Origin of the sequence: Jeotgalibaca ciconiae (assembly GCF_003955755.1) — a bacterium.
GTDB classification, from domain to species: domain Bacteria; phylum Bacillota; class Bacilli; order Lactobacillales; family Aerococcaceae; genus Jeotgalibaca; species Jeotgalibaca ciconiae.
This window is the reverse complement of record NZ_CP034465.1, coordinates 980,416-1,095,758: the sequence shown is the minus strand read 5'-3', so window position 1 is coordinate 1,095,758 and position 115,343 is coordinate 980,416. Positions and strand designations below refer to the sequence as shown.

The 115,343-nt window shown below is 37.5% G+C and carries 105 protein-coding genes, 1 pseudogene and 1 riboswitch (2 of these 107 only partly in view); of the genes and pseudogenes, 81 read left to right on the top strand and 25 right to left on the bottom strand.

The window, feature by feature from the left end:
* From EJN90_RS05035 to EJN90_RS04955, 17 genes are all read left to right on the top strand, one after another.
* Positions 1 to 832 carry the 3' portion of a 6-phospho-beta-glucosidase gene (locus EJN90_RS05035; RefSeq protein ID WP_126109159.1) on the top strand. The gene continues 566 nt to the left of window position 1, outside the view, so the window shows 832 of its 1,398 coding nt (coding positions 567–1,398); the start codon falls outside the window, past its left edge; it ends in the stop codon at positions 830 to 832.
* 184 nt (positions 833 to 1,016) lie between these two features.
* Positions 1,017 to 1,760: a MurR/RpiR family transcriptional regulator gene (locus EJN90_RS05030; protein ID WP_126109158.1), complete on the top strand. Its 744-nt coding sequence runs from the start codon at positions 1,017 to 1,019 to the stop codon at positions 1,758 to 1,760.
* Positions 1,761 to 1,975: 215 nt separating this feature from the next.
* Entirely contained in the window at positions 1,976 to 3,301 is a 1,326-nt protein-coding gene (locus EJN90_RS05025) for an IS3 family transposase (RefSeq protein ID WP_126109157.1), read from the top strand.
* 277 nt (positions 3,302 to 3,578) lie between these two features.
* Positions 3,579 to 4,319 carry an amino acid ABC transporter ATP-binding protein gene (locus EJN90_RS05020; protein WP_174919271.1) on the top strand — a complete coding sequence of 247 codons (741 nt, stop codon included), beginning with the start codon at positions 3,579 to 3,581 and terminating at the stop codon, positions 4,317 to 4,319.
* Positions 4,320 to 4,331: 12 nt separating this feature from the next.
* On the top strand, positions 4,332 to 5,174 hold the full coding sequence (locus tag EJN90_RS05015) for a transporter substrate-binding domain-containing protein (RefSeq protein WP_126109156.1): 843 nt from the start codon (positions 4,332 to 4,334) through the stop codon (positions 5,172 to 5,174).
* A gap of 34 nt (positions 5,175 to 5,208) precedes the next feature.
* Complete coding sequence (locus tag EJN90_RS05010; protein ID WP_126109155.1) at positions 5,209 to 5,856, top strand: amino acid ABC transporter permease; 648 nt, start codon at positions 5,209 to 5,211, stop codon at positions 5,854 to 5,856.
* 12 nt (positions 5,857 to 5,868) lie between these two features.
* Positions 5,869 to 6,516, top strand: coding sequence for an amino acid ABC transporter permease (locus tag EJN90_RS05005; protein ID WP_126109154.1), 648 nt, complete (start codon positions 5,869 to 5,871; stop codon positions 6,514 to 6,516).
* Between the two features lie 401 nt (positions 6,517 to 6,917).
* Entirely contained in the window at positions 6,918 to 8,486 is a 1,569-nt protein-coding gene (locus EJN90_RS05000) for a DEAD/DEAH box helicase (RefSeq protein WP_126109153.1), read from the top strand.
* Positions 8,487 to 8,720: 234 nt separating this feature from the next.
* On the top strand, positions 8,721 to 10,082 hold the full coding sequence (locus EJN90_RS04995) for a metallophosphoesterase (RefSeq protein WP_126109152.1): 1,362 nt from the start codon (positions 8,721 to 8,723) through the stop codon (positions 10,080 to 10,082).
* 88 nt (positions 10,083 to 10,170) lie between these two features.
* On the top strand, positions 10,171 to 10,521 hold the full coding sequence (gene acpS / locus EJN90_RS04990) for a holo-ACP synthase (RefSeq protein ID WP_126109151.1): 351 nt from the start codon (positions 10,171 to 10,173) through the stop codon (positions 10,519 to 10,521).
* Positions 10,522 to 10,531: 10 nt separating this feature from the next.
* Positions 10,532 to 11,662: an alanine racemase gene (gene alr, locus EJN90_RS04985; RefSeq protein ID WP_126109150.1), complete on the top strand. Its 1,131-nt coding sequence runs from the start codon at positions 10,532 to 10,534 to the stop codon at positions 11,660 to 11,662.
* Between the two features lie 199 nt (positions 11,663 to 11,861).
* Entirely contained in the window at positions 11,862 to 12,545 is a 684-nt protein-coding gene (locus EJN90_RS04980; RefSeq protein WP_322348875.1) for a response regulator transcription factor, read from the top strand.
* The gene (locus EJN90_RS04975; RefSeq protein ID WP_174919269.1) at positions 12,545 to 13,564 is read left to right on the top strand and encodes a sensor histidine kinase; all 1,020 of its coding nucleotides are present in this window, start codon (positions 12,545 to 12,547) and stop codon (positions 13,562 to 13,564) included. Before EJN90_RS04980 ends, EJN90_RS04975 begins: the two co-directional genes overlap by 1 nt.
* A 104-nt stretch (positions 13,565 to 13,668) precedes the next feature.
* Positions 13,669 to 14,439, top strand: coding sequence for an ABC transporter ATP-binding protein (locus tag EJN90_RS04970; protein ID WP_126109149.1), 771 nt, complete (start codon positions 13,669 to 13,671; stop codon positions 14,437 to 14,439).
* On the top strand, positions 14,429 to 16,417 hold the full coding sequence (locus tag EJN90_RS04965) for an FtsX-like permease family protein (RefSeq protein WP_174919267.1): 1,989 nt from the start codon (positions 14,429 to 14,431) through the stop codon (positions 16,415 to 16,417). The genes EJN90_RS04970 and EJN90_RS04965 overlap by 11 nt, the downstream gene beginning before the upstream one ends.
* A gap of 279 nt (positions 16,418 to 16,696) precedes the next feature.
* Positions 16,697 to 16,742: riboswitch (PreQ1 riboswitch) on the top strand.
* Between the two features lie 6 nt (positions 16,743 to 16,748).
* Positions 16,749 to 17,237 (top strand): QueT transporter family protein, encoded by a 489-nt coding sequence (locus tag EJN90_RS04960; protein WP_126109148.1) that lies wholly within the window; start codon positions 16,749 to 16,751, stop codon positions 17,235 to 17,237.
* Between the two features lie 124 nt (positions 17,238 to 17,361).
* Complete coding sequence (locus tag EJN90_RS04955; RefSeq protein WP_126109147.1) at positions 17,362 to 18,000, top strand: MBL fold metallo-hydrolase; 639 nt, start codon at positions 17,362 to 17,364, stop codon at positions 17,998 to 18,000.
* Between the two features lie 313 nt (positions 18,001 to 18,313).
* Here EJN90_RS04955 and cbpA read toward each other — a convergent pair whose 3' ends face one another.
* Positions 18,314 to 18,952 (bottom strand): cyclic di-AMP binding protein CbpA, encoded by a 639-nt coding sequence (gene cbpA / locus EJN90_RS04950; RefSeq protein ID WP_126109146.1) that lies wholly within the window; start codon positions 18,950 to 18,952, stop codon positions 18,314 to 18,316.
* Between the two features lie 307 nt (positions 18,953 to 19,259).
* On the opposite strand from cbpA, the gene EJN90_RS04945 reads away from it, so the two are divergent.
* The 15 genes from EJN90_RS04945 (at position 19,260) to EJN90_RS04875 (ending at position 39,279) form a co-directional block, all read left to right on the top strand.
* Positions 19,260 to 20,603, top strand: coding sequence for a hemolysin family protein (locus EJN90_RS04945; RefSeq protein WP_126109145.1), 1,344 nt, complete (start codon positions 19,260 to 19,262; stop codon positions 20,601 to 20,603).
* Positions 20,604 to 20,673: 70 nt separating this feature from the next.
* The gene (locus tag EJN90_RS04940) at positions 20,674 to 21,381 is read left to right on the top strand and encodes an O-methyltransferase (protein ID WP_126109144.1); all 708 of its coding nucleotides are present in this window, start codon (positions 20,674 to 20,676) and stop codon (positions 21,379 to 21,381) included.
* A gap of 186 nt (positions 21,382 to 21,567) precedes the next feature.
* Complete coding sequence (locus tag EJN90_RS04935) at positions 21,568 to 22,944, top strand: L,D-transpeptidase family protein (protein WP_126109143.1); 1,377 nt, start codon at positions 21,568 to 21,570, stop codon at positions 22,942 to 22,944.
* A gap of 169 nt (positions 22,945 to 23,113) precedes the next feature.
* Positions 23,114 to 23,821 carry a response regulator YycF gene (gene yycF, locus EJN90_RS04930; RefSeq protein ID WP_126109142.1) on the top strand — a complete coding sequence of 236 codons (708 nt, stop codon included), beginning with the start codon at positions 23,114 to 23,116 and terminating at the stop codon, positions 23,819 to 23,821.
* A 6-nt stretch (positions 23,822 to 23,827) separates the two neighbouring features.
* Positions 23,828 to 25,681 carry a cell wall metabolism sensor histidine kinase WalK gene (gene walK / locus EJN90_RS04925; protein ID WP_126109141.1) on the top strand — a complete coding sequence of 618 codons (1,854 nt, stop codon included), beginning with the start codon at positions 23,828 to 23,830 and terminating at the stop codon, positions 25,679 to 25,681.
* Complete coding sequence (locus EJN90_RS04920; RefSeq protein WP_126109140.1) at positions 25,678 to 26,994, top strand: YycH family regulatory protein; 1,317 nt, start codon at positions 25,678 to 25,680, stop codon at positions 26,992 to 26,994. Before walK ends, EJN90_RS04920 begins: the two co-directional genes overlap by 4 nt.
* On the top strand, positions 26,984 to 27,973 hold the full coding sequence (locus EJN90_RS04915) for a two-component system regulatory protein YycI (protein WP_126109139.1): 990 nt from the start codon (positions 26,984 to 26,986) through the stop codon (positions 27,971 to 27,973). Before EJN90_RS04920 ends, EJN90_RS04915 begins: the two co-directional genes overlap by 11 nt.
* A gap of 141 nt (positions 27,974 to 28,114) precedes the next feature.
* A complete protein-coding gene (locus tag EJN90_RS04910; protein WP_126112298.1) occupies positions 28,115 to 28,924 on the top strand; it encodes an MBL fold metallo-hydrolase in 810 nt (269 codons plus the stop codon).
* A gap of 288 nt (positions 28,925 to 29,212) precedes the next feature.
* The gene (locus EJN90_RS04905) at positions 29,213 to 30,457 is read left to right on the top strand and encodes a S1C family serine protease (RefSeq protein WP_126112296.1); all 1,245 of its coding nucleotides are present in this window, start codon (positions 29,213 to 29,215) and stop codon (positions 30,455 to 30,457) included.
* 583 nt (positions 30,458 to 31,040) lie between these two features.
* Positions 31,041 to 31,757 (top strand): LytR/AlgR family response regulator transcription factor, encoded by a 717-nt coding sequence (locus tag EJN90_RS04900; RefSeq protein ID WP_126109138.1) that lies wholly within the window; start codon positions 31,041 to 31,043, stop codon positions 31,755 to 31,757.
* Positions 31,758 to 31,760: 3 nt separating this feature from the next.
* Positions 31,761 to 32,486: a sensor histidine kinase gene (locus EJN90_RS04895; RefSeq protein ID WP_227872584.1), complete on the top strand. Its 726-nt coding sequence runs from the start codon at positions 31,761 to 31,763 to the stop codon at positions 32,484 to 32,486.
* Positions 32,487 to 32,573: 87 nt separating this feature from the next.
* Positions 32,574 to 34,409 carry an ABC transporter ATP-binding protein gene (locus tag EJN90_RS04890; protein WP_126109137.1) on the top strand — a complete coding sequence of 612 codons (1,836 nt, stop codon included), beginning with the start codon at positions 32,574 to 32,576 and terminating at the stop codon, positions 34,407 to 34,409.
* Complete coding sequence (locus EJN90_RS04885) at positions 34,384 to 36,258, top strand: ABC transporter ATP-binding protein (protein WP_164544010.1); 1,875 nt, start codon at positions 34,384 to 34,386, stop codon at positions 36,256 to 36,258. Before EJN90_RS04890 ends, EJN90_RS04885 begins: the two co-directional genes overlap by 26 nt.
* A gap of 208 nt (positions 36,259 to 36,466) precedes the next feature.
* Positions 36,467 to 37,819 carry a Trk system potassium transporter TrkA gene (gene trkA / locus EJN90_RS04880; protein WP_126109135.1) on the top strand — a complete coding sequence of 451 codons (1,353 nt, stop codon included), beginning with the start codon at positions 36,467 to 36,469 and terminating at the stop codon, positions 37,817 to 37,819.
* A 14-nt stretch (positions 37,820 to 37,833) separates the two neighbouring features.
* Positions 37,834 to 39,279: a TrkH family potassium uptake protein gene (locus EJN90_RS04875; RefSeq protein ID WP_126109134.1), complete on the top strand. Its 1,446-nt coding sequence runs from the start codon at positions 37,834 to 37,836 to the stop codon at positions 39,277 to 39,279.
* A gap of 872 nt (positions 39,280 to 40,151) precedes the next feature.
* Here EJN90_RS04875 and EJN90_RS04870 read toward each other — a convergent pair.
* Positions 40,152 to 41,135, bottom strand: a complete 984-nt coding sequence (locus EJN90_RS04870) for a LacI family DNA-binding transcriptional regulator (protein ID WP_076768281.1) — start codon at positions 41,133 to 41,135, stop codon at positions 40,152 to 40,154.
* Between the two features lie 13 nt (positions 41,136 to 41,148).
* Entirely contained in the window at positions 41,149 to 42,639 is a 1,491-nt protein-coding gene (locus tag EJN90_RS04865; protein WP_126109133.1) for a sucrose-6-phosphate hydrolase, read from the bottom strand.
* Positions 42,640 to 42,852: 213 nt separating this feature from the next.
* Here EJN90_RS04865 and EJN90_RS04860 point away from each other — a divergent pair, with 213 nt between their 5' ends.
* Positions 42,853 to 44,805 carry a sucrose-specific PTS transporter subunit IIBC gene (locus tag EJN90_RS04860; RefSeq protein ID WP_126109132.1) on the top strand — a complete coding sequence of 651 codons (1,953 nt, stop codon included), beginning with the start codon at positions 42,853 to 42,855 and terminating at the stop codon, positions 44,803 to 44,805.
* Positions 44,795 to 46,408, top strand: a complete 1,614-nt coding sequence (locus EJN90_RS04855) for a glycoside hydrolase family 13 protein (RefSeq protein WP_126109131.1) — start codon at positions 44,795 to 44,797, stop codon at positions 46,406 to 46,408. The genes EJN90_RS04860 and EJN90_RS04855 overlap by 11 nt, the downstream gene beginning before the upstream one ends.
* A 201-nt stretch (positions 46,409 to 46,609) precedes the next feature.
* On the opposite strand, the gene EJN90_RS04850 is transcribed toward EJN90_RS04855, so the two are convergent.
* Positions 46,610 to 48,796: an alpha-galactosidase gene (locus EJN90_RS04850; protein WP_126109130.1), complete on the bottom strand. Its 2,187-nt coding sequence runs from the start codon at positions 48,794 to 48,796 to the stop codon at positions 46,610 to 46,612.
* Positions 48,797 to 48,846: 50 nt separating this feature from the next.
* Between EJN90_RS04850 and EJN90_RS04845 the strand changes: the two genes are divergently transcribed.
* Together EJN90_RS04845 and scrK are read left to right on the top strand one after the other, a co-directional pair.
* Complete coding sequence (locus EJN90_RS04845; protein ID WP_164544009.1) at positions 48,847 to 49,674, top strand: AraC family transcriptional regulator; 828 nt, start codon at positions 48,847 to 48,849, stop codon at positions 49,672 to 49,674.
* A 14-nt stretch (positions 49,675 to 49,688) separates the two neighbouring features.
* Positions 49,689 to 50,561 carry a fructokinase ScrK gene (scrK, locus tag EJN90_RS04840; RefSeq protein ID WP_126112292.1) on the top strand — a complete coding sequence of 291 codons (873 nt, stop codon included), beginning with the start codon at positions 49,689 to 49,691 and terminating at the stop codon, positions 50,559 to 50,561.
* A 428-nt stretch (positions 50,562 to 50,989) separates the two neighbouring features.
* On the opposite strand, the gene EJN90_RS04835 is transcribed toward scrK, so the two are convergent.
* The 3 genes from EJN90_RS04835 to EJN90_RS04825 all read right to left on the bottom strand — a co-directional run bounded on the left by EJN90_RS04835 (position 50,990) and on the right by EJN90_RS04825 (position 54,596).
* Complete coding sequence (locus EJN90_RS04835) at positions 50,990 to 52,381, bottom strand: TrkH family potassium uptake protein (RefSeq protein ID WP_227872583.1); 1,392 nt, start codon at positions 52,379 to 52,381, stop codon at positions 50,990 to 50,992.
* A gap of 149 nt (positions 52,382 to 52,530) precedes the next feature.
* Positions 52,531 to 53,202, bottom strand: a complete 672-nt coding sequence (locus EJN90_RS04830; RefSeq protein ID WP_126109128.1) for a potassium channel family protein — start codon at positions 53,200 to 53,202, stop codon at positions 52,531 to 52,533.
* A 14-nt stretch (positions 53,203 to 53,216) separates the two neighbouring features.
* Positions 53,217 to 54,596 carry a TrkH family potassium uptake protein gene (locus EJN90_RS04825; RefSeq protein ID WP_126109127.1) on the bottom strand — a complete coding sequence of 460 codons (1,380 nt, stop codon included), beginning with the start codon at positions 54,594 to 54,596 and terminating at the stop codon, positions 53,217 to 53,219.
* A gap of 107 nt (positions 54,597 to 54,703) precedes the next feature.
* On the opposite strand from EJN90_RS04825, the gene rlmH reads away from it, so the two are divergent.
* Together rlmH and EJN90_RS04815 are read left to right on the top strand one after the other, a co-directional pair.
* A complete protein-coding gene (gene rlmH, locus EJN90_RS04820) occupies positions 54,704 to 55,183 on the top strand; it encodes a 23S rRNA (pseudouridine(1915)-N(3))-methyltransferase RlmH (RefSeq protein ID WP_126109126.1) in 480 nt (159 codons plus the stop codon).
* A gap of 93 nt (positions 55,184 to 55,276) precedes the next feature.
* On the top strand, positions 55,277 to 56,233 hold the full coding sequence (locus EJN90_RS04815; RefSeq protein WP_126109125.1) for a ribosome-binding factor A: 957 nt from the start codon (positions 55,277 to 55,279) through the stop codon (positions 56,231 to 56,233).
* Between the two features lie 461 nt (positions 56,234 to 56,694).
* On the opposite strand, the gene tnpB is transcribed toward EJN90_RS04815, so the two are convergent.
* From tnpB to gloA, 3 genes are all read right to left on the bottom strand, one after another.
* A complete protein-coding gene (gene tnpB, locus EJN90_RS04810; RefSeq protein ID WP_126109124.1) occupies positions 56,695 to 56,988 on the bottom strand; it encodes an IS66 family insertion sequence element accessory protein TnpB in 294 nt (97 codons plus the stop codon).
* Between the two features lie 449 nt (positions 56,989 to 57,437).
* Complete coding sequence (locus EJN90_RS04805) at positions 57,438 to 58,721, bottom strand: ClC family H(+)/Cl(-) exchange transporter (RefSeq protein ID WP_126109123.1); 1,284 nt, start codon at positions 58,719 to 58,721, stop codon at positions 57,438 to 57,440.
* A 331-nt stretch (positions 58,722 to 59,052) separates the two neighbouring features.
* The gene (gloA, locus tag EJN90_RS04800; RefSeq protein WP_126109122.1) at positions 59,053 to 59,433 is read right to left on the bottom strand and encodes a lactoylglutathione lyase; all 381 of its coding nucleotides are present in this window, start codon (positions 59,431 to 59,433) and stop codon (positions 59,053 to 59,055) included.
* Between the two features lie 192 nt (positions 59,434 to 59,625).
* Here gloA and yghU point away from each other — a divergent pair, with 192 nt between their 5' ends.
* Positions 59,626 to 60,414, top strand: a complete 789-nt coding sequence (gene yghU, locus EJN90_RS04795) for a glutathione-dependent disulfide-bond oxidoreductase (protein WP_126109121.1) — start codon at positions 59,626 to 59,628, stop codon at positions 60,412 to 60,414.
* 182 nt (positions 60,415 to 60,596) lie between these two features.
* Here yghU and EJN90_RS04790 read toward each other — a convergent pair whose 3' ends face one another.
* A complete protein-coding gene (locus EJN90_RS04790; RefSeq protein WP_164544008.1) occupies positions 60,597 to 61,574 on the bottom strand; it encodes a D-alanine--D-alanine ligase family protein in 978 nt (325 codons plus the stop codon).
* Positions 61,575 to 61,785: 211 nt separating this feature from the next.
* On the opposite strand from EJN90_RS04790, the gene EJN90_RS14120 reads away from it, so the two are divergent.
* The 6 genes from EJN90_RS14120 to truA all read left to right on the top strand — a co-directional run bounded on the left by EJN90_RS14120 (position 61,786) and on the right by truA (position 65,165).
* The gene (locus tag EJN90_RS14120; RefSeq protein WP_265415844.1) at positions 61,786 to 61,911 is read left to right on the top strand and encodes a hypothetical protein; all 126 of its coding nucleotides are present in this window, start codon (positions 61,786 to 61,788) and stop codon (positions 61,909 to 61,911) included.
* 70 nt (positions 61,912 to 61,981) lie between these two features.
* Positions 61,982 to 62,473, top strand: coding sequence for an RNA polymerase sigma factor (locus EJN90_RS04785; protein WP_126109119.1), 492 nt, complete (start codon positions 61,982 to 61,984; stop codon positions 62,471 to 62,473).
* Complete coding sequence (locus EJN90_RS04780; protein ID WP_126109118.1) at positions 62,470 to 63,291, top strand: hypothetical protein; 822 nt, start codon at positions 62,470 to 62,472, stop codon at positions 63,289 to 63,291. Before EJN90_RS04785 ends, EJN90_RS04780 begins: the two co-directional genes overlap by 4 nt.
* A gap of 78 nt (positions 63,292 to 63,369) precedes the next feature.
* Positions 63,370 to 63,708: a DUF6054 family protein gene (locus EJN90_RS04775; RefSeq protein WP_126109117.1), complete on the top strand. Its 339-nt coding sequence runs from the start codon at positions 63,370 to 63,372 to the stop codon at positions 63,706 to 63,708.
* A gap of 78 nt (positions 63,709 to 63,786) precedes the next feature.
* Positions 63,787 to 64,380: a rhodanese-like domain-containing protein gene (locus EJN90_RS04770; protein ID WP_126109116.1), complete on the top strand. Its 594-nt coding sequence runs from the start codon at positions 63,787 to 63,789 to the stop codon at positions 64,378 to 64,380.
* A gap of 44 nt (positions 64,381 to 64,424) precedes the next feature.
* Positions 64,425 to 65,165 (top strand): tRNA pseudouridine(38-40) synthase TruA, encoded by a 741-nt coding sequence (gene truA, locus EJN90_RS04765; RefSeq protein ID WP_126109115.1) that lies wholly within the window; start codon positions 64,425 to 64,427, stop codon positions 65,163 to 65,165.
* A gap of 53 nt (positions 65,166 to 65,218) precedes the next feature.
* Here truA and EJN90_RS04760 read toward each other — a convergent pair whose 3' ends face one another.
* Positions 65,219 to 65,557, bottom strand: coding sequence for a winged helix-turn-helix transcriptional regulator (locus EJN90_RS04760; protein WP_126109114.1), 339 nt, complete (start codon positions 65,555 to 65,557; stop codon positions 65,219 to 65,221).
* 116 nt (positions 65,558 to 65,673) lie between these two features.
* Between EJN90_RS04760 and EJN90_RS04755 the strand changes: the two genes are divergently transcribed.
* Positions 65,674 to 66,783: an S-(hydroxymethyl)glutathione dehydrogenase/class III alcohol dehydrogenase gene (locus EJN90_RS04755; RefSeq protein WP_126109113.1), complete on the top strand. Its 1,110-nt coding sequence runs from the start codon at positions 65,674 to 65,676 to the stop codon at positions 66,781 to 66,783.
* A gap of 37 nt (positions 66,784 to 66,820) precedes the next feature.
* The gene (fghA, locus tag EJN90_RS04750; protein ID WP_126109112.1) at positions 66,821 to 67,663 is read left to right on the top strand and encodes an S-formylglutathione hydrolase; all 843 of its coding nucleotides are present in this window, start codon (positions 66,821 to 66,823) and stop codon (positions 67,661 to 67,663) included.
* Positions 67,664 to 67,696: 33 nt separating this feature from the next.
* Here the strand turns inward: fghA and fabV are convergent, their stop codons facing one another.
* On the bottom strand, positions 67,697 to 68,896 hold the full coding sequence (fabV, locus tag EJN90_RS04745; RefSeq protein WP_174919262.1) for an enoyl-ACP reductase FabV: 1,200 nt from the start codon (positions 68,894 to 68,896) through the stop codon (positions 67,697 to 67,699).
* Between the two features lie 244 nt (positions 68,897 to 69,140).
* On the opposite strand from fabV, the gene gloB reads away from it, so the two are divergent.
* From gloB to EJN90_RS04700, 9 genes are all read left to right on the top strand, one after another.
* On the top strand, positions 69,141 to 69,842 hold the full coding sequence (gene gloB, locus EJN90_RS04740; protein ID WP_126109111.1) for a hydroxyacylglutathione hydrolase: 702 nt from the start codon (positions 69,141 to 69,143) through the stop codon (positions 69,840 to 69,842).
* A 15-nt stretch (positions 69,843 to 69,857) separates the two neighbouring features.
* The gene (locus EJN90_RS04735) at positions 69,858 to 70,187 is read left to right on the top strand and encodes a MazG nucleotide pyrophosphohydrolase domain-containing protein (RefSeq protein WP_126112286.1); all 330 of its coding nucleotides are present in this window, start codon (positions 69,858 to 69,860) and stop codon (positions 70,185 to 70,187) included.
* Between the two features lie 243 nt (positions 70,188 to 70,430).
* Positions 70,431 to 71,351, top strand: coding sequence for a peptidase U32 family protein (locus EJN90_RS04730; RefSeq protein WP_126109110.1), 921 nt, complete (start codon positions 70,431 to 70,433; stop codon positions 71,349 to 71,351).
* A gap of 20 nt (positions 71,352 to 71,371) precedes the next feature.
* Positions 71,372 to 72,640 (top strand): peptidase U32 family protein, encoded by a 1,269-nt coding sequence (locus EJN90_RS04725; protein ID WP_126109109.1) that lies wholly within the window; start codon positions 71,372 to 71,374, stop codon positions 72,638 to 72,640.
* A 404-nt stretch (positions 72,641 to 73,044) separates the two neighbouring features.
* On the top strand, positions 73,045 to 74,946 hold the full coding sequence (locus tag EJN90_RS04720; protein ID WP_126109108.1) for a heavy metal translocating P-type ATPase: 1,902 nt from the start codon (positions 73,045 to 73,047) through the stop codon (positions 74,944 to 74,946).
* A 122-nt stretch (positions 74,947 to 75,068) separates the two neighbouring features.
* Positions 75,069 to 75,305: a heavy-metal-associated domain-containing protein gene (locus EJN90_RS04715; RefSeq protein WP_126109107.1), complete on the top strand. Its 237-nt coding sequence runs from the start codon at positions 75,069 to 75,071 to the stop codon at positions 75,303 to 75,305.
* A gap of 28 nt (positions 75,306 to 75,333) precedes the next feature.
* Positions 75,334 to 75,627 (top strand): iron-sulfur cluster repair di-iron protein, ric, encoded by a 294-nt coding sequence (locus tag EJN90_RS04710; protein ID WP_126109106.1) that lies wholly within the window; start codon positions 75,334 to 75,336, stop codon positions 75,625 to 75,627.
* 32 nt (positions 75,628 to 75,659) lie between these two features.
* Positions 75,660 to 75,893 carry a heavy-metal-associated domain-containing protein gene (locus EJN90_RS04705; RefSeq protein WP_126109105.1) on the top strand — a complete coding sequence of 78 codons (234 nt, stop codon included), beginning with the start codon at positions 75,660 to 75,662 and terminating at the stop codon, positions 75,891 to 75,893.
* Positions 75,894 to 76,137: 244 nt separating this feature from the next.
* On the top strand, positions 76,138 to 76,569 hold the full coding sequence (locus EJN90_RS04700; RefSeq protein ID WP_126109104.1) for a pyridoxamine 5'-phosphate oxidase family protein: 432 nt from the start codon (positions 76,138 to 76,140) through the stop codon (positions 76,567 to 76,569).
* 204 nt (positions 76,570 to 76,773) lie between these two features.
* On the opposite strand, the gene rluF is transcribed toward EJN90_RS04700, so the two are convergent.
* A complete protein-coding gene (gene rluF, locus EJN90_RS04695) occupies positions 76,774 to 77,481 on the bottom strand; it encodes a 23S rRNA pseudouridine(2604) synthase RluF (RefSeq protein ID WP_126109103.1) in 708 nt (235 codons plus the stop codon).
* A gap of 162 nt (positions 77,482 to 77,643) precedes the next feature.
* Here rluF and EJN90_RS04690 point away from each other — a divergent pair, with 162 nt between their 5' ends.
* The 5 genes from EJN90_RS04690 (at position 77,644) to EJN90_RS04670 (ending at position 82,408) form a co-directional block, all read left to right on the top strand.
* Positions 77,644 to 78,351 (top strand): DNA alkylation repair protein, encoded by a 708-nt coding sequence (locus EJN90_RS04690; protein ID WP_126109102.1) that lies wholly within the window; start codon positions 77,644 to 77,646, stop codon positions 78,349 to 78,351.
* Between the two features lie 304 nt (positions 78,352 to 78,655).
* Positions 78,656 to 79,525, top strand: a complete 870-nt coding sequence (locus EJN90_RS04685; protein WP_126109101.1) for a helix-turn-helix domain-containing protein — start codon at positions 78,656 to 78,658, stop codon at positions 79,523 to 79,525.
* Between the two features lie 67 nt (positions 79,526 to 79,592).
* Complete coding sequence (locus EJN90_RS04680) at positions 79,593 to 80,510, top strand: FAD:protein FMN transferase (protein WP_126112284.1); 918 nt, start codon at positions 79,593 to 79,595, stop codon at positions 80,508 to 80,510.
* A gap of 33 nt (positions 80,511 to 80,543) precedes the next feature.
* Positions 80,544 to 81,152: an NADPH-dependent FMN reductase gene (locus EJN90_RS04675; protein WP_126109100.1), complete on the top strand. Its 609-nt coding sequence runs from the start codon at positions 80,544 to 80,546 to the stop codon at positions 81,150 to 81,152.
* A gap of 17 nt (positions 81,153 to 81,169) precedes the next feature.
* The gene (locus EJN90_RS04670) at positions 81,170 to 82,408 is read left to right on the top strand and encodes an NAD(P)H-dependent oxidoreductase (RefSeq protein WP_126109099.1); all 1,239 of its coding nucleotides are present in this window, start codon (positions 81,170 to 81,172) and stop codon (positions 82,406 to 82,408) included.
* A 97-nt stretch (positions 82,409 to 82,505) separates the two neighbouring features.
* Here EJN90_RS04670 and EJN90_RS04665 read toward each other — a convergent pair whose 3' ends face one another.
* From EJN90_RS04665 to EJN90_RS04655, 3 genes are all read right to left on the bottom strand, one after another.
* Positions 82,506 to 83,579, bottom strand: a complete 1,074-nt coding sequence (locus EJN90_RS04665; RefSeq protein WP_164544007.1) for a D-alanyl-D-alanine carboxypeptidase family protein — start codon at positions 83,577 to 83,579, stop codon at positions 82,506 to 82,508.
* A 112-nt stretch (positions 83,580 to 83,691) separates the two neighbouring features.
* Positions 83,692 to 84,801, bottom strand: a complete 1,110-nt coding sequence (locus tag EJN90_RS04660; RefSeq protein ID WP_126109097.1) for a hypothetical protein — start codon at positions 84,799 to 84,801, stop codon at positions 83,692 to 83,694.
* On the bottom strand, positions 84,785 to 85,351 hold the full coding sequence (locus tag EJN90_RS04655) for a sigma-70 family RNA polymerase sigma factor (protein WP_164544006.1): 567 nt from the start codon (positions 85,349 to 85,351) through the stop codon (positions 84,785 to 84,787). The genes EJN90_RS04660 and EJN90_RS04655 overlap by 17 nt, the downstream gene beginning before the upstream one ends.
* Before the next feature lie 169 nt (positions 85,352 to 85,520).
* Here EJN90_RS04655 and EJN90_RS04650 point away from each other — a divergent pair, with 169 nt between their 5' ends.
* From EJN90_RS04650 to EJN90_RS04625, 6 genes are all read left to right on the top strand, one after another.
* Complete coding sequence (locus tag EJN90_RS04650) at positions 85,521 to 86,213, top strand: RluA family pseudouridine synthase (protein ID WP_126109095.1); 693 nt, start codon at positions 85,521 to 85,523, stop codon at positions 86,211 to 86,213.
* A gap of 478 nt (positions 86,214 to 86,691) precedes the next feature.
* Complete coding sequence (locus EJN90_RS04645) at positions 86,692 to 88,248, top strand: PTS transporter subunit EIIC (protein ID WP_126109094.1); 1,557 nt, start codon at positions 86,692 to 86,694, stop codon at positions 88,246 to 88,248.
* A 27-nt stretch (positions 88,249 to 88,275) separates the two neighbouring features.
* A complete protein-coding gene (locus EJN90_RS04640; RefSeq protein ID WP_126109093.1) occupies positions 88,276 to 89,643 on the top strand; it encodes a class-II fumarase/aspartase family protein in 1,368 nt (455 codons plus the stop codon).
* Between the two features lie 92 nt (positions 89,644 to 89,735).
* Positions 89,736 to 90,911: an NAD(P)-dependent malic enzyme gene (locus EJN90_RS04635; protein ID WP_126109092.1), complete on the top strand. Its 1,176-nt coding sequence runs from the start codon at positions 89,736 to 89,738 to the stop codon at positions 90,909 to 90,911.
* A gap of 11 nt (positions 90,912 to 90,922) precedes the next feature.
* Positions 90,923 to 92,281, top strand: coding sequence for a class II fumarate hydratase (fumC, locus tag EJN90_RS04630; protein WP_126109091.1), 1,359 nt, complete (start codon positions 90,923 to 90,925; stop codon positions 92,279 to 92,281).
* A gap of 44 nt (positions 92,282 to 92,325) precedes the next feature.
* Entirely contained in the window at positions 92,326 to 93,072 is a 747-nt protein-coding gene (locus EJN90_RS04625) for a MurR/RpiR family transcriptional regulator (RefSeq protein ID WP_126109090.1), read from the top strand.
* 98 nt (positions 93,073 to 93,170) lie between these two features.
* Here EJN90_RS04625 and EJN90_RS04620 read toward each other — a convergent pair whose 3' ends face one another.
* The gene (locus EJN90_RS04620) at positions 93,171 to 93,920 is read right to left on the bottom strand and encodes a MurR/RpiR family transcriptional regulator (protein WP_126109089.1); all 750 of its coding nucleotides are present in this window, start codon (positions 93,918 to 93,920) and stop codon (positions 93,171 to 93,173) included.
* Positions 93,921 to 94,034: 114 nt separating this feature from the next.
* Here EJN90_RS04620 and pfkB point away from each other — a divergent pair, with 114 nt between their 5' ends.
* The 5 genes from pfkB (at position 94,035) to EJN90_RS04595 (ending at position 98,944) form a co-directional block, all read left to right on the top strand.
* Positions 94,035 to 94,967: a 1-phosphofructokinase gene (gene pfkB, locus EJN90_RS04615; protein WP_126109088.1), complete on the top strand. Its 933-nt coding sequence runs from the start codon at positions 94,035 to 94,037 to the stop codon at positions 94,965 to 94,967.
* Between the two features lie 2 nt (positions 94,968 to 94,969).
* Positions 94,970 to 96,382 (top strand): PTS fructose transporter subunit IIC, encoded by a 1,413-nt coding sequence (locus tag EJN90_RS04610; protein ID WP_126109087.1) that lies wholly within the window; start codon positions 94,970 to 94,972, stop codon positions 96,380 to 96,382.
* 17 nt (positions 96,383 to 96,399) lie between these two features.
* Complete coding sequence (locus EJN90_RS04605; RefSeq protein WP_126109086.1) at positions 96,400 to 96,855, top strand: PTS sugar transporter subunit IIA; 456 nt, start codon at positions 96,400 to 96,402, stop codon at positions 96,853 to 96,855.
* A 1-nt stretch (position 96,856) separates the two neighbouring features.
* Positions 96,857 to 97,843: a tagatose-bisphosphate aldolase gene (gene lacD, locus EJN90_RS04600; RefSeq protein ID WP_126109085.1), complete on the top strand. Its 987-nt coding sequence runs from the start codon at positions 96,857 to 96,859 to the stop codon at positions 97,841 to 97,843.
* Between the two features lie 339 nt (positions 97,844 to 98,182).
* Positions 98,183 to 98,944 (top strand): glucose 1-dehydrogenase, encoded by a 762-nt coding sequence (locus EJN90_RS04595; protein WP_126109084.1) that lies wholly within the window; start codon positions 98,183 to 98,185, stop codon positions 98,942 to 98,944.
* Positions 98,945 to 99,288: 344 nt separating this feature from the next.
* On the opposite strand, the pseudogene EJN90_RS04590 reads toward EJN90_RS04595, so the two are convergent.
* Positions 99,289 to 99,837, bottom strand: a pseudogene (locus EJN90_RS04590) (sugar O-acetyltransferase); the annotation flags it as partial.
* 118 nt (positions 99,838 to 99,955) lie between these two features.
* Between EJN90_RS04590 and EJN90_RS04585 the strand changes: the two are divergent.
* A complete protein-coding gene (locus tag EJN90_RS04585) occupies positions 99,956 to 100,978 on the top strand; it encodes an ROK family protein (protein WP_164544005.1) in 1,023 nt (340 codons plus the stop codon).
* A 150-nt stretch (positions 100,979 to 101,128) separates the two neighbouring features.
* Here EJN90_RS04585 and EJN90_RS04580 read toward each other — a convergent pair whose 3' ends face one another.
* Complete coding sequence (locus EJN90_RS04580) at positions 101,129 to 101,965, bottom strand: Cof-type HAD-IIB family hydrolase (protein WP_126109081.1); 837 nt, start codon at positions 101,963 to 101,965, stop codon at positions 101,129 to 101,131.
* 329 nt (positions 101,966 to 102,294) lie between these two features.
* Between EJN90_RS04580 and EJN90_RS04575 the strand changes: the two genes are divergently transcribed.
* Entirely contained in the window at positions 102,295 to 103,818 is a 1,524-nt protein-coding gene (locus EJN90_RS04575; RefSeq protein ID WP_126109080.1) for a 2-isopropylmalate synthase, read from the top strand.
* Positions 103,815 to 104,858, top strand: a complete 1,044-nt coding sequence (gene leuB / locus EJN90_RS04570) for a 3-isopropylmalate dehydrogenase (protein WP_126109079.1) — start codon at positions 103,815 to 103,817, stop codon at positions 104,856 to 104,858. Before EJN90_RS04575 ends, leuB begins: the two co-directional genes overlap by 4 nt.
* A gap of 260 nt (positions 104,859 to 105,118) precedes the next feature.
* Here leuB and EJN90_RS04565 read toward each other — a convergent pair whose 3' ends face one another.
* A complete protein-coding gene (locus EJN90_RS04565) occupies positions 105,119 to 106,336 on the bottom strand; it encodes a helix-turn-helix transcriptional regulator (protein WP_164544004.1) in 1,218 nt (405 codons plus the stop codon).
* A 131-nt stretch (positions 106,337 to 106,467) separates the two neighbouring features.
* On the opposite strand from EJN90_RS04565, the gene EJN90_RS04560 reads away from it, so the two are divergent.
* From EJN90_RS04560 to EJN90_RS04550, 3 genes are all read left to right on the top strand, one after another.
* Positions 106,468 to 108,195, top strand: coding sequence for a glycoside hydrolase family 3 protein (locus EJN90_RS04560; protein ID WP_126109077.1), 1,728 nt, complete (start codon positions 106,468 to 106,470; stop codon positions 108,193 to 108,195).
* Positions 108,196 to 108,212: 17 nt separating this feature from the next.
* Positions 108,213 to 109,625, top strand: coding sequence for an MFS transporter (locus EJN90_RS04555; protein WP_126109076.1), 1,413 nt, complete (start codon positions 108,213 to 108,215; stop codon positions 109,623 to 109,625).
* Positions 109,626 to 109,905: 280 nt separating this feature from the next.
* A complete protein-coding gene (locus EJN90_RS04550) occupies positions 109,906 to 110,349 on the top strand; it encodes an energy-coupling factor transporter transmembrane component T family protein (protein ID WP_126109075.1) in 444 nt (147 codons plus the stop codon).
* A gap of 87 nt (positions 110,350 to 110,436) precedes the next feature.
* On the opposite strand, the gene EJN90_RS04545 is transcribed toward EJN90_RS04550, so the two are convergent.
* Positions 110,437 to 111,375 (bottom strand): RluA family pseudouridine synthase, encoded by a 939-nt coding sequence (locus EJN90_RS04545; RefSeq protein ID WP_227872582.1) that lies wholly within the window; start codon positions 111,373 to 111,375, stop codon positions 110,437 to 110,439.
* 91 nt (positions 111,376 to 111,466) lie between these two features.
* On the opposite strand from EJN90_RS04545, the gene EJN90_RS04540 reads away from it, so the two are divergent.
* The 3 genes from EJN90_RS04540 to EJN90_RS04530 are packed head-to-tail and all read left to right on the top strand — an operon-like array spanning position 111,467 to position 112,586.
* Complete coding sequence (locus tag EJN90_RS04540; RefSeq protein ID WP_126109074.1) at positions 111,467 to 111,976, top strand: YehS family protein; 510 nt, start codon at positions 111,467 to 111,469, stop codon at positions 111,974 to 111,976.
* A gap of 23 nt (positions 111,977 to 111,999) precedes the next feature.
* Complete coding sequence (locus EJN90_RS04535) at positions 112,000 to 112,341, top strand: zinc ribbon domain-containing protein YjdM (protein WP_126109073.1); 342 nt, start codon at positions 112,000 to 112,002, stop codon at positions 112,339 to 112,341.
* Positions 112,342 to 112,355: 14 nt separating this feature from the next.
* Positions 112,356 to 112,586 carry an excisionase family DNA-binding protein gene (locus EJN90_RS04530; RefSeq protein WP_126109072.1) on the top strand — a complete coding sequence of 77 codons (231 nt, stop codon included), beginning with the start codon at positions 112,356 to 112,358 and terminating at the stop codon, positions 112,584 to 112,586.
* A gap of 67 nt (positions 112,587 to 112,653) precedes the next feature.
* Here the strand turns inward: EJN90_RS04530 and EJN90_RS04525 are convergent, their stop codons facing one another.
* The 3 genes in view from EJN90_RS04525 to EJN90_RS04515 are tightly spaced (at most 11 nt apart) and all read right to left on the bottom strand, a layout consistent with a single transcriptional unit that may run on beyond the window.
* Positions 112,654 to 113,400, bottom strand: coding sequence for a ChbG/HpnK family deacetylase (locus tag EJN90_RS04525; protein ID WP_126109071.1), 747 nt, complete (start codon positions 113,398 to 113,400; stop codon positions 112,654 to 112,656).
* Positions 113,401 to 114,819 carry a PTS transporter subunit EIIC gene (locus EJN90_RS04520; RefSeq protein ID WP_126112280.1) on the bottom strand — a complete coding sequence of 473 codons (1,419 nt, stop codon included), beginning with the start codon at positions 114,817 to 114,819 and terminating at the stop codon, positions 113,401 to 113,403.
* A gap of 11 nt (positions 114,820 to 114,830) precedes the next feature.
* Positions 114,831 to 115,343: the 3' portion of a PRD domain-containing protein gene (locus EJN90_RS04515; RefSeq protein WP_126109070.1), read on the bottom strand. Its footprint extends 315 nt past the window's final position; the window shows 513 of its 828 coding nt (coding positions 316–828); its start codon lies beyond the right edge, outside the window; the stop codon is at positions 114,831 to 114,833.

Sequence of the window (115,343 nt, the reverse complement as noted above, 5' to 3'; positions counted from 1 at the left end):
CCCCGAAGACGAGTTGTTTTATAAATTTGCAGGTATCAATCATTTTCACTGGCATCGCGTGTGGGATAAAACGGGGGCAGAACGTACGTATGATGCGATTGATGCCATTTATGGTCTTGCACAAGATGAAGACAGTAACCACTTAAAGAATATTCACAGTGCTACTTTCCATTACGAGCAAATAAAAGATTTAGGATTGTTGCCGTGCGGCTATCATCGTTATTATTATATTGAAGATGAAATGTTACAACATTCTATCGAAGAGTTCGAACGTGGCGAAACACGTGCACAAGTAGTGAAAGAAACCGAGAAACGTTTGTTTGAGCTGTATAAAGATCCAGAATTAGATTATAAACCTGAAGAACTAACCCAACGTGGAGGAACTCATTATAGTGACGCTGCCTGTGAAGTAATTGCTTCGATTGTAAATGATAAAAAGACGGACATGGTTGTTTCTATTGAGAATAATGGAACGATTGATGGATTGCCGTATGATTGCGTAGTTGAGGTTTCAGCTTCTATCACAGCTCACGGGGCAGAACCACATAATTGGGGAGAGATGCCGTCAGCTGCACGTGGTTTGCTGCAGGGAATGAAAGCAATGGAAGAGACTGTTATTCGTGCTGCAACAACAGGTAGTTACGGAGCTGCCTTACAAGCATTTACCATAAATCCATTAGTTCCAGGTGGAACTTTGGCAAAGACGATTCTGGACGAATTGCTATATGCTCACAAAAAGCATTTGCCACAATTTGCAGACCGCATCGCTCAGATTGAAGCAGAGCAACCAGAAGTTGTAGAGTACGTAAATGAATTAATGAAGAGCAACTAGTAAATAAATTAATTGGGCCATTACTTACAAAGTAGTGGTCTTTTTTGGGTGATTGATAGAGTGTGAATACAAAATCGGTTCTTTGGTTGTATATGTCTTCCTTAAAGCCATATTTGGAAAGTAGCGATTACTTTCAAAGAACAACATGTTACAATATGTGTAGAAAACATAAGGATGGGTTGCTATGTTTGACTTAGAAAAAGTTAAAAATCTAACTTCTACAGAATTAAAAGTTTACGAATATTTTTTACAATATACAGCACTCGCAGTAGACGGAAGCGTCCGGGAAATTGCAAAAGCAACGCACGTTTCTCCTGCGACGGTAACACGAGTTGTTACAAAATTAGGTTTTTTAAACATTTGGGAATTAAAATTGTTTCTAAAGAAGAACATGAATCGTAAATCCAATCAAACATTTTATGAACCAACTGCTATTGTAGAAGAGTTTTTTAAGAGGTCGCTCACTTCGGAGTATGAAATGCAAATTAAGGAAGCAGTAAAAGTTATTTTAGATTCAGAATTAACTTTTTTTTTCGGAATCGGTACTTCTGGAGATATTGCCGCATATGCTGCTCGTCAATTTGCGAACTTAGGTATTAGTGCTTTTCATATTCAAGACTCTAGTTATCCTTTTCATCTTATGACAAAGAAATATGAAAAGTTTGTGATTATCATATGTTCTGTCACAGGTGAAACGATAAGCCTGATTGAAAAAGTCGAGGCAATGAAAAAGTTGAATAGTAAAATTATCAGTATCACGAACACTTCTCATAATACATTAGCCAGGCTGTCAGATGTTAATTTGGCTTATCATCTAACAGAAGAAATTGTAGACAAAGGATACAATATCAACATCACATCTCAAATTCCAGTTGTTTTTCTATTGGAGACATTGGCACGCCGAACCTACGAGCGACAGAATAAATAGCACTCTAAAAAATGAATAAAAATAAAAAGATACCTCCAAAAAAATAAAATGGACCCTATAGAATGGACACTAAAAAAAGTGCCCTTCTATAGGGTTTGTTTTTGTATACTTATGAATAGAGGAAAATACGTTAACGTTTGAATTGAAGTAGTATTGCTCCATTCATTAAACCACAATTCATATTAACTGCACTACGTGCAGAAAGGAGCCGCTAAATGTCAAAGTTAATTTTTACATCGGAACAAATTCGAGTTTTGAGAAGAAATCCGTACGTTAAAAATGTATCAGAGAAAAGCATTACTTATTCCGATGAATTCAAACGCCATTTTGTTTCAGAATCATTGGATTCAAAAACGGCTAAACAAATATTTATTGAAGCAGGATTTGATCCGGAAATGCTTGGTGAAAGCCGGATAAAAGCATTCGCTAAGAAATGGCGAAAAAGATATCGTGATAATGGTGTTTTGGCATTGAAAGACACTCGACAAAACCGTTCAGGCAGACCGCGAAAGACTGAACGAACACCTGAACAACAAATTGAAAAGTTACAAGCTAAAATTTCATTATTAGAGCAGGAAAATGAATTGTTAAAAAAATCAGAATGGAGCGAAAGGAGGCTAGAAAACAGCGAAAAGACTAGTGAAACCTTCGCAAGAATCCATAAAATGAAAACAGATGGTTCATACACAGGAACGATTATAGATGCATGTGAAACGCTGGAGGTTTCTCGCTCAGGTTATTACAATTATTTAAAGGGCTTAGCCCAGAGAAACGTACGAGAAGAGGAAGATCAAGCTTGGAGAATCCAAATTGAAAACGCCTATAGCTACCGTGGTTACAAGAAAGGCTCTCGTAGTATTGTCATGTATTTCAAGAATATTCTAGGAATGACAGTCAATCGTAAAAAGGTCCAGCGCTTGATGAGGAAATTTCATATTTTCTGCCCCATTCGTAAAGCGAACCCCTATAAGAGAATGGCGAAAGCTACCAAAGAACACCACACTGTTGAGAATAAATTGGAGCGTCAATTTGTCCAAGGAATAGCTCATAAAGTTCTCTTAACTGATATCACTTATTTACCTGGAGCCAATGGATTTATGGGTTATTTGTCGACCATTAAAGACGGCACGACGAAAGAGATACTCGCTCACTATGTATCTGATAACCTAAAACTAGCTATCTCATTAACTACCATTGATGTATTAATGAGCGCCCACGGCGCAACGTTACACAAAGATGCCTTTATCCATTCAGATCAGGGCGTGCACTATACGAGTCCTAAATTCCATAAGAAGTTGGCGGATAATGACTTAGGACAGTCCATGTCTAGAAGAGGTAATTGTTGGGACAACGCTCCTCAAGAGTCGTTCTTTGGTCATTTGAAAGATGAAATGGAGTATAAAAGTTGTGTCCATTTAGAAGAGTTACGAGCAATAGTAGATGATTACATAGACTACTATAATAATGAACGCGGACAATGGAACCTAAAAAAATTGCCTCCTGTTCATTACAGGGAGCAATTTTTATCGGGTGTTGCATAAGGTCTTTTTTTTAATGTCCTTGACACAGGGTCCATTTCAAAAAGAGAGCGTATCTTTTTATTTGTAAAGGATTGAACGAAAGGAATAGGTTATATTTTCTTACATAAAAAACGCTTAAGATGAAAAAAATTAAAAAAATCATTTATATTTCATAAAAATGTTGTATACTAAAAAATATGCATTTTAATAATATGAGGAAAAAGTGATGAAGGAATCCTCATTTATTAGAGAATAAGGCTCCCAACTTTTGCGTTAGAATAAAAAAGGAGGTATTTTTATGAAAGAATTGATTCAATTTAAGAATGTAAATAAGTATTATGGAGATTTTCAAGCACTAAAAAATATTAATCTATCTTTTAATAAAGGGGAAGTAACGGTTGTTATCGGTCCTTCAGGTTCTGGTAAAAGTACAATGCTGCGTTGTATTAATGGGTTAGAAGATATTCATGATGGAACTTTATTAGTAAATGGAACTGACTTGCATGCCAAAAGTACAAATAAAACGGAAATCCGTAAGCATGTTGGAATGGTATTCCAACATTTTAATTTGTATCCTCACATGACTGTGTTAGAAAATGTTACATTAGCACCGATAAAAGTTTTGAAAAAAGATCCTGAAGAAGCACGTAAAACGGCTGAAATTTTCTTAGATAAAGTAAATATGTTAGATAAAAAAGATGTATACCCTACTCGACTTTCAGGCGGACAAAAGCAACGAATCGCGATTGCGCGAGGGTTAGCAATGAACCCTGAAATTTTATTGTTTGATGAGCCTACGAGTGCACTGGATCCAGAAACGATCGATGATGTTTTGGATGTAATGAAAAAGTTAGCAAAAGAAGGAATGACGATGGTTGTGGTAACTCATGAGATGGGATTTGCTCGTGAAGTGGGCGATCGTATCGTCTTTATGGCTGAGGGAGAAGTCATTGAAGATAGAGAAGCTGTAGAGTTCTATGAAAATCCACATGATCCACGTGCCAAACATTTCTTGAGTAAAATTATTAATCATGTATAAGGAGGAATTCATATGAAGAAAGGTTCTCGTATTTATAGAGTCTTCCTTGTTGTTTTGTTTATTCTTTTTTTAAATGGCTGCGCAGACAGTAACTTAGCGAATCGAGATATTTTAGAAAGAATAGAAGAGTCAGAATCTCCGAAAATCGTATGGGGCGTAAAAGCTGATACAAATTTATTTGGACTCTATAATATTCAAGATGTAGAAATCCAAGGATTTGATATCGATATTGCCAAAGCAATAACAGAAGTAATTACTGGGGATGCTGCCAATGCGGAATTCGTTGAAGTTACTTCAAAAACGCGGATTCCTTTAATAAAGAATGGGAATATTGATACGATTATTGCAACGATGACAATTTCGGAAGAACGTCGAAAAGAAGTTGATTTTTCAGAAGTTTATTTTGCCGCAGGACAGTCGTTACTAGTCAGGAACGACAGCGAGATTAATAGCGTAACAGATTTAACTGGGGAACATACAGTTATCGCAGTTAAAGGATCTACATCTGCTATTAACATTCGGGAACATAGTCCAGAAGCAGAGATTATCGAGCTTGAAAATTATTCGGAAGCTTTTACCGCGCTTCAATCAGGGCAGGGGGATGCAGTAACCACCGACAATGCGATTTTGTTAGGAATGATTGCAGATAACCCGAACTATCGTTTGGCGGGTGATCCATTTACCAATGAACCATATGGAATTGCGATTAATCATGGTCAAGAAGCATTTCTTGATTCTGTAAATGATGCATTAGCAACGATGGTTGAAAATGGTACTTATGCTGAAATTTTCCATCACTGGTTCCCGACGGAAGAACTCCCTGATTTAGGTTGGGCAGTTCCTGTTGAGAAGTAGTGAAGCAAACTGAACTCAGAAAGAGGTGAATGACATGTTTGAATTACTTTCAAACTATGGAGATATATTGCTAGAAGGCTTTTTGAATACCTTAATCGCAAGTGTGGTAGCTTTATTCTTTAGTACCATAATAGGAACATTCTTTGGTGTTTTTAAAGTAGCTCAGAACCGCATATTGAATACATTAGCGGCTATCTACATCCAACTGTTTTTAAATCTTCCTCTACTTGTCATTGTTTTATTTTTCTATATTGCTTTCCCCATGTATGTAACCGGAATTGATGGTTTTACAGCAGGGATTATTGGTCTGACACTTTATACATCCGCCTTTATTGCGGAAACTGTTCGTGCAGGAATCCAAAGTGTTCCAGCTGGACAAATGGAAGCAGGTCTTTCCACAGGATTTACCTATTGGGAATCGATGCGGTATATCGTTTTACCGCAAGCCATCAAGATTGTGATTCCTCCACTTGGAAATCAATTTATTAATCTTGTGAAAAACTCTTCCATTTTGGCAATGGTTGCAGGGTTAGATTTGATGTACTACGGAGATTTAATTGCGAGTGAAACATTTAACGTGTTTGATACATATATTTTAGTTGCTTTCCTGTACTTAATTATTACGTTGCCATTAACTTATTTAATGCAATATTTAGAACGTCGGACTGCAGCAAACGGTTAGGAGGAATCACATATGGACTTTGCAGGAGCATATACATGGATCAATATCCGTTTTTTATTAGAAGGCCTTCTGTTGACACTAAAAGTCGCTTTAGTAGCCAGTCTTTTTAGTTTTATCATAGGTGCTGTGCTGGGGCTCATTCGTTATTTGAAAATTCCGGTTCTTTCTGTAATTGTTGGAGCAGTTATCGATATTATTCGGAACTTACCATTATTGCTAATTATTTTCTTTACTTATTTTGCTTTGCCACAAATCGGAATTCGCCTGACAATTTTTTGGTCAGCAGTAGCTGCGCTTACGATTTTTGAATCAGCCATGCTGTCGGAAATCATCCGCGGTGGACTTAACTCTATTCCAATCGGACAAACAGAGGCTGGGGTATCTACCGGGTTGACTTATGGACAAACACTTTGGTATATCGTCATTCCGCAAGCTTTACGCGCAATGGTACCGCCAATTGTTAGCCAGATTGTTTCGTTAATAAAAGATACTTCTTTAGCAACGATTATTACGCTGCCTGAGTTAACGCATCATGTGCGGATCGTATACGGTCAAAATACCAATTATGTGATTCCTATGTTTATTATGATGGGATTATTATATTGGATTGTCTGCTACTCATTATCAAGATTTTCGAAAAAATTAGAAAAAGTTTTGTGAGTTATCTGTACAATATTGATTGCTTAATTTCAAAAGAAGCGTAATGCCTTTATGGCTTTATTGCTTCTTTTTATTTATGCATCAAGGGTTGTTAAATGTAAGCTAGAAAAAATATTTTCAAAAAAAGAGTAATAAATTTGTAAATGTTTGAAAATCATGCTATGATTACACATGTTAAAAATCACGAGGAATAAAAGAGGGTTTTTCTTCAGAAGATGAAAGAAACAGACCAAAACAAACGTACTATTCAAAAATGATTCCTATAATCTTTTTGTATATAATATTTGATAATTACCAACTAGAGGATTAAAAAAGAGTTCGCTACATTTGGCGAACATATTTTACAATTTTATAGGGTTAAGAAAAGACTCTCCATTGTTTCTCAAAAATTAGGAGGAAACATGAAATTTTCAGAACTGGGACTAGTTCCCGAACTACTAAAATCCGTTGAATCAATGGGTTTTGAAGAAGCAACTCCAATCCAGGAACAAACGATACCATTGGCACTAGAAGGACTTGACGTAATTGGTCAAGCACAAACCGGTACAGGTAAGACTGCAGCATTTGGTTTACCAATGCTTCAAAAGATCGATACATCAAAACAAGTGATTCAAGGTTTGGTGATTGCGCCAACTCGTGAATTGGCTATTCAAACGCAAGAAGAATTATACCGCTTAGGACGCGAAAAACGCGTATCTGTTCAAGTTGTATATGGTGGAGCGGACATTGGACGCCAAATTCGTGCGCTTAAAAACAAACCGCATATCGTAGTAGGAACGCCTGGTCGTCTATTAGACCACATCCGTCGTAAAACATTACGTTTAAGCGAAATTCAAACGCTTGTCTTAGATGAAGCAGACGAAATGTTAAATATGGGATTCTTGGATGATATTGAAGCAATCATCAGCGAAACTTCTGCTGATCGTCAAACGCTTCTATTTTCTGCAACGATGCCGCCAAGTATTAAACGCATTGGTGTACAATTCATGCAGAAACCAGAACACGTACAAATCAAAGCATCTCATATGCAAGCAAACTTGATTGATCAATACTTTGTGAAATGTAAAGACTTTGAGAAGTTTGATAACATGACTCGTTTATTCGATGTTCAATCCCCTGAATTAGCGATTGTATTCGGACGTACAAAACGCCGTGTAGATGAACTTTCAAAAGGTCTTGAACTACGTGGTTACCGCGCTGAAGGAATTCACGGTGACTTAACTCAGAAAAAACGTATGAGTGTTTTGAAAGACTTTAAATCAGGAAACTTAGATATTTTAGTTGCTACGGACGTAGCTGCTCGTGGATTAGATATTACGGGAGTAACACACGTATACAACTATGATATTCCTCAAGACCCTGAAAGCTATGTGCACCGTATTGGTCGTACTGGCCGTGCTGGTAAAGAAGGAATGTCTGTTACATTCGTTACACCAAACGAAATGGATTATCTACGTACGATTGAAAAATTAACAGGAAAAGAAATGTCTCCGTTGAGACCACCTTCTGATGAAGAAGCGTTGCGCGGACAAATGAAAACAGCTGTTGATGAAATTAGTCGTCTAGTAAAAGAAACAGATGCTACTAAGTATAGTCGTGCTGTAGAATTTTTAATGGAAGAATTCTCTGCTGAAGAACTTGCAGCGGCATTCGTTAAGAGCCAAGCAAAAGATTCGACAGATGTACCAGTAAAAATTACACCAGAGCGTCCGTTACCATCACGTAATAAAAAACGTAATTACAATAAATCTGGTGGCGGATATAAAGGCGGCCGTTCAAGTGATCGTCGTTCTTCAGGAGAAAGAGGCGGAAGCCGTTCTCGCAGCCATGAAGGCGGAAAAAATCGTTCCGGTGGTAAACGCCGTGATGATCGCAAACGCGATGACCGTTCAGGTTCAGGCTATAAAGGCCAGAATAAAGGCCAAAATAAAGGCAAAAAACCAGGATTTACAATCCGTAATAACGATTAATGAAACGAGAGAAGAGGATATTTTGTCCTCTTTTCTTTTTTTTTTGCTTTATTATTTGGCTCCATCATTTCTAGTGTTGGTGCCTTAAAAGAAATTTCTTTTTTGAAAGAGTTACTATAGATCATCTGAAGCTTCTTATATTAGCAAGAATAATAATTCATCAGCAAAAATATTCGACAACTAGCGTTTGTAACTACTATAATAAATCCAAACGATTAATAAGGAGCTTTTACATTGATAAAAAAGATACTAGGAGTGTTCGTTCTATTGCTTACTGGCTTTTTTCTTTATGGTCTGAACGAGAAAAAAGATGCAAAACAAGAATTGCAGGCGGTTGCTCCTTTGGTTAAAGAGGAAGAAGATTTAACGATCTGGATGGTAACCGATATTCATTATCTCGCTCCCGATTTATTCGATGACGGGGAAGCATTTGCTAGAATGAAAGCAACATCAGCCGGTAAAGACTTGGAGCATATTCCAGCAATTATGGAGGCGCTGGTCTGGGAAGCAGCGAAAGAGCAACCCGATTTATTGATCGTCAGCGGTGATTTGACTTTTAATGGAGAATATCAAAGTATGGTGGAACTTGCAGACTTTTTCAGAAAGATTGAAGAGAACGGAACGCAAGTTAGTGTCATACCAGGGAATCATGACATTCATAGCGGCTGGGCACGCAAATTCCAAGGCGAAGAGATGGAAGTTGTCGAACAAGTGACACCAGAAGATTTCGAGGGAATTTTCGCTGAATTTGGTTATGACTTAGCCATCAGTAAAGATCCAACCTCACTCAGCTATGTAATCGAGCCGAAAGAAGGATTTCCTTTCCTCATGATTGATACCAACATCTATAGTGAGATGAAGAGTACCAAAGCTCCGATAGCGGAAGGCCGGATTAATGAAGAAACCTTTACGTGGTTGGAAGAATATTTCAACATGCAAGGAGAACCACAAGAGACTTACTTAGTCGGCCATCATCCTCTAATGAACCATAGCGGCAGAGAGGGAGGCGGTCTCGTCTTGGAAAATTCTGAAGAGGCAACAGAGTTTTTTGTAGAAAAGGGTATTCAAGCTGGCTTTGCGGGCCATATCCATGCACAAAATATTTCAAAGACGGATCATTTCAAAGTACCATTTTATGAAATAATCACCGGGGCGCTCTCTATTTTCCCCAATGCGATTGGCGAAATAACTTTATCTAATGAAGAATTATCTTATCAACGTAAGACTTTAGATGTGGAAGGCTGGGCAGAAGAAGTAGGAAATCAAGCACCAGAATTACTTGCCTATTCACAGACGAGTCACGATTTTTTCAAGGGTGACGGAGAAATTCTAGCTTTACAAATGATGTTTGAAGAGCAATGGTATGAAGAAATTTACGAAGAAGATGTCATGGATTTTGTTGGTATGATGAATGTACGTTACTTTTCAGGTGAAGATTATGTAGAGGATGAATCTTTATTAGAAGAGTTAACGAACCATGCAGGCTATCAAATCATTCAAGACAATAGCGAGACTTTTTTAAAAAGATATACGAATCAACTGCTGCAAGATAAAAACTTGGATGACTTAAGCATTGTGATTCCACATAAACAATAACTCCAAGACTGCCTTTCATACATCTGTGGAATGCAGTCTTTGGTTTATGGTAAAATGAAAGAAGTGAAATTGGAAGGGACGGAGAGAAATGATTGTAGGCATTGGATTGGATGTTACGGAGTTAGACCGAATTACCTCCGCATATCAAAAAAGAGGGACATTTGCGGAACGAGTTCTTACAAAAGAAGAGTTGGTAATTTTTAGACGGCTAACCGGTATACGTCAAATGGAATTTCTTGCCGGAAGGTATGCTGCAAAAGAAGCTTTCTCCAAAGCATATGGAACTGGAATTGGAAAACTATCTTTTCAAGACATTGAAGTACTTCCGGACGAAAAAGGGAAACCGGAAGTCACCCAGTCACCTTTTGAAGGAAATGTCTGGGTATCGATCTCTCATTCTTCCAATACAATCATCGCACAAGTAATTCTAGAAAAGTAAGGAGAGTTTTATGGTACGAGGTGTACACCGGCCAACTGTGGCAACGATAGATTTAGGTGCAATTAAATCAAATATCAAGACAATTCGTTCAAATATAAAAGAACATAAAAAGCTATTAGCAGTAGTAAAGGCAGACGGCTATGGACATGGTGCCATTCCAATTGCAAATGCTGCAAAAGAAGCAGGAGTCGATGGTTTTTGTGTGGCAATATTAGATGAAGCGATTGAACTGCGAGATAGTGGTTTTACAGAAGACTTTTTATTAGTAATGGGCGTTACTGAGCTTCGAGATGTTGCTTTAATGGCGGATCTGAACATCAGTGCAACTGCTGCTTCTACTGAGTGGTTAAAAGATGCATTACCATTGCTGAAGCTGCGAAAAACTACCAACCCTTTACGAATTCATTTAGCGGTGGATACTGGGATGGGCCGGATTGGTTTGCGTACAAACGAAGAAATATTGGCTTTCGAGGAGTTTTGCAATGAGCATGAAGAACTACATTTAGAAGGAATCTTTACTCACTTTGCGACTGCAGACGGGGAAGACGATCGACAAGTGGAACGTCAATATGCTACTTTTAAAGAACAAGTAGCGAGCTTGAAGCAACGACCTGAAATTGTACATTTGGCGAATTCAGCAATGACATTGTGGCATGAAGATTTTGAAACTGACGCTGTTCGAGTAGGCATTGCTATGTACGGTTACAATCCTTCCGATAAAACTATCCAGCTTCCTTATCCATTAAAACCAGCTCTTACATTAGAAACAGAGCTAAGTTATGTAAAACAGATGCACAAGGGAGATACTATCAGCTATGGAGCTCGATACCGCGCCTATGAAGGCGAATGGCTGGCAACACTGCCAATCGGTTATGCAGATGGCTGGAGGCGTGATCTAGGGGGACAGACGCTTCTTGTAGAAGGCCATCGTTGTCCAGTTCGCGGTGTAATCTGTATGGACCAATGCATGATTAGCTTGCCAAAAGAATTCCCGATCGGTACAAAAGTAACACTCTTAGGTGAAAATAATGGTGAAATAAATAATCCTTCTGATATGGCTGTTGAAATTGGTACGATTGGTTATGAGATTTTATGCGGCATCAGTGGTCGTGTTCCACGTAATTACGTGGATAACGAATAGACAGAGAACGTTGAATTTCTTTCGAGTCATGGCGGCCTTGTCCCGCTTTTCTATGTTGTCTAGCGGTCCAAGCCAGTCTCTCAGAAATTAGATAAATCGTACCCATTGCGCCCTCCGGTGCTCATTCAGGGAACGATTTCCTAAATTTCTTTCGAGTCATAGTGGTCTTGTCCCACTTTTCTAAATAAGAGGTGAATCCGTGTTGAAAATTATGATTGTGGAAGATGATCCAACTATTGCGAGCATCCTAGCAAAGGAATTAGAGAAATGGAATTATAAGCCTTATCTGGTGACAGACTTCCAAAATATCCTGGAGCAGTTTCAAGTGGAAGGTCCTCAATTAGTCTTAATGGATATTCAACTGCCTGCTTTTAATGGCTATCATTGGTGCCAAGAAATACGTAAAGTATCGCAAGTACCGATTATTTTTATTTCCAGTCGTTCTGAAAATATGGATATTGTTATGGCTATTCAAATGGGAGCGGATGATTACATCCAAAAACCGTTCGATCTAACTGTGACTCTTGCGAAAATTCAAGCGTTATTGAGAAGAACCTATGATTTTACTGAAAAAGACAATTATTTGCGTGTGGGTGAAGTCGTTTTAAGAGCAGGTGAATCCAAATTGATTTATAAAGAAGCAGAAATTGATTTAACGCGCAATGAGCTTCGAACCTTGGAACTACTTTTTCAACATAAAAATGACTATGTATCTCGTGAAGCGATTATGGTGCATTTATGGGAAGATGAATCTTTTATTGATGATAATACCTTGGCAGTAACCATCACACGCTTGCGGAAAAAATTGAAGAACATGGGATTGGAACAGTTGATTGTTACAAAAAAAGGACTCGGATATTCTGTTGTGGAGGCTGAAGAGTGATGGTGAAAATAGAGTGGTACAAAACAATAAATGCCTTTGCCAATCATGTAAAGCCACAACTATTTATCTATGGAATATCTTTATTTTGTTTTGGCATTGTTGCTTTTTTGACACGCTATCCTTTTTCATACATGCTTTACAGCAGCATTTTGCTGACAGCTGGTTTTCTTGTATATTTACTATGGCAGTGGACAAAATATCTGAAACGATATCAGGTTCTTCAGTCATTGCAAAGTTTTGATATAGATGTTTTAAAAGAAATCCCCTTTATTCAGGATCCGGCAGAGTTGTTGTATCATGAAAAACTACACTCTTTACGAGAGAATATCCATTTCAAAACACAAGAAAACTTGAATAATAAAAGAGAACAAATGGATTACTTTACCTTATGGCTGCATCAAATAAAAACACCTATTGCAGCCATGAGCCTTTTAAACCAACAGCTTCCTTCTTCGAAAGAAAAGCGTCAAATGGAGCAAGAATTATTACGGATAGAAGATTATACCCATATGGCCCTCAACTATTTAAAACTAGAAGGAACAAACCAAGAACTGGACTTAAGCGAAGTAGAGCTGGATGGTATTATTCGGAAAGTAATCAAAAAATACGCTATTTTATTTATTTATAACGGGATTAAGCTGGATTATGAAGCTACGAACATCAAAGTTATTACTGATGGCCAATGGTTAGAAATTTTGTTGGAACAGATTTTATCGAATGCTTTAAAGTATGCTCCAAAGGGAAGGATTTGTATTTATGCGGATGTTTCAAAAGAAGCAACGTTGATCATTGAAGACAATGGTGTTGGGATTCGCGCCGAAGACCTGCCGAAGATTTTTGAAAAAGGATATTCAGGATTAAATGGACGCTTGCATGAAAAATCTACTGGGCTGGGTTTGTTTTTAACAAAAAAAATCTGTCAGCGTTTAGGGCATACCATCGAAATCGATTCAAAAGTGAATGAATATACAAAAGTAGCCCTTCATATGGAAAGGGAAGACATCTTTTTGTATGACTAATAGGGAATCTTACAAAAATGTAAGGTTCTTTTTTATATTGTAAGGAAAAGTAAAGGCAGTATGAAAGAGAATCCTCTATTATATGGAGAGAGGAGGCGATTGAAATGACATTTTTAGAAATTAAAAACTTAAAAAAAGTATATCGAGCAAAATTTGCAACAAAGGGAACCGAAGCACTGAGTGATGTGAATTTTTCCGTGAATAAAGGGGAATTCATCTCCATAATGGGGGAGTCGGGTTCAGGTAAAACAACACTATTAAATATTCTTTCCACATTGGATCAACCAACAGAAGGGGAAGTCTATCTAGATGGCCAACCTTTATCAAAAATAAAAGACAAAGAAATTTCGCGTTTTCGCCGGGATACTTTGGGATTTGTGTTTCAAGACTTTAATTTGTTAGACACATTTACTTTAAAAGATAATATATTTTTACCACTAGTATTGGCCAACACACCGGTGGAAGAAATGGAAAACCGGATTCTGCCGATTTCTCAAAATCTTGGCATCGAGAAGCAATTAAATAATTACCCTTACGAGGTTTCGGGCGGACAAAAGCAAAGAGCCGCTGTAGCTCGAGCATTGATTACCAATCCAAAAGTGATTCTGGCAGATGAGCCGACCGGAGCTTTGGACTCTAAAGCATCACAAACTTTATTGGAAACTTTTGAACGGGTAAATGAAGAAGGACAAACGATTGTGATGGTAACACATAGTGCTCGCGCAGCGAGTCATTCGAATCGTGTATTATTCATCCGTGATGGCATCGTTTACCATGAAATCTATCGCGGAGACTTATCAACGGAAGCATTTATGGATAAGATTGCTCAATCAATGTTGGTTGTAACTAATCGGGGTGAGAGCAATGAAGGGTAGTTTCTTTTTGAAGATGGCTGTCAAAAATATTCGAGCAAATAAACAGTTGTATTTGCCTTATATGATTTCATCTGTTTTGACGGTCGCCATGTTTTCTCAAATGGTTGCCTTACTAACGAATGAGTTTGTACAAGAAAGAAATCCAACGCTTAGCACCTTGTTTTCTTTGGGAGCGATTGTCATCGGTTTGTTTTCTTTTATCTTTACTATGTATACGAATAGCTTTTTGATTAAAAGACGTAAAAAAGAAATCGGTCTTTATGGTATTTTAGGGTTGGAAAAGAAACATGTCGGCAGGATATTATTCCTAGAAACAATAATTGTGGGATTCGGTAGTATCCTTATTGGTTTGTTGATCGGTTTGTTGTTTGGCCGCTTATTCTTTTTGTTATTAAACTATTTGTTGCAATTACCGGAAGTAATGAGCTACACCACTTCATGGGAAGGAATGGGAATGACTGTCATTCTATTTACCGTGATCTTTTTTGTGGCATATTTATATAATATTAGCCAAGTAACGTTTTCTAATCCGATCAAGCTGTTAAAGGGCGAGAAAGAAGGAGAAAAGGAGCCGAAAAGTAATTGGTTTCTATTGATCCTAGGGATTGGCTCCTTGGGATATGGCTACTGGATTTCAGTTACAATTTCGGATCCATTAGCCGCGATGATTCAATTTTTCTTAGCCGTAATATTAGTTATTATCGGAACGTTCTGTTTGTTTACAGCAGGATCCATCTTTGTTCTGAAGGCAATGAAGAAAAATAAACAGCTGTACTATCAACCTCGCGCTTTCATATCGATATCGGGCATGCTATATCGTATGAAGCAAAATGCGACTGGCTTGGCGAATATCAGTGTCCTTTCTTGTATGGTGATTATTGCGCTTGCGACGACAACGACTATTTATGTAGGCACAGAAGATACTTTGGCTATGCGTTTTCCAGCTGAAAATAATGTAACAGTATATTCTTTTGGTGATGAAGTAAAAGTCGAGCAAGTACAAGAGAGCGTTGAAGACATAATAAATGTCATAAATGAAAATACAGAAGAAGTAGCAGTTGAAAACCAAAAGCAATACATTTATGCAAATTTATTTGGAAAGATGAAAGAAGATTATTTTGAGGTTGGGGTAGACTTCGATGGCGGCCTAACGATGCCAGACACTTTGCTTTTGATTTCCCTTGATGATTATAATCAATTTACACAGTCAGATGATACACTGGCTGATAATCAAGTTTATATTCACCATTCAGCGAACTATCAAAATGAAACGATCAAGCTTTCCACTTTAGAATTTGATACATTGATATTGGAAAAAAACATGGATATGTTTCCTATAGAGGAATCAATTAGCGGTTCATATTTGATTGTTGTTCCAAGTAAAGAAGTCATGCAAGCTATTCTCTCTGCTTATCAAGCAGAGGCAACGGATTACTTGAATGGAGATGTCTATGGATCGATTCAATGGGATACTTCAGGAACGGAAGAGGAAAAAGCTCGCTACAGCGAACTTATCTCTGAAAAAATTAGTAACGGAGACTTTGTCGCTCGGTACGAATCACGCAGTGCTGGACGTGACGAGTGGTATATGTTGAATGGCGGCTTTTTATTCTTGGGAATTTTCTTAGGATTGTTGTTTACAATCGGTACGGTATTGATCACCTATTATAAGCAAATTTCAGAAGGCTATGACGATCGAGAAAGATTCCAGATTATGCAGAAAGTTGGCTTGGATAAGGATATGATTCGCAGTACGAGCCGCAGCCAAGTAGTGTGGATGTTTATGCTGCCACTCATTGTAGCAACTGTTCATACAGCTTTTGCTTATCCAATTATCCATAAATTATTGATGTTATTTGGAATTTTTTCCCATACGATTTTAATCAGCTGTATAGCAGGAGTAGTCCTTTCTTTTAGTGTGATTTATTGGTTGATTTATCGATTGACTGCTCGTATTTACTTTTCAATCGTAGAATAAAAGGAATAACTAATTTGAGAATGAAAAAGCATTTGATTATTGATTTAATCAAGTGCTTTTTCTATTTTACAGAAGGTACAAAAAACAGAAAAAATATTATCTACGCGATTTTTGTTTCAATTTTTTGGAGATTTGCATAGTACAGCTATTTTTAACTGCTTGTATGATACATTTTCAGTTTATTTTAATATTTGTTTTCATAGGCCAAGTCGGACTTGTCTGCTTTTCTAGTTTCCTTCTATTGCTGTTTATGGTAAACTATTTAGGCTTGCAAAAAGCAGGTACGTGGTTCGTCGACCATCCCACGTAAAAAAACTAGGAGGAGAGGAATATGAATACAAAACGAATGGTAACGAATACCATTATTGCGGCTTTATATGTAGCAATGACTGGAATTTTTTCTTTTATGTCTTTTGGAGCAGTTCAGTTTCGTGTTTCTGAGATGTTGAATCACTTAATCGGCTATCATCGCTCGTATAAATACGGAGTTTTAGCAGGGGTTTTTATCTCAAACTTAATTTTTTCAACATTAGGAGCTTGGGACTTAGTTTTTGGATTTGGGCAAACATTTATCTCTTTTCTTATTTTAGAAAAGTTGTTTAAGCCAAATGATTCTGAGACCAAAAGAATGATACTAACCACAATGGTGTTTACCGCAACCATGATTTTTGTTGCAGTGGAATTATATATTGTATTGGACTTGCCATTTTGGTTTAGCTTTTTAACTACAGCAATTGGTGAACTAGTAGTATTGCTTGTTTCTGCACCACTTATGCAGTACTTAAATAAACTAATTGGTTTTACAGAACGTATGAATTAGAATAAAGAAGTAGTACCATGTAGGAAGCTTTATCTACATGGTTTTTTTCTGGGTAGCGTATTATACGACAGAACGTAATTAGTCTACTATAATAGAAGAGATAAGGAATCGAGGAGGAAATAAAATGGAACTACTTGTTTTAACAGTTGGAGCCATTGAAGAGAATTGTTATTTTTTGATCGGTGAAAACAACCGAGACACGATTATCTTTGATCCAGGTGCAGAAGCGGAAGAAATCATAAATGTGATTGAGGTAAATAATTTAAATCCTTTTGCGATTGTATTGACTCATGCTCATTATGATCATATCGGCGCTTTGAATGAAATTAGAAATACTTACCGCGTGCCTGTATATCAAAGTTCGATTGAAAAAGATTGGCTGACAGATCCGATGTTAAATGGTTCGGGAAGACATCCAGAAATGGCAGATGTTATTATCGAAAAGCCAGCAGATTTTTATCTTGATACAGTTGGAATGCATCAAATTGGTGAATTTAAATTTGAACTACAGCATATCCCAGGCCACTCGCCAGGAAGTTTGGTATTTATTTTTAAAGAAAATGGTTTCGCAATTGTTGGAGATGTTATTTTCCAAGGAAGTGTAGGAAGAACGGATTTTCCAGGATATGGTAATCGTGAAACTTTGATGAAAGGTATCAATGAACATATTGTTACACTGCCGGGAAACACAGTGCTATTCCCTGGACACGGAAACCCTACAACCGTCCAAGCAGAAATAGATACAAACCCATTTCTAAAATAGAGTGCGAAGAAGCGCGTTTAGGTTCCCGTACGGTGGACCAAACACCAAAGTGGAATAAAATTCCACGTGGTCGTTTGGGAAGCGGAAGGGAAACTGCGCTTCAGAACAGGTTTGCAATAGAGTGCGAAGAAGCGCGTTTAGGTTCCCGTACGGTGGACCAAACACCAAAGTGGAATAAAATTCCCCGTGGTCGTTTGGGAAGCGGAAGGGAAACTGCGCTTCAGAACAGGTTTACAATAGAGTACGAAGAAGCGCGTTTAGCTCAAACAAAAAGAGGTTAGGATGAAATTCCTAACCTCTTCATACTGTTTAATTATTCAGAACGTAAATCTTCTACCGTCACAACACTATAATCTTGTTTTTCTAAAGATTGAATAATCGTGCTTAGCTGATTCTTTGTCAAGTCAGCAGGTAAAGTGACCAGTACGCGACGCAATACATCATCGCGAGTAGCATCTAAGGTGATGATGCTGGCGATGCTCGATGTTTTGTTAATGATGCGCGTAATCTGATACAAGTCGCCTCTTCTGCTTGGAGCAACGATGGTAAGAACGTAACTTCCTACATCCACACTCCAAGACTGAGCCAACATATTCAGTAAGCTGCTATGTGTTAAGATACCAAAAAATGTATTATCTTTGTTTAAAACAGCGATATACGGAAGTTCTTTAATGGTAAAAAATACTTTAAAGAATGAGCTGTCGATCGAAATAAATTTTGTTGCATTTTTTAATAAATAAGTAACCGGTAAATTCATATCACCGCCGTTAGCCTTGTGGCGATAAATGTGCATTCTATAGATGTTTCCTCTAAAAAGAGTTCCCGTTTCATCGAGAATAGGAACACATCGGAATCCTGATTCTTCTAAAATATCGATTGCCTCTTGAAGAGTGGCAGATTCTTTTACCACTGTAAGATCTCTTCTTGCAATGGCAAGGGAACGAATAAGCATGAGTATTTCCTCCTAATTATATGAATAAATATTTTCACCAGTAAAATCATAACATTAAAATGAGAAAATGCAATGAGAAATGATAAAAAATGAAGGACAATAAAACGCCTTTATAACAATTGGAAAAGCGCTTACGCATATTGACGGAAGATTAAAAACATTAAAATATTATGATAAATAGAATCGTTTCATTGAATTAAGAAAAAATTATAGAAGAACATCTTGCTTTTTCGGAGATTTTTAACTATTATAAAAATAAAATAGAGATATTGCATCTTAAATTTATAAAAAAGAAGGAGAAAAAAATATGAATGCAGACCCCGAGGCCCAGAGTTTGTTAGCAAATGTTATGGTCGTGGTAATTTTAACCATAGTAAATGCTTTTTTTGCCTCTGCAGAGCTTGCTTATGTTTCGATTAACAGAAAAAAAATCGAAGCTATGGCGGAAGAAGGAGACCGAAAAGCCCTAAGAGTATTAAAGTTATTGGAGGAGCCAGATGATTTTCTTGCGACAATTCAAGTTGCGATTACGTTGGCTGGTTTTTTTAACAGTGCTTCCGCATCCTCAAACTTTGTACCCTATTTAGAGCCTTTACTAGGTGGTATTTCCGGATGGGAAACCATTGCTACAGTTATCATCACTATTCTTTTATCGTACATAACACTTGTTTTGGGTGAGCTTTATCCTAAGCAAATTGCCTTGCAAATGCCAGAGCAGCTTGCTCGAATGACATCAGGAACAATAGCGGTAGTAAAAGTAATTGCAAAACCATTTGTTTGGTTGCTTTCTGCTTCTACGAACCTATTAAAGAAACTATCTCCGATTGATTTTTCTAAACAAGAAGAGAAGTTGACTCGAGATGAAATGAGACAAATATTAGCGCAGAGTCGTGGACAAGGCGCAATTGATCCATCCGAATTTACAATGATGGAGGGAGTCTTGTCATTGGACACCCGTCTAGCTCGTGAGCTGATGGTTCCACGTACAGATACATTAATGCTTGATTTAGAAGATGATTTATCAGAAAACGTAGAAATCATTTTAGACAGTCCATACTCTCGTATGCCTGTATATGATGGCGATAAAGATGAAGTTATCGGCGTATTGCATATGAAAAATGTGCTGAAAGCCTCGAAAGAAGTAGGCTTCGATGCACTTGAATTACGAACATTGGTAAATGAGCCACTGTTTGTTCCTTCTACCATATTTATAGATGATTTATTAGTTGAGTTCCGTAAGCAACAAACCCATATGGCAATCTTAAAAGATGAATATGGCGGAGTGGAAGGAATTGTTACCTTAGAAGATGTGTTAGAAGAGATTGTGGGAGATATCGAAGACGAGTATGATGAAATTCAGCGTCTTTCTCGCAAAATGGATGATGAGAATTATATTATCAATGGTAAGATGAATTTACAAAAATTCAATCAATTATTTAAGACAGAACTTTCGTCCCATGAGGTAGATACAATTGGCGGACTTATGATAGAAGAAATTGGTTATTTTCCAGATGATAATGAGCGGGTAAGTGTGCGAATTAACGGATACTTATTAACTACCTCTCGAGTTGAAAATGGCCGTATCCACTCGATTCATGTAGAAAGAATCGATGATCCGGATGAAGATGCAAAGGAATCAGAGGAAGAATAAAATAGCAATCCAACCTACTGTGCAAATTTGCTCAGATTAGGTTGGATTCGTTTTTTGAGGAGCAGTAGAAATGAAAAATGAAATGATGGATCGACCTGTTGTAAAAGAAGAGATTGTTTCTTTTATGCGAAAGGAATTAAAACCTTTTTCTGGAAAATTAGCAGAAATCGAAGAATATGCTAATGAAAGAAGAATACCCATTATCCCGCATGAAACCGCTGTGTTTTTGAATATGATTGTGGGTCAAATAAAGCCAAAAAATATATTGGAAATTGGTACAGCAATTGGTTTTTCCGGGAGTTTATTAGCTCAACATATTCGTAAAGATGGACACCTGACAACCATTGACCGTTTCGATATTATGATTGAACGAGCGAAAGTAAACTTTGAAAAAATGGGCTTGAAAGATAAGGTAACTCTTCTAGAAGGAGACGCTGCAGATATCCTGCCGACGTTATCCGGACCCTATGATTTAATTTTTATGGACAGCGCAAAAGCGAAATATTACGAATTCCTGCCCTATTGTATGGATGTGTTAAAAGTCGGAGGGATGCTCATCATTGATGACGTTTTCCAAGGAGGAACAATCCTTGATGACGAGAAAGAAATTCCTAAACGCGTTCGTAAAATCCATAGACGCTTGAATAAACTAATGGAGACTGTATTAAATCATCCAGCCTTAGAGACATCATTGGTTCCTTTGGGGGATGGGTTATTATTAATTGTTAAAGAAGAAGAGTATGATTTTTCATATATTATAGAAGAAGTGAAACAATAGAAGGATGAGCAGAGTGCTTTATCCTTCTTTTCAATTTAATGAAAATTATTGGATTTTCATTAAATTAAGCAAAAACATAGCCAAAATAATTCTTTTGCGTTACAATAAGCAAAGAAATCCGTAATGTAACCAAACTGTAACATAAAAGTAACAAAACGTAGGAAATAAAGAAACGGGGGGTTTCTGTTGAAAAAGAAATCATTTATAATTTTGGGAATTAGTGTGTTAGCTGTACTTCTCATTGCGTATATAGGTGGCGGAGTATACTACAAAGAGCATTTCTTGCCGAATACATCTGTTGGAACAATTGGAATCGCAGGAAATACAGTGGAAGAAGCAAACCGAAAAATTGCGAAAGACTTACATAGCCATTCTATTGCCATTACTGAGAACGAAGAAGAATTAATAAAAGTTACACCATTAGAATTAAATGCAAGTGTGGATGTCAGTGAGTTTTTACAACAAGAAAAAGAAAAACAAGGAAATTGGATTTGGCCAATTAAAGCTTTCGAAGAAAAACAATTAACCACTCCAGAAGCTGCGATTGACTATAATGAAGAATCGATAAATGCTTTGCTAGCAACTTTATCATTGGATGATCAAAGTCGTGAAGATTCTCAAAATGCTCAAGTGGTAAATGAAGAGGGTACTTTCGTCATCAAACCTGAAGTTCAAGGTACAAAAGTTGATAGCGCACTTCTTAAAGAAGCTATTTTAACTGCTATGGTTGAGGGTTCTGATACAGTTGCTTTAGAAGACTCATATATTAAACCAACATTGACTTCTGAAAGCGAAGAACTAACAACGATTATTGATAATCTAGAAAATTTATCTAACACCGTCATTACTTATAAAATTGCTGGACAAGAAGAAGTAGTGCCAAAAGAACAAATTCAAAGTTGGTTGAGTATTGACGCAGAAGGAAATCCAATAGTGGATCAAGCCGCTGCCGAAGCGTATCTAGATACATTGCATGACAAATATGCGACTTACGACAAGACGCGACAATTTAATAGTACAAATCGCGGGACAGTAGAAATTCCACCCGGTACTTATGGTTGGTCACTTGGAACGATTGCGGAAGCAGCAGATTTAGTGCAGTATGTGTTAGCTGGTGAAGATATTACCGTAGAACCAGAAGTGAATGGTTCTGGATACCATGAGGATGGAACGGATATTGGAGATACGTATGTGGAAGTAGATTTACAAGCGCAGATGATGTATATGTATAAAAACGGCGAAAGAGTCTTTGATACACCAATCGTTTCTGGACATCAGGCAACGCCAACTCCAGTAGGTGTATTCTATGCTTGGAATAAAGAAGAAAACGCGACATTAGTCGGATATAATCCAAGAAGAGGAAATGACTATGCACAACCTGTAGATTACTGGATTCCTGTGAACTGGGATGGAATTGGTATACACGATGCAAATTGGCAAAGTTCTTTTGGATCGGACCAATGGGCAACAAATGGATCAAATGGATGTATCAATACTCCACCAGGAGCTATGGCAAAACTATTTGGTTTAATGGAAGTCGGCACGCCTGTAATCATGTTCTAGTATAATAACATTTGAAGCTGGGATTTCTATCTCAGCTTTTACTGTTAAAGCACAAGAATAAAGCTGCTGTATAGAGCGCTTTCAAAATAGCTTTGCACTTGTCAAATATCCCATGTATAATAGGTAGAGAAAAAGGTTGAGGAAAACCCTTTAAGGAGACAGAAATTGTATGAAAAAAATATTAGTAGTAGATGATGAAAAACCAATTTCAGATATCATAAACTTCAATCTTACAAAAGAAGGCTTTGAAGTTCATACCGCCTTTGATGGCGAAGAAGCACTGGAAAAGTTTGCTGAAACAAATCCAGATTTGGTCTTGCTGGATTTAATGTTACCGAAAATGGATGGACTGGAAGTTTGTCGTCAAATAAGAAAAACAAGTGATCTTCCAATTATCATGCTAACAGCAAAAGACTCTGAAATCGATAAAGTTCTTGGTCTAGAGCTTGGTGCGGATGATTACATCACAAAACCATTTTCGAATCGTGAACTTGTTGCACGGGTAAAAGCAAATTTACGCCGTGTAAATATTGCGCCAGTTGCTGAACCGGAAGAAGAAAAAACAAATGAAATTCACGTTGGAGCAATTACGATTCATGAAGATGCATATGTTGTTTCAAAACGTGGAGAAGAAATTGAATTGACACACCGCGAATTTGAATTGCTTCATTATTTGGCTAAGCATATCGGTCAAGTTATGACGCGGGAACACTTACTTCAAACGGTATGGGGATACGATTATTTCGGCGATGTTCGAACGGTAGATGTTACAGTACGCCGTCTTCGTGAAAAAATTGAAGATACTCCAAGCCATCCAACTTGGCTGATTACTCGAAGAGGGGTAGGTTACTTCTTGAAAAATCCAGACCAGGAGTAATAAAACATGAATAAAAAAATTAAATGGTTTCAATCCATTCACTTTAAGATACCAATGCTGTTTATTTTTCTGCTATTGGTATCTTTACAAATTATCGGAGCATATTTTATTCGTCAATTAGAGACGGAATTGATTAATAACTTTGATAATCAGATGAGTTTAAATGTCCGCTTTCTTGAAAATTCTTTGAACCCTATATTAGAAGATGAAGATCAGGACACAACAGAAAGTCTGATTCAAAATATTCTTCGTGATTATATCGGCGGGGAATTTCTTGAAATTCAAGTAGTAGACGATCAAGGATATATATTAGGGACAAATGATCAAACACGTCAATCCATTGTCGGCTTAAAATCAACCGATCGTGATGTTCAACAAGCCTTGCTATTGGAAAGCAGCCGCAAATATCAATATTTAGACGAAGATAAAAATAGTCGTGTATTAAAAAATGTATCACCCATCTTCTCTCCTAGTAACTCAGGGGAAATTATTGGCATTGTTATGATGGAATCAAATATCGAAACCGTGTATTCACAGATTCGTGATGTCGTCACGATCTTTTTGAATGCTTCCTTTTTTGCGATTATTATTACAATTATTTTAGCTGTAATTATATCTCGAGGAATTACAAAGCCGATTTCTGAAATGCGCAGTCAAACGATGAATATCGCGCAAGGCGATTATTCTGGGAAAGTAAGGATTTATGGTGACGATGAGCTTGGGCAGTTGGCCGATACTATTAACGATCTTTCGCTAAAAGTTAAAGACGCCCAAGAAACAACCGAATCCGAACGTCAACGTTTGGACAGTGTCTTAAAGCACATGTCTGATGGTGTGCTTGCAACGGATAGAAGAGGAAAGGTTATTATCATTAATAATCGAGCGTTGGAATTGTTAGGCATGAAGCAGGAAGAGGCAGTCGGAAAATCAATCATGAAAGTTCTGAAGTTAGGAACCGAATTTACTTTCCGCCATCTACTTGAAACAAGAGAAGAATTGATTTTGCATATTCCAGAAGAAGAGGAAAAAGAAGAAAGTATCCTTCAAGGGGAATTTTCGATTATTCAACGGGAAACCGGCTTTATCAGCGGACTGGTTTGTGTTTTATCTGATATTACCAAGCAAGAAAAAGTCGAGCAAGAACGACGTAATTTCGTTTCCAATGTATCGCACGAGCTACGTACGCCGCTGACAAGTGTAAAAAGCTATACAGAAGCATTACAAGAAGGCGTATGGAAAGACGAAGAAATTGCTCCAGGGTTTTTGCAAGTCATTTCTACAGAGACCGATCGGATGATACGAATGGTTACGGATTTGCTTCACTTATCTCGTATGGATCAAGGGAATATGCAAGTTGAAATGGAATATGTCAGTATGAATGATTTATTTACACATATTCTGGATCGCTTTGACATGATGATGCAGTCAGAAGCTTACCGAGAGAAAAATTACAAAATCGTTCGTGACTTTACACAAAGGACGCTGTGGGTAGAAATCGATCAAGATAAAATCACCCAAGTAATTGATAATATTTTAAATAACGCTATTAAATATTCTCCGGATGGCGGTTCAGTTACCTGCCGTTTAATGGAAACTCATAACAGCGTGGTATTAAGCGTAACCGATGAAGGAATGGGGATTCCGAGAAAAGATTTGAATCACATCTTTGAACGCTTTTATCGAGTGGATAAAGCACGGGCACGTTCAATGGGCGGTACGGGGTTAGGACTGGCGATTTCTAAAGAAGTGCTTGCCTTGCATGGAGGACGCATTTGGGCAACAAGTGTGGAAAATAAAGGATCCACGTTCTTTATTTCCTTGCCGTATGAATCATTTGATGATGAGGAGGAGTGGGGATGAAGCAAAACGAATCGAATTTAGTTAGTGTCTTGCTTTATGTCATGGTGGGAATCAGTCTCTTTTTGACTTGGAGAATCCTCATCGTTCCTTCTAATAATTCAAGATTACAGACAATTAATCAACCCGCACAAACGTCCAATATCGCTTCCGTAAAAAATATTGAAGATATTTTTTCTCCTCATCAGATGGTCGTTCATACAAGTGCAAACACATATATCACTCAGAATCCAAATGTTTTAGACGAGGCAAATGAATTTTTAGCCAGTTGGAAGATGGTTGATTTTGAATTTCAATCTACCTATTCAGAAGAGATGTTTAGAGAGTTGCTTTTAGAACTTGGGAAGGTTGAAATGAAATTTCCAGCTTCCATTCGTTTAGGCCTGATCTCTCGCTATTTTGAAAATTTATCAGAAGATTCTTATAATGAAACGATTACACGCATACTGATTCCTACAGATGAAACGCAACCGATTTATCTGGTGGATGATTTTACTAAAAGTGTTTATACAGCGGTTCGCTCAGAAGAGACCATGAATCCTTTGGTTTCGATGTATATGACGAATCAAGATCAATTTACATTAGCCGATGCGTTTGGATTTGAAGATGAGATTCAATTTTTACCGCGAGAAGAATTTCAATTGAGCTCTCTTGTATACTTAGTTGAAAAACAGCCAAATAGTTTTTTTATTAACGAGTTATTTGACGATACGACAGAACTGCGTGACGATAGTAATGAGTTTTATACTGCTTATAGTGATAATATTTCAAAATTACAAATCCATAAGGAGTCAGGAATCCTATCTTACCTACGCAATAGTTTGGATCAGGTGGACAACTCTCCTTATCAGCAAATCCGAGATAGTTTTCATGCTTTAAAATTTATTGATACGTGGGCTAGAACAACTTATTTTAATGGCTACAATGAGTCAACGAGTGAGATCACGTATTATCGTTATATGAATGGTTATCCTATATTGAATGGTGCAGAGAGAGGTTTGGTTCGGATGAAAATGTCGAATACCCGACCCATTGAAATTCAATATCCTACTGAGGTGATTCAAACACCATTAGAAGATCGCGAAAAAATCGTTACCTTACCAGGAGGATATGATGTCGTTGAAAGATTGATTGATGCGGGGTATTATTCTAGCGAAATTCAATCCATGCAAATAGGATATGATTGGAGAAGCAGTGAGGAGAGCAGCCGTATCGCAGAACTTTTACCGAATTGGTATGTGAAAATGCATGGGACTTGGCGGACAGTAGATGCATGGCTGAGTGCAATAGAAGAAGGTGACGAAGTTGGACTATAAACGAATACAGGCCATTTTAATCATTGCCTTCACTATTTTAAACGTATACTTGGTTACAGTATTGCTTGAAAAAAATGATGAATTGAACTTTGGAGATCCCAGTACTTCCGTAAATTTAGAAGAAGGAATGCGTAATGATAACATTCAAGCGGGTGAATTAAGCACTGAACAACAGCTTATTCCGGTTATTAAAACAAATAAAGATAATTTTTTAGAAGAAAATATGAACACCCTGACGAACCAAACAACTCAAATGGAAGATGGGAAACTGATAAGTGTCTTGTCTGAACCAATCCAGCTGGACATGGAGAGCAAAGTAACCATAGAGAATCGTTTGGAACCGATCAATGAGTTTATGAAAGCTGGAAATATTCTGAATGCTGAAGAATACACATTTTTTTCTTATCAGCCGCTGAATCAACGGATCGTATTTGTTCAAAAGTATGAAGAGATTCCTATTACAGACGGAACAGCTTCTTTAGTTTTTTATTTAAATTCTGAAGGCGAAGTCAGTTCCTACGACCAGACTTATACAGGTGAATCTGAGTCACAAGGAAGAAATCGGACGGTTATTTCGGAAAAAGCCGCTATCGAATCTCTTTATTTAAACAATCAAATCCCAAGCAATTCTACTATACGCAATGTAACGCTTTCTTATTTTCAAACACTAAGTTTGAGTGACATGAATATCTATAGTCCCATGTGGTATGTGGAAATTATTCGTGAAAATGTTCCTACTCAAATTAAAAGAGTAGATGCATTGACAGGAAATATCATCACAGCACCTCCGGTTGTAGAACCTGAGACGGAAAGCTCGTCCTCAAACGAAACGGAAAGTAAGTTCGTGGAAGACGAGGAGAGTTCGGAGGAACAGGCAAATGAAACATCATCCCTTCAGACAAATACAGATGCCTTCTTTAACATGGATTTTAATGCAGAAAGTTCTAGTGAACGAGTTTTTATTCAAAATGTGGAGTAAAGAAAAGCTTTTGGCATTTTTGCCAGGAGCTTTTTCTTTTAGAGTAGGCTTTTCTAAAAATTCTAAGAATTGGTACACAATTACTGATTTTTTTGATTAAATACGTTAAACTAGGAAAGGACACTGGAGGGAATTTAAGTGATGGAATTAGACAACAATGAGTTCCGCGTAAGTATGCTGGCGAGTGGCAGTTCTGGCAACTGTACCTACATCGAAACGCCCAAACGTAAGATTTTGGTAGATTGTGGGCTAAGCGGGAAGAAAATTCAACAATTGATGCATGGGATTAATCGGGATATTTCTGAAGTAGATACAATTCTTGTAACACATGAACATCGTGATCATGTCCATGGCTTAGGAGTGCTGGCACGTAAATACGGTGTCGATATTTATGCGAATGAAGCAACTTGGAAAGCAATGCCAGACTCAGTCGGTAAGATAAAAATGGAACAAAAGCATATATTCGAAATGGGCGAAGTGTTGACATTAGGTGACATTGATATCCAAAGTTTTGGAGTATCGCATGATGCTGCTGCGCCACAATTTTATTCTTTCCACTATGAAAAAAGGCAATTTGCGATGTTGACAGATACAGGTTATGTGAGCGAGCGTCTACGTGCCTTGCTTCGTAATGCCAATGCTTATTTAATTGAGAGTAATCATGATTTAGAGTTGTTAAGGATGGGTCGCTATCCTTGGTCGTTGAAGCAGCGTATTTTAGGCGATGAAGGCCACTTGTCGAATGATGATGGGGCGTTAGCTGTTGCAGAAATGGTTGGAAATAACACAAAACGAATTTACCTGGGACATTTGAGTCAAGATAACAATATGAAACAATTAGCTCATGAGACAGCCGAGCGTGTTTTAATTTCAAAAAATCTAGGAGTAAATGAAGACTTCTATGTTTACGATACAGATCCGAGTGAAGCAACGGAATTATTTACAGTATAAAAAGGTAGGGAATGCTCTTTTTGAGTCTATTTCCTGCCTTTTTGCTATAATAGAGCACAAGAGGGATTATAAAATTCCCAATATTCTTCATAATTTTTTCAAAATCATATAGTATAATTTTCTTTGAAAAGGGATGTGCATAGTATGGATAAAAATGAATGGGAAAAGAAAGACCCAGAAGATGTATTCAGAAACCAATCTTACGAAGACGATTCAAAATCTATGAACGAAAAAACAGTAAATAAAAAATCCACAGACTATTTAACAAAGGAAGAGAGGAGAGAGCGTATGAGTCAAAGACAACCGATTAAAAATAAAAAAGAGAAGAACCAATCAGGAATAAAAAGTGGTATTTTTGGTGGTTTAATTGGCGGAGCTACTGTCGCATTGTTAGGGGGAGGGATGCTGTTTGGCAGCGGCATATTGGATACAGCCGATATAGGTCAATCAGACAATGGCACAACCATTGTGGAAGAGCCCAATACACCTACTACCAGTAATATCAATGTAAATATCCAAACGGGCACGACAGAAGCTGTAGAAGGGGTACAAGATGCCGTTGTTTCGGTTATTAATCTTGTCGAAAGTTCCGGGAATCTATTTGGCTTCACAATTCCTCAAACAGAATCAAATGAAAACGAGCTGATTACAAGTGGGACAGGTAGTGGGGTTGTTTATAAAATAGAGAACGACCTTGCGTATGTAGTTACTAATAATCATGTAATCGATGGTGCCGATGCGCTTGAAGTCATGATGAAAGATGGCACGAAAAAAGAAGCTCAAGTAGTCGGTAGTGATGTTTGGACGGACTTAGCGGTACTTACGATTCCTGCTGAAGATATTGAAATGGTTGCTGAATTCGGAAACTCTGACAATTTAAATGTCGGGGAGCCGGCTATCGCAATTGGATCGCCTTTAGGAACGGAATTTGCTACATCTGTAACACAAGGGATCATTTCCGCAACTGAGCGTACCGTTGAAACGGACATCGATGGTGACGGAGTGGTGGATTGGGATATTACTGCCATCCAAACCGATGCATCCATTAATCCTGGGAACTCAGGTGGCGCACTGATTAACATTAACGGCCAAGTAATTGGAATTAATTCCATGAAGATTGCCGATTCAAACGTAGAAGGGATGGGCTTTGCTATCCCAAGTAATGATGTGGTTCATATTATTGAGGAACTGGAACAACACGGTGAAGTAATTCGTCCTGTATTGGGCGTAAGTATGCTGGACTTGCAACAAATTTCTGTGTCACAACAACAATCTATTTTACAGGTACCGGCAGATCTAACTGGTGGAGTTGTTGTAAGAGATGTACAGCCGCTTTCAGCAGCCGAAAATGGCGGTTTGGAACAGTACGACATCATTGTTGAGATGGCTGGCGAAGAAGTAACCAATATGGTTGAACTTCGTAAGGTCCTTTACAGTCAAGAAGTAGGCAGTACAATCGCCATTTCGTTCTACCGCAATGGTGAACTGCAAACATTGGATGTAACTCTTACGGATGGACAAACTCAATTGTAATAGAATTTCTAAGGATAAACTTTCTTCATCAGTGAAGGAGTTTATCCTTTTTTTGTAGACTAGGGGATTATAAGTTCAGCCATCAATGTCTAGCTCCCAAGTCCTGACCTAGTGAAAAAAAGATAAATTTGCCCCATTGCGCGCTTCGCTGCTCATCCAGGGTCAAATTTCCTATTTTTTCATAGGTCAAGGCGGACTTGTCCGCTTTTCTTATAGACTAGGGGATTATAAATTCAGCCATCAATGTCTAGCTCCCAAGTCCTGACCTAATGAAAAAAAGATAAATTTGCCCCATTGCGCGCTTCGCTGCTCATTCATGGTCAAATTTCCTATTTTTTCATAGGCCAAGGCGGACTTGTCCGCTTTTCTTATTTATAGAGAAAAATCATCAAGAAAGTGAAAAAACACTTTCTACTCCCTTTCAAGCAAGAAAAAAACGTCAAATAGGTGTAAGTGGCCGCAAGAAATCATTCTATTACTTGAAAAGACTCTGAACTCCGATAACGTCATAAGAAACGAAAGCTGGAGAATAGCTTCCTAAAGTGGCTCTCTTTCATTATAATGGAAGTTAGAGGTGAAAAAGATGAGGAGTTACACATTAGCTATTTGCGAAAATGAAAAAGTCCAGGCTCAATTTATCCAAAAGATATTGCAAGAATATGCAGAGGCAAATAAACTTCATTTTTACTTGCCCATATTTGAAAGCGCGGAGGCATTCTTATTTGAATATGCAGAAAATAAAGAAGTAGACCTACTGTTTTTAGATATTCAAATGAATGAGATGGACGGTCTTTCACTAGCAGATACTCTTCGCCAACAATTGGATCAAGTTAAAATTATTTTTATTACAGGACTGACAGAGCATATCGGAGAAGGGTACCGAGTTGCAGCCAGTGATTATTTGATTAAACCAATTAAAAAAGAACAACTTTTTACAGTTGTAGAACGCGTATTGAACTCGGTGCCTAAAGAATCAAGTTATCTCATCATAAATTATGAAGATGAACAGATTAAAGTGGCTGCTGAATCAATCATTTGCGCTGAAATTATGGGAAGAGAACTTTTCATCAGAACGATTGAAAGAGATTATCTGATAAAAAGCACCATGCAAGAATTGGCAAAGCAACTGGATGAAGAGCACTTTATCCAAACTAATCGAAGTTGGTTAGTGAATTGTCAGCACATTGAACGTGTTAAGAAGACCGAAGTAATTATGGATAATGGCATGGAAATTCCGATTTCACGTCGAAATAGTAAGGTTGTTACCCAGGCATTTATTAATTATTTTCGAAAGGAGTAGCCGATGACAAGAACGGAGTTGATTCTGTTTGTGGTGCTAACAATCATAGTGTTAGCTGGAATTACACTGTACTTTCTACAAAAAAGATATCAGAAAAATCTGGTTTTTACGCAGACGGAGATGCTTCAACAGCATGCCGAAGAAGTAGAAAATGTTTACCGACACATGCGAGGTTGGCGCCACGATTATAAAAATCATATTCAATCAATGAAGGCTTATTTAGAATTAAATCAACTTGATTTACTGGAAAATTATTTAGAAGAATTAGACGAAGATCTGGTTGCAATCGATATGTCTATTCGTACAGGGAATGTAATGGCCGATGCAATTTTAAACAGTAAACTCTCATTGGCAGAAGCAAGAGGAATCCGACTAAATGTGAAGGCTGAAATTCCTTCTGATTTGGCTGTTCAAAATGTAGATTTAGGAGTTCTAATTGGGAATTTATTGAGCAATGCAATTGAAGGAAGTTTAACAGTAGAAGATTCTTCCGAGCGGTTTATTCGTGTATATATCACTGTGATGAAGCAACAACTCTATATTTCCGTGACGAATAGCATGAATCAAAAAATAAAGAAAACCGTCAGTGGTTATTTAACGACAAAGACCGGCAAAGAACATGGCTTTGGCTTGAAACGAATTGACCAAACGGCAGAAAAATACAACGGTTATGTCAATCGGCAACATGAGGAAGGTGTCTTTGCGACAGAAGTTCTGTTGCCATTGTAACCGTTCATGTCTAAAAAATGACCCTTGGTGGTCATTTTTTTCTTAACAGAAAAAATACTTGATAGAATCTTAAGTGAGGTGAAAGAAATGAAAAAATCCCAGGAACATAAATACAGTGCATCAAGCAATCTTTTCTATCTATATAAGGGAATGTGGAAAGAAAACCCAAAGAATATTATTAGTATTACTCTACGGGCGGCTGCGGATATGCTGCTGCCGTTACTATCTTCAGGAATTGTTGCTGTAATTATTGCAATAGTCAGCCAGGAAAACGGCTGGCAGAATTACCGTATTTTATTCGGAATTTCTTTGCTTGCTACGGTAATATGCATGATATTGTCAGAAACAATGGGGAATTATGAAAATGCTGCGGGAAATGTTTTTCGAGTTATTAATATGATGAAGGTAAGTAAGATGACGCTGCATATTCCTTTTCATAAATTAGAACAACCAGAAAACATTAAAAAAATAGAAAAAGCCGGAGAAACAGTAAATAATCCAAGTGGGGCTTTTCAAAAGGGATTTACTGTTCTTTACAATTTTTTACGGGATATCGTAGGGCTCCTTCTATACGGGTATTTAGTAGGCAGTATTCATCCGGCAATTATTAGTATCATTATACTTTTCTCCATTGTCATGTATTACCATAGTTTAGGAACAAATAAAATCGCAGAGTCTTCTCGAAAAAAACAAGCACCCTTAACCAAAAAAACGAATTATTTAGTAAACTATACAGGCGAATTTAAGGCAGCAAAGGACATGCGTTTGTATCATATGGAACCTTGGTTTGAGGAAGAATTTCAAAAGACTTATGATTCTCGATTTTTACTAATGAAAAAAGTTTTTCAAAGAAAATTTCAAGGAACTGCTCTATCAGGTGTATTTAGTCTGATCCGTGATGGATTAGCTTATTGGATTTTGGTAAACCAAGTGATCGATGGTTCTTTATCAGTCGCAAGTTTTTCGTTTTATTTTGGAATAATTGCCAGTATCTCGCAATGGACAAACGGTCTATTAACTGACTTGGCGGACTTCCGTTACATGAGTGGAGAAATTCAAGATTTTCGTGAATTTAGCGATTTAGAATTTTTAACAAATAGAGGAACAAGAAATAGCGTAGAACTGAAGCTTCCTATAGAAATTGAATTCCAGAATGTTTGTTACCGCTATGCTGGGGCTGAAGAAGATACCATTCATAATTTAAATCTCAAAATTTTTCCCGGCGAAAAAGTTGGTTTGGTAGGAATCAATGGAGCCGGCAAATCCACTATCATCAAATTGCTTTGTGGATTATATGAGCCTACTTCTGGTGAAATCCTGATTAACGGTATTTCACAACTTCAGTTTACCGAGGAAAGTTATTACGATTTATTTTCAGCCGTTTTCCAAGATTATTTTGAATTACCGATTACCATTGAAGAGACCATTAAACAAAGTGTGTCTATCCATTCAGAAGCCTATTCGAATGTTTTAGCAAGAAGCGGTATCAAAGAAGAATTAAGAAAATTCCCTCACGATGATCAAACAAAGCTTGTCAAACGAGTTCATACAGATGCAGTTGATTTATCAGGAGGACAAAAGCAGAAGTTACAATTAGCTCGGGCTCTTTACAAAAACGCACCAATATTGATTTTAGATGAACCAACCGCAGCCTTGGACCCTATTGCTGAAAATGAAGTTTACTTGTCATACAATGCCATTGCTAAAGACAAAACATCTATTTTTATTTCACATAGACTCTCCTCCACGCGATTCTGTGATCGGATTGTTTATTTAGAAAATGGGATGATTGTTGAACAAGGTACCCATGTAGAACTATTAGAACAAAAAGGAAAATATGCAGAAATGTATTCCGTTCAAAGTCAATATTACCAAGAAGAATGGGAGGGTAAAAAAAATGAACAATGTCCTATCTCTCAATAAAAAAGGTTTTGCTTTGATGTATACAATTGAACCAACACTTGTGTGGGTGAGTGTCATTCAAGGTAGTTTAGAAGCGTTGTATCCTTTTATACCATTTTATTTCACGAGTAGAATCCTTGATCTATTACTAAAAGGTGCGATTAATAATCAACTGATCTGGTATATCGTAAGCGCGCTGCTGTCCTCTTTTTTTGTGACTACAGTTGCAAGTGGTTTGGCACACACACGAGAAAGCTTAATTTATCGTGCGATGGATAAAAAGGAAATGCTATTAAATAAAAAAATCATTCATATGGACTACCAATTTGTTGAAGATACCAAAGTTCAAGAAAAACTAAGCAACATTCGAATGAATGAAATGACCGGTGGAATTGGTATGTTTCGTTTGTTTAATACGACGAAAAATTTTGTGAAGAATCTAATGACCGTTATCATTGCGCTCTTACTCATCATACCTTTGCTTCGCTCACAGTCATCCAGCCAAATCACTGCGATAAATATGGATTCAAGCTGGATTGTAGCTCTGTTCTTTTTAAGTCTGCTCGTTTATATCACACTGGTCCTCTTTTTGAACAAAAAAGCTTTTAAAAAATATGATGAGTACATTCAAGGGGGAGTGTATTTAAATAATTTAGTAGGTGCGATATTCCCAATTCTTAGAAATTATAATTCTGGAAAAGAAATTCGGATTTATAATCAACAATCCATCTATAGTAAATTATTTGATGAGAGCTTAAATCATTCCAAAAAGACTTTATTCGGGATTAATTATGTATCAAATCAAGTTGCAATTGTATCAACCATCTTATCGTATCTTATTTTATCACTTTCGTATGTATGGGTGATTGTGAAAGCTTTAAATGGCGCTATTTCTCCTGGAACGGTAATTCAGTATACAGGAGCACTGAGTCTATTGATTCGTGAGTTGCCATCTTTTTTAGAAGAGCTGAGCTCACTCATCAACAATTCCATCGGTTTACAAAATCTCTTTGATTTTCTAGAGATGAAAGGGAACCGCCATGAAGGAACTTTACCGGTTGAAAAACGATTGGATAATGAATATACGCTAGAAGCAAGAAATGTTTCATTTAAATATCCTGGAACGGATGAATATGTTTTAAAAGACGTGAATATTACTCTGACAGTAGGTGAAAAGCTGGCAATTGTTGGGATGAACGGCTCCGGAAAAACGACCTTTATCAAGCTGCTTTGTCGTTTATATGATCCTACTGAAGGAGAAATTCTATTAAATGGAATTGATATTCGGAAATATGATTATCAAGAATATTTGCGACTGTTATCGGTTGTTTTTCAAGATTTTCAATTATACGCCTTTCAGTTGGGGGAGAACGTGTCTGCCAGTAAGAATATGGAGGAAGAGCGTGTGCGAGATGCACTTCAAAAATCTGGATTTTCAAAACGATTGGAAAAATTGAAAGACGACTTGAATACCTATCTATACAAAGAGTACGACGAAAATGGCATCGAGATTTCAGGAGGAGAAGCTCAAAAAATAGCAATGGCCCGTGCAATTTATAAACAAGCGCCGATTGTCATTTTAGATGAGCCTACTGCTGCCCTAGATCCATTGTCAGAATTTGAAATGTATACGAATTTTGCGGAAGTTACTGGCAATCGAACGACCATTTACATTTCACATCGTTTATCAAGTTGTCGTTTTTGTGATACCATTGCTGTTTTTGATAAAGGGAAGATTATTCAAAGAGGCTCTCATAAAGAACTAGTTCAAGAGAAAGATGGAAAATATTATGAATTATGGCAAGCGCAAGCTCAATACTATATGAAAGATGAATCAGGTTTAGTTCAAGAAGTTGCAATCAGCCAATAATGAAAAAGCAGCCATTCTAGCGGATGGCTGCGTTTTGTCTGTAAATTAACTATTAGAAAATAATTTAAAAATGTCTACAAAGATTGTTTTATTGCAAAATAAGTTGAAATGTGCAAAGATACAGGTATATTTCTTTGCGAGAAGAAGTAACTATTATTATATTTTCACTAGAAAAAAATAGAGTGAAAATGAAAGGATTCATTAGAAAATGAAAATTGTAATTGCGGGTGGCGGAAAAGTTGGTTCTGTTCTTTGTACAGAGTTATCTACGGAAGAACACGATATTATTTTAATTGAAAAAAATGAGACGATTCTTGATTCGCTCATCAATAAAAATGATATTTCCGGCATTGTTGGAAATGGAGCAAGTTATGACATTCAACAAGAAGCGGGAGTAGACACATGTGATTTGTTTATTGCGGTGACTCCTCAAGACGAATTGAACATGATTGCTTGTATTTTGGCAAAAAAACTAGGGGCACGGTACACAATTGCTCGTGTACGAAATCCGGAATATTCAAGCCATTTTGAATATGTTCGTGAGCGCCTAGGGGTTAACATGATGATTAATCCAGAGTTCGAATCTGCTCGCAGTATTTCTCGTATTATCAAGTTCCCAACGGTGTTAAGCGTTCAGTCGTTTGCAAATAATCAAGTAGAATTAATTGAGGTGGAAGTGCATGAGTCAAGTGTATTGGCCAATCTTTCACTGAATGATTTCCGTAGACAATACGGTAATGTGCTCGTTTGTGCGATCCAAAGAGGGGAGGAATTAATTATTCCTTCAGGGAGCGATGAGCTGCGGGACGGGGACAATGTTTACGTAATGGGAGATAAACAAGTTATTCGTAAATTTTATAAAACGGTTCGTCCGCATAAAAATAATATTAATTCTGTCCTGATTATCGGTGGTGGACGGATTACGTATTACTTAATTGGTTTATTAAAAGAATATCGTATGGATATTAAAGTTATTGAACAAAATCAAGAGATTGCAGAACAATTGAGTGCTGCTTATCCAGAAATTGAAGTGATTTTAGGAGATGGAACAGATCAAGAAATACTGCAACAGGAAGGTATCGATAATTACCATGCCTTTGTTTCTTTAACGGGAGTTGATGAAGAAAATATTATCGCTTCTTTATATGCTGCACAGCAAGATGTTAATAAAGTGATTACCAAAGTAAATCGTGAGTTGTTGCTTAGAATTTTCGATACACTGGGCATGGAGTCCATCATTACACCAAAACGTGTAATCGCAAATTCCATCCTCCGCTTTGTTCGCAGCTTGGGAAATCCTTACGTATCAGATGTAGAAGCATTGTACCGCATCGCAGATAATGCGGCAGAAGCGATCCAATTTAAAGTAAAAGCAACGAGTAAAGTAAAAAATATACCATTAGAAAAATTGCGCACAAAATCAGGTATTTTGATTGCTTATATTATTCGTGATCACCAGTTGCTCATTCCAAGTGGGCAAGATGAAATAAAAGAAAATGATCATGTCATCGTAATAACAAAAGAGAAGAAATTCGATGATATTGATGATATTTTAAAATAAGGAGTTCGTGAAGAATGAATATCGCGATTGTTCGTTATCTCATTGCCCGACTCATGCAAATTGAAGGATTATTGATGGTGGTTCCTTTAGTAGTCAGCTTCATTTATGGAGAATCGTGGCAATACATCTTTAGTTTTTTAAGTGTTCTTTTATTTCTTCTCATCGTAGGTCAGATAATGAGTTGGAAAATGCCAAAAAATAGACGAGTCACTGCGAAAGAAGGTTTTGTGATTGTATCTCTTTCCTGGATTCTCTTTTCTTTTTTTGGCGCACTTCCATTTGTCATTAATGGTGATATTCCATCGATGATTGATGCATTTTTTGAGACTTCAAGTGGTTTTACAACAACGGGTTCCAGTATTCTAGTGGATGTAGAAGCCCTCGCTCATTCCAGTTTATTTTGGCGAAGTTTCACTCATTTGGTGGGTGGAATGGGAATTCTGGTTTTTGCTTTAGCCATTTTACCACAACTCGATTCTCAATCGGTTAACATCATGAAGGCAGAAGTACCAGGGCCAACCTTTGGAAAATTAGTTTCGAAATTGTCTTCTACTGCTCGTATCCTTTACATTATTTATTTAGTAATGACCGCAATTGTTGTAATTTTGCTTTGGATGAGTGGTATGGATTTGTTTGATTCTTTTCTGCATGCATTCGGTGTTGCAGGAACGGGTGGTTTTGGAGTAAAAAATGGTAGTGTTGCTCCTTATCAAAATCCAACAGCAGAGTGGATTATCTCCATTGGTATGTTGCTTTTTGGAGTAAACTTTAATTTGTATTATATGATTCTAATTAAACAAGTGAGACAAGTTTTCAAGAGTGAAGAGTTAAGATGGTATTTAATCATTGTTGCAAGTGCAGTGGGTTTGATCTGCTTGAACTTGTTCCAATCGTATGATTCCATGTCAACGATGATTCGTGACGTATTTTTCTCAGTATCTTCTATTATTACGACAAGTGGTTTTTCCACAGCGGATTTTGGGGCTTGGCCGTTATTTTCGCAATCAATTCTATTGTTACTGATGTTTTTCGGGGCTTGTGCGGGATCGACTGCCGGAGGATTAAAAATTTCAAGGGTTGTTCTCTATGGAAAAATCATCTTGTCAGAGCTCAAAAAAGTTGCTCAACCAAACCGTATCGTATCAGTGCACTATGACGGTAAAGCATTAAACAAAAATATAAAACATAGTGTCGCTAATTACTTTGTTGTTTACATAGCAATCTTTACTTTATTGGTACTGTTAATTAACTTGGATGCACCAGACTTTTTATCTGGATTTAGTGCTGTAACTGCAACCTTCAATAATATTGGACCGGGATTAGGAGCGGTGGGCCCAACCTATAGCTTTGCGGAATTAAGCGACTTCTCAAAGGTATTGTTATCATTTGTCATGTTGGCTGGAAGATTAGAAATTTTCCCTATGATTATCTTATTCACACCTCGTACTTGGAGAAAATAAGGATAAAAAAGAGATTTGAGTTCACACACTCGAATCTCTTTTTTAGATTCTATCATTTTGTGGATAAACAATGGGGATAAAGATAATGGGCTGTCGATAAGTAGTTAAAATGTTGGTAATACTTGTTTTTATCAAAGGAAAGTTATCCACAGTTTTCCACAATCTATGGGCATAAGTCGAAAACTCATGTGAAAAACCATTATAAAACGTTTGTGTGTAGATAAAAAGATTGTGAATTAAGGGTGTTGACAAGTAGGTAGAAAATGAAGTTAACAATTTATTTACATAAACTACATTTAGATTTAATAATCAAACAAACTCTAAATGTGGGAGCGAACATGTGTACATGTGGATAACTTTTGTGGATAACCTGTGATATGAGTGTCAATACTTGGGATAACTTCTAAAATTAAGAAAGAAAAACGAAATAGAGAGAAAAATAAAGAGATAATTCAAAAAAACGCATCTTTCAAAGAGTGCTTGTTGTAGAATCATGGAAAATGTGAATAACTTTAAATGTAAACATTAAAATCAAGGCTGAAAATATATTTGAAATGCTGTGCATAACCCAACTAGGAAGATAGGAATTATTTATCAAGGAAAGAGGGTTGTAAAAAAGAAGACTTTAGCTGATAAGTTATTTTTATCAAGGAAAGTGTCCACTTTAATCGGTATCTTTATCTGATAAAAAACAAAGTTGGGACAAATCGAGCTATTCAGATGGTCTTCTCCGGGCTCTTAACAAAGCAAGCAAATCCATTCGTATCAAAAATTGTAAAGCCAATACTTTTAAGCACACTAACTTTATTTGACAGAGAATCTTTTTTCGCAAAAAAAGAGCTCAATTCACAATTGAATTGAACTCAAGATTTTTAAGAAGTTTTTCCTTGGATTAATTTAACAGCTAGCTCGTAATTGTTCGCTAAAGGTTTATCAGGCGATTGGATTCGTTGAAGTAACAGGTCCACTAGTAAATCAGCGAAATCACTTATCGGTTGAGCGATTGTTGATAAGTATGGAAAGTAATTCTGAATAAACTTCGTGCCATCATAGCCAATAATTTTCATTTCTTCAGGAACATTGATATCCAATTCTTGGCAGAGATTATAGACAAGGATAGCAGTAAGGTCATCTGTACAGAAGATACTGTCAATGTCTTCTGTCTCTAGAATACGTTTGATTTCAAGATTTTTAAGGATTGTTGATCGCGCTTTTGTATGGAACTGAAAAATATGGGAATCGATATTTTTTTCTTCTAAAAAAGATAAATATCCATTTAATCGCTGGTTGGTAGGAGAGTCTGACTCTTGACTACCTGTCAAAATCGCTATTTTACGAGCGCCATGGAGATAAAGGTTCTCTGTAGCTAAATAGCCTCCGCGAAAATTATCACTACCGATAATTGGAATTCCGTCTGCAAGATAACGGTCAAAAGAAACAATCGGCAGTCCGATATTTTCATATTCTGTAATGCCTAAATTATGAGCACCAGCAATGATTCCATCTACTTTGTTAGCAGAAAGCATGTTAATGTAGCTTCGTTCTTTTTCTTTATTATTTGCACTGTCGCATAGAATCGTTTTATAACCTAATTCAAAAAGTTTGGTTTCAATTTTTTCAACTAACTCTCCATAAAATGGATTGGCAACAGTAGGAAAAATTAAACCGATTAATTGAGTATTCTTTCCTTGCAAAGAGCGTGCCAAGGAATTCGGTTGATAATTTAATTCTTTCATAGCGGCTTGGACTTTATCAATCGTTTTTTGGCTGAGTGAACCGTAATTATTAATCACACGTGAGACGGTAGTTGGAGAGACACCAGCTTTTTTTGCCACGTCTGTTAACTTGATTGTCATTGATTTCTGTCTCTCATTTCGTTGAACGCAAGGTCCATAATTTACCGGAAAATGAACTTTGGCTGCCAGATAGCAAAATATCATTTTTTGATTCTTTAGGAAACACACGAGCAGTAGCGGTTTTTTCTCCATCATTTATAAAAATTTCAACGACCGACGAGTCAACAAATACTCGCAATGAAAGCGGCCCTTGTGGAATGGAGAATTCTCGTTGATTACCATACTCTTCACCAAAACTGATTCCAACATTTTCTCGGTTGATTATCATTGTACCACGCTCGGTATCAAAAGAAAGTTCTAATCCTGTATTTTCTTTTTGGTCTGCTAACAGTGTCAGTTTTCCTTTTGCACCTTGTTCGAACTCTATATTCATTTCATATTGATTTTCTATTGAAGTGCTGATTGCTTGTGGTTCAGCATGAAGCTGTCCGTGCAGCTTGTATTCTTTTTCTCGCAAATCTTTCGTTTCAGCAACAGGATTTTGAAAAAGCATACCCTCCTTAATGGTTAACTCTTTTGTGAGACTTAAACAATGAGCCCAGCCTTCACGATCAGTTGGATAAGTAATCTCCGGTAATCCAATCCAGCTAACTGCTAGAGCCCGTCCGTCCGGAGCGTTAAAGGCTTGAGTTGCATAGACATCAAACCCTTCATCCAGATTTTTTAAACTGCTAGGATTGGTTAAACGGTTATTCTCTGAATCGAACTCGTTAGCGACTACGTACGTATTCGGATAGATATTTTGATACGGTAAAATTTCTTTTTCCAAGCCCTGAGGACAGAAAAGGAGCAAAGCTTTTCCATCAACGAATACTAGATTCGGACATTCAACCATAAAGCCCATTTGATGCTCAGAGAAATCCAGCTCTCCTTGTAATTCCCAATTTTGTAAATCTGTACTCATATATGTCAAAACTTTTCCTTCCAGTGCTTCGTTTTGAGCACCGATTACCATAAAATATTTATTTTGATAAACAAAAATTTGTGGATCACGAAAATGTTGTGTATATCCTTTTGGAGGCTGTTCTATTAATGGTAGCTGTACTTTTTCGATTTGATTGTTTTGATCCATCCATGCTCCCATTTGATAAGAGAATCGATTCCAATCGTTGTCTCGAACATTGCCTGTATAAGCTAAAAAAAGTCGATCATCTAGTGGAAACGCAGAACCTGAATAGACACCATGGCTGTCGTATGGACTATCAGGGAGCAAGTCCGCTCCTTCTTTTTGCCAATCAATTAAATTAGTGGAAGTAAGATGGAACCATGATTTCAGCCCATGGACAGCTCCCATCGGATAAGATTGGTAAAATAGATGCCATTTTCCATTAAAAAAGGAAAAGCCATTTGGATCGTTTAATAATCCAGTTTCTGGTTGAACGTGATAATTTAAGCGCCATTTCGATTGAGATACTTGCTTCTTTAGTTGTTTTATATAATCCTCGGGCCATTTGTCATAATGTTGATAGCGTAACTCTGTTGTCCAATTTTTAATAAGACTCATAAAATTACTCCTTTTCGTAAGCGTATTCTTGCCTATATCATACATTTTTCAAAACGAATTGTCAAACGTATAACAATATAAAAGTTGCAAGAACAGTCTTAATTGTTAATTTTTTTTATTTAAAAAATTATTTTGATAAACGTTTGACATTTTTGTTTTAACGTGTAATACTATTGATGAAAAAAGCGATTTCAACTTAAGGAGGAAAAAATTATGAATCACAAAAAAGTCGCAGAGGAAATATTGGCTGCATTAGGGAAGGATAATATTCAGGCAGCTGCTCATTGCGCTACAAGATTACGCTTAGTTTTAAAAGACAATGATAATATCGATCAAGCATCATTGGATAACAATGATGATGTGAAAGGGACTTTTTTAGCTAATAATCAATATCAAATCATTATTGGTCCTGGAGATGTGAATAATGTCTACGATGAGCTTGTAAAACTTGCTGGAGTGAAAGAGGCTTCGACAGAAGATTTAAAAGCCGTGGCAGCTGATGGAAAAAAAGTAAATCCAGTAATGGCACTCATTAAAGTTTTGTCTGATATTTTTGTACCAATTGTTCCGGCGTTAGTTGCTGGCGGTCTATTGATGGCTATCAATAACGTTTTAACATCCCCTAATCTATTTGGTCCTCAATCAGTAGTAGAGATGTTTCCAAGTATTACGGATTTAGCGAATATTATTAATTTGTTAGCTTCTGCACCATTTGCGTTTCTCCCTATTTTAGTTGGTTTTTCGGCTACCAGACGTTTTGGAGGAAATCCGTATCTGGGAGCTGCAATGGGTATGGTGATGGTAATGCCGGATCTTGTGAACGGTTACGGGGTTGCTAATGCAATTGCGGACGGCAGCATGCCTTATTGGAATGTATTTGGTCTAAATGTTGCACAAGCAGGCTATCAAGGTTCTGTTTTGCCTGTATTAGCTGTTTCGTGGATATTGGCAAATCTTGAAAAATTCTTCCATAAGAGAATACATAAAGCCTTTGACTTTACATTTACCCCTATGTTAGCAATTATTATTACCGGGTTTTTAACATTTATTGTTGTTGGACCAATTATGCGCACGGTTTCTGATGGAATAACCGATGGCTTGGTTTGGTTGTATGATACAACAGGAGCAATCGGTTTAGGCGTTTTCGGACTGGTTTACTCACCAGTGGTTATTACTGGTCTACACCAAAGCTTCCCAGCTATTGAAACAACATTACTAGCTGATGTTGCCAACACAGGAGGTTCTTTCATTTTCCCGGTTGCAGCTATGGCAAACATTGCGCAAGGGGGAGCAGCGCTTGCGGTGTTCTTCTTGACGAAAGATAAAAAGCAAAAGAGTTTAGCTTCTTCTGCCAGTGCTTCAGCATTACTGGGAATCACTGAACCAGCTATTTTTGGGGTAAATCTGAAACTTAAATTTCCTTTCATTATTGGGATGATTGCTTCAGGTATTGCTTGTGCGGTAATTGGTTTCTTCCACGTCCTATCGGTTGCAATGGGACCAGCTAGCGTAATTGGCTTTATCTCTATTGCACCAGAATCGATTCCTTATTTCATGATCGGTGTGGTAGTAAGTTTGGTATTGTCCTTTGGGATGACATATTTCTATGGGAAAAATAGAATGGGCGAGCCGCTTGCAGAAGGTGTAGAAAGCAGTTCTTCTGTAGCTGCAGTGTCAGAAACTGTACATGCATCGGTAAAAGAAGAAGTAATTGGAACAGCAGTAAGTGGTGAAGTTGTTGCTTTGGAAAATGTGAATGATCCTGTATTTTCTTCTGGAATGATGGGAAAAGGAATCGCAGTCAAACCAAATGAGAATAAAATCTATGCTCCTGCTGATGGATTGCTTACTGTGGTAAATGCTTCAAAACACGCATACGGTTTGCAGACAGCAAGCGGTGCTGAAGTACTTATCCATATTGGAATCGATACGGTTAACTTGAATGGAAAACACTTCGAGACTTCTAGAAAGCAAGGAGAGCAAGTAAGAAAAGGAGATGTGTTAGCAATCATTAATCGTGAAGGAATCTTAGATGAAGGTTATGATGATACAGTAATCATGGTTGTTACAAACTCAGATTCATTCGAACAAATCGAAGCACTTGAAAAAACAAGCGTTCAAACTGGAGAAGACATTTTGAAAGTGAGCAAGATGGATGCAAACTAATTGGTGGAAAAAAGCGGTTATTTATCAAATTTATCCGCGTAGTTTCCAAGATACGAACGATGATGGGATCGGAGATATAAAGGGAATAGTTCAACGGTTAGATTATCTGGCCTTTTTAGGGGTAGACGCTCTATGGCTGAGTCCAGTATATGAGTCCCCTAATGATGATAATGGCTATGATATCAGTAATTACGAACAAATTGGTGAAGAATACGGAACCATGGAAGATATGGATGAGCTGATTTTACAAGCAAAAAAACGGAACATTCGTATTATTATGGATTTAGTAGTGAATCATACGTCCGATGAACATCGCTGGTTTCAAGAATCTTTAAAAGGTCCAGACAATCCTTATCATGATTTTTATGTCTGGAGAAAAGGTCAGAATGGAGGACCACCGAATGGATTGATTTCTAACTTTGGTGGTTCAGCTTGGACCTATGTTCCAGAATTAGGAGAGTATTACTTGCATCTCCATTCTAAAAAGCAACCCGATTTAAATTGGGAAAATGAGAAAATGCGAGAAGCCATTTGGGATATGATGAATTTTTGGCTAGAAAAAGGGATTGGTGGATTCCGTCTGGATGTGATTGATTTGATTGGTAAAGTACCAGACCAAGAAATTACTAAAAATGGACCGAAGCTTCATGAATTGCTTCGTGAAATGAATCAAAAAACATTTGGACAATATGATGTCGTGACGGTAGGCGAAACATGGGGAGCGACTCCTGAAATTGCGCAACTCTATTCAGATGAGAACCGTCAAGAATTGTCGATGGTTTTTCAATTTGAACACATTAACTTAGATAAGCAAACGGGAAAAAGAAAATGGGATTTGAAGACGCTCGAACCTCAAGAACTGCATGATGTTTTTTCAAAATGGCAAACGGAACTATCTGGAAAAGGATGGAATTCATTGTTTTGGAACAACCATGATTTGCCAAGGATTATTTCTCGTTGGGGACATGATGGAAGTTATCGTGAACTGAGTGGCAAGATGCTGGCGATCTATCTTCATTTTATGCAAGGCACTCCCTATATTTACCAAGGAGAAGAGATTGGGATGATCAATTATCCCGTATCCAGTATTGCTGAAGTGGACGATATCGAAAGCATACGTATGTATAAAGAAAGAATTCAACAGGGCTATTCTGAAAAAGAAATCATGAAGTCGATAAACGCAAAAGGAAGAGATAATGCACGGCATCCGATGCAGTGGAATAATGGCGTTCAAGGTGGCTTTACGAAAGGAACTCCATGGCTTCCGACAGGAAACACAGAGACTATTAACGTGGAAGCTGCTTTGGAAGATAGCAATTCTTTGCTGTATACTTACAAAAAGTTAATCGATTTACGGAAAACTGAACCAGTTATAGTCGATGGTGATTACACAAAGGTAGAGACTGGAAATACCAATGTATTAGCTTATTTGCGCGAATTGGCTGGCGAAAAATTGCTGGTTATGGTTAATTTTAGTCCTAGCGATCAAAGATATCAGTTAGATTTCGTTCCTAGCGTAAAAAAATGGTTAATCACAAATTATTCGGAAGAACTCTCTAGTAGCCTGGCTCCATACGAAGCTTTTGCAATAAAAATAAAATAAAAATAGCGGACAAGTCCGCCTTGGCCTATGAAAAAATAGGAAATTTGACCCTGAATGAGCAGCGAAGCGCGCAATGGGGCAAATTTATCTTTTTTTCACTAGGTCAGGACTTGGGAGCTAGACATTGATGGCTGAACTTATAATCCCCTAGTCTATAAAAATAGCTGAAGTATGTATCTCGAGATACATACTTCAGTTTACTTATTTATTCGAAATTTCAGTTTTTTTCCAATGGTAAGCAATAACTTCGAAATCGCCTTTAATACGGGGAACGAGAATACCTGCATGGTTTAATTCCGATCCACTATAGTATTTCTTTGTGGTAGAATCTTGGTAAATAGCATTTTCATCTAAAAATTTAGTCTGAAGATACTGAACGGGAACGGCTGGCCGAGCGAGACCATTGGAATAAACCAATAAAGCTTCCTCTTGGTTTTTGAATAGCCAAGCCGTTGCACCCGTTTCGGATGGTGCTTGAATACGATAAAAATCACCAAATTGAATAAGCTCGCGATGTTCTTTATACCAGGAAATTTGTTCTGTAATTCTTTGGAGATTTTCTGTAGTTTGTTTTGTTATGTCTAATTCAAATCCGAAATTTCCGCTCATTGCAATCCAACCACGAGTGTCAAGTGGAGTATTGCGTCCTACTTGATGGTTGGGAATATCTGAAACATGAGCACCCATCATGACAGGCGGATAGAGATAGCTATAACCGTATTGAATAACAGATCGACAAAGTGCATCAGAGTTGTCACTTGTCCAAGTTTGTGGCATATAAGCCATCATGCCTGGGTCGAAACGTCCGCCGCCACTTGAACAATTTTCGAAAAGCACATAAGGATAACGTTCTGTCACGGTTTTTAAAATTCGATAAAGACCGAGGACATAGCGGTGATAAAGTTCTTTTTGTTGGTCAGAAGGCAATGTTTGATTGCCAACTTCGGTTAGGTGTCGGTTCATGTCCCATTTCACGTAGTCAATCTTACCGGTGGCTAAATATCCACTAAGAACATCAATCAAATAATTTTGCACTTCTACGCGGCTTAAGTCTAAAACCAATTGCTGGCGTCCTTCTGTAAGGTGGTAGCCCGGAACTTGTAGAGCCCAGTCAGGATGCTTGCGAAATAAATCACTGTTCTTTGAGACCATTTCGGGTTCGAACCATAGTCCAAATTGCATATTGAGTTGATGAATCTTTTCAGCGAGATGAGCAATTCCATTGGGTAATTTTGCAGGATTTACTTGCCAGTCACCTAAAGAGGAAGTGTCATCATTCCGTTCACCAAACCAGCCGTCGTCAAGCACAAACAGCTCGATACCTAGTTTGCTTGCCAACTCAGCTTGTTGTACAAGAGATTCTTCAGATAAGTCAAAGTAATTTGCTTCCCATGTATTTAAAAGAATGGGGCGAGCTTTATCTGTAAAGGAATGAGGAATGAGATTTTTTTGATAGATTTTATGGAAGTTTTGAGACATTTGATTGAATCCCTGATCACTGTAATTGATCACAACTTCGGGCGTCTGAAAATTTTGTCCACTATCAAGCTTCCACTCGAAAGTATCCGGTTGAATACCGATCTGTACCCGGCTGGAGCCATACTGTTCCACTTCTACTTGGGCAACGAAGTTCCCGCTGTAAACAAAATGAAAAGCAAAAACTTCTCCTGAGAATTCTGTTGTCTCTCGATTTGCTAGAGCAAGAAACGGCTGATGTTGTGGGCTGCTGGTGCCGCGACTGCTTTCGATTTTTTGGATTCCGGGATGTAGGGGCTGACGATGCAGATTGGCCTCGTTTGTATGTGAGCCATTCAGAGTAACCATATCCAAGTCCCAACGAGGGAAATCAACCAAAAGTGATCCCGCGTTTTCTAAAAAGATTGCTTGATTACCTGAGTTGATAAAGCGCGCGTTTCGAGTGAGAACCGCATCATTTTCATAGAGATTATAGGTCAGGATCATTTGAATAGTTTGTCTTTCATCTTCTAGAACGATTTCTAACGAAGTGGTGTTGTCCTTTCGCAAATATGGGAGTCCTTCTAATTCGCGTTTCCCTTCGTAAATTCGATGTTCTTTATAGGTGAAGTCCGTAATAGTGAAACCCTCTTGGTTACGGATTTGATAATTTGGTATACGGTGATCGCCATTTCCCTGTGTACTCGTTTCTAAAGGCAGGGCATTTAATGAAAAGGTACGTTCGTCAGGAATCGGATTTGTGGCAAATCCACGATCAATGAATTGCAGCTCATTGCTGCCATGGTAGCTAGTAAGGCTTTTTCCAAAATAACGGTGGGTAATATATTTACCTTTTTCAATCCCGATGATATAGCTTATGTAATCATTTTTAAGATGAAAGATATTCTGTTGAGAATCAAATGTTATCGGCATATTATTCCTTCTTTCTTATTTGTTACAACAAGCATAAGGAGTCTGATGAAATGAAACAAGAAGAAAAAATTGTAAGAGCGGGTAATAAATTGCATCCATTCATTCGCCGCTTTCATTATATGGATCATCAGAATCTACCTTATATCCAAGGTCTGGGTGTAGGGACAGGACATGCGGATTATATATGGGACGGCATGAGAAGAAAAGATCAATTAGTAGTTATGCAGTATACCTTAAGCGGGAAGGGGATTTTTGAAAGTGGCGGAAAAGAATACGTTCAAAAAGCTGGAAGTTTTTTCTTGGCAGATATTCCCGGAAGATTTACTTATTTTGGAGAAGATTGGAAATTTATTTATATAGAGTTTTCGCCGATCACAAAGCAATGGCTGGCACTACCTAACCAAGCCTGCCCTTCAAGCAGTGAAAGTTTTTCAAAGAAATTAATTGAACTGATTCTCCTTTTAGAAAATGAAGAAGTGTCTTTATATGAGAATGCGAAACTCTCTTTTGATTTATTTTTACAAATAAAAGAAGAAGTTGCCCAACAAAAAGAGAAAATGGATCCTGAAATTCAAGTGCTTCGGTCATTTATTGAAGAAAACTACCAGCAAGACATCAGTTTAGATTTAATGGAAAACCACTTCCACATGTCTAAGTTTCACATTATCCGATCTTTTGAAGAAGCTTTTCAATACACACCGATGGCTTACTTGAGAAAAATAAGAATTCTAAAATCATTAGAGCGATTATGGGATTATAAAACGATTGATCATGTCGCTCATTCGGTTGGGTTTTCCAACGGCAATTATTTCTCAAAAGTTTTTAAATCAGAGATGGGAATGACTCCCACAGAGTATAAAGAAAGTAAAAAAATATAATGAGGAGTGAGTGTATTATGTACGGATCAATAGAGGCAGGTGGCACAAAATTTGTTTGCGCAGTTGCTGATGAAAGTTTAGAAATTATCGACCGAGTGAGCTTTCCTACAACAACACCAGAGGAAACGATGGAGTTGGTTATTCAATTTTTTAAAGGTTATCAAGATAAGCTGGAAGGGATTGGGATTGGGTCTTTCGGCCCCATTGATATTCATCGAAATTCTCCAACATATGGGTTTATTACATCTACTCCTAAATTACTGTGGCAAAATTTTGATTTCGTCGGCACAATGAAAAAACATTTTTCTCTGCCAATCGCTTGGACAACGGATGTTAATGCTGCAGCATACGGAGAATACGCATTTGGTAAGGGCAAAGGGTTGTCGAGCGTCGTTTATTATACAATTGGAACCGGAGTGGGCGGAGGAGCTATACAAGAAGGTCGTTTCGTTGAAGGATTTAGTCACCCGGAAATGGGACATATGATGGTAGTACCTCACAAAAATGATTCTTTTACAGGAAATTGTCCATTCCATGGCAATTGTTTGGAAGGGATGACTGCGGGACCAGCAATTGAGAAAAGAACCGGTAAAAAAGGGCAAGATATCTCTCCAGATGATGAACTATGGGACATGCTGGCTTATTATATAGCGCAATGTGCTTATAACACAACACTCATGCTCTCCCCGGATGTCATAATTTTTGGCGGTGGCGTAATGAAACAGCGCCACATGCTTAAAAAAGTTCATCAAGCATTCGAAGATTTAATGCAAAGTTATGTAAAAACGCCTGATTTAACAAACTACATTGTTACACCCGAATTAGAAGACAATGCCGGGACAATCGGTTGCTTGGCACTTGCAAAAGAAGCAAAAATTCATTTATAAGAAAAAAATAGAGTGGGAAAAAGGCGTTTAGATCCGAGTCACTGGAAGGAATAAGCACAGGATGGACGAAGACCATCCGCGCATGATTCGTGAAGTGGGTGTCGGATCTGCCTTTTTGAGCACGTTTACACCACTATTATTCGTTAATACTAGAGGGCCGGGAATTTTTTCCCGGCCCCTTTCTTCATAGACTAGGGGATTATAAGTTCAGCCATCAATGTCTAGCTTCCAAGTCCTGACCTAGTGAAAAAAAGATAAATTTGCCCCATTGCGCGCTTCGCTGCTCGCTAACGCATATCATTCGACTAACCCGCTGAAGCGTGAAGTCTCCTGACAATTCAGGGTCAAATTTCCTATTTTTTCATAGGTCAAGGCGGACTTGTCCGCTTTTCTTAGGTAGTATTCATTCGTACTATTCTTTCATTACATCAACCAATGATGATTTTTCCTTTTGCATAAGTAATGTTTTTTGTGAATTTATCTTTTCTTAACAGACTGTCAACTAATGTAATCGGTCCAACTCTGCCTGCAAACATCATGATCATAATGATAATATGACTGGCAACTCCTAAAGATGGGGTTAAGTTTACTGTCACACCAACTGTAGCAAGGGCTGAAACTGTCTCGAACATTAAATGTATGTAAGGTACTTCAGGATTCAATAATAATAGTAAAGTGGATCCAAGTAGAAAAGAAAAAAGAAAAATGACTGATATTACTAAGGCGTTGCGTACTAAGGATTCTGGTATGGTATGTCTAAGGACATTGACATTTTTCTGCCCTCGCAATTCATTGTAGATTAGCAAGATAACCATGACAAAGGTGGTTGTTTTCAAGCCGCCAGCGGCCCCTCCAGGAGAACCTCCTATGAACATTGAAAAGATAAAATTAATCAAAGTAAAGGGATGGACAGCGCCGTAATCAATGGTTGAAAAACCAGCAGTTCTCATGGTGATTGACTGAAAGAAGCTAGCTAGAATTTTTTCAAAAAACGAAAACTTTCCTATTGAATTTAGATTATTATATTCTACAACGAAAAATAAAAATGCACTAATAAAAGTTAGAGAAAACGTTGTAAAGATAGCGATCTTGCTATGTAAAGTTAATTTGCGAAATAATTGGATAAGATTAAAAGGAGATTGTTTTCTTGAATAATTATTACTTAACACACGTGCTACATCAAACCAAACGATAAATCCTATTCCTCCTAATATGATTAAAAAGCTGATAACAATATTTACCAAGGGCTCATGTACATAATTGTTTAAAGAAGTTGCTCCAAGATTATCAAAGCCTGCATTATTAAATGCCGAAATTGTTAAAAAAAGAGAGGTAAAACTTCCTTTTTTAAACCCTAGAGCTGGAATAAAATAAATACAAAGGGATAAGAAACCCATGGCTTCAATAAAAAAAGTATATTTGAATATGTTACTTAAATAAGTCTTAAGGTCTTTGGCATCTGACTGATTAATTCCTTCTTGCACCGCTAGTCTTTCCCTCAATCTCATTTTCCTTCCTAACGTCGAAGCAGCACTCGCTACTAAAGTCATCAAACCTAAACCACCACATTGTATTAAAAGTAAACTGACAGAAAGTCCAAATGTTGAATAAATACTGCTGATAGGGACTCTCGATAAACCTGTCACACATACCATTGATACAGAATGGAATAGATGATCCATATAAGTTGTTTTTACATCCTCTAATTGACTAATCGGCATGGATAGTAGAATAGAGCCAACTAGAATTAAAAACAAAAAACTAGCTACTATTTTTTTTGAAGTTGTCCACTTATAAAACCGCTCTTTCATATTGTTCATTCCTCTTTCAATTTATAAGAAATAATATAGTCAGTTGTTATTATCAATCTTCAAGGTAAAAAATGGAAAAAGAAGATGACCTAAATAGTTATCGAGATCACCTTCCATAGATTGTGTAAGAAATAACTTCTTTAAATTTCGCTTATTTTCTATTCATAAGGTTCTTTCAAATAGTCATGACGCTCAAATATATCAGACTCAGAAATTCCTAAAAATATTAAATCTTCTCGAACAAGTGTATTTGCTAACACACTAACGTTTAGTGGCGCATTTTTTGATTCTCGCATGCCAATCAAGTTGATGTCATATCTTTTACGTAAATCCAGTTCTTGAATCGTCTTCCCAACCCAGCTTTTAGGAGGTGAAAATTCTACAATGGAAGTGTGGTCGTCTAGTTCCACAATATCTTCAATTTTGTTTCGCATCAATTTTTTTGCGAGACGGACTCCTGATTCACGTTCAGGCAAAATCACTTCGTTTGCGCCAATTTCTTGAAGAACATCGCGATACATATTATTTTTTGCTTTAGCAATGATTTTTGGTACACCTAGTTTTTTACAATGCATCACTGCAAGTACACTCGCTTCTAATACAGTACCTGTGGAAATTACAACTGCGTCACAATCACCGATACCAATTGTTTCTAACAAATCTCGATCTGAAATGTCGCCGACGACACCTTTTGTAATAAGGGGCTCTAGATCATTAATGTTTTCTTCACTTTTATCAACTGCAATCACGTCATAATCAAACTCTGCTAATGTCCGGGCAATACTCCTCCCGAAAATCCCTAAACCTAATATTCCAATGGTCCTTCTCATTCTATTACTCCATCCTATCCAATAATTATTTTTCCAGAAGCGTAGGTAATGTTTTTCGTTTCTTTATCCTTACGTGCCAAACTTTCTGCCATGGTAATCGGTCCGATTCGCCCTGCAAACATGAGAACCATCAAGGTAATCTTGCTCATTATTCCTAAAGATGTCGTCAGATGTGCACTGATTCCCACCGTTGTAATGGCAGAAACAGACTCAAACATCAAGACAATAAACTCCACATCCGGATTTAATAAGGACAAAATACCTGTCCCTAATAAGAAAGCGGAAAAGAAAACTGAAAAAATGACAAATGCATTTCGTACCAGCGTTTCCGAAATTGTATGATTCCATATGTTAACGTTTTTCTGTCCACGGAAGACGTTATAAATGAGCAAGACAATCATCGCAAATGTGGTGGTTTTCAAACCACCTGCTGTACTTCCAGGAGAGCCGCCAATAAACATGGAAATAATAAACCAGAATAACGTAAAAGGATAAACTTTCGTGAAGTCGACAGTTGTCAGTCCAGCCGTCCGCATCGTTACGGTTTGGAAAAAGCTAGCCAATAGCTTTTGACCAAAAGAAAAGTCTCCAATCGTTTCAGGGTTCTGGTATTCTACTAAAAGAAACAATAGTGTGCCTAGTCCCGTTAAAATCAAACTGACCACAATTGCTAGTCGGCTATGAAGAGAAAGGCTCCGATAAAAATAAAGCAATTTCTTTTTACCTTTTCTTTTTATCCAATTACGGGAAACAGAAGCAAAATCAAACCAAACATGAAAACCGATACCGCCTAGAATAATTAATACTGAAATAACTAAATTCACGAGCGGATCATGAACATAAGCAGCTAACGAATTGCTGCCCAAGGTATCAAATCCTGCATTTGTAAAGCCAGAAATAGCTAAAAATAAAGCCGTAAATAGTCCTTTTGCCCAACCAAATTCTGGGATAAAACGAAAAGAAAGGACAAAAAATCCGATTCCTTCAATCACGAATACATACCGAAGAATCGTGCTTAAAAAAGAACGAAAGTCAGTAGCATCCTCACGGTTTAGTCCTTCTTGCACAGCCAGACGTTCACTTAAGCTCATTCTTTTGCCAAAAGCAGTCACGATACTCGCAACGATTGTCATTAAACCTAATCCGCCAATTTGCATTAAAATCAAACAAATAATTTGCCCGAAAAAAGAGTAGGTTTGAGCAATCGGTGTATCTACCAATCCAGTTACGGTCACGAGTGAAGCAGAGTGGAAGAAATGATCGAAGTAAGTAGCTTGAGAACCAAAAGCCTGGCTAATCGGAAGCCATAAAAGAACAGAGCCAATAACAATTAACAGGATAAAACTCGCCACAATTTTCTGAGAAATCGTCCAACGCGAGAACCAATTGCGCACAAAATCCCTCCTTTTTTCGTAATAAAACTTGAACACACATAGAAATAGATTGCACTCCTACTTTATTTTCAATACGATGATAATGAAAATAAAAAAGGGGCAACGATATGAATATAAAGATTATAACAGTTGGAAAATTAAAGGAAAAGTATTTAAAGCAAGGTATTGCTGAATACACAAAACGTCTGGGCAGCTATTGCAAACTACAAATCATTGAAGTAAACGATGAAAAAGCACCCGAAACACTAAGCGAAAAAGAAATGGAAATGGTAAAAGACAAAGAGGGCGAACGCATTCTTGCAAAAGTAGCCGACCAAAGTTATGTATTTGCCTTAGCCATTAATGGGAAACAATACGATTCCGTTGACTTCTCCAAAAAAATCGACCAACTCGGCATCACAGGTAAAAGTGATATCACCTTTATTATCGGTGGTTCACTCGGATTAAGCAAGGCTGTACTTCAACGAGCGAACGAAGAAATATCATTTGGGAAGCTGACCTTTCCCCATCAGTTGATGCGATTGGTGTTGGTGGAGCAGGTGTATCGGGGTTTTCGGATTATGAAGGGCGAGCCGTATCATAAGTAGATGAGGTTTTTTCGAAAACCACAGCTCAATCTGATACGGGTTCATTTAATCATTTCAAAATTATTTCAGATCACATAATCGCTATTAGAAAGGATGTTAATTATTGAAAATTTTGAGGAACATAAAATAAAAATAGAACAAATGTACTCTCATTTAAAAGATGAGGATATTATAGAAGATTTAGCAAGAATAGATATAATAAACGGTGAAAGAGAAGTCCATATTCTTGATTTTCAAAATAGAGATGAAATAATGAAAGTCTCAGATGAGATAGGAAAAATACGTAATGATTACCAAAAAATAAATACAATGTTTGATTTAGTGCTAGGTGATACCTCAGATATTTTGAAATATAAAAGTAATATTGAAAAAAATAATAAAATTTCAAATGAAAACACATTAAATAGGCTTATAATACATTTATTATCAAGCGGCAGGTTATTTATTGATACGCTAGAAATTCATATGAAGAGTAAGTATGATAAGAAAAGCATTGAATATTCTAATTTTAAAAATGTATTATCTAACAAATATGATGAAAAATTTGTTTATAGATTCTTTTATTATTTAAGAAACTTTACACAACATGTTGGTTTTCCTGTCACAACCATATCAAGTGAAATCATAATGAACCCTGAAACCAACCAAGAAAACACTAAAATAACGGCTTATCTAAATATTGATTATCTATTAAGTTCCAATTATGACTGGAAAAAAATAGTAAGAGATGATTTATTAAACTTTCAGAATAAACAAGAGGATTTAGAAATGTTTGAACTAATTAAAGAGTACTATCAAATAATGGCTGAAGTAATGTATGAAATAAAAAAACAATTTTTAGATCTTAACCATAAATATTTACTTTCTTTGATAGAAAAGTGGAACCTACTAGGGTTAAAAAGTAACAAATACGTAATCAGTAAAATTTTAAAATATGATTTGATACACAACCCTTCTAATATCACTTTGTCCCCAATTAATAGTGGATATGATATTGAAATGATATACATTGACCTGTCAAAAATTGGATTGGTTAACATTACGAATTGATTATTCCTAAAGATTTTTTACAGAGAACAGAAAATAATTTTCCAAATAATTATCTGCTTGATTTATTCCTTTAAATTATTTAGTAGGTGTGTACAATTAGTCATTTGATATAAAATCCATATTAAGATGTATGACAGTTCTAAAAAAACTATAGGATAATCTGACAAGAGGCTCAATGATTTTAAAAGATTGTCACAATTGTATCCAATAGCAATGAGTGAATCTTATCATAAATAAATGAGGTTTCTTAAGCTTATAATTGTTGATCTTCATTTTAATCGTTGCTGCTAACATAAATGTAGTTGAATTTAAGATTATTAGAAGTAGCCTAAATACCAGATGACAACGGTTATCATAAATATGGCTTCTTCTCCTCACATAAATAGTAATTAAATGTTACTATAATTAGAAAAAGAAAACGAGAGAGAAATTGATTTTTTTATCAATTTCTCTCTCATTTCTTAGGCTATACTCCCTTTAACCGCAGGCTTAATGGAGACTTTCTGGTTACGAGGCCCATTCAATTTACCATTCTCTAAGCGTTTATGTAAGAGAAGGAAGCCGTCGCCTTCCCAATAAAGAGCTTTGAACCGGTCTTTATTTCCACCACAGAAGAGAAAGAGAGCGCCGTTATAAATATCCATGTCATATTCTTCAGTGATCGTTGCGGCTAATCCATCAATTTGACGACGCATATCCGTCTTCCCGCACACAATGAAAATATTCTCTACTTGAGTAAAGTCAATGAGCTTCATTACTAGTCATCTCCGTGAGAAGTATTTTCAACGTCGATGGTTTGATTCCCTCATATATAACAGCTCTATCTGACTATTTTTTAAATGTGCTACTAATTTCTGTGGTAAGGGCTTCTCAATCATTCGACGATTTCTTTGTTTCTCCTGCAATTTGACAGGAACGATGGACTGCTTATTCTTTTCCAATTTAAAAACCTCCAGTTGTACTTAAGATATCTCAAGTTCAACAGGAGACCGCTAGTGCTCACAGGTACCTAGCTATTTATCGCTTACAGTGTATTTCAGAAAAATGCAGCATTTGTAGAGAAGTTTAATGGTGTAGGTGGGAATGTCTGAAAGAACGGTTCCCATTCAATTATCCAGACAATAAACAAAAGATATGCATATATAAAATGACCCCAAAAGTTAGATCTAAAAAAAACTAACTTTTGGGGTCACTCTAAAAACTCCTACCCCTCCTCTTTTTCATTCGCCAACATCAACCCTAACAATGATTCATAAATTGGTTCGGAATGGAATAGTTCAGCGACAAGGTAAGCAACAAAGGTGACCATTGCAAGGGGTAATAGATAACGAATCGATCCCCCTGTCATTTCAAGGATGAGAAAAATACCAGTCAGTGGGGCACGAACGATTGCAGCAAAATGAGCAGCCATTGCGATGACCGTAAAAACTAATAAGGTGTTCTGATCGATTAATCCACCCATTGATAAACTTGTTCCCACGATGTTGCCGGCAAGTGAGCCTAGTGCTAACAAGGGGAAGAATATACCGCCTGGCAAACCAGATGAAAAAGCCACTACTAATAAGAATAGTTTAATCAAGTAAACAGATAGTAGAGAGGCGAGAGCTATATTTTCATGGAATGGCATTAATATATAATGATCTCCTGAGCCTAATAGACTAGGATCCCATAATAAAAAGAGTGCTGTGACAACAAAAGGGAAGCTGCATTTTATAACAACAGGGACGTGCCATCGTGCATACACTCTCTTTCCCCACAGGATAACCCGATTAAATAGAACGCCTGATAAACCAATGACCATTCCTAATATAATTAAAAAAGGATAGTCTCTTACTGGTAACTCTAATGAAATAGGAATAGTAAGGGTAAAGGTGTTATCTAATAAGATAATTGATACGAGGGTGGACGTAATGATAATTAAGGAACTGGCTAAAAACCCTCTCCGCGAGGTTCGTTTCAAAAGTTCTTCTAATGCAAATATAATCCCTGAAATGGGTGAGTTAAATGCGGCAGCCATCCCCGCACTAGCGGCGCCTACAATCAAATAACGTTGGTTCTGACTATTTAAATGACTTTTTTCGGCAATACCTTGTCCAATTGCTGCGCCAATCTGAACCGATGGACCTTCTCGGCCAACAGTCAGACCGCTCCCAATCGTTAGAATGCCACCCATTAACTTATGAATCAAGACAGAGAACCAGGAGAAGTCTAACTGCCTACTTAATTTACCAGCTACTTGGGGAATACCTGAACCGCCAATCATCGGTTCTTTTTTGACGTTCCACGATACAACGACACCAATCGTTGCGAAAATAAAAATAAACAATAGTGAGTGAAGGAGACTTTGTTGTCCAAACTGCAATAACTTTCCTACCATCCCCATCAAAAAGGGAATAGCCAACCGAAAGCCACTCACCACAACACCAACTAAAAGCCCTGTCACCAGACTAACAAACCCTAGTTTAAAATCTAAACGCTTCTCTTCCATGACATCATCCTCCATTTAACTATTTTACGCCTGTTTTTGGAAAATGAAAAGGAGAGGGAAAAAGACGCTTGCTTAAGCAATTATTGTTATAGTAACCAAAAGAATGGCATTATCCAATCGTACCCATTAATATTGCGTTAAGTCCCTATTTAATCATTGGTCCACAAAACTTTAGTTCAATACAAAGTTATGTGTTGATTTCAGTCATGCTGTTATCAGTAGGAACAGCTTATGTTATGAATAAAAAAGGATTTTTAGATCAATAAAACGAAAAAACTCCCACTAAGGACAGTTGATTTTCCAACTGTCCTTAGTGGGAGTTTTTGTATGTTTATTTTTTACGTTTCACTTCAATACGGTAACCATCTGGATCTGTTACAAAGAAGTAAGAAGGTGTGCCGCCTGAAAGACCTTTTAATTCGCCTGTTTCATAAGCAGATGCTTTACAAATCTCATGCATTTTTTCTAAATCATCAACCGTTACACCTAAATGACTGAAGCCATTGCCAATTTCGTATGGTTCAGCGTCATAATTATAAGTGAGTTCGATTTGAACCGACGTGCCTGGTGAGTTTAAATAGATTAAATCAAATTTATCCTCTGGGAATTCTCTGCGGCTCGCAATTTCAAAATCGAATAAGTTTGTATAAAAGTCTAGGGTAGCCTCAATATCTCTGACACGCAAACAAATTTCAACTAATACTTGATTCATTTAATCATCCTCCAATAGTTTCTTGTTTTTATTTTATCATGAATAGCTTATATAGGCATCTAAAGTTACCTTTTATAGTGTTTTCTAATAGATCAATATAAAAAACTATATCATAAACAAGTTAAAACTTAGCCACTTTGCCTCATAAGTAGTATGATGAAGGTACAAATAAATAGGACAAGGAGTGGTAGGATGTCGGCATATGAAGTACCAAAAGTATGGAAGTGGGAAGAAGAGAACTCAAAAAAAGGTGGCAATCGTCCAACAGCGGGGAGTCGTTTCGAACAAACATTACCAGTCGGAGAAGCTCCGTTTCAACTTTATTCATTAGGAACACCGAATGGCATTAAAGTTACGATTATGTTTGAAGAGCTGAAAGAACTTGGGATCGTGGATGCAGACTATGACTTGTACAAGATTGATATTGGGGAAGGCGACCAGTTTGGCTCGGGTTTCGTCGAGATTAATCCGAACTCGAAAATTCCAGCCCTTGTTGACCAAAGTCAAAGTCCTCGTGTGGAAATTTTTGAATCAGGTTCGATTCTTCTTTATTTGGCCGAGAAATTTAACCAACTGATTCCCTCAGACATTCATGGACGGACGGAAACCCTAAATTGGTTATTCTGGCAAATCGGAGCAGGCCCTTATATTGGCGGTGGATTTGGACACTTTTTCGCCTATGCTCCAGAGAAGATGAAATATCCAATTGACCGCTTTTCGATGGAAACCAAACGTCAGTTAGATTTACTCGACCAAACTTTGGCGAAGCGTCCTTATATCGCAGGGGATACTTATACGATCGCTGATATTGCCATCTGGTCTTGGTACGGCCGCTTAGCTTTAGGGAAACTGTATGAAGGATCGTATGAGTTTTTAAATGTAGAAGAATATGCTCACCTTATGGAATGGTCAAAACGTATTGCAGAACGGCCAGGTGTTCAAAGAGGTCTGGATGCGGAGTATCAACCGATCAGGGAGTAAATGTATTTATTGAAAAATTTAAATAGAAAAAGTCCAATTTCTCAATTTTAACGATGAGAAATTGGGCTTTTATTATCTTATTTGTTGCTAAGTGGTCCCACTGCAACTATCCCTTCAGAACAGCTCTAATATCCTCCACTTTACAAGAATACTCACTTGACCTGCATCGCCGAATGAGCCTTTTATTGAATTACAACCGGTTCCAGGGCAATTTCCACCAAGCGATTGATGAGTTCCGCATAGCTATAGCCAGCGGCCTCTGCCAGCATAGGGAAAAAGGAAAAATCAGGAACCAAGCCCGGGTAGGTATTTAATTCCATAACAGTCGGCTTTCCTTCTGCATCTAACCGAATATCGATACGGGCAAAATCCTGGCACCGAAGAATCCGATAGGTTTTCTCGACCATCGATTTGATTTCGTCCTCCAATTTTTCAGGAATATCAGCCGGAATTTTGTTCATGACATCATTCTCCATCTTCAGATCATAGGTCAACATTTTCAGATCTTCATCAAGAAAAACGGTTTCTTTAATTGGTAGAATTTCCAAGTGAGCGTTTCCCATCACGCCGACTGTAAATTCCCGGCCGGGCAAATATTCTTCAATCAGTAACTCCTGTTTGTGGAGCGCTATTTTCTCCATGATGATTTTTCGTAACTTCTCGGGAGTATCGACCTTGGAAGAGGCGGTGATGCCGATGCCGGAACCTTCATGCTCCGGTTTCACTATGACGGGATAAATAAAATCTTTGCGAATGGGTGCATTCTCATCTTCAACCAATTGGTAGCGGGCGGTCCGGACGTTATAGGCATACAGGAGGGACTTGGTAATTTCTTTGTGGAGGCCTAGCACATGGGTGGTAAGTCTAGAGCCTAACACTGGGATGTGGAGCATCTCCAGCATTCCAACTACATTGGCCTGGGATCGTTTATCGGAAATGCCAGTGCTTAAGTTGAAGATTAAGTCAGGAGTCTTCATCTTTTTTATTTTGCTTAACAGTTGGTAATCTGCCTCAACGGGAATTACCTCATGCCCACTTACTTCCAAAGCGTCTTTGACTGCTTTCACCGTAGTGGCCATGCGGTTCGCCCCCATGGGATCCACTGTTGTCCTCGCTTCCTCTACATTTTCGTATTTTGAATGAACTAAAACAATATGCATCGCTAACGCCTCCATTGTATTTTCGTCCTTTTTCTCATTGTAACATCCCGTAATAGAAGCGCCTAAAGATAACACAGAAGTAGAGAACGTTACACGGAGTGTTAAGTGAGGGAGATCTATTGCGATTATAGAGCTATCAAAAATACCTTTCTCAAGTATCTCTCTCTTATAATCGCTTTTAACTTTTAAGCGTGCACTCGAAGTCGTTTCCGTGGTTGCAAAAGAAGTGAAAGTCCGCAACAAGACTGCCGGCATGGTAACACACGCTGAAAAAATGTTATCCTATTATGACTGGGTTTACCGGATTGAAGATGGAATAGGAACCGAAGAATTTTAATCACCATTTTTTAAATAAATCCGACACTTTGGCGGTCTCGATTGTATTACTAGTGAAGGGAGGGCAAATCATGGAAAAACCTTTGTTGCGTACGAACAAAGAAGTAACAGAAATTTATGAACAACACAAATTCATGATTTACCGGGTATGCTTTGCTTACATGAAGAATGCGACAGATACGGAAGATGTGGTCCAGGATACTTTCATCCAGCTCATCAAAAAGGGTCCCAAATTTGAGAGCGGTGAACACGAGAAGGCTTGGCTGATTCGTGTTGCGACTAACCTTTGTAAGAACAAGTTAAAACATTGGTGGCGGAGGAGGACTCGCCTAGAACAGGAAAATACGATAATCGGAAGCACCAATATCGAGATTGATGAGACTTTACAAGTGATCATGAATTTGCCCGACGCTTATAAAGTGGTAACCTATCTCTATTATTATGAAGGCTACAACAGCGTGGAAATCTCAAAGCTCCTTGAAAAACCACCATCAACCATCCGAAATCATCTCCATGAAGCACGTAGCATACTCCGAGAAAAACTAGGTGGTGACTTTAAATGAACGACAACAAAATTAAGGAAGCATGGAAGAAAGTAGAACCAGATCAAGAGGCAGATGAACGGATGAGAAAGGCAATTTTGCGGAAAAACAATGCCGCTAAGTTGAAAAAGCCTTTCTTTTTTTCAAGTGCCCTCAGTTTATCCCTGATCTTAATCATTGCATTCTCCTTTTTAAATGATAATAGTACAGACTTTCCAAGCAGCCAAGAAGAAATAATTAAGGAGGAAATCCAAGAACTGGAATTTAACTTGAAGAAGTCGGACTCCTCCATTAAAGTTAGCTATGTAGATGAAGTGATGGGAACAGAGACTGAAGCGAGTTTGGTTTATTTGTCAGAAGGTGAATTATTGGCAGAACGCTCTAATGGGGTACAAATCGCTGCTTTTCGTGGGACCATCAAAGCAATCCATAATTTAGAAGTCAACTTTTCATATCAAACAGATTACCTTGCAGTTGTGGAAGTTGAAATTATCGAGGATTATCGAACGTATTTAAAGCCAGGAACAGTTATCACCGTTATGGCTCCTGGTCATATTTTGGATGGCGGGGGAAGCAACACCGTTATGGACACTGCTGGTCACTTGCAGGTTGGAGCAGAGACTATCATGATGCCCGTTCGTTATGATGAAACGGCTATTTATTCCGTAGGTGAACAGACCTTATATTTGCAGGAAATAGCAGAGTACGGACTTGGAGACGGTATTCGTTGGCTGTTTGTGGAAACGTCAGAAGGGTTGGTCTTCGCGGAATTTGCTTACCCATCCTTTGAGCAAGTCGAGACGCTAGAAGATGTGGCAGAAATTATTGGTGACTACTAAATAGTAAAAGGTTTCAAAGTCACAGTCTGATTTTTTGTGAAGTATTGCTATAATGGGGAAAAGAAAGGATGAGTGAGAATGGCACAACTAGAAGCAAATCTACAAGGCGATTTCGATGAAATTTTACGTGAGCTTGATCAGACGATAGTGAACGGAAGTGCATCTGCAGCAATCGAAGGTGAATCAGATTTTTATCTTGGTGATTGTGTTTGCGCAGTCAGAGTTTACGAACGGTATAGTATGGTTGGAGGCAACCGCCTCAGTCTGAGCTTGACATTGCTTCAAGCGGGCAGCCAAATCAAATTGAGCGCCATTACAGCTGGCGGAAGCCAAGCGATGTTTTTTAAATTGAACACTTTCGGGGAAGAATCCTTTTTGGATGTTATTCGAGCAACTGTCCAGAAATATCAGGTGTGAAGTAGAAGAGATGAAGAAATCGCGAAAGTTATATCGGTGGGAACAAAAAAATACAATAGATAAATAAAGGAGTTTAATATGAATCAATTACTGAAATTATCTTATGAACAAATCTCAGACCAGCAAATGATTGATTTGCGTTCTCAGAAAGAATTCCAAAGAGGACATTTGCAAGGTGCATTGAACCTGACCCCTAGGAATTTGCTGAAATATGGCAAGCATTTTTTAAGTAAGGATCAGGAAATTGTTTTGATTGTTGCGAAAGAAAATTTCCAAGAACTTCCTGCTCTGGTAGAGGAAGCAGAGGCAGCAGGAATTGAAAATATATCGGCTTATCTGTTAGCCGAAGATATTCCTGAATCGAATCTAGAAAAAATTCAAACAATCCCAGCAGCAGATTTTATGACTTTAGAAGGGAACTATCGTTTGCTGGACTTGCGCCATCCTGATGAAATCACTCGACCTGCTCCAGAGAAACATTTGGTAAACATACCAATCGAAGAACTTCCTGAGAATTATTCACAGTTGGACTTAAATCTGAACGTATACACGCTCTGTGGATCAGGTGGTCGTGCGACTGCTGCAGCTTCTTATCTAAAGAAGCAAGGGTATCAACCAATCGTCATTGAAGGCGGCATGGGAGCAGTAGAAGCGTTTAATAAAGGACTTTGATAGGAGTAAAAATTAGCAACAACTTAAGGAGTAGAACAAAAAATATGAGAAACATCAAACTAACAATGGAATACGATGGAAAGCGATACCTGGGTTGGCAGAGACTTGGTGACTCCGATAAAACGATTCAAGGGAAAATCGAGAGTGTTTTGAGCGAAATGACGGGGGAAAAAATAGAAATTATCGGTTCGGGCCGAACGGATGCCGGCACACATGCAAGAGGACAGGTGGCGAATTTTAAATCGAATACGAAGATGGAATTGTCTGAAATTCTTGACTGGCTGAACCGTTACTTGCCACAAGATATTGTCATAAAAAAAGTAGAAGAAGCTTCTGAACGGTTTCATGCTCGCTATAATGCGATTGGAAAACAATACAGTTATTACATCTGGAATGATGCGATACCTTCCGCATTTGAACGTCATCGAAGCTTCCATTATCCGCAAAAAATAGACCTTAATCGGATGAATGAGGCCTGCCGAAAATTACTAGGAACCCACGATTTCATTGGTTTTTCTGCTCTTAAAAAGACAAAAAAATCCACCATTCGAACGATTAATGAACTCTCCGTTCAAAAAGAAGGAAGCATGATTCATTTTACATTTTCAGGAGATGGTTTCTTGCATAAAATGGTTCGTATTATCACAGGTACCCTTTTGGAAATTGGCGCTGGTACGATGGAATTAGAAACCATTGACAAGATCTTTGAAAATAAAATCAGGGCAAACGCAGGAGAGACAGTTCCCGCACAAGGCCTTTTTCTTGATGAGGTTTATTATCATTAATCGAAGCACCTATAAACTGGCTCTTTTAAGCGACCTATGTAAACGTACAGAATCTATTCCGAAATCAAAAACTGGTGATACGTTTCTCCCCAATCGCAGATCGCTGTTACCACGGCTTCCAGGCTTAAGCCAATTTCAGTTAGTTTGTAATCGACTTTGGGAGGGACGACAGGGTAAACGGTTCGTTGAATAATTTTATCTTCCTCGAGTTCTCTTAGTTGTCGAATCAACATTCTTTGGTTGATATCAGGCAGCTTTCTCTGAAGCTCACTTAGACGCAAAGGGGATTCATTCAACAAAAACCAAACGATGGCGACTTTCCAACGCCCCCCAATAACAGATAGAGCTAAATCTTTGTCCGTAAAAAATTCTTTTCCTTTATGTACAATCATATGATTCAAAACCTTTCTGAGCATCATTGGAGACATACTGACATTTATGTCAGTATTAATTTTTTTGTAGTATGAAGTATACTATATAATACATTTACAAGAAAGAGGGTATATAAATGAAAAGTAGAGCAGCAGTGGCGTTTGGTCCGAATGAACCACTTAAAATCGTTGAAATTGATGTGGAAGATCCCAAGGAAAATGAAGTAAGAGTAAAAATATTGTATACATCTGTTTGTCATACCGATGCTTTTACATTGTCTGGAGATGATCCGGAGGGTGTTTTTCCAGCCGTTTTAGGGCATGAAGGCGGAGGAATTGTTGAATCTGTAGGTAAAGGAGTCACTTCTGTAAAAGTAGGAGACCATGTTATTCCGCTTTACACAGCAGAATGTGGCAAGTGTAAGTTCTGCCTTTCGGGCAAAACAAATTTGTGTAGCGCAGTCCGTGAAACGCAAGGTAAAGGGTTAATGCCGGATGGGACCACTCGCTTTTCTTACAAGGGTGAGCCGGTTTATCATTACATGGGAACAAGCACTTTTAGTGAATATACAGTAGTAAATGAAGTGAATTTGGTAAAGGTTGACGAGAATGCGCCTTTAGAAAAAGTTTGTTTATTGGGTTGTGGTGTTACCACAGGTATGGGAGCTGTAAAAAATACCGCCAAAGTAGAAGAAGGTGCTGTGGCAGCCGTTTTCGGACTGGGTGCAATTGGTTTAGCTGCCATTCAAGGGTTGAAAAAAGCGAATGCAAAACGAATCATCGCGATTGATATCAATCCGGCTAAATGGGAACTGGCTAAAAAAATGGGCGCAACAGACTTTGTTAATTCAAAAGAACAGGAACGTCCAATCCAAGAAGTGATTGTAGAAATGACGGATGGCGGCGTGGACTATAGTTTTGAGTGTATCGGTAACGTTGATGTTATGCGATCCGCGCTTGAATGTTGCCATAAGGGATGGGGCGAAAGCATTATCCTGGGTGTTGCGGGAGCTGGTAAAGAAATTCATACCCGTCCATTCCAATTGGTTACCGGCCGCGTATGGCGTGGTTCGGCTTTTGGTGGTGTAAAAGGAAGAACGGAATTACCGGGAATGGTGCTGGATTACATGAATGGTGAAATCGATCTAGATTCATTTATTACACACCAACTAGAATTTAAAGATATTAACGAAGCGTTCGATCTGTTACACAAAGGTGAATCGATTCGTACGGTTCTATCTTATTAAAAGACGGAATTTGTGAATCCTATGAGGAGGAAATGAGTTGTCAAAAGTAGAGAATTTAGAAGAACATCGTATTTTCGATGGTATGCAATATAAATATCGCCATCATTCTGAATTATTGGACTGCCCAATGACATTTAGTTTATTTTTGCCGAATAAGGAAAAATTTCCTGAGCCGCCTTTACTATGGTGGCTGTCAGGTTTAACTTGTAACGATGATAATTTTACCCATAAAGCAGGCGCGCAAAGAGCAGCAGCGCGTCTGGGAATTGCTATGATCATGCCGGACACAAGCCCTCGTGGTGAAGAGATAGCTGATTCATCAGATTACGATTTAGGGCAAGGAGCAGGTTTTTATCTGAATGCTACACAAGAACCATGGGCTTCTCATTATAAAATGTATGATTATCTTACAGAAGAATTGACGGACTTAGTACGAGTTGAACTTGGTTTAGATGGTCCTGAATTTATTTCGGGTCATTCTATGGGGGGACACGGAGCTTTGGTTTTAGGGTTGCGAAATCCAGAACGATTCCAATCCATTACAGCATTTGCACCAATCGTTAATCCATCAGAAGTACCATGGGGAATAAAAGCCTTTGAAAACTATCTTGGAAAGACTGAAGAAGATTGGGCTGAATGGGACGCAGTGAAATTAATGAAGCAACATTCAGGAAAAAGGGTGCCAATCTTGATCGACCAAGGTGACAAAGACCCCTTCTATAAAAAGGAATTAGAGCCAGCGAAACTAGTTGAAGCTGCAAAAGAAAAAGATTATCCACTTCAACTTCGGATACAAAGTGGGCACGATCACAGCTACTATACAATCGCAACTTTTATAGAAGAGCATCTTGAATTTCATATCAATGAACTAAAAAAATAAGAAAAAAGTCGAGATTTGTCATCTCGACTTTTTTTAATATTCTAAAGCTAATAAATCCTCAATTGTGATATCTTCTTCCTCATATCCATCGACATCAAATCCACTTAAATTCATGTATTCTTTCATGAAGATGCCATAACCTGTTAAATCAGAGTTAAAGTTATCTCCATTGATTTTCTTGATTAAGGCTTCCGTTGCTGATTGGACTTCAGGATCTAATTCCCAATTATCTGGACGTAAACGTCCTTTTTCATCATACTCCGGCTTATCTCCATAAAGCATATCGCGATAGATTCGGTCTTGATGCATGATAGGTGTTTCATGTGTGCCGTTATCTTCCATCACACGATAGAGACCCATACAATAAACCGGGAAGAATGGAATAACCGAGCTAGCTTTCGTTGTTACAGCAGTTGCTACAACAATGGTTGCTCTCCCATTAATATCAGTTAATAAATCATCGATTTTAGCGGCCTTCACTTCACAATCAGCTTTCGCTTGACCTAATGTACCGTCACCATAGTATGGTTTGTTTAAGTCAGAACCTAAATAGGAATAGTTAACGGTTTGGGCACCTTCAGCAAGAACATCCGCCTCTTTTAAAGCTTCCATCCATAACAGCCAGTCTTCCCCACCCATAACATTCACAGTATCAGCAATTTCTTTCTCAGTAGCAGGTTCTAAAACTTGTTCATAAAACTCCTGCTTTTGAATATTAACATTGGGACCGACAACCGTTTGATCAATTGATTTAATAACAGAGTTAATACGTTCACCGGTATCAGGATCAATCCGGATGCCTGATGCTAAGCTATATACGACTAGGTCAATTTTATCTTTTAGTTCATTTTTAATATAGTTGATAACATCTTGCTTTGTTTCGTGACTGAAAGCGTCTTGGACAAAGTTTTTAGCTACTAACCCTTCCGCTTCCGCAGCTTGTTTAAAGTAGATATTATTATACCAACCAGCAGTCCCTAAATTCTTTTCAGACTTCGGACCTTTCTCAAAAGAAACTCCGATAGTATCAGCACCCGCACCGAAAGCAAGACTAATACGTGTTGCTAATCCATAACTTGAAGATGCTCCAATGATTAGAACTTTTTTCGGGCCTTCATATGAGCCTTGTTCTTTTACGTAATTAATTTGATTTTTAACCTCTTGTTTACAGCCGATGGGGTTAACGCCAAGCGATACATTACCGCGCATTTTATGTTCGAATTTAATAATCATTACCTCCCATTATCATTTAGTAATACTACAATAACAAATATTGACTGCGGTGGGTAGCTATTCTATTAATAAGGAGGATTATTTTTTTAAAATCGAATCATAATAAACACAACGATCATTTTTTTGAATCACAATGATCCATGATATAATAGCTTGTGAAGAGAGAGATCATTTTTAAAGCAATAACACCTAAGGCAGAGAATTTCACCAAATTGAAAAAATTAAAAGTGAGGAGCAAATCATCATGAATATTCATCCAACCAAAGCTTTATCTGATAACTATATTTGGATTATGGAAGAGGGCAAGGATGCAATCGTTGTTGACCCAGGAGAGACTGAGGGAGTTCTTCGTTACTTGGAGGAAAAACAGCTGAACTTAAGTGCGATTCTTTTGACACACGATCATGAGGACCATATTGATGGAGTTGAAGAATTACTAGCGAAATTTCCAAACACACTAGTTTATGGGCCGAAGGAAGCAGATTTCATCTCTACTGATATTGTTCATGAAGGTGATACTTTCGAATGGATGGGACATAATTTCCAAATTTTAAAAACAGCCGGACATACGAAAGGTCACATTAGTTACTTGACGGAGGATGCCCTTTTCTGCGGAGATGCCTTATTTTCAGCAGGATGTGGAAGAGTTTTTACGAAAAATTATCAAGCTCAATATGATTCATTGCAAAAATTCAAGAATCTGGCGGATGATGTAAAGGTTTATGCCGCTCATGAATACACCAAGACCAACTTACGATTTGCACAATCAATTGAGCCATCCAACAAAATAATCTCTGATGCCTTGGATCAAGTCAATGAATTGCGTGCTCATGATCTCCCAACTTTGCCATCAACCATTGGCAGGGAAAAAACCATCAATCTATTTCTGCGAGCAAAGACGCTAGAAGACTTTATTGAATTGCGTAAAGCGCGGGATAATTTTTAGGTGAGGGAAAGAATCGTGAAAGAATTAAAAATAGAAGACTTGCAACGTTATTTATCTAGTAAATACAAAGATGGACGAACTTCTTCTGGTTTGTTTATGAAATTGGTAGAAGAAGTCGGCGAAGTAGCCGAAGTTCTTAATCAAATGGAAGGAAGAAAATCAAAAGAGGGTCAGATTTCACTCGAAGCAGAGCTTGTTGATGTCATCCACTATGCTGTGGCCATTGCGAGCATAAACAATATTGATTTAACAACGGCAATCATTGAAAAAGATAAGAAAGCAGCTGTTAAATATAATCAGTCTCCGAATTTGAAAGAGTTTATGAAGGAAAATCATTCTATATAAAATCGTTGTCAGGTACTTTGTGCCTCTAGTTTCAAGTGAAAAAATATGATAAGATGCTTCTTATAAGTGTATATGTGAACAGTTTCCCAAAAATGTCAACTTGATTTCTATTGTAAAAACAATGGTTCTTTGACTAGTAAATTTTAACACGATAACATATGTGTTTACTTGAACTTGGGTTTGTTTTTGGAAAATGTTAGAACATAAAAAAATATTCACGAAATAACGAAAGAAGGTAGAATGATGATTGAGTTGATTGCAACAACTGAATCGCTTGAACAAGGAAAACAACTCCTACTAAACGGCGTAGACCAGCTAATTGTCGGAGAAGAAGTATTTGGACTACGTGTACCGGGACATTTGACCCAGGAAGAAATGGCTGAGCTGATAAATTATGCTCATGAAAGAGGCAAACAAGTGATTGTTGCTGCCAATGCGATTCTGCATAATGACAAAATTGAATTAGCGAGACCCTTTTTAAAAAAAATGAAGTCTCTCCATGTAGATAAGTTGATGGTAGGAGATACTGGTTTGATTCAAATCATGAAGGATCCTGAATATTATATTCCTTATATTTACGATGCTTCGGTCCTGGTGACAAGTCATGGACAGATTAATTTTTGGAAGCAGTATGGAGCGGTGGCAGCCCTTATTGCTCGTGAAGTGCCTTATGTGGAGTTGGAAATACTGGCTGAAAACGTTGAGTTGCCAATTCTAACGCAAGTCTATGGCGCACAGTGTATCCACCAAAGTAAACGACATTTATTAGAAAATTATTTTAATTTTATCGATAAAGAGCCGCTTGATTTCGAAGAGCGTCATCTTTTTTTGTCTGAGCCTGGAAAAGATGACACACATTATTCAATTTATCATGATAGCCATGGCACCCATGTTTTTGCCAATAAAGATCTTAATCTAATGATGCAGCTACCGATGTTGGCTGATATCAATGCGAATCATTGGTATTTGGATGGGCTTTATACACCAGGTAAAGATTTTTTAGAGATTGTGAAAGCTTACGACCAGGCTCGTCAATTATTGGATGACGGTGAGTGGGGTGAAGAACAGTTAGAGAAGCTTAATGAACAAGTTCAAAAGTACCATCCAATAAATCGGGAATTGGATACAGGTTTCTTCCTCTATTCAGCAGATAAGGTACGATAATGAAAGGATTAAGATCAGAAATGAAAAAAACTTTAAAACGTCCCGAACTATTAGCGCCAGCGGGAACACTTGAAAAATTAAAGACTGCCATTCATTATGGTGCAGATGCTGTCTATATTGGCGGCGATGCTTATGGGCTTCGCAGCCGGGCAGGAAATTTTTCTTTTGAAGAAATGGCTGAGGGAGTGGAATTCGCACACAGTCACAATGCGAAAGTATATGTTGCGGCAAATATGGTTACCCACGAAAATGATCAAATCGGTGCAGGGGAGTTCTTCCGGACGCTTCGCGATATTGGTATCGATGCAGTGATTGTATCAGATCCAGCACTTATGCAAATTTGTGCAATGGATGCACCTGGACTGGAAATTCATCTATCAACCCAACAATCGGCGGTTAATTATGAAACTTTGAATTTCTGGCAAGAAGCCGGTTTAACCCGATGTGTTTTAGGGCGGGAAGTATCGATGGAAGAAGTTGTGGAAATTCGTGCAAAAACCGATGTTGAAATTGAAGCATTCATTCATGGAGCGATGTGTATTTCTTACTCAGGCCGCTGTACTTTGTCGAATCACATGGCTGATCGAGATGCGAACCGTGGCGGATGCTGTCAATCTTGCCGCTGGAAATATGGCTTGTTTGACTTACCGGCATTGGGCGACAAAGAAATGGTTGGGAAAGGCGAAGAAGGGATTGATGAGCCGTTTTCCATGAGCGCAGTTGATTTGTCAATGATTCAGCATATTCCGGATATTGTCGAAAGCGGCATTGACTCCTTAAAAATTGAAGGTCGTATGAAGTCCATCCATTATGTTTCAACAGTTGTAAACGTCTATCGAAAAGCACTTGACTCTTATATAGAAGATCCCGAAAATTATGTCTTGCAAGAAGACTGGGTAGATGAATTGTGGAAAGTAGCGCAACGCGAATTAGCGACCGGTTTTTACTATGGAATTCCAACAGAGAATGAACAGTTATTTGGTGAGCGCCGCCGTAAACCTCGTTATAAGTTTATCGGACAAGTACTTGCATATGATGAAGAAACAAAAATAGCGACCATCCAACAAAGGAACTTGTTTAAGGTTGGTGACAAAATTGAATTTTACGGTCCGGGCATGCGTCATCATCCTGAAGAGTTAGAAGAAATGTGGAATGAAGAAGGCGAAACCATCCGCTCAGCTCCTCATGCCATGCAAATTGTAACAATGAAAGTGAGTCAACCTGTTAAACCGCAGGATATGATTCGCAAATCCTTAGAACGAACACGAAGAAAGATCGCCCAAAAATAGAACAGGAAACCCACCAGAGCTGTCAGCATCTGGTGGGTTTTGTTTATAGACTAGGGGATTATAAGTTCAGCCATCAATGTCTAGCTCCCAAGTCCTGACCTAGTGAAAAAAAGATAAATTTGCCCCATTGCGCGCTTCGCTGCTCGCTAACGCATATCATTCGACTAACCCGCTGAAGCGTGAAGTCTCCTGACAATTCAGGGTCAAATTTCCTATTTTTTCATAGGCCAAGGCGGACTTGTCCGCTTTTCTTATAGTCCTGGAAAAAGTAAAGTACAGCACAAAAATAAAGTCTGTACTTTAAAACGTACGAACAAAACAAGCTATCTTGACCACCGTCAAGTTTTATTTCTGGAATGGCAGTTATACTTTATGTAGAAATAAGATAGATGGAGGAAAATAACATGCAAAGAATGATCTTAAGTAAAAAAAATCAAATTACCTTTCTTAGTGGAATATTAATCGCAATCGGTCTCTTCGGGCATTTTGTATTACATAATAGCTTGGTATTCAATACCGCTTTTATTACCGCATCGATTTTGGGGCTAGCGCCAATCGCTATCCAATCTTACCAAGCGTTGAAAGTTAAAGTGGTCAGCATCGATGTTCTGGTGACAATCGCAGTGATTGGTGCATTCTTGATCCAGAACTTTGAAGAATCTGCTATCGTAACATTTTTATTCCTGTTTGGAGCTTACTTGGAACAACGGACATTGAACCAAACGCGTTCTGCAATCAAAGAATTAGTTGAAATGGCACCAGAAAGTGCGTTTATTCAAACTGAAACGGGTGAATTCGAAGAAGTAGATGTTGATGAAGTTGACGAAGGGGACATCTTGCTCGTTCGGACAGGGGCAAAAGTTCCAGTGGATGGGACTGTTTTGACGGGTGAAGCTTACATTAACGAAGCGAGTATCACGGGAGAATCTCTGCCAGTCACGAAGGTAGTGGGCTCGGAAGTTTTTGCCGGAAGCATTTTGGAAAACGGCACAATCCAGATTCGGGCAGACAAAGTAGGAGAAGATACAACTTTTGGAAAGATCATAGAATTGGTCGAGGAAGCACAAGATTCTAAATCAGAGGCGGAACGTTTTATTGACCATTTTTCAAAATACTATACACCGGCTGTTTTAATCTTGGCCATCGTTGTTTGGCTATTCAGCCGTGATATCGAACTTGCGATTACCATCCTAGTTCTTGGCTGTCCCGGTGCTTTGGTCATTGGTGTTCCCGTATCAAACGTCGCAGGTATCGGAAACGGTGCGCGTAATGGAGTGCTCTTGAAAGGGAGCGAAGTAATTAATGACTTCAGTAATGTAGACACCATTGTATTTGATAAAACAGGAACGTTGACAGTTGGGAACCCCGAAGTGGCTGAAACAGCATTTTATGGAAATAATACTGATGAAGCACTACGTTACTTGGCCAATGTAGAAAGAGAATCAGACCACCCGCTTGCAAAAGCAGTTTTAGCAAACATTGGTACTTTCAAAACAGTGCCAGTAGAAAATACGGATGTCATTAAAGGCGGAGGAATCATTGCGCAAGTCAACGGCCAAAGAGTTTCGGTCGGAAATGTGGCATTAATGAAAAAAGAACAGGTAAAACTGGATGAGAAGGCACGAAAAGATATTGAAGAATTCGAAAAAAATGGTAATTCCCTCGTTTTAACCGCTGTCGATGGAGAATTGAAAGTTTTGATGGGGATCCGCGATCAAGTCCGTCCGGGTGTGAAGAAAGATTTGCAAAAGTTGAAAAATTTAGGTGTGAAGAACTTAGTCGTTCTGTCTGGAGATAATCAAGGAACCGTTGACTTGGTCGCAAAAGAACTAGGGTTGTCGGAAGCGCACGGTCACATGCTGCCAGAGGACAAATCAGCGCACATTGCGAAACTTCAAAAAGAAGGACAAATCGTTGCTTTTGTTGGAGATGGCGTGAATGATAGTCCATCTTTAGCTTTGGCAGATATCGGTATTGCGATGGGCAGCGGAACAGACGTTGCGATTGAAACTTCCGATGTTGTTTTGATGAACTCTGATTTCAGCCGTCTGCCACACGCACTGGGATTGACTAAAGTGACTGCAAGAAATATGAAACAAAATATCCTTATTGCAGTTGGAGTCGTTTTAATCTTGCTGGCTAGTCTGCTATTTAGCGAATGGATGAACATGTCGATTGGGATGTTGGTTCACGAAGCAAGTATCTTAGTGGTAATTTTTAACGGTATGAGATTGTTGAAATACCGCCTGAAAGAGGATAAATATGAAATGAAAACGAGTATAAAAGAAATGGACGTGGCAAAATGAATGGATTCAGGCAAAAAATTATAGAAAAACTTGATATCAATCAATTCTTCTTAAAGAGAAAGCATTTAGAATAGGGTTATAGAAAGAGTTTATACAAATCATTTAAAGAGGAGAAATGAAATATGTCTAAAGCAATCCTAACATTAGAAACATTGTCTTGTCCTTCTTGCCTACAAAAAATTGAGAGTGCCGTAAAGGGATTGGACGGAGTTGATTTCAATAGCGTGAAAGTGCTGTTCAATTCCAGCAAAGTAAAGGCTGATTTTGACGAAAATATACTAACCGTCAAAGCGATTGAAAAGTCGATTGAGAATTTGGGTTATTCCGTTATCAAGTCTAAAGTAAAAATAGCATCCTAAATACAAAATACAGAAAGTAGGAAAATAAATGATAACATTTAATGAATACATGACTAAGAACTCTGAAAAATTGGAATTGTTTACAAAGGCAATCATTCGTGCGCATGGAAAAAACCACCCAGAAGCATTTGACGTACGTGAACTGTATACCCAAATGCAAACGAAAACGAAAGAAGCAGGAGAAGAAAAACCAAATCTAGATGAAGAATTTTCTCGATTACGCCAAGTAACCAATAACTACCTGATTCCCGGAGATGTTTGTGAAACATACGCGGCGGTTTACAATATGTTAGCTGAAGCCGATCAAGCATACCAAGGATAAAAAAATAAAAAACGAATAGAGGAGAAATAAATATGTATAAAGCAACGATTACCCTAGAAGCATTGTCTTGTCCATCTTGCTTGCAAAAAATCGAGAGTGCCGTAAAAGGATTAAATGGCATAGATCAAAATAGTGTGAAGGTCTTATTCAATTCTAGTAAAGTAAAAGCGGACTTTGACGAAAGTTCCCTAACAATCGAAGCAATTGAAAAAGCCATTGAGGACTTGGGATATTCCGTTATAAAATCGAAAGTAAAAGCAGCGTAATACCATAGAATGAAATTTCACAGTCTAGAATTTTAATAGGTTTAAAAATAGAAAAGATGTTGGACAATCACTTTGATTTTCCAACATCTTTTCTATTTTCTTATGAAATAAAAACCATGTAATCCGTTACCTCTTCATTGTGAAAAGAATTACAAATCCCTTATTTTTCGTAATTAGCTGTGATATAATTAATTTAACTAATCGCTTAACCCTTTAGGATTTACTTAAAACAAGGAGAATACATATGAAAATAGAAGACATTATGCAAATATTACAAGAACAAATGAAAGTTGCCATTTTTGCTACAGTTGATGAGGACAATAAGCCACATGCTCGACATGCACATATCGGTGTAGCAAACGAAAATGGCGTGTTCTTTATGACCCATCCAAAAACAAATTTTTACAAACAACTGCAAAATAACCCCCACGTTGCCATTACAGCAATGTCTGAAGATGGCTATTTGATTCAAGTGATTCGGATTGAAGGGAAAATCCGCGAGGTCGGAAGAGAACGTCTTGAGGAAATTTTACAAGATAACCCTTATGTCAAACACGTTTATCCCAATAAATCTGAGCGTCAAGGTTCCCAAGTTTTCCAACTATATGAAGGAGAAGGATTCTATCACAGTATGACTCAAGGTCATCGCTATGTTTTTCAAATTGAGGCAAAGTAACGATTGATTTAAATAAACTGCAAGCTTCAAGCTAAAAAAACATTGTGAAGGTGTCTCTTTTGAAAAAAATGCAAGCTTCAAAAGGCAAAATACCCCTGAAGCTTGCACACATTATTAGATGTAATGAGTTGTTCGCTTTTTTTATCTAAATAATGGTTTCAGTAGTGTTGACGTTTATATAGATAATTCGACGCACCCATACTTCTACCACTCTTTTGGCTCATAGTTCAAATCTTTAAACAATCTTGTTTTTTCTTTTTTGGTTAAGTCTCTCCATTGTCCAGGAGGAAGTTTTCCTAAAAGAATATTCATAACTCGAACTCTCTGTAATCGGTAGACCTCGTAACCTAATTCCTCGCACATGCGTCGGATTTGACGGTTGAGCCCTTGCGTTAAAATGATTTGGAACTCATACTTTGATAATTGTGTTACCTCACAAGGAAGTGTTTTTGTGCCTAATATTTTGACTCCTTCTGCCATCTGTTTCAAGAAGTCAGGGGTAATGGGCCGGTTCACCGAAACGATATATTCCTTTTCATGCTTGTTTTCCACCCGCAGAATTTCGTTGACAATATCGCCGTCGTTTGTGAGGAGTATCAATCCTTCGGAATCTTTATCCAGACGCCCAATATGGAAAATCCTTAATGGGTGGTTGACCAAATCGACAATGTTTCCTTTCACACTTTTTTCTGTCGTACTCGTAATGCCTACGGGCTTATTTAAAGCAATGTATACATTATTTCTTGCTACTCGGATTGGATTTCCATCTACTCGAACATCATCTCCGGCTTCAACTTGGGTACCAATTGTGGCACGTTTTCCATTAATGGTAACTCTATTATCCGTAATTAATTTGTCTGCACCTCGCCTGGATGCTTTTCCTGATTCACTTATATATTTATTAATGCGCATGTTCACACCACCTTAATCACATCTTTGTCTATTAACTATACTGTATTTTCATGGTGAATCAAACCCTTATTTAGTTATAATAGAAAAGAGAAACATTTAATTATTTTTGATCTAAACAATAGCTGAGTGAGGATATGGAATTCAGAAAGGAATTAAAAAAATATGGAACTTGAAGTGGTTATGCAAGAACTTGAATCGTTAAGTAAAGAACATATGAAAAAAAGATACTTATCGAATGGGGCACAGGAGCCTCTTTTCGGTGTAGCGACAGGTGCAATGAAGCCGATGTCGAAAAAGATAAAAATCAATCAAGCCTTGGCTGAAGACTTATACGCAACAGGGAACTATGATGCGATGTATTTTGCAGGTGTGATTGCTGATCCGAACGCGATGACCGAATCAGATTATGAGCGTTGGATCGATGCTGCTTATTTTTATATGTTATCTGACTTTGTGGTAGCAGTGACATTATCGGAATCCAACATAGCACAAGAAGTCGCTGATAAATGGATCGCGTCGGGAGATGAGCTGCGAATGTCGGCAGGATGGAGCTGCTATTGCTGGCTTCTAGGGAATCGAAAAGATCAAGAATTTTCTAAGGAAAAGATTTCAGAAATGCTCGATATTGTAAAAAATACAATTCATGATGCGCCAGAGCGTGCCAAGGCTTCGATGATCAATTTTTTATATACAGTGGGGGTTTCTTATTTACCACTACACGATAAAGCAGTAGAGACTGCAAAAGAATTGGGTGTTATAGAAGTCAAACGTGGTAAGAAAAAACCGAGCCTTTTGAATGCAAATGAAAGTATCCAAAAAGAAATGGAGAGAGGAAGGCTGGGCTTTAAACGCAAGTATGTGAGATGTTAAAAATATTTTCTTCGATAGGTCGTAGCCGCTAGAGGGCTGCGACCTATTTTTATCCTTACAATTGTGATTTTGTAATCATTTAGAGAGTCTTTTTCTGAATAGGATACAAAATCAATTAAACAGATTTTTTAAAATATAAAACATATCTTTTCGTGAATAATATGTTCACAATCTTTCTTTCTTTTTTGCAAAAATATATAAAATTTTATATATTCCGTTGACGGAAATATTTTTGAGGAGTATAATCAATTATGTTAAAAGAATGTGAAATAAAACACTATTGTGGAAACAGAGGAGGGGTAATTTGAATATTGAACGTTTTATTGAAGCACGAAAAGCAAGTGGACTTTCTCAGATTGAACTAGCAGAAGGAATTTGTACGCAAGCTACCTTAAGTCGCTTTGAAAATAATGGACAAGTTCCGAACTTAAAAATCCTTATCAAATTATGCAATCGACTGAATCTTCCGTTAGGGGAGTTATTTCCAAAAGTAGGCGTAAGACATACTGAAATAATCGAAAAAATGAATAAAGCAGAATTTTTTTTAATTACGAGTGAGTACGAGCAAGCAGCAACATTGCTTAGTACGATTTCGATCAGCACGGTTGAAGACTTGAATCTAACCTTGCGCTATCACTACTTAAATGGCTTTATCATGATTTTTCAAAGTTCCTCTGTGATGGACATTCTTTTTATGTTTGACCAGATCTTATTAGAAGAAGAAACGGCGGATTCTGAAATTTTCCGTTTGCTAGCATACACGGGCATCGGCATGGCTTATTCACGGGAAGAAGACCAAGAGAAAGCAGAGTTTTACTTCAACAAAGTTCTTGAAAAAATTTATACTTATCCGACTAAAAAAATAGAGGATACATGGAGAGTTCTGAATATCGTATTTCAATGCGGCGTTTTTTATTCCGCGATTCATGAGATAGAAATCAGCAATGCATTGTTGAATTATGCTGTTTCTATTTGTTCAGATAATCACGTGACGTATTACCTTGCAAGAGCAGCCATTCAATTAGCTAAAAATGCCATTATTCAAAACGAGCCGAAAGAAAGTATTTTGGAAAGGATTTACGATGCAAGAGCCTATTCGAAAATCAATAAAAATACGGTGGCTTTAAAAGAGCTGGCTCTCATGGAAAAAGAAGTATTGTCAAACACGCAGTAGTTAATTAGATTTCTTCAGGTGAAAGGAGAGGAACGAAGTGGAACAAAAGAGAGAGACGGTCCATTTGATGGGAACGGTCATTGATTTATTAATTGAGCATGATACTGCAGATTTGATATTGGCAGAATTAGTCAGGCGATTAAAAATCTATGAACACCGCTTTAGCGCTAATAGTTCCGATTCTGAACTAATGGAGATTAATAAAAATGCAGGGGTTCGTCCGATTGTGGTTCACCCAGAATTATATCAACTGATAAAAGTTGGCAAATATCATAGTTGTTCCCCCAACAGTAACTTAAATATTGCAATTGGACCGCTAGTCCAGACATGGCGAATTGGTTTTACAGATGCGAAGGTTCCTTCAGCAGATAAGATTGACCAGCTTTTAAAAATAACGAATCCACAAAATATTATTTTAAACGAGGAAGAGCAATCCGTTTTTCTAAAGCAGCAGGGTATGTTGATTGATCTGGGTTCGTTAGCAAAAGGTTATATAGCAGATTTAATTATTCATTACTTAAAAGGCAAGGGCGTTACATCTGCGCTAATTAATTTAGGAGGAAATATTGTAGGGCTAGGGCCATTCCACAATCCGAAAAAAGATTATTGGAAAATAGGGATTCAAAATCCAACACTCTCCCGCAATCAATATGTAACGGCCTTAAGGATATGTAATCAATCTGTCGTCACTTCAGGGATTTATGAAAGAAGTTTGGAAAAAGAAGGACAGACCTATCATCATATACTGAATCCTCATACAGGATATCCCGTCGAGACGGATGTTGCCAGCTTAACGATTCAATCCAAATATTCACTTGATGGCGAGATATGGACCACTCGATTGTATGGGAAATCATCGGCAGAGATTCTAGACTGTCTGAATCAGTTAGAAGGGATAGACGGTTTGCTCATCACAAAGAGCGGGCAAGTTCTTTATTCGAATGGGTTGGAAGAGACAATGATACAAAATAAGCAAGTCAGTTAAATTTTAATAAACAGATTGGAAGGAAGTAATAAAATGGAAAAATTTATTGGTCTAGTAGGAACAAATTCAGATAATTCTACGAATCGCAAGTTGCTGCAATTTATGGAAAAATACTTTGCAGATAAAGCTCAAATTGAAATCATAGAGATTAAAGATCTTCCTATATTTAACAAGCCGGAAGATAAGCAAATTCCAGAACAAGTACAATTGATTGCCGATAAGATTGATGCTGCAAGTGGTGTAATCATTAGCACACCTGAGTACGACCATGCTGTACCTGCATCATTAATCAATGCATTAAACTGGCTTTCTTATGGCATTTTCCCTTTTGTGGATAAAGCGGTGATGATTACCGGAGCTTCTTATGGAACTTTAGGTTCTTCAAGAGCGCAGTTGCATTTACGCCAAATTCTTGACTCTCCAGAATTAAAAGCACGTATTATGCCGAGTTCTGAGTTCTTATTAAGCCACTCGCTACAAGCATTTGATGAAGAAGGACGCTTAAATAATGGAGAACATATTGAAAAGCTAGAAGGTTTATTTGAAGATTTCTTGACCTTTGTAAAAATTACCAACCAATTAAATCATGCACACAGTATTAATAAAAAAGAAGCAGAAAACTTTTCTTGGGAAGAAATATAGAATAGGAGATTATAACCATGAAATTAGTCGGAATTGTCGGATCCAATGCAGAAGTATCATATAATCGTTTATTATTAAAATATATAAAAAAACATTTTAACACATTATTTGAGCTTGAAATTTTAGAAATCAAAGATGTGCCTATGTTCAATCAAAGCGATGATCAAACAAACAGCCCAGTCATTCAAAATATTCATAAAAAGATCTTGAGTGCAGATGGAGTAATCATTGCAACACCGGAACACAATCACACAATCCCGGCTGGCTTAAAAAGTCTGCTTGAATGGCTATCTTTCAAGATTCACACTTTAGAAGATAAACCAGTCATGATTGTAGGAGCTTCTTACTACGATCAAGGTTCTTCTCGTGCACAATTGCACTTACGTCAAATTTTAGATGCGCCAGGCGTAAATGCAATGGTAATGCCAGGAAATGAATTCTTATTAGGCAAAGTGAAAGAAGCTTTTGATGTGAATGAAAATTTAACAGATCAAAGAACGATTGATTTTTTAGGTAGTACTTTAGAAAAATTCGTTAAATTTGTTAAGCTTGTTTCTGTAATGGAAGAGCCGAAAGCAGCAGTTGCTGAACCAGAAGATTTATATGCAACAGGGAAAGTAGATACAACGATTGAAGGCGTTGATATGTATGCGGAAGACTGGGTAGAACAAGCTGCAAAAGCAGTGAATGCAGTAGAAGGGAATACCTATGTGAAACTGGATCGCGGGATTCTAACAGTGGATCAATTAAACTACTTCTTAGCATCTATGCCAATGGAATTGACTTATGCCGATCACAACAATCAATTCTTATATTATAACCATACAAAACCAGCAGAAGAGATGTTGGCATCACGTACACCTGGCCAAGCTGGAAATCCACTGGCAAAATGTCATCCAGAAAGCAAGTTTAACAGCGTATCTTGGGTAATCCAACAATTACGTTCTGGGGCAACAGATGCAGTTCGTGTAAATGTTCCAACACATGGTCCTGACAAATATGTTGTTCATAATTATCAAGCAATGCATGATAAAGAAGGAAATTATGTAGGGATTAATGAATACATTTTAGACTTTAAACCGATCATTGACTGGTATTTGAAACAAACCGGACAAACATTGGTGGGAGATGTAGACGCAGTTTCAGGTGCATCCCAAAATAATCATGAAGAAGTGGATGCTGTATCCAGTGCTTCTTTAAATGAAAACACAACAGAAAAAGTAGATGCAGTTTCGAGTGCTTCTATTAAGGGATAATAGCTAACTAAAAAGCGGACAAAGAAGTAGGAAAACTTCTTTGTCCGCTTTTTTAAAGGAAGTGAGAAATATTTTCCCCTTCTTTTCCTGGTAGAAATTACTCATTTACGTTTATCTTACTTCGTTCATGGATTTTTTCTACTTGTGAATAAATCATCGTCGCATCTGCCACATGTAAGGGATCAAGGATTTCTACATAATCAGGGCCATTTTCTTGAGCTCCTGCTCCTGCAGTTATTAAAATGTATGATTCTCCATTAATTTCAGCCAATGTAGCTAAACACAGACCAGCTTCTTCTGTAAAACCAGTCTTAGCGCCGATAACGAAGTCTGAAAATTTGGGATATTCTTCGCCATGTCGAAAAATGGAGTTGAACATTTGAACGCCATCAGCATGAAAATTTGTTGGCTCCGTGCTATATTCTACCGTTGTAAACACTTGATAGAAATCAGGATTATCCAATGCATACTTCAATAAAGACGTCAGGTCTTCTGCGGAAGAGTAATTCTGTGGATCGTGCAGGCCAGTTACATTGCTAAAATGCGTTTTACTCAGTCCTAACTCCACTGCTTTTTGGTTCATTAACGACACGTATTCAGCTTCAGAACCAGCTAATGAATAAGCAATGGCTAAGCAGGCATCGGCTCCTGAAGGTAAGATTGCCCCATACAGCAAATCGCGGAATGAAAGCAATTCATCCTCTAAAAAACCCGCTACGGAAGCTTCCTGTTCAAATAATCCCTCAAAATAATCAGGAATCATAACGACTTCCTTATCCAAATCATCCACCATTTCAATTGCCACTAATGCGGTCATGATTTTGGTCAAAGATGCTGGATAAAGTTGGACATTACTATTTTTTTCTGCCAGTACATCTCCAGATTTAAGATTCGTCAATAAGATGTTCGCACTGTTGGTTCGGGAAAGGTCTATTAGTGGTGTGTCATCTTTGATTTGTATCTCTTCGAACCCTTTATTTACTTGTGATGTGAACTTTCCAGCTGCATCTGTAATGTCCATGATAACCGTTTGCTGGCCAGAAGAGGAAGTTTCCTCCAACGTTTTTTGGACAAAATAGATTCCGCCTCCAAGCAAGGCACCTGTCACAAATGTTTTCTTCCAAAACTTGTTTTTCCTTCTTCTTCTGCTCCGAGTCTTTCTTCTTTTCACCGTTCGATACAGTCCCATCTGCTTTATTAGTTAATCTACTGTCAACACTTGTTCAACTTATATCATACTTATGATACCGTTTTGGAGGCAGATTTAACAGTATATTTTCTGATTATTTTTTTATTTCAATAACAAATGGTTCACCATAAGACTGGTAGTCAGCTTCCCCTTCAGGGTGCCCTGCTGAATAGAGCTGCAATTCTAACCACTCTGAATCTGCTAGTTCTTTGGCTGTAATTTCAGAATCTTCTTCTGAAAGCATCATTATGCCTTTCCAAGAGTCAATCGTGGTTTGATAGCTTCGAGGCAAGAATACCAGACTCTTTCCTTCTTCATTGACACCACGGAATTCCATTAATTGGTATTTCTGTTCTTTATCAGGAGAAGATAATTCTATAAAGCTTAAGATTGGATGAATGGTTAATTTCTTGATATGGTAATCTAATTCACCCACGCTTATATCTTGCTTAATCTCGACAACATCTGTGTATTCCGTTAAAGAACCCATCGTTGTTTCAATAGAAAAGTTTGCCTCTCCTTCTATATAAATAGGAAAATCAGTTGGTTTTCCAGGATGAAAAATGTGAATATCCTGCAAATGAATCTCCAAGGTAAACAAATCAGATGAAAGAATTTCTTCAGAAAGAGGGACGACTAAGGTGCTCTGCGAAATATTATTGCGCTCATCGATGATCACACTTGCCTCCGTGTGGTTTTCAGATGGCAAAAGCTCTCCATCTATCAGAACTGCAATCTTCGAGAAACTTGCCATACGTTGCTCTTCCATTGGTTCTGCTAAATCAACTAATACGTTCACAAGAAGTTCTCCTTCAAAAAAAAGCAGATCTTCAATTTTTATTTCCGCATCTCCAAAAGAAGCAACTTGATTAACCGAGATAGAAGCATTCGAAGATTCATTATTCTCATTCTTAAATACTTGGGAGAGTGCATACTGAATGTTTTCTAATAAAGAGCTGGCAGCTGCTTGTACGGATTTTCCAAAAGAAGTTTGGCTGCCCCAAAGAATGACAAGAATAGCCGCAAAAGTTAAAATCAGTGGACGCTTGTTGCACTTCTTAGTTCTTTGTTTCGTTTTTTGGCTTTTCATCACAGAATTCAATAACTTTTGTTTTTCATTGTATGATATGTCTATCTCTTCGTATTCAAAGAAGTTCGTCTTGGTTTCATTCAATAGTTTGTAGATGTCATTTTCGTTCTTCATAACGTGCATCTCCCTTCTTTTGAAAAAAATCTCGGATTTTTACTCTTCCCCTTGATAATCTGCTGTATAAAGCTCCTTTGGTCATTTGATGTTTTGTTGCAATTTCATCTGTTGAGTAAGCAGAATCGAATAAATCCTTAAATAATTGCTGATCTCTTTTGTTTAATGGAGCTAAAAGTTCCGCTAACTGGATTTCCCACAATTCGCGAGCTAATGGTTCATCATTTGTAAAGTTTTTATCGTTTATGGTTTCTTCCCGTGTCACATTTTTTATCTCATGCCGGTATTTTTTTAAATAATTGATGGAACGATAGCGAGCGATGGCACATATCCAATTTTTGAAACTAGATTTTTGTGAATCATATTGGTCTGCATGTTTCCAAATAGCTAATAAAACATCATTCAAGCATTCTTCTTGGTGATTTGGCAGTGTGTATAAGTGTTTCTGAATAACACTTTTCAATAGAGCTGTGTATTTATCAATCAAATCCGCTAAACCGGTCTCATCCTCTTGAACTAGCCGCTCAATAATCTCTTCATCAGTTTTCAAGTCTACCACCTCCACGTTCTCTTACTTATATATACAATAGTAAAACATGATATCTGTCAGATTTTGTAAATTTTTTTTCATATAAAAACGATGCACCGGAAAAAGAAGGCCTGAAATCTTCACTAGAAATGGTATGATAGATACATTATGCCTAAGGGAGAAGGATTATATGAAAATGCCAATATTATATGAGGACAATCATCTTCTATTGGTAGAAAAACCAATCAATATACCTGTTCAAAAAGATAATAGCGGTGATCTCGATGTGTTGACCATGTTAAAGGAAGATATAAAAATACGTTACCAAAAACCAGGAAATGTTTATTTGGGTCTCGTACATCGCTTAGATCGTCCAGTTGGAGGAGCTATGGTGTTCGCAAAGACTTCCAAAGCCGCTTCCAGATTATCAGACATGGTGCGAAGGCAAGTGATCGAACGAAAATACTTTGCAGTTGTTCATGGTATACCAAAGAAAAAAAGCGATCAGCTTGTTCATTATCTACATAAAGATAACACAAAAAATATAGTATCTGTCGTTCCGTCTCATCATCCAAAAGGTAAAAAAGCCATTCTTGATTATGAAGTGCTGGAATCCAAGAAGGGAATGAGTTTGCTGGCTGTACAACTTCAAACTGGACGTCCTCACCAAATTCGCGTTCAATTGTCAGCGATGGGTCATCCAATCTTTGGAGATCAAAAATATGGAGCACAGTTGAATAAAGTAGGGCAACAAATTGCGCTTTGGGCTCATTCACTTCATTTAGAACATCCCATTAAGAAAGAGCCGGTAAAGGTATACTCATTACCGCCTGAGAAACATCCATGGAATTTGTGGGAAATTGCAGAAGGTAATAAGGAATAAAGACTATAAGCAATTAAAAGGGTTTACTATTTCCGAAAAAAGTCACAGATAAAAATAAATATTATTCATGGCTATTCTTAACTAAACACACTTTGAAGGAAGAAATGTGATGAGCATTTCTTCCTTTTTATCGAGAAGGAAAAGCTAAATTTAACAAAATTTAATGGAAGCCGTCAAATACACGGAGCTATTTTCATAATTTCATCTAGTGAACAGCGGGGACGGCTCTCACTGGATGAGATAAATACTGATTCTCTTCAATTGGAAACTTGAGCATGGTCCACTGGATGAGATTCGCGATTATTCTCATCCAGTGGATGATAGAAAGCTCCCTGCTAGATGAAATCACGCAGAAAGGCCATAAAATGACCTAAGTCACTTCCGGTGACCTACATCACACTTAGTAAGTTGACAGCGCTTTTATATGTTATCGAACGGTGTTACTCTATATCCATAATGAAAAAAGGAGAATGTTCTGATGGGAGAAAAAAGAAAGTTTAGTGAATCGATTCAAAAGTTTGGCCGAACACTCTTGCTTCCAATCGGTGTACTGGCACCGGTAGGGATGATTTTAGGGATCAGTGGCGCTTTAGTGCAGGCGTATATGATTGAGCGGTTTTCTTTTTTAGGAAATGAAAATGTAAATGCCATTTTAGTAAGTATTCGTACGATTGCAAGTGTCATCTTTGATAACATTCCATTGCTGTTTGCTATGGGTGTCGCATATGGAATGAGTAAAAAGGATAAAGGGATTGCTGTTTTTGCATCTGTAACGGGTTATTTAACCTTGATTATTACCATGAATGTCTGGCTGACATTGACTGGTAAAATGGCAAATCCAGAAGTAATGACCCAAGTAGGACAAATAAATGTCCTTGGTATTCAAACGATGAATATTAGTGCTGCTGGCGGTATTATAACGGGTTTGGTTGCTTCGTGGGCAACCGATAAATTTTATAATTTGGAATTGCCGACTGCTTTTGCCTTCTTTTCAGGTAAAAAGTCAGTGCCAATTATTACGATTGGTGTCATGGTTTCAATTGGTTTGCTTCTACCGTTTATCTGGGAAGTTTTTGTAGGATTATTAATGAGATTATCAGTTGTTTTCTTAAGTGTCATGGGTCCATTTTTTACCGCAGCAGGGGAACGTTTATTTATTCCTTTTGGCTTGCATCATGTGTGGAATGCATTATTCCGCTTTACCGAAGCAGGAGGATCTTATGTAATTGATGGCAATACGTTTGTTGGTGTAGTGCCAGCAATGAATGAAGTATTATTCAATCAAGGTCCCAACAGCGAATATTGGACATTGATGCCAGAATTGACGCGTTTCATGGCGCAGCAACAAATGTTGGTAACTTTATTCCTATTCCCTGCAATCGCGCTTGCTATGTATCATACAGCAAGAAAAGAGAACAAAATAGAAGTGAAGTCCATGTTGATTACGATGGTCTTAACAGCGATGCTCGGTAATGTAACGGAACCGCTTGAATTCACTTTTGTATTTATTGCACCGTTACTGTTTGTTGTATACGCGGCCATTGTGGGAATCGGGGCAGTATTGATGTCCTTGGCAAATGTGGCGATTGGTTATATTCGAGGAACGATTTTCGATTTTGCAATCTTTGGCTTGCTATATGAAAGAACGAATTGGATTTTCTTGGTATTAATCGGTTCTGCGATGGCGGTTTTGACTTATTTTATATTCAAATGGGCAATCGTCAAATATGATATTAAAACTCCTGGACGAGAAGAAGCACAAAACTTGGATAATACGCTGATAAGGGAAAAACGATATGGTGAAATTGCCGATATTGTAGTAAAGGCGTTAGGCGGTAAAAACAATATTGATAACGTAGAAAATTGTATTACACGTTTAAGAATCGATGTAAAAGATGTGAATGTCATCGATAAAAATTTATTGGAAAAATCTGGCTGTACAGGATTCTTTTTCCCGGCAGCAAAACATATCCATATCGTATATGGTCCACAAGTAGAATTTGTAAGGAATGCAGTGGATCAAGAATTAGCATAATGAACTATTTTAGGAGGTTTTTATCGGATGAGAGCACTATATGACTCAAAAAGTAAGACCATAAATGATCGAGGGATTAAAGAGCTTTTTTCAGATGAAGAAAAATACAAAACATGGTTATTGTTTGAAAGTGCCTTGGCTCAAGCACAAGCGGAAGAGGGCTTCATTCCCGAACAGGCAGCGAGAGATATTAAAGAAGCAGCAAAAGTAGAAAATATTGATTTTGAAGAGATGGACCGTATTTACCGGGAAATTGGACATGGCTTTGTGCCATTTTTAAAAGTATTAGTAAAAGCTTGCCCGGAAGAAAGTGGAAAATATGTCCATTATGGAATTACTACACAAAATATTCAACAAAGCTCTCAGTTATATATGGTAAAACAAGTCCATGATAAATATATTCAGCTAATTGGTGAAATTCTGGGAAACCTAAGTAAATTAGCTGAAGAAAACAAAGATGCTGTAATGCCAGGGCGGACACATGGACGTCATGCTACACCCATTACTTACGGTTACAAGGTATCAGTTTGGATTAGCGAATTTATTGAATGCTATGAAAGAATGCGTGAAGTAGAAAAACGAGTTTTCAAAATTATGATGGGTGGAGCGGTTGGAACGTTTAGTTCGATGCCAGAAGTTGGTCCAAATGTGCAGAAACGAGTGGCAGAGTTAACCGGAATGTACGCCATGGAAGTCCCTTCTCGCAATATCAGCACACATAAGATTGAATACATAATGAACCTAGCTTTAATGGCTAATATTTGTCATAAAATAGGAGAAGAAGTGTACAGCACCACTCTTGAAGAAATTGGAGAAATTTCAGAAGGGTTTAGTAAAGGCACAGTGGGCAGTAGCACGATGCCTCATAAAATCAATCCAAAATTGGCAAAAGGTATTGTGGCTAATTCTCAAAAACTGTACTCTTTGCCAGGCGTAGGAATGTATTCTTCTGTGCGGCCTTATGAAGGAGACAGTAGTTCTTACATGCTTTTTGATGGAATCTTGGAAGAAGCTCTTGAACTGACTACAGAAATTTTGCTGAGAACAGAAGAGTTAACCCGTACAATGGTTCCTCACCGTGATCGTATGTTACAGAATGCTTTGAGAAACAAGGGGCTGGATAATTGCGAGAATGTTATGATGGAGCTAGCGACAAAACTTGGAAAAGACCAAGCGCACTCTTTGATGTACGAAATTGCGATGAAGACTGCTGCAGAAGGGGAAGATTTTTACAGCAATTTGATAAAAAATGAGTTGATTGCCAGTGAATTTACCGAAGAGGAAGTACGAGATATGATTGATCCTAGAAATTATATTGGTTTATCTGAACAAATCGCTGAAGAAGAAGCCAAACGAGCAGCAGCAGTAGCAGTAGAAATAGCAAACGATTATTAAAACGGATTGAATACTTTTTTAGGAGGCCTCTGGTAAAATATAGGAGAGGCCTCTTTACTTATTTTAATTTCAAATATGGAAAGGTGAGAAAAATGGATACGAACGAAAAAAGCTTAGCATTGCATAAAGAGAAAAAAGGGAAAATATCTGTTGAAAGCAAGGTAGCTATCAATACGAGAGAAGATTTGGCCCTAGCTTATACACCGGGAGTTGCAGAGCCATGCAGAAAGATAGCGGAGGATGTAACGGAAGCTTATACCTACACCTCTAAGGGGAATTTAGTAGCAATCGTTACGGATGGTACAGCAGTATTAGGACTAGGCGATATTGGACCTGAAGCCGCAATGCCGGTGATGGAAGGAAAAGCGATTTTATTTAAAGAATTCGCTGATGTGGATGCATTTCCAATTTCTTTGGATACAAAAGATGTAGATGAAATTGTTCGGACAGTACGTTATTTAGCACCAACTTTTGGTGGAATTAATTTAGAAGACATTTCTTCGCCAAGATGTTTTGAGATTGAAAAGCAACTGGATGCACTACTTTCGATTCCTGTATTTCATGATGATCAACACGGAACTGCGATTGTAGTAGTTGCGGGTATCTTGAATAGTCTTCGTTTGGTTGGAAAACGGATTGAAGATATAAAAGTTGTCTTAAATGGACCTGGAGCTGCCGGAACGGCCATCATTAATATGCTAATGGAGATGGGAATTGAAAAAGCCGTTATTTGTGATGAATATGGAATTTTGGCAGAAAATAGAGAAGCACCAATGGACGAACATAAAAAAATACTGGCTCAAAAATCGAATCCACAAAATGTTAATGGTGATTTGAGTGATGCAATGAAAGGCGCCGATGTCTTTATTGGTGTATCAGTTGGCGGAATTGTTACGAAAGAAATGGTTCAATTAATGAATGATGATGCGATTATTTTTGCGATGGCTAACCCTGTTCCTGAGATTATGTACGAAGAAGCAAAAGAAGCAGGAGCAAGAATAGTAGGGACAGGTAGATCAGATTTTCCTAATCAGATTAATAATGTATTGGCTTTTCCGGGGATTTTTAAAGGAGCGCTCTCTGTTCGAGCAACAACCATTAATAAAGAAATGAAAGTTGCTGCAGCTCAAGCAATTGCGGATATGATTTCTGAAGAAGAATTATCGGAAGAATATATTATTCCCGATGCATTAAATAAAGCAGTAGCTGAACAGGTTACACAATATGTAGCACAAGCAGCCAGGGATACAGGCGTGAGCAGTATATAGGAGGGAAAGCGATGGATCGAATCGAGAGAGATTCAATGGGAGAAATAAAAGTAGCTCAGGAAGCATTATGGGGAGCCCAAACGCAAAGAAGTTTAGAAAATTTTCAAATAGGTAATGAGAAGATGCCGATTTCTTTAATTGAGGCACTTATACAAGTAAAAAAAGCTTGTGCCATCGTTAATCAGGAAGAGGGAAAACTTTCAGAAGTAAACGGGGAGAACATTCGAGTAGCGTGTGAGTTATTACTGCAAGATTTGAACAGCTATGAGAAACATTTTCCGCTTTGTTTGTGGCAAACGGGCAGCGGCACCCAAAGCAATATGAACGTGAATGAAGTTATAGCTCACTTAGCTTCACAGCAAGGAGCCGTTCACCCTAATGACCATGTAAATTTATCGCAAAGCTCGAACGATGTTTTTCCCACAGCCATGCATATCGCAGCTTACAGTGAAATACAGAATCATCTCATACCGGAAATGGAAGAGTGGCTAAAAGTATTGTCCAATCTAATGGGTCGTTACCAAAGCACAGTGAAAATAGGCCGGACTCATTTACAAGATGCTACTCCCATAACATTTGGCCAAGAAGTCAGTGGTTGGAAGAGCATGGTTGAAAACAGTTTGAATGCCATTAAAATGAGCAGTGAGTCACTATTAAAACTGGCAATTGGCGGCACAGCAGTTGGAACAGGCTTGAATGCTTCCAATAGTTTTGGGGAAAAAGTGGCACAGGAATTAGAAAAATCACTGGTTATTCCATTTATCAGTGATCCGAATAAATATTTTGCGTTAACGAGTCATCAACCCATATCTTTTGTCCATGGTTCTCTTCGAGCTTTAGCAAGCGATCTAATGAAAATCGCAAATGACATTCGTTGGCTTGCAAGCGGTCCGCGCAGCGGATTAGGAGAATTAACTTTACCAAGTAACGAACCAGGAAGCTCCATTATGCCGGGGAAAGTCAATCCGACTCAGGCAGAAGCTTTGACGATGATTGTTGCGCAGGTGATGGGGAACGATACAACTATTCAAGTAGCAGCTAGTCAAGGAAACTTTGAGTTGAATGTATATAAGCCTGTTATTATTCATAATTTTCTTCAGACCGTTACTTTGTTGACAGATGGGATGCGTTCTTTTAGAGAAAAATGTTTAATCGGTCTTACTGTGAATGAGAAGCGGATGGAAGAACTTGTCGCGTCGTCACTCATGCTGGTAACGGCTTTGGCACCTCATATCGGCTATGAAAAATCTGCAGAGATTGCTCATAAAGCATTGAATGAAAAGCTAACTTTAGAAGAAGCGGCATTATCTTTAAACTATGCTTCGAAGGAAGAATTAAAACAGTGGCTGAACCCCAATGAAATGATTTAATCATATGATATAATGCCCCTATATTGCTAAAAGGGTGAATGCTGATGCTTGATTTTATAAATAGCTATGATGATTTAACGGAAAGCGAAAGAAAAGCACTTACTTATATCATGAACCATCTGGAAGAAGTTCCTTATATAAATATTAATCAACTGGCAGAGCTTGCTTTTGTCTCTAAAACAGTCATTATCAATCTTTCTCAAAAGATGGGGTTTAGTGGATTCAAAGAATTGAAATACCATATCAATCGACAATTGCGAGAGGATGCTGTGATAGAAAAGAACGAAAGACGCTCTGTAAAAGAAAACACCACCCAAAGTTTTGAAAAAACAATGTCACTCGTATCCGAAGATGAATTGAATCGTTGTGCAGAAGAGATGTTGAAGGCAAAGAATGTTTTTATTATGGCACGTGGAACGAGTAAACCCGTCGGATATTACTTGGAGCATTTATTGTTTTCAATGGGGATTCATTGTTTTTTTATAAAAGACTATAATCTGTCAGAAACCTTTACAAATCTAGTGACCGAAAATGATGTGGTGATCTTAATTTCCTTGTCGGGCAGTACGAAAAAGATTATTGATACAGCACGCAAAGTTCACATGAAAAAAGCTAAAATAATCAGCTTGACCTCCTTTCAATCAAGTATCCTACCTTCCTACGCAGATTTAAAACTATTTTGCCATACGGAAGAAATGGATACAAAAAAAGATGACTCTATATCACGAATTGGTTTCTTTCTGTTAGTAGATTTACTGGTAAGAACAATCAAACAAATCAGCGATATCTAAAAAAATATGCCGTTATTGAATAGGGATTAATGGGGCAATTTCAGAAAGCAGCTGCGACCTAATTGGAAGCAGCTGCTTTTGTTTGCTATTCTCAAACATCAATAATCCAACATCCGTAACGCATAAGAGTCTAATAGTATTCGTGCTAGAATCGATAACGGCAAGCGGGAACGTACTTCGTAGTCTGGAAAGAAAGAACCTTCTGATTTAAAACCAATAAAAGGTATTTCAATGTATTCCATAATACTTCCGTATTTGTTTGCGGTAAGAAGCAATGAACCGATTTCATTTTTATAACAGTTCTCTGCCGCAATGACTAGTTCCTTTGTTTCTCCATTTAAAGATACAAAAATAGCGATATCGTCCTTCGTGAGCTTTTTGCTAATGCTTTTAATAATTTCTGGGTCAGTATGCAATTCGCAATATTTACCGGCTAGTTGAAATTTGACCATCATTTCTTGTGCGATCAACTCAGAGAATCCTCTTGCAAAAATGACAATTCGGTGAGCTACTTTGATTTTTTGGATAGCATCTTCAATATTTCCTATTTCAATCATATTGATGGTGCGGATTACTTCTTGCTCATTTTTTAAAATGGCTGTACGAATTCCCTGGTCAACTTGATCAAGAGAAGTAAAATTAATATTCTGATTTTCCATTTCTTTCAAATGATGCTTAAAGGCAGTAAAACCTTCATATCCTTTCTTTTTCATCGTACGAACGATGGTAGCTGTTGAGACATTTGCCAATTCACTTAATTTTACAATGGAATAATTCGGTATCTCTAAAATATGTCTTTGAATAAAATCCCACAGAAATTGTTCTGTATTACTTAGTTTGTTTTCCAAATAAATACTCCTTTTAATAAGAATTTGTAAAGGTTTTCAGCTAATTACGATGATTAAGAAAACATTTACATCATTATTCGTTGCATAATAGAAGTGTAGGGAGGAGGTAAAAACATGACACTTTATACATGTACATTGAATTTAGCAATTGATCTTTTCATTGAAACAGAAAATCTCGTTCCATTTACAGTTAATCGTACCACTGATGATGATATTCAAGCAAACGGAAAAGGGGTAAATGTTTCACTTATTTTAAAAATGTTAGGAATTGATAGCATAGCGTTAGGTTTTCAAGCTGGTTTTACAGGAAAATATATAGAAGATTACTTGAATGAGAAAGAGATTCGTACAAATTTTATCGAGGTTCCTGGAATGACCAGGATAAATGTTTTTACTCAAGTAAATAATAGTGGGGAAGAATATAAACTTGTAAATAAAGGGCCGAGCATCCCTGAAGAAAGTATCGTTAAATTTTTGAATCAAATAAAAAAATTAGAGTCGGGAGATTATTTATGTGTCTCTGGAAGTCTTCCCAAAGGAGTAAGACCTTCTATATTCGAGGAAATTAGTCGAATTTGTTTTGAAAATGGTGTTCATTTAATTATTGACAGCAGTTATCCGGAAATTATCAATTGTTTAAAATACCAACCATTTTTATTGAAGCCAAATGAAGAAGAGTTATCGGAGTGGTTTGGTACTTCATTAGTATCAAGAAAGGAGTATCTGATTTATGCTAGAAAGTTGATCGAGGAAGGAGCCCAAAATGTTTTGCTTTCGTTAGGATCAGAGGGAGCAGTTTTTGTAAACGAAAAGATGCTTATTTCAGGGAATTCACCTAAAGGAGAAGTTGTGAATACAGCTTGTGCGGGAGACACACTACTGGCAACCTTTTTGGCGGGGATGTTAAAAAAATCAGATTTGAGCGAAACATTAAAACATAGCATTGCTGCAGGAAGTTCTACCGCTTTTACAAAGGGATTAACGGATTTTTCAAATGTAGAAGAATTAAAAAAACAAATTAAAGTTATAAACGAAGGAGTGCATTAAATATGGCAAAATATCAAATCATTGCAGCTACTGGTTGTCCCACAGGTATTGCACATACATATATGGCTCAGGAAGCTTTGGAACAAGCTGCAAAGCGCAAAGGCATAACAATTAAAGTTGAAACACATGGGCAGATCGGGATTGAAAATGAACTCTCTCCTGAAGAAATTAGGGAAGCAGATGCTGTCATTATTGCATCTGACAAAGATGTTCATCCGGAAAGATTTGCCGGAAAACGGGTCATTGACGTTTCTGTAGGTACTGGAATTAAAGATGCAGATCGTTTAATTGAAGATGCGTTGGCTGGAAAAGGAAAAGTAATGATAGAAACAGAAACAGCAAATAGAGAAGAATCTTCCTCAGATTCATCAAGTTTTGGAAGAAGTATCTATAAAAACTTGATGAATGGTGTTTCACATATGTTACCATTTGTTGTTGCCGGCGGTGTGTTAATTGCGATTTCATTTGCCATTTGGGGTGTCTATTCATTTGATCCTGATCACGCGCAATATAATCCTACTGCAGCCATGTTAAAAAGTGTAGGAGATGCAGCAATGGGATTAATGGTTCCCATTCTATCTGCCTATATAGCTGAAGGAATTGCAAAAAGACCTGGATTGATAGTAGGATTTGTCGGCGGAGTTATCGCAATGAATGGTGGAACAGGATTCTTAGGAGGAATCATTTCCGGTTTCTTAGGTGGTTATTTTGTTCTGTTACTTCAAAAAGCACTAAAAGGCTTACCAAAAGCGTTAGACGGATTAAAAGCTATTTTTCTTCTTCCTGTAATTGGAGTAGGAGTTATCGGAATAGCGATGTCATTGTTAGCGGGTCCTATGAGTGCTGTTAACGAAGGTATGATGAATTTCTTAGCTGGTTTCCAAGATTCAAACCCATTAATTCTAGGAATTATTGTAGGATGTATGAGTGCTTTCGATATGGGCGGCCCGATTAACAAAGCTGCTTATGTAACGGGAACGGCTTTGCTTGCACAAGGAAACACAACTTTTATGGCAGGCGTTTCAGCAGCTTGTATTGCACCGCCATTAATTACTGGTTTTGCTGCTTTATTCTTTGGAAAATATTTTGATGCAAACGACCGTAATGCAGGCTTGGTTAACTTTATTCTAGGGTCTACACATATTACGGAGGGAGCTATTCCTTTTGCTGCAAAAGATCCCATTCGTGTATTGCCAACGATGATGCTAGGCTCATCAATCGCAGCGGTATTGACGTATATGTTTGGAGTACAAGTTCCAGCACCACATGGAGGATTTTTAGTACTACCAGTTGTTACTGGGAAAATCCAATGGGTTGCATCGATTCTTATCGGTTCGATTGTTGGCGGGGTTATATTAGGATTAATTCAAAAGAATAGTGTGGAAAAAAAGAAAGAAGTATTGGTTTCAAAATAGAAAGCGAGGAAATATAAATGGCTTTTATTCATGAAGAAAATATCTTTTTGAATGAAGAATTTTCTACACAAGATGAGATTTTTCATTTTTTATCAGATAAAACAGTAGAACTTGGTTTTTCTACAAGCAAAGAAGCAGTTTATCAAAAACTGACAGAACGGGAAGCTGAAGGTACAACCGGGATGATGGATGGTTTTGCTATTCCACATGCTAAAGCAGAAGAAATTAAGGAGTCTCAGGTTGTGATTGTGCGTTTAAAAAATAGCATTGATTGGCAGAGCATGGATGGAAATCCAACATCATTTGTCATTGCCTTATTTATTCCTGAAGAGGAATCTGGAACGACTCACTTAAAATTACTTTCTCGAGTAGCGCGTTTGTTAATGCGATCAGAAGTAACTTCAGCTTTAAAAGCTGCTGAAACAGAAAGTGCTATTGCTCAACTACTTAATCAAAAGATAAAAGAGGTATAAAATGAAAACAATATCAAAAGAGAAGTATACGTATTTAAATAAGATGGTAAATGAAAAAGGAATCATTAGCGCTCTTGCGATTGATCAGCGTGGTGCTTTGAAGAAAATGATTGGAAAACATAAAGAAGCGACGGATATAGATATTATTGACTTTAAAAAGTTGGTTTCGAAAGAGTTGACTCCTTATGCTTCTGCTATTCTTCTAGATCCTGAATATGGTATTCCTGCTTCTGAAATAAAGAATGACGAATGCGGTTTACTACTAGCATACGAAAAAACAGGTTATGACGCTTCAGAACCTGGACGTCTGCCAGATACGTTGGATGTTTGGTCTGTAAAAAGATTGAAAGAAGCTGGATCGGATGCATGTAAATTCTTATTGTACTATGATGTAGACGAATCGGATGAAATTAATGAACAGAAAAAAGCTTATATGGAACGGATTGGCTCGGAATGCGAAGCAGAAAATTTGCCATTTTTCTTAGAAATCCTTACGTATGATCAACATATGACCGATAACACTTCTAAAGAATTTGCTGCTGTAAAACCACATAAAGTAATTGAAGCAATGAAGGAATTCTCAAAAGAACGGTATGGAGTGGATGTTCTTAAAGTTGAGATTCCAGTAAATATGAATTTTGTAGAAGGGTACGGCTCAGAGATCGTTTATACAAAAGAAGAGGCTGAAAAATGGTTTGTACTGCAAAACGAGGCAACAAAGCTACCTTTTATTTTCCTTAGCGGCGGAGTAAGTGCAAAACTATTTCAAGATACTTTGCGTTTCGCAAATGAAGCTGGTTCTACCTTCAATGGTGTCTTGTGTGGACGAGCAACTTGGGCAAATGGAGTGGATGTTTTTGTAAAAGAAGGATCGGAGCAAGCAATCGAATGGCTTCGAACAGAAGGAAGAAGGAATATAGAAGAGCTGAATGATGTATTACAAGAAACAGCATCATCTGTATTTGATAAAATTGAATCATTAAGTTAATAAAAAAATAGAGCTGGTTTACGATGATTATAAATGGTAAATCGGCTCTTTGAGTTTGGACTGTAATAATGATGTATAGTAAATAGAAAGAAGCTAATGATTATACATCATGGAAAATATGAAATAAAAAGGAAAATACCTAGCAATTGACACCATCGGGATTAGAGAGCAATATAAGAAAATCAGCTAGCTGCTGTTTATCAGTTAATGTTACCAACGGAAGACACGGCGTAAGTTAACTGAAATAGATAATTTATGTTTTACAAGAGCTATTAATTCATTATAATAAAGGTGTAGATAATTGAACTTTTTTCACGAATTGTAGAAGGAGTGATACAAATGAAATTATCAGGTAGAACAGCGATCGTAACAGGTGCAGCCTCTGGTATAGGAAAAGCTATTGCAGAATTGTATGCAAGAGAAGGTGCAAAAGTAATCGTTTCAGATATAAATGAAGAAGCAATCAACCAAGTAGTGGAAGGGATTAAAGAAGAAGGCGGTCAGGCGGCTGGGATTGTTGCTGATGTCTCTAAAGATGAAGAGATTGACGCAATGGTCAAATTAGCAGTTGATGAATTCGGCAGTTTAGATATTTTAGTGAATAATGCTGGAATCTTGGATAATTTTATGACAGTAGGAGAAGTGTCCGATCAGGTATGGAACCAGGTGATAGCTGTGAATTTGACAGGTCCATTTAAAATTTCTCGTGCGGCAATCAAGATTATGGAAGGACAAGAAAATGGCGGTGTTATTATAAATAATGCATCCATTGGTGGTTTATTCGGTTCTCGTGGTGGCGCTGCGTATGTATCTTCAAAGCATGGTTTAATTGGTTTAACGAAAAACATTGCTGCAACTTATGGAATTCATGGGAAAATACGTGCGAATGTGATTGCCCCAGGAGCAGTAAGAACCAATATTTCAAGCTCAATTACTGCGGAAGCAAGTAAAATGGGTCAAAAGGCGTTAGCAGGCGCTGGAGCTGCACCACTGGGAGAATCGGAACAATTAGCACAAGCTGCGCTCTTTTTAGCTTCGGATGATTCAAGTTTTGTAAACGGTGATGTGATGGTAGTAGACGGCGGCTGGACATCAGTCTAGTCCCACACAAAACAGGCTGTAGGAAAAATTTCCTTACAGCCTATTTTTGCATAAGAAATTCCAGATTAGAGTTTGCTCAGCCAATAAAAATTGCTAGTAATGTGTAGACTAATGTACAAACAGTTGTAAACACTGGAGTTCCGATTGATAATAATTAAAGCAAAACTAGCGAATTCTGCATTCAATTCGCTAGTTTTTCTTTAACTCTATAAAGATAAATTATTCAGCCATGATCTCAATTAATTTTCCCTCTTCATCTGTCAGTTGCTTTACTTTTTCATGCTTTCTAAATCTTTTACCCATAGCCCAATGTATTCGATTCTCACAACCAGCTCTCCTTGTTAAATAGATTTAATGACTCTAGCAGGATTCCCAGCGATTGCTACATTGTCGGGGAATGATTTTGTTACGACTGATCCAGCCCCTACTACAACATTATTTCCTAAAGTGACGCCTGGAAGAATGATGGCTCCTCCACCAATCCATGCATTATCTCCAATAGTAATAGGTTTAGCATACTCATACCCGCTGTTTCGCTCGATTGGATCAAGAGGATGAGTAGCTGTATATAATTGGACATTTGGAGCCAACATACAATTATCACCGATACGGATAGGGCAATCATCCAAGAGGGTGGCATTGAAATTCGCATAGAAATTCTTACCAACATGGATATTGTATCCATAATCAAAAGTAACTCTCGGTTCGATATAGAGATTTTCTCCTGCAGTTCCAAAACACTTGGATACGATATTATTTCTCACTGACTGATCTGCTGTTTCATTAATGATACTCATTTGTTTTCTAGCTTCTGCTCGGTCTGCAACTAATTCCGGATCAGCAGAAAAATACATTTCGCCAGCAATCATCTTTTCTTTTTCGGTTCTTGTCATATAAAACTCACCTCATAGTAGAATATTTTCATTATAACATTATTAACATTATTAATAAAAGCGCTTATCTTACTTGTTTCTGGTATTCTATTATAAAAACATGAAAGTAGGCGAGGCTATGTATTCTCACGGCCCAACGAATGTAAAATTACATAATAAACACTTTTTAAAGAAAATTTTAAAAGAAGCACAGGAACCGATTACGAAAAGTAGACTTTCAAAAGAAAGTGGATTAAGCGTTGTTACAATAAACAAACTCATTCCAGAAATGCTGGCTAGTGGGGAAGTTTTAGAGATGGATGAACCTGTTATTACGGGAGGCAGACGTGCAGCTGTATATGAACTTAATAAAAATTATCAAATGTGTTTAGTTATCCATTATATTGAAAAAGAAAAAAATTTAATTGTTGAGCTTGCCGTTGTAAATCTTTTTGGCGAAACGCTAGTAGAGGAAAGTTTTGTTGATCAGTTAACAACATGGGAAAATATAGAGTTTGTAATTGATTCCTATAAAGAACGTTTTCCAACTATTGATATTATCTCCATTGGTATACCAGGAGTTGAAGTGAAGGGGATATTAGAGATTATGGATCTGGATGCCATGAGAGGCATGGACCTACGAAAAAAAATTGAAGAACGTTTCAATATTCCGGTTATGATTGAAAATGATATTAATGCTGCGATTCTGGGTTATAAAAATACAAATGCAAGTGAGGAAGCGAATATTGTATCGGGTCTATATTTCCCGGAAAATTATCCGCCAGGCGCAGCATTAGTCATAAATAATGAAATTTTTCATGGCAGCCACGGACTAAGCGGCGAGGTGAAGCACCTGCCATCTTATGACAACACAGAATTCCCGTTAACAAATGAAGAAGACGTGATGCAGCTTCTAAACGAAAGTATACAGACCATATTAAGTATGTATGATCCAGATGAAGTGATTGTTTATGGAAATAGTAAGTTGATAAGTTCTTTGATAGAAGATACAGTCAGCAAAGAAATGAAAAATAAATTTCCATACGGGACCGATTTCATTATCAAGTATGCTGATACCTTCCAAGAAGATTATTACCAAGGACTCATCATGCTGGGAATTATGGAATTAGATAAATTTGATTTTGATCTTAAAAATTATTAGAAAAAGATGTTCAAGCGAAATATTAAGTCTGAACATCTTCATTTTTAAAATATAAAGATGTTCAGCAGAGAATGAAGCAATGAACATCTTTATTCTGAAAAAATAAAGACCTTCAGGCTGAAAAATGAGCTTGAAAGTCTTTCTTTTTATTTATACAAAAAACTTCTCTAAAGCAAGGGCAATGCCATCTTCATCATTCGACAAAGTAACGTAATCTGCTGCTTCTTTTATTTCATCAATCGCATTTCCCATAGCAACCCCGATTCCTGCATAATCAATAATCGAACGGTCATTTTGGCTGTCTCCAAAAGATATTACTTCACTGGCAGAAATATCGTGGGCAGATAGAACACTATCGAGTGCATTCGCTTTGCTAATGTTTTTAGCGGTAAGTTCAAAATAGAAAGGTGCTGAAAATACCCCTGTTGCAACATCTTGGAAAGGCTGGAAGATTTCTTGGTGAACTTCTTCCAAGTACGCTGGGTGACCCGCTACTAGTATCTTATTCAATGGATAATTCGCAAAAGTAGCTAAATCTTCCACTTCACATAACTTAAACGTTCCAATATCTGCTTCATACTTAATGACATTAAAAGGTTCTTCAGTCATGCCTTCAATGAATTCATATACATCGTTGACAAATAAATGTGTGTCTTTAACAATCATAGGAATGACATCAAATTTTTTCAAATGGTTCAGCATATCTTGGCCTACTGCAACGTTCATCGGTTGATTAAATAATACTTCATTTGTCGAACAGTCTGTTACCATTGACCCATTATAAGATAAAATAAATCCATTATTAGAAGCCAGATCCAGCTCTTTTGCAGCTTCCCACATACCTAAAGTAGGACGCCCAGATGCTAGAATGACTTTTACCCCATTTTTTTGAGCATCCATCAATGCTTCTTTTGTCTTGCTTGAGATGGTTTTTCTTGATGTTAATAGTGTGCCGTCCATATCCAGCACAATTGCTTTAATCGTCATTTGCTATTCTCCTGTATGTCTATAATAATGAATCTTTTTGATTATACCAGTTTCTTCTTATTTTTTAAATCGTCAGAAAATTCTTATATTATTCTTGACATATTAAGAAAAGTAGGTTAAATTGCTTTCAATGATTAAAGAATGATTAGGTGATTAAAATGAAAATGATAAAAACAGAAATCTTCACAACTTTATTATTATGAAACAGACTCTTTTTACACGTAAAAAACGTAAATAAAAGAGTCTCATTTGCATTGCATAAAGTGTTTTAACTTTCATGCGGTGCTATTTTTTTATCCTAAATACATTAGAAAATGAGGAGAGATTAAATGAGGAGAATACAATTTTTTGACACAACCTTGAGAGACGGAGAACAAACACCAGGAGTAAACTTTAATACAAAGGAAAAAGTGCAAATCGCTTTGCAATTGGAAAAATGGGGTATTGATACGATTGAAGCGGGCTTCCCCGTCACATCGCAGGGAGACTTTGAAGCAGTACAGGCTATTTCTAGAGCAGCAACAAAAATGACAGTAGCGGGACTTGCAAGATGTCAGAAAAAAGATATTGATCGAGCATATGAGGCACTGCAAGAAGCAAAATTTCCACAAATACATGTTTTCCTAGCTACAAGCGATATTCATATGAAAGATAAGTTGAAAATGACGAAAGACGAAGTGTTAGCTTCTATAAAAGAACATGTTTCTTATGCACGGACTTTATTTGAAAAAGTTCAGTTCTCTCCTGAAGATGCATCGCGTAGTGACAAAAACTTTTTACTAGAAGCTGTTCAAACAGCCATTGATGCTGGAGCAACAATTATCAATGTTCCAGATACAGTAGGTTATTCCAATCCCAAAGAATATGGTGCCATTTTTGCTTTTCTTATCAGCAATATTAAAAGTGACCAAGAAATTATTTTTTCATCTCACTGTCATGATGATTTGGGGATGGCCACTGCTAACGCGCTTGCAGCGATTGAAAATGGTGCAAACCGTGTAGAGGGAGCCATTAATGGAATTGGTGAGCGCGCAGGGAACACTGCTTTGGAAGAAGTAGCCATTGCACTACATATTCGAAAAGACTTTTATCAATGTGAAACAGGAATTGTTCTTAACGAAACGAAGCGAACAAGCGACATTGTTTCCCGTCTTTCAGGAATGGTTGTTCCAAGGAACAAAGCAATTGTTGGAGGAAATGCTTATGCACACGAATCTGGTATTCATCAAGATGGCGTCCTAAAAAATCCAGAAACATATGAGATTATTACTCCTCAATTAGTCGGTGTTCAAACAAATTCGCTTCCACTTGGCAAGCTGTCCGGCCGACATGCATTTAGAACAAAAATAGAAGAACTGGGTTATACCATTTCTGATGATGAAGTGAAAAAATTGTTCAAACGTTTTAAAGACCTAGCCGATAAGAAAAAACAAGTGACTGACGAAGATTTGATTGCTTTGATAGATGATCAAGTACGTTCAGAAGAGGAAGTTTGTCATTTGGAATCCGTTCAGTTGCAATACGTTTCAAATGGACACCAAGGAGCGATTGTCTCAATCGAGGATGAAAAAGGCGAAAAATCAATTGCTTCCGCAATTGGTTCGGGAAGTATTCAAGCGATTTACAATTCGATTGATCAAGTATTTAAACAACATCCGACTCTCACAAACTTTGAAATGAACGCTTTGACTAGTGGAGAAGATGCGCAGGCTGAGGTGCGTGTCACGATTGAAGACGAAGTTACTCATGAGCAAGTGAATGGAGTGGGAATTGACTTTGACGTTCTTCAAGCTTCCGCAAAAGCCTATGTTCAAGCAAGTTCCATTTTAAAAAGTAAAGGAGCTAAATCATGAAAAAGAACATTGCAGTGTTAGCTGGAGACGGGATTGGTCCGGAAATAATGGCAAGTGCCATTCGCGTTTTAAAAGCTGGGACTAAATCTGTATCTACTGAATTTGAGTATGTAGAATACCCTTTTGGCGGGGCTGGAATTGATGCTGCTGGAGATCCGCTCCCAGATGAAACCATTCAAGCTTGCCAAGAAGCAGATGCTATTTTGCTAGGAGCTATTGGTGGTCCCAAATGGGATCAGGCACCAAAAAGACCGGAGCAAGGCTTATTACAATTACGGAAAGCATTGAATTTATATGCTAATATTCGTCCAATTACAGTTCCAGATTCACTACTGCCTTTATCACCTATAAAAGAAGCAATCGTAAAAGGAACAGATTTTGTGGTTGTCCGTGAATTGACGAGTGGCATTTATTTTGGAGAACCAAGAAGCTTAACGGATGAAGAAGCTTATGACACTAATCGTTATCAAGTGCATGAAATTGAAAGAATTGTCCGCAAAGCCTTTGAAATCGCACAAGGAAGACAAAAAAGACTTGTTTCGGTGGATAAAGCGAATGTATTGGCGACAAGTAAACTGTGGCGAAAAACGGTTGAGCGAATTGCAAAAGAATATCCAGACGTTACCGTAGAGCACCAATATGTGGACGCTGCAGCGATGCTGATTGTTCAAAAGCCGACCACATTCGATGTTATTGTCACAGAAAATTTATTTGGCGATATTTTAAGTGATGAAGCTTCAGTTTTACCTGGAACGTTAGGTGTATTGCCTAGTGCAAGCCACAGTGAAAGCGGTGTGTCTTTATACGAGCCGATCCATGGCTCCGCTCCAGACATAGCTGGGAAAAACGTAGCCAATCCAGTATCGATGATTTTATCCGCAACATTAATGTTGCGTCAATCATTTAATATGGATGATGTCGCAGACCAAATTGAGGAAGCGTGTTATGCGGTGCTGAATGAAGGTACTGTGACAAGAGATCTAGGCGGGACAGCAATGACAAGTGAATTTACTGATGCAGTGATTGAGAAGTTGTCATAATTGTATAGGTGAATAGAAATATATAGATAAAAAATCATTTCAAATAAAAATAATCCAGGGTTTCTCGTTTATAGGAAGCCTTGGATTTTTTTTTGAAGATTTTTTATAAAAAATTTGCCTATCTTTCTTTTCATATGAGTACTATTTCATTCACTTAACAATGATTTTATCCCCACTAGAGGAAATTAATCGTTAATATTGTCTAGTGAGGCTTTGTTCTCGTTGTCACTGGATGAAAATAACAGGCAGATGAGGTCAGCTTACTTAACTGAGGAATGCCAGTTTAGACGATAATCTGTCGGTGAACAGCCCATAAACTTGTGAAAGATACGATTGAAGTATGCTTGATCTTCAAAGCCAACGGATAGCGCAATCTCTTGAATTGTTTCTTGAGCTTGAAGCACTTTTTCTAAGGATGTTTCAATTTTGATTCGTTGGGTGTATTGAGAAAAATTCTCCTCGACTTCTTCTTTAAATTGTCTCGATAGCGTAGTTTTGTTTCTGCCAAATTCTTCTGCTACTTCTTGAAGTGATATGGGACGGTCAATATTATAATGGATATGCTCAATTACTTTTCGAATGATTGGCGAATAATTTTTATAACCGTACGTTCTATATAAGAGTGCATATTCATGCATCATCCATTCGGCTAGGATATTTAGCCGCTCTTGTCTCATCTCGGATTGAATTCTCATGGAGCATTTATTCCACACTTGATGAATATTATAAGCACTGATTGGCGTAGAGAATAGTGTCATACGGCATTCTGCATTAAGGTCATGAAGCATTTGCTTGTAGGAATACAGGGTAGCTTTCTGGACAGATTGAGATTCTGACAGATACTGCGGCAGAATCGCAAAAACAGTTTTAAAATCTCCAAGTTGTAATGCACGAAAAAAAATTTGATGTGTCTGTAGAAGTTTGTCGTGATACTTGTTTGCAAACTGCTGCTCATAATCTATACAATTTTGCAAATCCAATGGTTTAAGAGGTTCAAAATTATGGAAAATGATATTGTCATTTTTAAAATCTGGTATTTCTTGATTAAGGATAACAGAAAGAACACGCAACATTCTCTGTTGTGAGATAATTGATAAACTGTTGAAATAAGACGAAAGCCACTTATTTTGTTTATCAGAAATGCCTCCTTCACGCATCATTCTAGATAAGTTGGATTGAGAAAAATCCTCTTCCAAAAAAGGACCGATATGAAGAATTTTTGAAGTATCTGGTTCAGCTATGCGCAGAAATATATTAATATAACCGAGCGCGCTTTTTAGATAGAAAATGCGATTGGAAGGAATTGTCAAGAGCTCATTTTCCAGCGTCTCAATGGAGGGGTAAGGACTCTGGAGGAGCATTGCTCGTAATTCCAAATGAAACTCTGAAAAGAAAGCAAATGGCTGCATTAATACACGTACAGGTACATCAAAAATAGTTTCTAATAGCTCAACAACGTATTCTTCACGGAATTTCATATAGTTCTCCTCTTTTATGCAAAAATAATCCAAAAAAAGCATATAAAATCTTAAATATAAATTTGATTATATCTTAAAATGTAAGCGTGGTCAAAAAGATTCACAAATATCGGATAACGAGGAGGAATAGAATGGTTGATTTAACGAAAAAACCATATTATTTAAAAGAAGAAGACATTCAATGGGTGCAGAATACTATTGAAAACATGACACTAGAGGAAAAAATTGGGCAATTATTTGTTGGAATGATTCGCGGCATGAATCAAGAACAAATTATGCAACAAATCAGTGATTTTACTGAAAAGTATCAATTAGGCGGCATTCGCTATATGAACTTGCCACCAGAAGCACTATATCAACAAAATGAACTCTTGCAATCCAAATCAAAACTACCATTATTAATCGCTGCAAATGCAGAGGCAGGCGGAAATGGTGCGGTGGGACAAGGAACACCGATTGCGACAGGAGCAGCGGTTGCTAGTGCAGACTCTGAAGAATTGGCATACCAAGTTGGAAAGATTGGCTCAAGAGAGGCTGGTGCAATCGGCTGTAACTGGAATTTTTCTCCAATTGTTGATTTGACAACGAACTGGCGTAATACGGTTGTTCAAACACGGGCATTCAATGATAATCCTGATGATGTTATCCGGTATTCACGCTCCTTCTTAAAAGGAACGGAAGAAGAGGGACTGATAACTTGTATCAAGCATTTCCCTGGAGATGGTACAGAAGAAAACGACCAACATTTAATGATGGGAGTAAACAACTTAAGTAAAGAAGAATGGATGGATACGTTCGGAAAAGTATATCAGACACTTATCGATGATGGTGTCATGACGATCATGGCAGGGCATATTGCACTACCTTCTTGGCAACGGGAATTAACCGATAGGCCAGTAGCCGACAAAGACATTAAGCCAGCAACCTTGAGCAAAGAAATCATTTCTGATCTATTGAAAGAACAACTAAACTTCAATGGTTTAGTAGTAACAGATGCTTCTCACATGGTTGGTTTGACAGCTTCTGCTCCAAGAAGCGAGTTAGTACCAGGCGCGATTGCGGCAGGCTGTGATATGTTCTTGTTCTTGGATAATCCAGAGGACGATCTTAGCTACATGATGGATGGATACAAAAATGGTGTAATTACGGATGAGCGTTTAGAAGATGCATTAAGTCGCATACTTGGCTTGAAAGCTGCAAAACAGTTGCATAAAAAACAAGCAGAAGGAACATTGATGCCGCCAAAGGAAGCCCTGAGCGTAGTAGGGTGCGAAGAGCATAAAGAGATTGCTCGTAAAGCAGCCGAAGAATATATTACCTTAGTAAAAGACACACAAGAAATGCTACCGCTATCTCCAGAGAAACATCGTCGTATTCAACTAGTTTTTGTTGAAGGGGATGGGATGATTGTAGCCGGAAAAGCAATGGGAACAGATTCTGAAAAAACAAAAAAAGCGTTGATTAGTGGCCTGGAAAAAGAAGGCTTTGAAGTAGAAGAGTTGATTGCTACAGACATAATGACAGCCCAAAAACTAAGTGCACGAGAAATGCGTGAGAAGTTTGATGCAGTATTAGTAGTACTGGATGTTGTCAGCTTTGTCATGTTCAACTCTGTGCGTATCAAATGGCCAACGCCATTACAACAACCATGGTACGTGAAAGAAATACCGACAGCGTTCATCAGCTTAAATCTTCCAAATCACTTGATCGATTTGACGATGAGTCGTACCTACATCAATGCACACATGGATCATGAGGAAGCAGTTGAAGTATTAATACAAAAATTAATTGGCAAGAGTGAATTCAAAGGACGTTCAAATGAGAATGTTTGGTGTAATCGTTGGGATACGAAACTATAGGCGAGGAGGAAAAAAGAATGGCTCAAGTAAAACAAACAACTGCGTCTGCAGAGACGGAAATTCGTCCTTTCGGAATACGGGACAAAGTGGGTTATATGTTAGGAAATGTCGGAAATGATTTTACCTTTCAATTAGCCACTACTTATTTGATGATCTTTTTAACAAATGTGTACGGTATTAGTCCTGCTTTTGTAGGAACCTTATTCTTAGTTGCTCGTATGGTGGATGCTTTTACAGATGTAGGAATGGGAATTATTATTGACCAAAGTAAGCCAACAAAAGACGGACGTTTTATTCCCTGGGTAAAACGGATGGCAATTCCCGTAACCGTTGCAAGTATGCTAATGTATAATATCTTTATTACAGACTGGTCTTTGTCAGCTAAAATGATTTATGCAACCATTACCTATCTTATTTGGGGAAGTTTTACCTATACGGCAGTTAATATCCCGTATGGTTCTATGGCCTCCGTTATCTCAACAAAGTCAGAAGATCGGGCATCCTTATCTAGCTTTCGAAATCTAGGTTCTTTATTTGCCGGATTGTTTGTTGGTGTAATCGTTCCATTATTTGTCTACACGACCGATGCTTCTGGAAATCAAGTCGTTAATGCAACGAACTTTTTCTTTATAGCCTTAGTTTTCAGCGGAATTTCTTTACTATGCTATTTCCTTTTTACCAAATTAGCCAAAGAACGAGTGAGTTTGCCAGTACAAGAACGTGAAAAGTTAAATATTGCAGAAGATTTACGAGATTTATTAAAAGACCGTGCTTTTATCGCTGTCGTTTTAAATGCATTGTTAGCACTTGTAGCTCAGTGGTCCGCTTCATCATTAAATCAATACCTCTTTTTAGAATATTTCAACAATACTGCGATTTTGCCATTGTTAAATATGATTAATCTAGTTGGAATGGCGCTTATTATTCCTTTTGTCGGTAAGATTACAAAGCGTTTCGGAAAGAAAGAAGGAGGCTATGTAGGACTCTATATCGCTTCTGCTATTTATTCACTACTTTTCTTTATTCGTCCAACTAATCCCTGGATTTTTATCTTATGTGTATTGATTAGCAGTATATCAACGAGTTACTATATGATGGTTTCTTATGCATACGTTACCGATGTCATTGATAATTTCCAATTGAATACAGGGAAAAGAAAAGATGGAACCATCTATTCTATATACTCCTTTACTCGTAAACTGGGACAAGCATTAGCAGGAGGAATTGGTGGATGGGCATTAGCTTGGATTGGCTATAATCAGACTTTAGCTGTTCAAACACCTGAAGTGAAAACAAGTATCTTTTTAGTATCAGTGGCAATTCCAGCTATCTGCTATTTATTAGGCGCATTTACTTTACACTTCATATTCCCGTTGAACAAAGAAAAAATCGCAGAAAATGAAAAAATTATGCGAACACTAGAAGACTAATTTATAAGGAAAGAGCGCTTATTATGTTGTGTGGAATTACACAGTGATGAGCGCTTTTTTATATAAAGCATAGTACAAGCTGGAAAAATCCTTTACTCGTATTATTTTTTAAAAGATAAGAAATGAAGAGATTGATTCACGAGTTTTTTATTTACGAATGAGTATAGGTCTCTGTATACTAAAGGTAAGAAAAGATTGGAGGAGCCTATTATGGAAACTTTTGAAGATTTTTTAGCAACGATTGACGAGCCTGAAAAACGCCAACGTTTAGAAGAAATATTTGCATGGGTGGAGAAAGAATTCCCTACATCCAAGTGAATTTGCAGCATCGCTGAATAAGATTGGAGTAAACTATAAAATCGCCTACTCTGTTTCATTGGCACTGCGTTATATTCCGGACATTCAGCGAGATTTCCACAGTATTTCGCAGTCGCAACAGGCAAGAGGAGTTGATATTTCTCGAAATGAAAAACTTAGCAAAAGAATTAAAAATATTTCAGCTATCATTTTCCCATTGATTTTATCTAGCTTGGATCGAATCGAAGTCATCAGTAATGCAATGGAGTTACGTGGTTTTGGTAAAAATAAAAAACGCAGCTGGTATAGTGAAAAAAAAGCTACGAAAAAAGATATCATTACAATTGTTGTAGCAGTCATTATTTTTCTAGTGAGTCTATGGGTCACTTACCAGAACGGTGGACGTTTTTATAATCCTTTTTTATAAATGGCCGTTCCTAAATTTTCAAATAAATCGAGTTGATAAGAATCGAAAAGGAAAAAGTTTCTCTGCAGTATTTTGCAGAGGAACTTTTTATTTTGATTGTCCGTAAAAAGGTTTAGGTGCTTTTGCGCTAAAACGTACAAGCTCACCGCTTGTCGGGTGTATAAATGCAATGCTGGAAGCATGCAAACCTAATCGCTTCAGTGGATTGCTTGTCGCACCGTATTTTTTGTCACCGGCAACGGGGTGACCCAAAGATTCCATGTGGGCACGGATTTGGTTTTTTCGCCCGGTTTCCAGTTCAACTTCTAGCAAGGAATACTGTTTATTACCTTGAATCTTTTTGTAATGAGTCACCGCATGTTTTCCGCCATTATCATAAGTACTTGAGTGTACTTTCATTGATTTACTATTTTCAGTCAACCAAGAAGAAATCGTGCCTTCCTCGTCAGTTTCACCTTCCACTAGAGCGGTATAAGTACGTTCTTTTACAATGTCGTGCCAATTCTCCTGCAGAGCATTTTTTGCTGCTTCTGTTTTTGCATAAAGCATGACACCAGAAGTATCACGGTCCAATCGATGGACAACAAAAACACGATTGGCTTTACTTTCATCTTTTACATAGGCAGTCAATTGTCGGTAAGCTGTCGGTTCTGATGGATCTTTGCCTGCTACTGAAAGAATTCCACTGTCTTTTCGGATGACAATCAAATCACTGTCTTCGTGAAGAATCGCAATCCCATTTAGAACTGTTTTTTGAATGGCTACTTTATTACTTAGGATTCCTACTACTTGGCCAGGATTTAATGGATGGTTGTGTTGGGTAATCTTCTTGCCGTCAACGGTTACCTGTCCCCGCGTTAAGATGGATTTCACTGAATTTCGACTGTTCGCTTTTAACGTTTCTAATAAAAAAGGCAGTAATTCTGTAGTTTCTTTGATTGTGTGCTCGGTGACTCCTTTGGGTACTGGCATATGATTTCGGTTTTTATTTTTTGGATTTCGTTGTTGTTTTTTTATCGTACTCACTCCTTAAAAGCTTATTGTTTGTAGTATAGCAGAAAATGAATGGGATATTTGGTATAATCAACAAGAATACAAATAGGAAATGAGGTGCAAAATGAATAACAATGATCGATTAGCAAGGTTGCGCTATGCCTTGGATATAAAAAATGCAGATATGGTTGAAGTGTTTCGACTAGGCGGCGCTACTGTAACAACTTCGGACGTAAAAGCCATGTTGCAAAAAGTAGATAAAGAAGATACAGATGCTTTTCAAGAAAACGAATATGAAATGACTTGTGATAATGAAACTTTTGAACGCTTTTTAAATGGATTAATCACATCGCAGAGAGGCCCGCAAAAGCCAAAACCAGGGCAAACATTGTCAGAACCTAAGATGGAATTGAACAATGGAAATGTAAATAACTTATTACTGAAAAAAGTAAAAATTGCGTTATCTCTAACCAGTGATGATATCTTGGATATTTTGGATGAAGCCGGCGTTTCGATTTCAAATAGTGAATTAAGCGCAGTCCTTAGAAAAGAAGGGCATCGTAATTATAAACCATGCGGTGACCGTTATGCTAGAAATTTCCTAAAAGGCTTAGCATTTCGTTATCGACCATAAAAGAAATATGAGGAGAATAGAAGATGGAAACAACAATGAATTGTCCCGAGTGCCAATCGGAATATACCTATCAGGATGGAGCTTTATGGATGTGTCCTGAATGTGCGCACGAGTGGGTGCCAGGAGCGGAAGCAACAATTAACGACGGAGTTTTGGATGCGAATGGTAATATTTTAGTTGACGGGGATTCAGTGGTTGTCATTAAAGACTTAAAAGTAAAAGGAAGCAAACAAGCGATTAAACAAGGAACCAAAGTGAAAAGTATTCGCTTGGTTGAAGATTCCGGTGACGGCCATAATATTGATTGTAAAATAGATGGCTTCGGTGCGATGAAGTTAAAATCTGAATTTGTGAAGAAAAACTAAAAGGAAGAGTGCGATTGTATTTAACCGTTGAAGAAACTGCAGAATATTTAGAATTGCCTGTTAGTGAAATCCATCGTCTAATCCGGGAAAAACAAGTGCGGTTTGTACGTGTGGAGGATGAGATTCTCCTTTATAAAGAACAATTCAACCTTTTCATAAACGAACGTCAAAAACAAAAATTCGCTCTTGAAGAATATTTGAATACACCTGTTCCTGAAGATATTGATATAAAAGATGAGGATTAAACAAAAGAAACTCTCAACCGCTGTTAAAAACAAACGATTGAGAGTTTTCTATATTAAAAAGTTATTTTTACAAATCATCATAAGTTAATAGTTGGATATTATTTTCTGCGAGCCAATATTTCATTTTCGGACTGATCGACATTTCAACTTCCAGTGTACGAGGAATGGTCAGGCTAGAATTTTTTAGAATAAAATCATCTAAGTACCCAGGATGTAAAACCATCATTGATACTGCATCTTCAGAAGAATATTTAACCATTTTTTGTAAACTTAGAAAAGGATCATATCCAGGATCGGTACTTTCCATCCACATAGTTACTTTAGTATGGTTGATGAACAAAGGTTCTCCTTCTGCTGGGAAACCAGAATACTTTAAATTGTACTTTTTAGCAATCAGTTGCAATCCTTTCTGGAAATTCACGCTCGTAATCGCATGTCCTTCAAAATATTGGGGCTGTTGACCAGTTAATGCAACAAATTTATGATATTGAGCTTCAATCTCAAGCAATACTTCATCAAGAACAACAAAATCCGTTTCTGCTTGACGGTATTCTTTAGAAGATTTAAAAAAACCAGCAGGGGTTGTAATACTTGGTATAAGTTTTGGGTTTGTTAAAGGTCTTCCCATACAGATATTTGTATGGCATCCGTAACATACTTCTACATCTTTTAATAAATCTAGACCGTGTTGGGTTGCTGGCATATTGACCATTACTCCAACATTGTTGACAATGCCCTCTATGACTGTCTTCGCCATTCCATAATTAACTGCTTCTGAATAACCTAAATCATCTGCTCTAATTAAAATCTCCAATTAATTCACCTTCTCTGCTTCTTCAAAACCAATAAAGTAAGTTACCACACCAGCTACGACAATGGCGATCAAACCACTAATTATGCCATTAATAAGATTAGCGGTAGAACCACCGAAATATGCAGTGAGAGCCAAAAAATTAGCCACTGGTACAAGTGCATATGCGGTCACACCTGTAATAGCGGCATAAATACCGCCTGCAAGGCCGCCTACCATGAGACCGATAAATGGTTTTTTGTATTTGACAGCAAGGCCATAAAGTCCTGGTTCTGTCACTCCACCAATAAATCCAGCAATGACATAACTCCAAGCTAAACTGCGTTCTTCTTTCCCTTTAAGACGTAAGGCAGCTCCCAAACACATTCCTGTAACAGCCATAGAGGCAGAAACAGCTCCTAAAGTAACAAAATTATCAAACCCAGTCGAAGAAAATATCATAATCATCGTAGTAATCATCAATAGATGCATACCCGTCATAACCAAAAATTGCCACAGTGCGCCAATCAAACCAATCGCTATTATCGTACCTAGTCCGCCTAGATTTCCTAATGACAAGATGCCTTGCGAAATATAATTCCCAACAAAATTACCAGCTGGTCCAAGAACGATTAAAGAAATAGGAACCATGATCGCAATGGTTAACGTTGGTGCAAAAATGGTTTTCAAAGTATTTGGCAAATGTTTTTTGAAAAATTTTTCAATGTAGGACATAATCCACACAGATAGAATAATCGGGATGACTGTACTTGAATAGACTTGAGCTTGTACGGGAATTCCATAGACACTAAAATCAATACCTTCCGTTGCAATTTGAACAAATGTAGGATGAATCATGATCCCACCTAAAAACATTGCAATGACAGTTGTAACTTGGAATTTTTGGGCAGCTGTATAGGCAATATAAATAGGGAAGAAATAAAAACCTGCATCACCGATGAAAGTAAGAAGTGTGTATAAATCAGTTTCTGCCGCTAAAATATTAAACATTCCTGGTCCAAGTAATGCCACAACCATTTTAAACATAGAAGTTGCAACTAACAATGGGATCAAAGGAGTTAAACAACCTGCCAGAGCATTAAGAATATTATTACCAATTTTTTTAAGTGTCAGTTTTTCTTTTATTTGGTCACTCGGATCAATAATGAAATCCGATGAATTGAAATTGCCCATTTTATTTAATTGTTCGTAAACACGGTCGACTGTTTGTCCAATAATTACTTGTAATTGCCCACCTGAAAGAACAACTCCTAATACCCCGGGAACTGTATTTAATTTTTCGATATTTGGCAAGCTATTATCCTTTACGTTAAAACGGAGTCTTGTCATACAATGCGTGACGTAAGAAACATTTTCTTTCCCGCCAATGTTATCTAGTATTTCATTCGCTAGATTTTGATATTTATTATCTTGGTTCATAATGTCCATTCTCCTTATTGAGTATTTTTAATGACTCGATTGATATGAATCATCAAGTATAATAGTTCGTCGTCAGTACTATTTTTTCCGACTGATTGCTGGATGAGTTTAGCAATTTCTGCCGCGCAATGATAAACTTTTGGCATATTCTCTTTCATAGTTTGAAAGAGCATCTCGTTGCTATCCATAAACTGCTCTTCTTCTTGTAGACGAATAATATAGTAACGCAGATGCATTACAAGGCGATTATAATTAAATTCATTTCGGTTCAATTCCATTTGGAAAGTGTCCTCAATTTTCTGAGAAATGACTTCAATCAAATCTTCTGTACTCTGTTCGGTTGAGCTGACTTCATTTTCCATTTGACCATTAACAAAGTGCATAGCAATGTTTGTAATTTCAGAATCAGGTAAGGTAATGTGTAACCGTTTTTGAATTAGCTTGACGACAAATTTGCCTAATTCAGTTTCTTGAGGATAGAAATGCTCTACATCATAAGAGAAGACTAATTTCATATTTTTCAATTT

Coding starts and splice junctions, on each gene's coding strand:
- EJN90_RS05030 (WP_126109158.1), top strand. CDS start 1,017: ATGTTTGACTTAGAAAAAGTTAAAAATCTAACTTCTACAGAATTAAAA.
- EJN90_RS05025 (WP_126109157.1), top strand. CDS start 1,976: ATGTCAAAGTTAATTTTTACATCGGAACAAATTCGAGTTTTGAGAAGA.
- EJN90_RS05020 (WP_174919271.1), top strand. CDS start 3,579: ATGAAAGAATTGATTCAATTTAAGAATGTAAATAAGTATTATGGAGAT.
- EJN90_RS05015 (WP_126109156.1), top strand. CDS start 4,332: ATGAAGAAAGGTTCTCGTATTTATAGAGTCTTCCTTGTTGTTTTGTTT.
- EJN90_RS05010 (WP_126109155.1), top strand. CDS start 5,209: ATGTTTGAATTACTTTCAAACTATGGAGATATATTGCTAGAAGGCTTT.
- EJN90_RS05005 (WP_126109154.1), top strand. CDS start 5,869: ATGGACTTTGCAGGAGCATATACATGGATCAATATCCGTTTTTTATTA.
- EJN90_RS05000 (WP_126109153.1), top strand. CDS start 6,918: ATGAAATTTTCAGAACTGGGACTAGTTCCCGAACTACTAAAATCCGTT.
- acpS (WP_126109151.1), top strand. CDS start 10,171: ATGATTGTAGGCATTGGATTGGATGTTACGGAGTTAGACCGAATTACC.
- alr (WP_126109150.1), top strand. CDS start 10,532: ATGGTACGAGGTGTACACCGGCCAACTGTGGCAACGATAGATTTAGGT.
- EJN90_RS04975 (WP_174919269.1), top strand. CDS start 12,545: ATGGTGAAAATAGAGTGGTACAAAACAATAAATGCCTTTGCCAATCAT.
- EJN90_RS04970 (WP_126109149.1), top strand. CDS start 13,669: ATGACATTTTTAGAAATTAAAAACTTAAAAAAAGTATATCGAGCAAAA.
- EJN90_RS04965 (WP_174919267.1), top strand. CDS start 14,429: ATGAAGGGTAGTTTCTTTTTGAAGATGGCTGTCAAAAATATTCGAGCA.
- EJN90_RS04960 (WP_126109148.1), top strand. CDS start 16,749: ATGAATACAAAACGAATGGTAACGAATACCATTATTGCGGCTTTATAT.
- EJN90_RS04955 (WP_126109147.1), top strand. CDS start 17,362: ATGGAACTACTTGTTTTAACAGTTGGAGCCATTGAAGAGAATTGTTAT.
- cbpA (WP_126109146.1), bottom strand. CDS start 18,952: ATGCTTATTCGTTCCCTTGCCATTGCAAGAAGAGATCTTACAGTGGTA.
- EJN90_RS04945 (WP_126109145.1), top strand. CDS start 19,260: ATGAATGCAGACCCCGAGGCCCAGAGTTTGTTAGCAAATGTTATGGTC.
- EJN90_RS04940 (WP_126109144.1), top strand. CDS start 20,674: ATGAAAAATGAAATGATGGATCGACCTGTTGTAAAAGAAGAGATTGTT.
- yycF (WP_126109142.1), top strand. CDS start 23,114: ATGAAAAAAATATTAGTAGTAGATGATGAAAAACCAATTTCAGATATC.
- walK (WP_126109141.1), top strand. CDS start 23,828: ATGAATAAAAAAATTAAATGGTTTCAATCCATTCACTTTAAGATACCA.
- EJN90_RS04920 (WP_126109140.1), top strand. CDS start 25,678: ATGAAGCAAAACGAATCGAATTTAGTTAGTGTCTTGCTTTATGTCATG.
- EJN90_RS04910 (WP_126112298.1), top strand. CDS start 28,115: ATGGAATTAGACAACAATGAGTTCCGCGTAAGTATGCTGGCGAGTGGC.
- EJN90_RS04905 (WP_126112296.1), top strand. CDS start 29,213: ATGAGTCAAAGACAACCGATTAAAAATAAAAAAGAGAAGAACCAATCA.
- EJN90_RS04900 (WP_126109138.1), top strand. CDS start 31,041: ATGAGGAGTTACACATTAGCTATTTGCGAAAATGAAAAAGTCCAGGCT.
- EJN90_RS04895 (WP_227872584.1), top strand. CDS start 31,761: ATGACAAGAACGGAGTTGATTCTGTTTGTGGTGCTAACAATCATAGTG.
- EJN90_RS04890 (WP_126109137.1), top strand. CDS start 32,574: ATGAAAAAATCCCAGGAACATAAATACAGTGCATCAAGCAATCTTTTC.
- EJN90_RS04885 (WP_164544010.1), top strand. CDS start 34,384: ATGAACAATGTCCTATCTCTCAATAAAAAAGGTTTTGCTTTGATGTAT.
- trkA (WP_126109135.1), top strand. CDS start 36,467: ATGAAAATTGTAATTGCGGGTGGCGGAAAAGTTGGTTCTGTTCTTTGT.
- EJN90_RS04875 (WP_126109134.1), top strand. CDS start 37,834: ATGAATATCGCGATTGTTCGTTATCTCATTGCCCGACTCATGCAAATT.
- EJN90_RS04870 (WP_076768281.1), bottom strand. CDS start 41,135: ATGACAATCAAGTTAACAGACGTGGCAAAAAAAGCTGGTGTCTCTCCA.
- EJN90_RS04865 (WP_126109133.1), bottom strand. CDS start 42,639: ATGAGTCTTATTAAAAATTGGACAACAGAGTTACGCTATCAACATTAT.
- EJN90_RS04860 (WP_126109132.1), top strand. CDS start 42,853: ATGAATCACAAAAAAGTCGCAGAGGAAATATTGGCTGCATTAGGGAAG.
- EJN90_RS04855 (WP_126109131.1), top strand. CDS start 44,795: ATGCAAACTAATTGGTGGAAAAAAGCGGTTATTTATCAAATTTATCCG.
- EJN90_RS04850 (WP_126109130.1), bottom strand. CDS start 48,796: ATGCCGATAACATTTGATTCTCAACAGAATATCTTTCATCTTAAAAAT.
- EJN90_RS04845 (WP_164544009.1), top strand. CDS start 48,847: ATGAAACAAGAAGAAAAAATTGTAAGAGCGGGTAATAAATTGCATCCA.
- EJN90_RS04835 (WP_227872583.1), bottom strand. CDS start 52,381: ATGAACAATATGAAAGAGCGGTTTTATAAGTGGACAACTTCAAAAAAA.
- EJN90_RS04830 (WP_126109128.1), bottom strand. CDS start 53,202: ATGAGAAGGACCATTGGAATATTAGGTTTAGGGATTTTCGGGAGGAGT.
- rlmH (WP_126109126.1), top strand. CDS start 54,704: ATGAATATAAAGATTATAACAGTTGGAAAATTAAAGGAAAAGTATTTA.
- EJN90_RS04815 (WP_126109125.1), top strand. CDS start 55,277: ATGTTAATTATTGAAAATTTTGAGGAACATAAAATAAAAATAGAACAA.
- tnpB (WP_126109124.1), bottom strand. CDS start 56,988: ATGAAGCTCATTGACTTTACTCAAGTAGAGAATATTTTCATTGTGTGC.
- EJN90_RS04805 (WP_126109123.1), bottom strand. CDS start 58,721: ATGGAAGAGAAGCGTTTAGATTTTAAACTAGGGTTTGTTAGTCTGGTG.
- gloA (WP_126109122.1), bottom strand. CDS start 59,433: ATGAATCAAGTATTAGTTGAAATTTGTTTGCGTGTCAGAGATATTGAG.
- yghU (WP_126109121.1), top strand. CDS start 59,626: ATGTCGGCATATGAAGTACCAAAAGTATGGAAGTGGGAAGAAGAGAAC.
- EJN90_RS04790 (WP_164544008.1), bottom strand. CDS start 61,574: ATGCATATTGTTTTAGTTCATTCAAAATACGAAAATGTAGAGGAAGCG.
- EJN90_RS04785 (WP_126109119.1), top strand. CDS start 61,982: ATGGAAAAACCTTTGTTGCGTACGAACAAAGAAGTAACAGAAATTTAT.
- EJN90_RS04780 (WP_126109118.1), top strand. CDS start 62,470: ATGAACGACAACAAAATTAAGGAAGCATGGAAGAAAGTAGAACCAGAT.
- EJN90_RS04775 (WP_126109117.1), top strand. CDS start 63,370: ATGGCACAACTAGAAGCAAATCTACAAGGCGATTTCGATGAAATTTTA.
- EJN90_RS04770 (WP_126109116.1), top strand. CDS start 63,787: ATGAATCAATTACTGAAATTATCTTATGAACAAATCTCAGACCAGCAA.
- truA (WP_126109115.1), top strand. CDS start 64,425: ATGAGAAACATCAAACTAACAATGGAATACGATGGAAAGCGATACCTG.
- EJN90_RS04760 (WP_126109114.1), bottom strand. CDS start 65,557: ATGATTGTACATAAAGGAAAAGAATTTTTTACGGACAAAGATTTAGCT.
- EJN90_RS04755 (WP_126109113.1), top strand. CDS start 65,674: ATGAAAAGTAGAGCAGCAGTGGCGTTTGGTCCGAATGAACCACTTAAA.
- fabV (WP_174919262.1), bottom strand. CDS start 68,896: ATGATTATTAAATTCGAACATAAAATGCGCGGTAATGTATCGCTTGGC.
- gloB (WP_126109111.1), top strand. CDS start 69,141: ATGAATATTCATCCAACCAAAGCTTTATCTGATAACTATATTTGGATT.
- EJN90_RS04730 (WP_126109110.1), top strand. CDS start 70,431: ATGATTGAGTTGATTGCAACAACTGAATCGCTTGAACAAGGAAAACAA.
- EJN90_RS04725 (WP_126109109.1), top strand. CDS start 71,372: ATGAAAAAAACTTTAAAACGTCCCGAACTATTAGCGCCAGCGGGAACA.
- EJN90_RS04720 (WP_126109108.1), top strand. CDS start 73,045: ATGCAAAGAATGATCTTAAGTAAAAAAAATCAAATTACCTTTCTTAGT.
- EJN90_RS04715 (WP_126109107.1), top strand. CDS start 75,069: ATGTCTAAAGCAATCCTAACATTAGAAACATTGTCTTGTCCTTCTTGC.
- EJN90_RS04710 (WP_126109106.1), top strand. CDS start 75,334: ATGATAACATTTAATGAATACATGACTAAGAACTCTGAAAAATTGGAA.
- EJN90_RS04705 (WP_126109105.1), top strand. CDS start 75,660: ATGTATAAAGCAACGATTACCCTAGAAGCATTGTCTTGTCCATCTTGC.
- EJN90_RS04700 (WP_126109104.1), top strand. CDS start 76,138: ATGAAAATAGAAGACATTATGCAAATATTACAAGAACAAATGAAAGTT.
- rluF (WP_126109103.1), bottom strand. CDS start 77,481: ATGCGCATTAATAAATATATAAGTGAATCAGGAAAAGCATCCAGGCGA.
- EJN90_RS04690 (WP_126109102.1), top strand. CDS start 77,644: ATGGAACTTGAAGTGGTTATGCAAGAACTTGAATCGTTAAGTAAAGAA.
- EJN90_RS04680 (WP_126112284.1), top strand. CDS start 79,593: ATGGGAACGGTCATTGATTTATTAATTGAGCATGATACTGCAGATTTG.
- EJN90_RS04675 (WP_126109100.1), top strand. CDS start 80,544: ATGGAAAAATTTATTGGTCTAGTAGGAACAAATTCAGATAATTCTACG.
- EJN90_RS04670 (WP_126109099.1), top strand. CDS start 81,170: ATGAAATTAGTCGGAATTGTCGGATCCAATGCAGAAGTATCATATAAT.
- EJN90_RS04660 (WP_126109097.1), bottom strand. CDS start 84,801: ATGAAGAACGAAAATGACATCTACAAACTATTGAATGAAACCAAGACG.
- EJN90_RS04650 (WP_126109095.1), top strand. CDS start 85,521: ATGAAAATGCCAATATTATATGAGGACAATCATCTTCTATTGGTAGAA.
- EJN90_RS04645 (WP_126109094.1), top strand. CDS start 86,692: ATGGGAGAAAAAAGAAAGTTTAGTGAATCGATTCAAAAGTTTGGCCGA.
- EJN90_RS04640 (WP_126109093.1), top strand. CDS start 88,276: ATGAGAGCACTATATGACTCAAAAAGTAAGACCATAAATGATCGAGGG.
- EJN90_RS04635 (WP_126109092.1), top strand. CDS start 89,736: ATGGATACGAACGAAAAAAGCTTAGCATTGCATAAAGAGAAAAAAGGG.
- fumC (WP_126109091.1), top strand. CDS start 90,923: ATGGATCGAATCGAGAGAGATTCAATGGGAGAAATAAAAGTAGCTCAG.
- EJN90_RS04625 (WP_126109090.1), top strand. CDS start 92,326: ATGCTTGATTTTATAAATAGCTATGATGATTTAACGGAAAGCGAAAGA.
- pfkB (WP_126109088.1), top strand. CDS start 94,035: ATGACACTTTATACATGTACATTGAATTTAGCAATTGATCTTTTCATT.
- EJN90_RS04610 (WP_126109087.1), top strand. CDS start 94,970: ATGGCAAAATATCAAATCATTGCAGCTACTGGTTGTCCCACAGGTATT.
- EJN90_RS04605 (WP_126109086.1), top strand. CDS start 96,400: ATGGCTTTTATTCATGAAGAAAATATCTTTTTGAATGAAGAATTTTCT.
- lacD (WP_126109085.1), top strand. CDS start 96,857: ATGAAAACAATATCAAAAGAGAAGTATACGTATTTAAATAAGATGGTA.
- EJN90_RS04595 (WP_126109084.1), top strand. CDS start 98,183: ATGAAATTATCAGGTAGAACAGCGATCGTAACAGGTGCAGCCTCTGGT.
- EJN90_RS04585 (WP_164544005.1), top strand. CDS start 99,956: ATGTATTCTCACGGCCCAACGAATGTAAAATTACATAATAAACACTTT.
- EJN90_RS04580 (WP_126109081.1), bottom strand. CDS start 101,965: ATGACGATTAAAGCAATTGTGCTGGATATGGACGGCACACTATTAACA.
- EJN90_RS04575 (WP_126109080.1), top strand. CDS start 102,295: ATGAGGAGAATACAATTTTTTGACACAACCTTGAGAGACGGAGAACAA.
- leuB (WP_126109079.1), top strand. CDS start 103,815: ATGAAAAAGAACATTGCAGTGTTAGCTGGAGACGGGATTGGTCCGGAA.
- EJN90_RS04565 (WP_164544004.1), bottom strand. CDS start 106,336: ATGAAATTCCGTGAAGAATACGTTGTTGAGCTATTAGAAACTATTTTT.
- EJN90_RS04560 (WP_126109077.1), top strand. CDS start 106,468: ATGGTTGATTTAACGAAAAAACCATATTATTTAAAAGAAGAAGACATT.
- EJN90_RS04555 (WP_126109076.1), top strand. CDS start 108,213: ATGGCTCAAGTAAAACAAACAACTGCGTCTGCAGAGACGGAAATTCGT.
- EJN90_RS04540 (WP_126109074.1), top strand. CDS start 111,467: ATGAATAACAATGATCGATTAGCAAGGTTGCGCTATGCCTTGGATATA.
- EJN90_RS04535 (WP_126109073.1), top strand. CDS start 112,000: ATGGAAACAACAATGAATTGTCCCGAGTGCCAATCGGAATATACCTAT.